Genomic DNA, 97,479 nt, shown 5'->3' on the forward strand with positions numbered 1-97,479 from the left:
GCGTTCTTCGACGCGCTGCGGGCCCACGGCCTGAAGCCCGGCACCCATGTGCTGCTCTGCTTCATCCCCGACGACCAACTCGGCGTGCCGCACGCCTTCCTGGGCATGCACAAGGTCGTGCACCTGCACTGACCCGCCGGCACCGTGATGCGCGCCACTCGCGGCCCGAGGTACATGAGGCGACGATGGAAGAAGGACAGCCGGACGACACATAGCAGGAGGCGGGCACCGTGAAGGTATCGGAGGGCGACAGGCTGCGTTTTCCCGGGCGGCGCGTAGGCATGCCCGACCGCGTGGGTCAGGTGGTGGAGGTGCTGGGAGCCGACGGCGAGCCCCCGTACCTGGTCCAGTTCGAGGACGGGCACCGGGGCGAGGTCTTCCCCGGATCCGACTGCCGGGTCGAGACCCGTGCAGTTTCGTTCAACAATAAGGTGGCAGGCCAGTAGCGCCAGCTGGCGTTAACACAACCGTTTCAGGGCTGCCCCTTGAAGGATCGTTGAACAATCCCTACCTTATGGGGAAGACGCAGGACCCGCTCCCTTCCCCATGAGGTGCGCTATGACCGCAGTCTCCGCCAGACCCCCTCTGACCACCGCCGCCGAGGAAGCCGGGGGCCCGTTCGCCTGGTTCCGCACCCTGGGATCCCAGGGCCGCCGCGCCTTCGTCGGCGCGTTCGGCGGATACGCGCTGGACTCCTACGACTTCCAGGTGCTGCCTCTGGGCATGGTCGCGATCGCGGCGTACTTCCACATCTCCAAGGGGCAGGCGGGGCTGCTGACCACGGTCACCCTGGTCGTCTCCGCACTCGGCGGCGTCTTCTCCGGCATGCTGATCGACCGCGTCGGCCGGGTCCGCACCCTCATGATCACGGTAGCGACGTACGCGGTGTTCACGGTGCTGTGCGGCTTCGCCGTCAACTATCCGATGCTGCTGACGTTCCGCGCCCTGCAAGGACTGGGCTTCGGCGGCGAGTGGGCCGCCGGCGCGATCCTGGTGGCCGAGTACGCGTCGACCCGCTACCGCGGGCGCACCGTCGCCTTCGTCCAGTCCGCCTGGGCGGTCGGCTGGGGACTCGCCGTGATCGTCGCCACCGTGGTGCTCGACCACGTCAGCGGCGGGCTGGCTTGGCGCATCCTGTTCTGGACCGGCGCACTGCCCGGCCTGTTCCTGCTCTACCTGCGCCGTGGTGTCGCCGACGCGCCGCTGACCGAGGAGCAGCGGCAGGCCAGGACCCGGACCCCGGTGTCCGCGGTGTTCCGCGGCGGGCTGCTGCGCACGACCCTCTTCGCCTCGCTGCTCGCCACCGGCGTACAGGGCGGGTACTACACGATCGCCACCTGGCTGCCGACCTACCTCAAGACCGTTCGGCACCTCAGCGTGGTGGGCACCGGCTCGTACCTCTTCCTGCTCATCACCGGAGCCTTCGTCGGATATGTGACCGGCGGCTACGCCACCGACTGGCTCGGGCGGCGCAAGGCGATCGCGTTGTTCGCCGTGCTCAGCGCCGCGATCATCATCGCCTACACGCACATCCCGGCCGGCCAGAACAGTCTGCTGCTCGTCCTGGGCTTCCCGCTCGGGTTCTGTTCCTCCGCCATCTTCAGCGGCTTCGGCTCGTACCTGGCCGAGCTCTATCCGGGCGCGGTGCGCGGCACCGGGCAGGGCTTCACCTACAACGTGGGCCGGGCCGTGGGAGCGTTCTTCCCCACCGCGGTCGGGTTCCAGGCCGGCGGCCACGGCCTTGGCGGTGCCCTGACCTACGGCGCCGTCGGCTACGGCGTCGCCGTCGTGGCCCTGCTCGGCCTGCCCGAGACCCGCGGCAGCGAACTCAGCTGACGTCTCGCCAGTTCCCGTCCTCCAGAAGGAATCCAGATGACCGCGACCACCGGCGTCCCGGATCTGAGCGGCTGCACACCCGCCGAGGCCAGAGCCGCCTTCCGCTCCGGAGCCGCCGTACCGACCTCGGGCGTCGCGCCCGGGTTCGCCCAGGCCAACCTGATCTCGGTACCGCGGGACTACGCCTACGACGTGCTGCTGTTCGCCCAGCGCAACCCCAAGCCCTGCCCGGTGCTGGAGGTCACCGAACCGGGTTCGTGGCACTCGCGGCTGGCGCCCGGCGCGGACCTGCGCACCGACGTCCCGCGCTACCGCGTCTGGCGGGACGGGAGCCCGGAGGGCGGTAGCGCACAGGACGCCGTCCCGGATGTCACGGACGCCTGGCGGGACGATCTGGTGACCTTCCTGATCGGGTGCAGCTTCAGCTTCGAGACCCTGCTGCGCGACGCGGGGGTACCGCTGCGCCACGTCGAACAGGGCACCAACGTCCCCATGTACGTCACCGACCGGCCGTGCGTGCCGGGCGGGCGGCTGCACGGCCCGTTGGTGGTGTCGATGCGCCCGGTGCCCGCGCACCTGGTCGCCAAGGCCGTCCAGATCACCGCCATGATGCCCGCCGTCCACGGCGCCCCGGTCCACGTCGGACACCCCGAGGTGCTCGGCATCCACGACCTGTCCGCCCCCGACTTCGGCGACCCGGTGACGCTCCGGGACGGCGACGTGCCGGTCTTCTGGGCCTGCGGTGTCACCTCCCAGACGGCGGTCATGCAGGCCAAGCCCCCGTTCGCGATCACCCATGCGCCCGGCTACATGTTCGTCACGGACGCCCGGGACGTCGACTACCGCATCGCCTGACCGCCCGCACCCAAGAGCCCGCACCGAACAGCAAGGACGTCGACCCACCATGAAGCATCCGCACCCGGTCATCGACCTCAACTGCGACCTCGGTGAGGGGTACGGCCGTTGGACGCTGGGCGACGATGATGCCCTGCTGTCCGTCGTGACCAGCGCGAACATCGCCTGCGGCTTCCACGCGGGGGACCCGAACACCATGCGGCGCAGCTGCTGGACGGCTGCCGAGAACGGCGTCGCCATCGGCGCCCACGTCGGCTACCGCGATCTCGTCGGCTTCGGCCGGCGACAGTTGGTCATCGATCCGGAGGACCTGATCAACGACGTGGTCTACCAGATCGCCGCGCTGGACGGCTTCGCCCGCCTGGCGGGGAGCCGGGTCGGCTACGTCAAACCGCACGGCGCGCTGTACAACACGGTGGTCGCCGACCCCGTACAGGCGACGGCCCTGGCCGAGGCCGTGCACCGGTACGACCCCGGGCTGGTCCTGCTCGGACTGGCCGGATCCCCAGGACTGTCCCGGGCGCGGGCCAGGGGGCTGGAGAGTGTCGAGGAGGCGTTCGCTGACCGCGCCTACGACCGCGAGGGGCGGTTGGCGCCGCGCGGCCTGCCGGGTGCGGTCATCCACGACGTCGACGTGATCGTGCAGCGCTGCCTCTCCCTGGCGCTCCGCGGCGAGGTCACCGCGATCGACGGCAGCGTCGTGCCGCTGCGGCCCCGCTCGCTGTGCGTCCACGGCGACACCCCCGGGGCGGTGGCCATCGCGCGGGCGGTGCGGGCCTCGCTCCTGGACGCCGGGGTCCTGCTGGCCCCGTTCGCCCCCGAGGAGGCACGATGCGCTTTCTGACCGCCGGCACCCGCGCCGTCCTGGTCGAGCTCGACCGGCTGGAGGAGGTCGGCGGCCTGCACGCGAGCCTCCGCGACAGCCCCCCTCCCGGGGCCGTGGAGTTCGTCCCCGCCGCACGCACCCTGCTGGTCGCCTTCGACCCCGCCGTCACCACGCGCGAGAGCCTCTCGGCCGCGATCGCCGGCCGCCGGGTGTCCACTGCCGAGCCCTCGGACCAGGGGCTGGCGGAGATCCCGGTCGTGTACGACGGGGCCGACCTCGCCGAGGTCGCCCGTGCCACCGGACTGAGCAGCCGCGAGGTCGTCCAGCGGCACACCGCCGGACGGTACAGCGTCGCCTTCGGCGGATTCGCCCCGGGATTCGCCTACCTGGTCGGTCTCGATCCGCTCCTGCTGCTCCCGCGCCGACCCGTCCCCCGGACCCGGGTGGAACCCGGATCGGTGGCCATCGCGGACCGCTTCACCAGCGTCTACCCCCGCGAGTCCCCCGGCGGCTGGCACCTGCTGGGCCGCACCGGAACCGCCATGTGGGACCTGCACCGGGACCCGCCCGCCTTCCTCGCACCCGGCCGCCAGGTGCGCTTCGTCGAGGTGCGGCCGTGATCGAGATCCTCCGCCCGGGACTGCTCACGACCGTCCAGGACCTCGGCCGCCCCGGCCACGCCGCCCTCGGCGTCGGCGCCTCCGGCGCGGCCGACCGCGGCAGCCTGCGGCTGGCCAACCGACTGGTCGCCAACGCCGAATCCGCAGCCGCCCTCGAACTCACCTACGGTTCGCTGACCGTCCGCTTCCACGCACCGGGAACCGTCGCGCTGACCGGGGCGCCGTGCCCGGCCGCCCTGGACGGGCGCATGGTGGGGATGAACGGACCCATCCACGTTCGAACCGGTCAGACGCTCGAGGTCGGCATGCCCGCCGCGGGGCTGCGAACCTACCTGGCCGTGCGCGGCGGCATCGACGTGCCGCCCGTCCTGGGATCCCGTGCCACCGACACCCTCTCCGGCATCGGCCCGATCCTACCGGCCGCCGGCACCCGTCTGCCGATCGGCCGGGCCGTGGACGGGTATCCCGTCGTCGACCTCGCACCGGTGCGCGGCTACCCGGACGAGGCGGTGCTGCGCATCATTCCCGGCCCCCGCGACGACTGGTTCAGTTCCGCTGCGCTGGCCACCCTGTGCTCCGCCCGCTACCAGGTCACCGCCGACAGCAACCGGGTCGGCGCCCGCCTCGACGGCCCACCGCTGCAGCGCTCGATCCACCGCGAGATGCCCTCCGAGGGCATGGTGGCGGGCGCCCTGCAGGTCCCGCCCAACGGGCAGCCCGTCCTCTTCCTGGCTGACCACCCCGTCACCGGCGGCTACCCCGTCATCGCCGTGCTCACCGACCGGGACATCGACCGGGCCGCTCAGCTCCGACCCGGCCAGTCCGTCCGATTCCGTCCCGGCGACCCCGCCCGGGGCAGTGCTTTTGTTCAACGATCCCATGAGAGACTCGGAGGTGAAGCAGTCGGCGGAGCCTCGGGGTGAGGCGGTGAAAGGACACAAGTGAGCACAGGCGCTCCCGGGACGTGGGTCTCCGATCTCGAGAAGGACAAGGACCTGATCGGGCGGAGCAGCACCGCCGAACGCGTGGCCGGCATCCTCCGGAACCGGGTCACCGAGGGGTTCATCCCACCCGGCACCCGGATGTCGGAGGAGGCCATCGGCGAGGCTCTGGGCGTCTCCCGCAACACCCTGCGCGAAGCCTTCCGGCTGCTGGCCCACGAACGCCTGCTCGTGCACGAGTTGAACCGCGGCGTCTTCGTGCGCACCCTCACCAGGGACGACGTGGTCGAGCTGTACCGGCTGCGCCAACTCGTGGAGGGCGCCGCCGTCCGGGAGCTGGCCGGCGCCCCCGACCAGGTGATCGCGGCGATCCGCACAGCCGTCGAGGACGGCGAGCGCGCAGCGTCCGAAGACCGCTGGCCGGACGTCGGAACAGCCAACCTGCAGTTCCACCAAGGGATCGTGCACCTGGCCGGATCCCCGCGGCTGGAGGAGTTCATGCTCCGCATCCACGCCGAACTCCGCCTGGTCTTCCACGTCATGGACAACCCGCGCCGCTTCCACGAGCCCTACCTCGCACGCAACCGCGAACTGCTGGCCGCCCTGGAATCCCGGAACACCCAGCACGCGGAACTGCTCCTCTCCGTCTACCTCGCGGACGCGGAGCGCCAGCTGGTACGCGCCTTCGCCGACGCCGAGCCCCCCGCCGCCGGCTGACGGCCGCCCTCCTGGCCGTCACCTCAGGACGGCACATCCGCGCTCTTCCAACCCGTGCAGCCAGTCCGGCCACGGATCGATGAGGTTCCAGCGCAGGTCGAGCTTCTCCAGAGCCGGGAGGCCGGCCAGGCCGGCGGGCAGGGCGTCGAGCCGGTTGTTCCGCAGGTCCAGATGGGTCAGTGCGGTCAGGCCGACGAGGGACTCCGGCAGTGCGCTCAGCCGGTTGTCCCGCAGGTCCAGTCGGCTGAGGCGATGGAGATTCCCGACGGTCGGCGGAAGCTCGGTCAACTGGTTGTCCATCAGCCGGAGTTCGCGCAGGTCGGCGAGGTTGCCGATGGAGTCGGGCAGGCGGGTGAGCGCATTGTCCATGAGGTGGGCCTCGCGCAGCCCGGCCAGGGCGCCGACCGACTCGGGGAGCGAGGCCAGCCGGTTGTTGTAGAGGCGCAGTTCCCGCAGGCCGACCAGGTCACCGAAGCGAGCCGGGAGGCCGGTGAGCCGGTTGTCGGTGACGTTGAGGTAGCCCAGTCGGGTGAGCCGACACAGGGCTGCTGGTAGCGAGGTGAGTTGATTGTCACTCAGATACAGGTACCGACTGAGACCCGCCAGCCCGCCGATGCTCGCGGGCAGCGATTCGATCCGGTTGTGTCCCAGATCGAGCGTGTGTAGCCTGCTGAGCCGACCGATGGCCTCAGGGATCTCCCGGAGCTGATTGTCCGCCAGATTCAAGGTGAGGAGCCCGCGCAGACCGCCGAGAGTCGCCGGCACCGACGTCAGCCGGTTGCGGTAGAGGCTGAGCAGTTCGAGGTGCGACAACTCCGGCACGACATCCGGGATCGTGGTGAGTCCGTTGCCGTCGAGGCGCAACTCGGCGAGCGACGGCAGTGACTTGAGCTCGCCGGGGAGATCGGAGAGGGCGTTGAAGGACAGGTCGACGCTCCGAAGACCGCCAAGCTCTTCCGGCTTCAGCACCGGAGATACGGCCAGGCCCTGCCCTCTGGCGGACAACCGGGTGATGACCCCGCGTTCGTCCCGGCCGATGCGGGCCCAGCCTGCTGAGGTCATGGCGATCAGCCTAAGGGGGGCTGCCGGAGTAGGTATGTGCCTACCCGGGAAGTAGGCCCCGGTCCATGGCGCCCGCCGGGCCCCGCGCAGCAGCATGATCTCCAGGCCGCGGTTCGCGGCCCCGGAGAAGAGACGAGGGCGGATATGTGGCCGTTTCCGATGCCCGTAGGGGCCTGGCCGCAGGGCGCGATCCTGGGGTTGACCGCGCTCTGCGCGGTGCTGGCCGTCAGGGCGGAGCGGGCGCCGGGCCGCCCGGCGCGCGCCACGGGTCCGGCGAGGTGGCTCGGCTGGCCGGTCGTCGCAGGGCTGCTGGGCATGGCGGCGTACGGAAGTGTGTCGGTACTGCTGGGTGACCTGCAGATTCCCGGTGCGGTCGGCGACTCGGTCATCCTGAGCGTGCCGGACCTGACGCCCCTCGGGGTGCTCCCGGTCGCGCTGCTGCTGACCGGTCTGCTGGCCACCCTGCTGCTCCCCCGGGCGCCCGCGCCCAGGCGGTGGGTACTGTCGGCGATCGCGGTGATGACCGGCGAACTGATGGTGGGGATCAACCAGTTCGCGCATGGGCGGACCCCGCAGCTGGACCTCCTGCCGGCCGCCGCCGGCGTCCTCGTCCTCGCCGCGTTCGCCGGGATCGCACTGCCTCGACCGACGACCGGCGCACCGACACGTCCGGCCGCAACGGACGCGGCGAGGTCCGTGCGATGGGCGCTGCTGCTGCCCGCCGTCATGGTGATGTTCAGCGGCCTGCTCGGCGTCGACCCCTGGGCAGTCTGGCCACCGGGTGCCGGGGTCGGGCATGCGGCAGCTGTCTATCTGGTGGGACTGGCACTCCTGGTGGCCGCCATGGTCGCGGCGGTGCGCCGACCGCGGGCGTCGGCGGACCTGGTGGCCCTGGGACTGGTGGGGATCGGGGCCTACGGCAGCCTCCAAGGCGTGTTCGGAGGCTCCCTGGTGGTGGTGCAGACCTTCGGCTCCGCGCGCTGGCCCATGCCGGGCATCCCCGCTGATGCGGGTAACCACATGGCGGTGCTCGGCGGGATCCAGGGGGTGCTGCTGCTGGCCCTGGGGCTGTGGCTGCTGCCGCTGACCGTACTGCCGGACGCCAGGCGACTGCTCGGGCGGGGAACGGATCCGGTGCTCGCCCGGCGGGTGCAGGTGTTGACCGAGACCCGGACCGAGGCAGTCACCTCCGCGGCCGCGGAGCTGCGCCGGATCGAGCGCGATCTGCACGACGGCGCGCAGGGGCGGCTGGTGGCGATCGGGATGAATCTGAGGTCTGCCGAGGAGCTGATGCTCAGCAGTCCGCAGGAGGCCGCCGCGCTGGTCACCGAGGCCCGGGTCGCGTCGGTGGCGGCGTTGGAGGAACTGCGCGGCCTGGTGAAGGGGATCTGCCCGCCGGTGCTGGCGGACCGGGGCCTGGGCGAGGCGGTCCGGGCGCTGGCGCTGGACCTGCCGCTGCCCTGCGAGACCGAGATCGATCTGCCCGGACGGCTGGACACCCCGGTGGAGTCGGCCTGCTACTTCGCCGTTGCCGAGGTGGTGACCAACGCCGTCAGGCACGCCTCGGCGAGCGGCCTGCGGATCCGGATGGCCCGCACCGGCGGGCTGCTGCGGATCGAGGTGGTCGACGACGGGCTCGGCGGTGCGGACGCCGCCCGGGGCAGCGGGCTGGCCGGGGTGGAGCGACGGCTGGCGGCCTTCGATGGCATCCTGGCGATCAGCAGCCCGCCCGGGGGGCCGACGATCGTGGTCATGGAGGTACCGTGCGCATAGTCGTCGCGGAGGATCTCTTCCTGCTGCGGGAGGGGCTGGTCAGGCTCCTCAAGGCGCACGGGTTCGAGATCGCGGCGGCCACCGACAGTGCGCCGGGCCTGCTCGGCGCACTGCTGGAGTTCCGGCCGGACCTCGCGATCGTGGACATCAGGCTGCCGCCCACGCACACCGACGACGGGCTCCGCGCCGCACTGTCCGCCCGGGAGCGGATCCCCGGGCTGCCGATCCTGCTGCTCTCGCAGTACGTCGAGCAGATCTACGCCCAGGAGCTGCTCGCCGACCAGGCCGGAGGGGTCGGCTACCTGCTCAAGGACCGGGTGTTCAGCGACGGCCAGTTCGTCGACGTGATCCGAACGGTCGCCGGCGGCGGCACGGTCATGGACTCCGAGGTGGTCACCAAGCTGCTGGGCCGCCGCAACCGCAGCGAGCCCCTCTCCCGGCTCTCGGACCGGGAACGCCAGGTGCTCGAACTCATGGCCGAGGGGCGCACCAACAGCGCCATCGCGCACCGGCTCTTCATCAGCGACAAGGCCGTGTCCAAGCACAGCACCAGCATCTTCACCAAGCTGGACCTGGCCCCCTCGGACGACGACAACCGCCGCGTCCTGGCCGTCCTCGCCTACCTGATGTCCGCGACGAGGCGCTGAGCCGCAGGCCGACTGCCCGGCTTCATGCCTCCGCGTCATGCCTCCGCGTCAGGTCTGCGCGTCAGGTCTGCGCGTCAGGTCTGCGCGTCAGGTCTGCGCGTCAGGTCTGCACGGACACGTTGTCGGTCAGCAGCCGCAGAATCCTGCGTACCTCTTCGAAGTCGTGGGGGTTCAGGCCCATCGCGTCGCCGATGGCAGCCGGGACCTGCAGGGCGCGTTCGCGCAGCTCGTGCCCCTGTTCGGTCAGGCTGACCTGGACGGTGCGCTCGTCCTCCGGCAGCCGCTCGCGACGCACCAGGCCGCTCGCCTCCAGGCGCTTGATCAGCGGGGTGAGCGTCCCGTAGTCGAGCTGCAGGGCAGTGCCGATGTCCTTGATCGGCACGGTTCCGTGCTCCCACAGCACCAGCAGGGCCAGGTACTGGGGGTAGGTCAGCCCCAGGGTCTCCAGCAGCGGCCGGTAGCGGTGGGTGACCGCCCTGGACGCCGCATAGAGCGCGAAGCAGAGCTGATCGTCCAGCAGCAGGGAGAAGCCGTCCTCGGCCTCGCGAGGTGCGTCGGCAGCCTTCATCATGGAGAACGGCCCCTTTCCGATCTACGGCCGTTCCAGAGTATCCCATCAGGCGATTACAACTTCAGCGTTTAACTTGTGCACGAGGTAATCGTGCACTAGGTTACCTGTCAGGCGGAGCCCATCGGGCTCTCACTCCGAAGGAGTCGGACATGACCGATTACACGCCCGTCGCACCTGTGCTGGAGCAGGCCGCGGCCGAGTTCGCCGCAGCGACCGCCAACCCGCCCTACCTGTTCGACCTCGGCCCCGTCGAGGGCCGCAAGGCCGTCGACGAGGTCCAGTCCGCCGACATCCCCGAGCCTGCCGCGGACGAGGAGTGGATCACCGTCGCCGGTGGGCCCACCGGCTCCGTCCGGGCCCGGATCGTCAAGCCCGTCGGAACGTCCGGCAGCCTCCCTGTGATCCTCTACATCCACGGCGCGGGCTGGGTGTTCGGCAACGCCCACACCCACGACCGTCTGGTGCGCGAACTCGCCGTCGGCGCCGGGGCCGCGGTGGTCTTCCCCGAGTACGACCTCTCCCCGGAGGCCCGCTACCCGGTGGCCATCGAGCAGAACTACGCCGTCGCCCGCTGGATCGTCACCGACGGCGCCGCCAAGGGCCTGGACAGTGCCCGGATCGCGGTCGCGGGCGACAGCGTCGGCGGCAACATGGCCGCCGCACTGACCCTGATGGCCAAGGAGCGCGGCGACGTTCCCCTGGTCCAGCAGGTGCTGTTCTACCCGGTCACCGACGCCGGCTTCGACACCGGCTCGTACCACCAGTTCGCCGAGGGCTACTTCCTGCGCCGCGACGCCATGCAGTGGTTCTGGGACCAGTACACGACCGACCCCGCCCAGCGCGCCGAGATCACCGCCAGCCCGCTGCGCGCCACCACCGAGCAGCTCGCCGGACTGCCCGCGGCGCTGGTCGTCACCGGCGAGGCCGACGTGCTGCGCGACGAGGGCGAGGCCTACGCCAACAAGCTCCGCCAGGCCGGCGTCCCGGTCACCGCCGTCCGCTACCAGGGCATCATCCACGACTTCGTCATGCTCAACGCCCTGCGCGGCACCCACGCCGCCGAGGCCGCGATCACCGAGGCCGTCACCGCCTTGCGCGGCGCCTTCGGAACGCGCTGATCCCGCGACGGCCGGGGGCCTTGCTCGCTCGGGGCGGGGTCAGCGGGTGAGGGCCTGGGCGCCCAGGACCGCCAGCAGGGCGAGCTTGTCGTGGCTCTCGCTGCCGGGGGTGGCGGTGAGGACCAGGAGGGAGTGGGTCCGGTCCGGGTCGAGCAGGAGCTGGCAGTGCAGGTCGATGCGGCCGACCTCGGGATGGATGAACCGCTTCTGCTCGGTGAACCGCAGTCCGACCTGGCGGCCGCTCCAGAGCTCGGCGAACTCCTCGCTCAGACCGGTCAGGGTGCGGGCCAGCTCCGCGGCCGGCGACTGCGGACCCTGCTGGGCCGCTGCGGTGCGCAGTTGGGCGACCTGGACCCGGCTGTGGTGGGGGTGGTCCTCGACGGGGTAGAGGCGACGGGCGACGGGGTCGGTGAACCAGCGGTGGACCGCGCTGCGGGCGGGGCCGGTGTGCCGGGTCTCGTCGCCGAACAGCGCGACGGCGGGACCGGTCTGGGCGAGGGTCTCCCCCACCGCTCCCATGATCTGCGCGGGGGTGTCCTGCAGCCTGTCCAGCACCCGCATGAGTCCGGGGCTGACGTGCTGGGCGCGCAGGGCCCGGCGCGGGGCGCTGTGGCCGGCGAGCAGGAACAGGTGGTCGCGTTCGTCCAGGGACAGTCTCAGGCCGCGGGCGAGGGCAGCCGTCATCTGCTCGGAGGGCTGCGGGCCGGATCCGCGTTCGAGCCGGGCGTAGTAGTCCGCCGACATGCCGGACAACTCGGCGACGTCCTCACGTCGCAGCCCTGCGGTACGCCGACGGGCGCGGCTGGGCAGGCCGACGTCCTCGGGCTGCAGGGCTTCGCGCCGGGTGCGCAGGAAGCGTCCGAGCTCGTCCGTGTCCATGTCCGTCTCCGCTCCCGTTCGGGTGGCGACCCGGTGCTGGTGGCGCCGCCGGATCCACTATCGGCGGGTGTCCGGTCCGTTAGCCACTGTCCGGCATTCAGCGGCTCGGCGGTTCCTGGTTGCCTCCCCGGGCCGGGCGTCTACTCGGGTACACCGCCAGCGCGGCGGACGAGCGGGATCAAGGAGAACCTCATGGCGAAGTGGACCGCGGCCGATCTTCCGGACCTGTCGGGCCGGACGGTGGTCGTCACCGGCGCGTCCGGCGGGATCGGCCTGATCACCGCGCGGGAGCTGGCGCGGGCCGGGGCCCGGGTGGTGCTCGCGGTGCGCGACGTCGCGAAGGCCGAGGCCGCGCTGGCTGGGATCGCCGGCCACGCGGAGGTGCGGCGCCTGGACGTGTCGAGCCTGGACTCGGTGCGCTCGTTCGCCGACGGCTGGACCGGGGAGCTGGACGTGCTGGTCAACAACGCGGGTGTGATGGACATCCCGCTCACCCGAACGCCGGACGGGCTGGATCTGCAGACCGCGACCAACTACTTCGGGCCGTACACGCTGACGCGGCTGCTGCTGCCGCACATCACCGACCGGATCGTGCACATCGCCTCACAGCTGCACCGGATGGGTCACGCCCGGCCGGACGACCTCAACTGGGAGCAGCGGCCCTACCGGCAGCTGGACGCCTACAGCGACTCCAAGCTCGACCTGATGCTGTTCTCGCTGGAGCTGCAGCGGCGGCTGACGACCGCCGGCAGCGCGGTGCGGTCCATGGTGGCGCACCCCGGGATCGCCACCACGACCCTGGCGAGCCATTCCGGGTCCAACCGGATCAACAGAATGCGCTTCCTCCTCAACGACCCCGAGCACGGTGCGCTGCCGACCCTGTTCGCCGCGACGCAGAACCTGCCGGGCAACTCCTACGTCGGCCCGGACGGCCCGGGCGGCGTCAAGGGCCACCCGAAGCTGGGCAGACCCTCCCGCGCCGCCCGCGACAGCGGGACGGCGGCCGAGCTCTGGCGCGCCACCGCGGCACTCACGGGGCTGCCGGACTGACGCGGACTGCTCAGGGGACCTGGCGGAGATAGAGCGCCCCGCAGGTGTGGCAGAACTTCTCCCTGGTGTGGCCCCAGGCCTCGTCCGAGACCTTCTCCGCAGCGGGGTCGAGCCGGACCCCGCACAGGGCGGTGGTGCCGTTGTCCCGGATCATGTGCCACTGGACGATCGGTCCCGCGGTCCCCCCGCCCGCGTACTCGGCCATCATTTCGTAGATGCCCATGACGCTCTTCTCCTCGACAGGCGGGCCCTCCGGAGACGAACGGCTCCGCTCATACCTCTCTGATACCCCTGTGCCCCGCGAACACCACCCGTTGACCGCCGTTTCCGGTCCGGACGGCACTTACGGGCGCAGCCCCACCTGCTTCAGACCGACCCGGCAGAGGTCGTCGATCGTGGCCTCGTCGCCGCGTCGCCAGGCGTCCGCGAGACCCCCGGCCGGGATCTCGACCGCGGCCAGGTCACGCAGCGGGCCGGTGAGCGCCCTGAGCGCGAACAGGTCGGCGCCGCCGGGGCCGTCGAGGAGTCGGCGCGCCTTGACCGTTCCACGCACCCAGCGCAGTCTCGGCGGCAGCCACAGCAGCAGCACGATCAGGACCGGCAGCACGATCAGCACGAGCGCCACCAGAAACGCCAGGTGCCCGACCGAGTGCTGCACCGACTCCCCGGCGTTCGCCAGACCGCTGCCGGCCCCGGCCGCCGACAGCAGCGGCCGCTTCAGAGTGTCCCCCACCAGCGGCACCCTCGCCGCCGCGTTGCCCGCGTCGGTGAGGCCCCCGGCGAGCTGGTCGCCCGCGCTCTGGGCCGCCCGCCCCGGACCGGCCAGCAGCATGATCGCGTCATGGACCAGCAGGGCGAACCACACCGACACCGCGATCACGGCCAGGGCCAGGAGGTCGGCCACCACCTGTCGGGTCCTGCGTGCGGGGACCTGTGCATAGATTCTCATGGTGTGTTCCCGTTCCGCCCAGGGATGTCAACGGTCACTGCTACGCCTACTCTGACGCCGGCACGGCACCGGCCGGGTCGCGCAACGCCAGCCGCTTCTGAAGCCCGATCAGATGCCGTTCCGTCCTAGCGTGCCGCCCAGAAGACCGTGCCCGCGACCACCGAGCCGAGCACGGCGCCTGCCAGGCACTGAGCGCGAGTGTGGTCGCGCAGGACGACGCGTGACCACGCCACCACCGCCACGACGGCGTAGCCGAGCAGCGCCCACGCGCCGAAGGCCACCGTCAGCATGGCGACGGCGCCCCCACCGGCGCTGGTGTGGAGTGAGATCTTCCACCGGGTGGTGATGACGGTCACCGGAATCATCGTCGCGAACTGGCCCAGGATCATCGCCGTCAGCGGACGCGGAGCGCCGCCGAAATACATCAGGGCCAGCCCGACGCCCACCGACAGCATGATCAACGGCAGGATGACCACCCGCCTGGCCCGGTCGCGGACGTACCGATCGGTCACCCGGCCGCGGCGCAGCCCGGCGGTGATGCCCAGTTGCGGAAGCACCCCGGAGAACAGCGCACCGACCAGTCCCCAGGCGGCACCTGACAGGCCGTAACGCATCGCGCCGAAGCCCACCATGATCACAAGAATGATGTTCATGGGGTCCACGGCCCGGGTCACGAACCGGGCCCAGACTGGGGCGTCCGGCCTCGGGCCGGTCGGCGCGGATGCGCTCGCCGTGTCGGTGAGCGGGGTCTGCGTCATCAGCTCGGGCTCCTCGTGGCCAGGGGGTGCCCGGGCACGCTAGCGCATCCCCGCGTCCGAGGCGACGGGGTGGGTCCGGACCAGGGCGCCGGTGACCGGGGTGTCGGCGACGGGTTGGCGGGCGAGTACTGCGGCTCGCTCCAGCGCAGGGGCAGCGCGCCGGGCAGTTCGACCGCCGCCGTCAGCTCGAAGGTGACCGATCGTTCCTGCCAGTCGGTCCGGGCCTCACCGGTGAGCAGCAGGAGGTCGCCTGTCTCCCAGTCGGGGAGGACGAGCCCGGCGCGCGGGTTCAGTTCCAGGTTGCCCAGCGTCATGTAGGCGCCGTTGCCCGGGTACTCGCGCCAGCGCAGCGCCGTGGGCGAAAGGGTCTCGACGAAGCCGGGGTTGCCGCCCCGGTGCGAGGCGTCGGCCCGCCCATCGCGGTCCGCGGTGGCGAGGAAGAACGTGTCGGCCGTGCCGACGACGATCCGCTGAGCCGTCGTCAGCTCGCTGCCCCGGCGTGCCGGTCCTGGGAGAGGGGCCTGAGCGTCCCGGACCGGGTGGCGCTTCTGGATGTACTTGGGGCAGTTGGAGAAGACCTGCTCGGCATGGAGGACAAACCCCAGGTCACCTCCCCGCGCAGTGCCGTTGACACGCATCCGCCGCCGCGTGGCCGGTTCGAGTGCGATCGTGCCCACCCGCACGGCCGGCCCGCCCAGCGCCTCGCGCAGCGGATCGTCCGGGTGCGGCACAGCGGCGACGCTCACCGTCCGCTCGTCGGGGACGGAGATGAAATCCGGCTCACCGGCGAGCGCCGTCGCCCACATCCGCCCGGCTCCGTCGGCCGCGCCGACGACCAGCAGCTGACGCTGTGCCAGGAAGCTCGCGGCCACCGCCGGGACTGTGTCGCGAAAGCTGCGCCCGAGGTGATCGGCCCGTTCCGTCTCGCCGGCGAGCGCCTGCGCGGCGCGCTCGCCGCGGTGGTAGCCCACGACAGCCATGGTCTAGAAGAAGCCGCAGGTGGGGGCGTCGGCAAAGGGGGCCTTGCCTTCATCCGCGACGCCGCTGCTGGTGAAGACCTCCAGCCGGGTGCCGTCCGGGTCGCTGAAGAAGACACCGCCGGAGTCGCGGCCCTCCCCGTGCGGGACCACGCCGTCGTACTGGAAGGTCGCGCCGCGCTCCTTCAACGCCCACTCCGCCTCGCGCACCTCCGCCACGGTGTCGACCTCGAACGCGAGGTGGTGCAGCCCGGCCCGGTCGCGCTCGTGCGCCCCGGCGGCCTGCTGCCAGACGGTGAGCACCAGCGTCCCTTCCTTGCCGAGCTGGGCGACGCGGCGCTCGGGCGCGGTGCCCGGGGCCGAGCCGCCGAGAACCTGCAGGCCGAGGACATCGCGGTAGAACGCGACCGAGCGGTCCAGATCGGTGACGTTGATGCCGACGTGTCCGGTACGGAGGGAGGCGGGCATGGCAGGGCTCCTGTTCCGAAGGCGATACTCTAACCGTTCAATGGGACCATAACGGTTAGCTATCATGGCATGCAACCGTTCCAAGGAACCTGAACAGTTAGACTCGTCGCATGGACGCCCTCGTCGACCCCCGGCCGCTCCGCGGCGAACCGCTGTCGCTGGACCTGCTGAACACCCGCTGGCACGACGACCAGCTCTTCGATCGGCCCGACGGCCTCGCCGTCTGGCTCGCGTCCAACGACCTGACCGGCCGCGCCCCCGCCGACCGGGCCACGCTCGCAGCGCTTCTGGAGACCCGCGCCGCGTTGCTGGCCCTCCGCGCGGACCCTCACGACGTCACCGCACTGAACGCCGTGCTGGCCCGCGGCCGGGTGCGGCGCACCCTGGGCGCCGACGGCCTGCCGCACCACGAACCCGAGGTCGCCGACCCGTCCTGGCTGCCGGCCTGGCTGGCCGCCGACGACTACCTGGACCTGCTCGCGCGCGGGCCGCAGCGGATCCGCGAATGCGCGCACGGGCGCTGCATCCTCACCTTCTTCGACACCTCGCAGAACGGCCGCCGCCGCTGGTGCTCCATGTCCGCCTGCGGCAACCGCGCCAAGGCGGCCCGTCACTACGCCCAGCAGAAGAGCTGAGGCTCGGGTCTGCCGCTTATGCGGACGCCGGCGGACGGGCCGTGGTGCCGCGAACGACCAACTGGGGCCGCAGCAGCACCTCGCGGTCGGCCACCGGCTCGCCGTCGAGTCGGGCGATGGCCCGCTGCACCGCCAACGCCGCCAGTGTGCCGGTGTCCTGACTGACCGTCGTCAGCCGCAGGTAGGGCAGCCGGGCGATCTGGCTGTCGTCGTAACCGACGACGGACAGCGTGTCCGGAACGGCGATCCCCCTGCGGGCGAAGACGTCCAACAGCCCTACGGCGCTGCGGTCGTTGTAGCTGATGACCGCCTCCGGCAGGCCCTGGTCGGCCAGTTGGTCCGCCGCCGCCGCACCGTCCTCCTCCCGCTCGCCGGCGGCGACCGTCCGGGCCTGGTCGCCGAGCCCGCGGGACTTCATCGCCGCGCGGTATCCGTTGCGCCGGACCGCCGCGCCGGGGGCCCGGCCGCCGTCCACATGCACGATGCGGCGGTGCCCGAGATCGGCCAGGTGGTCGACCGCGATCCGCATCCCGTGGGCGTCCGCCGCCCGAACCACATCGACCGCCGGATGGGTGGACGGCTGGCCGACGACGACCACCGTCACCTGATCGGCCAGGGCTCCGAGCGCGGCCCGCGGCACCAGCGCGCCGACCAGGACCACCGCCTCGCAGCGGTACGACAACAGCGCGTCCACGGCCTGCCTCGGCGAACGCGTGCCGGTGATCGCGCTCAGCACCACCTGGTAGCCGTGCGGCTCCGCCGCCGCGTAGACGCCCTCGGCGACGTCGGCGTGGAACGGGTTGTTGAGCGCCAGGGTGACGCCGAGCAGGCGGGTCCTGCGGCCCGCGAGCAGGCGGGCGCGCCCGTCCGGCCGGTACCCCATCTCCTCCGCGGCGGCGAGGACCCGCTGCCGCGTCGCCTGGCTGGCGCCGGCCACGTCGCGCATCACGATGGAGACCAGCGCCCGGGACACTCCCACCCGGGCCGCCACGTCCTCCAGCGTCGGCGCTCGCCCGGCCCGGGGCGGCCGGGTCGGTTCCTGCGGCATCTGACGCCTTCCCACTGCTTCCCAGAGCATTGACTGCGGCGGCCGAGTCTACGATAGTTGCCAGATCTAGAGCGCTCTAGTCGAAGCCGAGGAGCCAGGATGAACCACACGACGCCGATCCGCGACCGTATCGCCGGCGCCCCCATCTCCTGGGGGGTCTGCGAGGCCCCGGGCTGGGGCCACGAGATCGCCCCCGCGCGGGTGCTGGGCGAGATGCGCGAGCTCGGGCTCCGCGCCACCGAGCTCGGCCCGACCGGCTACCTCGGCGCGCGCCCGCAGGACGTCCGCGAGCAGCTGGCCCGCCACGACCTGCGCCTGATCGGCGGCTTCCTGCCGGTGCCGCTGCACATCGACCCGGCGCTGGACCTCACCGAGGCCGTCGACGCGATCACCACCCTCGCCGAGGGCGGCTCCGAGGTGGTCGTCCTCGCCGCACGGTCCGCGGACGGCAGTTACGACCGCAAGGTGCCCCTGTCCGACCAGGAGTGGCCGGTGCTGCTCGGCAACATCGCCCGCCTGCAGACGGTGATCCGGGACCACGGCATGACGCCGACCCTGCACCCGCACGTCGGGACGGCGATCGAGGACCGCGCCTCCGTGCTGCGCCTGCTCGACGAGAGCGACATCGCCCTCTGCCTGGACACCGGCCACCTGCTCATCGGCGGGACGGACCCGCTGGAGCTGCTGGAGCGGGCCGCCGACCGCGTCGCGCACGTGCACCTCAAGGACGTCGACACCGCCGTGGCGAAGACGGTCTCGGCCGGGGACAGCGACTACATGGGAGCGGTGCGCGAGGGGCTCTACACCCCGCTCGGCTCCGGCGACCTGGACATTCCCGCGATCGTCGGCGCGCTGGAGAGCGCCGGCTACCAGGGCTGGTACGTGCTGGAGCAGGACTGCGCCCTGCACGGCGAGCCCGAGCCCGGCGCGGGTCCGGTCCTCGACGTCCGGCGCAGCATCGACTTCCTCGCGGAACTCTGACGGTCCCTCCCCTGGGCGGTCGTCAACCGGACAGGTCCGTCATCTCCCGTTCCTTTCGCCGGCCACCCGTCCGCCGGCCGAGGTGACCGGGCGTGCCGAAGTTGGTCACCTGCCGGGTGGCCGGTCCGGCGCCGCGCACCTCGACCGGCACATCCTCGGCCGGACCGTAGGCGGCCGGCCTGCGGGTGGAGCACCTGGCCGACGGGACGGCCACCTCGGCACGGCCGGTGGAGGTGAGCGTCACCAGGCAGTCCCGTCCCGCGTAGGCGAAATCGGTCACCCTGCTGAACACCGAGTCGCGCCCGGTCAGCTCGAACTCGGCCTCGGGCGCACCGTCGGCCGCGGCCACCCGCACCGTCAGGGCTCCGCCGGAGAGCGGCAGCAGGAACACCTCCGCGTCGCCGGTCTCCACGGTCTGCGGGATGCCCGGCGCCAGCTGGAGCAGACGGAGACCCGCCCAGTGCCAGCCCGCGTCCTCGGGCGTGATCGTGGTCGCGAGACCCGACGCGGGGAGGTACCGGGTCACGCGTGCGCCCTCCCGGTCACGGCACGCGGCACCTTCGCGGCGGCGGTCATCGGTAGAGCTCCGGCCGGTCGAGCAGGGACACGGTCTGCGGCAGGCCGCTGTCCAGCGCGCGGACGCCCGCGGCGGCGACCGCGGTGGCGGCATAGCCGTCCCAGGCCGACGCTCCGCGCACCGGGTCCCCGGTGGCGACGCCGTCGACCCAGTCCTGCAGCTCGCGGCGGTAGGCCTCGGCGAACCGGGGGCGCCAGTCGGCCGGCACGTCCCGGGAGCGCCGACCGGCGCTTCGCCGCACCGTCGGCGCGGGCGAGTCCAGCAGGACCGTGCCCGCTTCGGCGACCAGTTCGCAGCGCACCTCGTAGCCGTAGCCGGCGGTGACGAAGACCTCCACGTCGATCAGGACGCCCTCGGCGGAGGAGAACACCAGGAACAGCGGGTCCTGGGTGCCGCCGGAACGCGCCGAGGCACGCGGGCGGTGCACCGTGACGGTGTCGATCTCGTCCCGCAGCAGCCAGCGGGCGATGTCGATCTCGTGCACCGCCGAGCCCGTGATCAGCATGGCGGTGGGTGTGCCGCCGGGGCCGGCGTTGCGGTGAACGCAGTGCATCGCCAGTGGCCGGCCGATGTCTCCGCCGTCCACCGTGGCCTTGATGTCCAGGTAGCCGGGGTCGTAGCGGCGCATGAAGCCGACGGTGACCAGCCGCCGGCCTGCCTCCTGCTCGGCGTCGAGAATGCGCAGGCAGCCGTCCAGGTCCGCCGCGAGGGGCTTCTCGCAGAGGACGGGCTTTCCCGCGGCGAGGCAGGCCAGCACGAACTGCTCATGGGTCGGGTCGGAGGAGGCGATCAGCACGGCGTCCACACGGTCGTCCGCGATCAACTGCAGCGGGTCGTCGAAGACCCGGGCCCCGTAGGCCTTGGCGACCGTGCGGGCCTGTTCGGCGTCGAAGTCCGCGACCGCGGTGACCTCGCTCCCCGAGACGACCCGGCTCAGCAGCCGGGCGTGTTCGGCGCCCATCACCCCGACGCCGATCACGCCGATCCGGACTGGCATGGCTACTCCTCGCTGATCCCCTGGACGATCTTCCGGGCATTCGCCCACGACAGCAGTTCGAGTGACAATAATGGCAAATAAGTGCCCGCGGAAGTGCCGTCCCACCGCCGCCCCTGCGTCCGCCCGCCCGCCTGTCCTACGCTGCCACCTGGCGAGCCCCGCCCCAGCGACCGAGGAGACCGATGCCGCCGCTCCAACCGACAGCGCTGTTCCACCAGCTCAAGGCACGCCTGCTGGAGGACATCCGCAACGGGCGGTACGGCCCCGACGGCCGGCTCCCCACCGAGCACGAGCTCTGCGAGCTGTACGGGCTCAGCCGCACTCCGGTGACCCGGGCCCTGTCCGAGCTGGCCCAGGAGGGGGTGGTGCTGCGGCACCGGCGGCGCGGGACCTTCGTCAATCCGCAGTGGCTGGCGGGCAGCGGTGAGACCCCGCGACTGCGTGTGCTCGCCACCGGCACCACCGGCCCCGACCAGCTGAGACGCGCGGCCGGCGACTGGGCGCAGCTCGACCTGGAGACGGTGGAGTTCCCCGAGCTGCACGGCGCGTTCCTGCGTGCCGTCGCGGAGGGCCGCGGCCCCGACCTGGCGGTGCTCGACTCGGTCTGGGTGCCCGAGTTCGCCCGCGCCGGGTTCCTCACCCCGCTGACCGACCTCGACCCGGACTGGATCAGGGACGAGCACGACACCGACTTCCTCCAGCCCTTCCGCGACGCCTACCGCTTCGGCGGCGCGCTGGTCGCCGTCCAGGCCCCGTCCGACGTCACCGGCCTGTGGTACCGCCGGGACTCGCTCGCGCGCCTGGGCGCCGATCCGCCCAGGACCTGGCGCGAGCTGCACGCCCTCGGCCGGCGCCTCGCAGAGGACTGCACCGGCGACGCCCATGCGCTGGCCCTGCCCGGGGGCCGGGCCGCCGCCGAGACCACGACCTACGCCCTGCTGGCGCTGCTGGCCGCCAACGGCGCCGGTGCCGTGCTGCGTGACGACGCCGTGGTGCTGGACAGCCCGGCGGCCGTGGAGACCATGCGCTTCCTGCGCCGCCTGGTGGACGAGGGCGTGGTCTCCCCCGAGGTCGTCGGCCACACCAAGGACGAGGCGGTGCGACTGCTGGCGCAGGGCCGGGCCGACCTGTGCGTCGGCGCCAGCTACCAGGCCGGCGACCTCGCCGAGGAGTCCGGGCTGCCGCTGGCCAGGGTGCACGAGCGCTTCGGCTTCGCGCCGATGCCGCGCGGACCGCACGGACGCTCGTCGGCGCTGTGCGGAGGCATGGCCTACCTGGTGCCGCGTCAGGCGACGTATCCGCAGCAGGCGATGCGGTTGCTACGGGCCGCCGTCGAGCCGAACGCCCTGGTCCGGACCTGTCTGCTGACCGGACAGCTGCCGCCGCGCCGCTCGGCCCTGGACGCCGTTTCGGCGGTCTCGCCCTTCCACGCCGAGACCGCGCCGCTGCTGGCCGGAGCGGTGCTCCGGCCCTCGACCCCGGTGTACGCGCTGGTGTCGACGCGCCTGCAGACGCTCGCCGAGGACGTGATCACCCGGCGACTCGGCCCAGCGCCCGCGGTCGCCCGGGCCGGCGACACCATCAGCGTGATCACGGGACTGCCCGAGCGCTGAGAGCAGATCTTGACATGCGGGCAGGTCGCCCTGCACATTTGCCATCTCTGAATGGCAAATGCTGAGAGGCCGCCCATGCGCATCCGCACCGTCGACTCCACCGATCTGTTCCTCGGCCCCGCGCAGGCGCCGCGGCAGGTGGTCCGGGTCACCCTCGCGGCCGGAGACCGAGGGGTGAGCGGACCGGTACGGGTGCGCGTCGAGGGTCCGACGGTCACCACCCCGGTCGTCGAGACGGTGACCGGCCTCGCCCCCGGCGAGGAGCGGGTGGTGGAGGTCGGGGTGCGGATCGCCGCCCCGCACAGCGAGGGGTCGGTGCACCGGGTGACCGCCGTGGCGGAGTCCGGCCCGCCGCACGCCACCGACCCGCACTCCACCGAACTGCGGGCCACCGCCGAGGGGCGGATCGAGGCGGCCGCCACCGGCTGGACCATGTGGATGGTCTCCCACTTCCACTACGACCCGGTCTGGTGGAACACCCAGGCAGGCTTCACCGACCAGTGGCACCGGCTGCCCGACCTCCCTTGGGTGGCCGAGATGCGGCTCCCCCATGTGCGAACCGCGTTCGACCTGGTCCGGGCCCATCTGGAGGCGGCCCGGCACGACCCCGACTACCGCTTCGTGCTGGCCGAGGCGGACTACCTCAAGCCGCACTGGGACGTCTTCCCCCGCGACCGCGCCGACCTGCGCCGCTTCCTCAAGGAGGACCGGGTGGAACTGGTCGGCGGCAACTACAACGAGCCCAACACCAACCTCACCCACCCCGAGTCCACGGTCCGCAACGCGATCCACGGCATCGGCCTGCAGCGCGACGTGGTCGGCGGCGACCCGCGCTCGGCCTGGATGGTCGACGTCTTCGGCCACGACCCCTCCTACCCCGGACTGATGGCCGACGCCGGCCTCGACTCGTCCGCCTGGGCTCGCGGCCCGTTCCACATGCACGGACCCCGCACCCACACCGGGGACATGACGCGGATGCAGTTCCCCAGCGAGTTCGAGTGGATCTCCCCCACCGGGCGGGGCGTGCTGACCCACTACATGGCCGGGCACTACACCGCCGGCTGGGCGCTGGAGCGCGTCTCCTCCGCCGAGGAGTCGATGGCGCGGGCCTACGAGCAGTTCAGCCAGCTCCAGCGGGTCGCCGCCACGCGCAATGTGATGCTCCCGGTCGGCCACGACCACAACGTCCCCTCCCGCTGGTGCACCGTCGTGCACCGGGAGTGGGCCAAGCGCTACGTCTGGCCGCGCTTCGCCGTCGGCCTGCCCCGGGAGTTCTTCGGCGCCGTCCGCCGGGAGCTGGCCGAGCGCGGCACCTCGCTCAGCCCGCAGACCCGCGACATGAACCCGGTCTACACCGGCAAGGACGTCTCCTACATCGACACCAAGCAGGCCCAACGGGCCGGCGAGGTGGCAGTGCTGGACGCCGAACGGCTGGCCACCCTGGCCTCCCTGGTCGGCACCGACGCCGCGCCGCGCCCCCGCTTCCCCGCCGAGGCGCTGGACAAGGCCTGGCGCCAACTGCTGTACGGCGCCCACCACGACGCCATTACTGGCACCGAGTCCGACCAGGTCTACCTGGACCTGCTGGGCGGCTGGCGGGAAGCCTTCGAGCTGGGCTCGGCGGTGCGCGACGCGGCCGTCGACCACCTGGCCGACTGCGTGGACACCCGCGGCGGCGGACGGGCCGTGCTGGTCGTCAACCCGCTGTCGTGGACCCGCGACGCCATCGCCAGAGTCCGTCTGACATTCCCTCAGCCGGGCACCCCCGGGGTCGCGATCCAGGACGCGAGCGGTTCCCCGGTCACCGCGCTGGCCGAGGGCGTGCGCCGCCATCCCGACGGCACCCTGGCCGAGGTGACCCTCAGCTTTCTCGCCCGCGACCTCCCCTCGGTGGGCCACCGCCTGTACCGGGTCCTCGACAGCGCCGAGACCCCCGCCGACTGGTCTGCACGAACCGGACTGCGGCACGCGGAGAACGCCGCCTTCCGGATCGAGGCCGACCCGGCCCGGGGCGGAGCCCTGGACCGGATCCTCGACCGCCGAACCGGCCGGGAACTGCTGCGCCCCGGCGCGCTCGGCGCCGAACTGCTGGTCCAGGACGAGCACCAGGACCACCCGCAGTGGAAGGAAGGCCCCTGGCACCTGCTGCCCAAGGGCCCCGGCCGGGCGGCGGGCACACGGCAGGCCGAGGTACGCGTGGACCGGAGCCCGTTGGGGCAGCGCCTGCTCTCCACGGTCCGGATCGGCGAGGTGACGCTCACTCAGGAGGCCTATCTCTGGTACGGCGTGGACCGCATCGACTTCCGCACCCAGGTCGACGGCTCGCTCGACAAGGAACGCCTGCTGCGGGTCCGCTTCGGCCTGGACCTGCCCGGCGCGCTGCCGGTGGCCGAGGTGGGCTACGCCGCCGTCGGACGGTCCTTCGGCTTCCCGCAGTCCGACGCCTCCCCGCACCTGTGGACGCTGGACAGCCCGGCGCACACCTGGGCCGGGCTGAGCGCCACCGCCAGGATCGCCCTGCACCGCCCGGACGGCTCCCGGCAGGACCACGCCATCGGCATCGCCGAGGTGGTGGCGCCCGAGGGCGGCGCGCACGCCGGAGAGGTCCGGGCGCTCCTGGTCCGGCTTGCCGGTCAGGGAGTGACCGCCACCTGCACCACGCCGGACGGCCGCCGCTACGGCTCGCTGGAGGTCGACTCCAACCTCCCGGACGTACGCATCGTGCTCGGCGCGGACAACGCCTTCGCCGAGGCAGTCCTCGACGCGGTCGAGCCCGCGCGGCGCCGGGCCTACTGCGGCGAACTGGCCCGCGCCGGACGGGTCTTCGTCCCGGCCTCCGCCGCGCGCCGGGAGGCATGGGTGCCCGACGCGGACCTGTGCGGGCCGCGCGACCTGCCGGTGCTGATCGTCTCCGGACCCGAGGGCGAACTGGCCGACGCGATAGGGGCTTTGGCCGCCGACCTCGCCGACGGCGTCATCGACGTGCCGCTTCCCGCAGAACTGCACGGCACCGCCGAACCGTTCGAGGACTACTCGGCGGCCCTGCTCAACCGGGGCACCCCCGGCTTCGTCGCCGAGACCGACGGCACGCTCTACCTCAACCTGATGCGGGCTCACACCGGTTGGCCGAGCGGCGTCTGGCTGGACGGCCCGCGGAGCACCGTTCCCGACGGCAGCAGCTTCTCCCAGCAGCACTGGACGCACACCTTCGACTACAGCCTGGTGGCCGGCCCCGGTGACTGGCGGCAGGCCGGATTCGTCCGCGCCGGCCAGGAGTTCAACCACTCCCCCATCACCCGCGAGACGGACGTTCACGACGGAATCCTCCCGCCACGGGCGAGCCTGCTCTCGGTGGAGCCCGCGCAGGTCGTGCTGGCCGCCCTCAAGCCGCGCGGAAACCCGCGCGCCCCCGGCCTGCCGAACGCCGGCGACCCCGCGGACGGAGTGACGCTCCGGCTGTACGAGTCCTCCGGGCGACCCGCGGCGGCGCGGGTGCGCCTGCACGGCGGGCTGGTCGACCCGGCCCGCACCGACCTGCTGGAGGAGCGCGCGGTGCACGGCGCGCCGACCGAACTCGACGGCGAGGTCACCCTTGGCCTGGCCCCCGCGGACGTGGCCACCCTGACCGGGCTCCCGGTCCTCGCATCCCTGCTCGACCCCGAGTCCCGCAGTCAGCCGTGGCGTGAGCCTGTCGAACCGGTCTTCACCCGGTACTGGATGCACAACAAGGGACCCGCGCCCAGCGGGAACCTGCCGGTCACCGTGCACGTCTCGCCGACCGCACTGCGGCTGAGCGCCGAGGCCGGCAGTGCGCCGCTGCAGATCACAGTCAGCTGCTCGGTGCTGCCCGCGTCGGGAACGGTCGTCCTGGACGTGCCCGACGGCCTCGCCGTCGAACCGCACGACAGCCTCGACTACGACCTCGCTCCGGGTGGTTTCGCCGAGTTCGAGGTCTCCGTGCGAGCGGACGGCGGAGTCCCCGGCACCTACTTTCTGGGGGCCCGGATCCCGGACCATCTGGGCCAGTTGCTGGAGGACACGGTCGCCGTCGAGCTCGGGGCCGCAGAGTCGGACACCGACCAGGACTTCGTCCCTGTGCTCGGCGAACTCGGCCCCCGGGGCCTGGCGCTGCCGCCTGGCGGCGAAGGCGACCTGGTGCTGCGGCTGACCGGCACGACAGTCGGCGAGGCAAGGGGCGAAGCCCAGCTGATCAGTCCGTACGGCACCTGGGGGGACACCGCCGACCTCACCGTCACACCGTGGACCCAACCCTTCACCGTCCCCGCGGGCGGCACCGCCGAGCTGCGCTTTCCCGTCCGTCTCGCCGCGACCGCCCGGCCGGGCAACCGCAGTTGGGCGCTGGTGAAGCTGGCCTGCCACGGTACCGTCCGCTACACCCGGGCCGTACCGGTCGAGGTGGTCGACCACCCCTGACCGTCGGGGCCGCCCGGGCTCACCGGGCGGCGTCGGGCCGGCCGTCGCTCACCAGGACCTGGTAGCGGCGGCTCACCGTCTCGCCCGGAGCGATCACCAGCGGCTGTTCGAAGGCCAGGGCCGCGCCGACGCCGGGGTACTCGGCGATGCGGACGAACCAGCGGTCGTCGTCCTGCAGGCCGCTGAAGGTCAGGGTGTAGGCGGCGTCCCCGGCACCGGCGGACACGGTCACCGAGGGCTGCGCCGATCCGTTGACCGCGTCCTCGGTGCGCAACGCTCCGGCGGTGACCCGCGGATCGGCGGACGCCGGGAGACGCCAGAAGAACCCCCCGTAACCCGCGCCCTCCCCACGGCCGTTGACAGCGGGGCTGCGCAGTTCGACGAGTGCGGCACCGGGGTTGGTCAGCGCGGTGGCCACGGTGAGCAGCCAGCTGCGGCCGTCGCCGGTGTCCTCCGCGCGCAGAGTGCGCCGTTCGAGCAGCAGGGTCGCCCCGGCGCGGTCCGTCCAGCGCAGTTCCTCGTCCACCGCGTCGTCGGCCCGGCTGTGCCATCCGGTGTGCTCGATCCGGCCGTGGTCGTCCAGCGGGACGTACCCCTGCCCATGGACGTAGCTGCGGCCGCCCCAGAGGTTGGTCCCGGACACGTCGGGCATGGCCAGGGACGCGCCCAGGTGCCAGCGGTGGTCCTCGGGCAGCAGGTCCGTCACCACGGTGCCGGCGAGGGTCCGCACCGGGTGCAGGTAGGGGCGGGGGACCAGGTCGGGCGCGAGGTCGGGGGCGGTCACATAGTCGGCGACGGCATGCCGCCCCGCGTGCAGGGTGATCACTTCGCGGTCCCGCTCCCCGCAGCGGTGAGCCGCAGTACGGGTTCGCCATGCTCATCGCCGGCCGGATGGCCGATCAGCGCGGTGAAGCGCGGAGTGCGGACCAGCACGCCCTGCTCCACCGACTCGGCCGTGACCCGGAACGGGCCGCCGTCGGCGTCCGCGGCCGGTCCGTAACTCAGCGCGAACACGGCGGGACCGGACGGTGCGTCCGGACCGAGCGCGTGGACGAGCACCTGGTTGGTCTGTGTGACGCGCCGCCAGCCGCTGTCCGGGTTGCCGTATCCGCGCGGATCGTCGGCGAGCGCGAACGCCACCTGCTCCTGGGTCAGCCCGATCGTCTCCGGGCTGTTGAAGTGCGTCCGGCCCTCCGGCGGGTTGACCACCCGCAGGCCGGCCGCCGCAGTGACCGCCATACCTCCCGCCAGCAGCGACCCCGCGCCCACCTCCAGGACCGCGCCCGGCCGACCCAGGTCGAACGGCGCGCCGTCCGGCTCGGACACGGCCAGGATCTTGCGCTGCCGCTCGCCCTCGGCCTCGACGTAGGGCAGACCGGCGAGGAAGGCGAGTTCGGCGTCAGCGGGCAGGGCCGCGCGGTCGAGCACCGCGAAGACATGGATCCGCTCGCCGTCCGACACGTACAACTGCTGGACTGACAGCAGGATCTGATCGTGCGTCACCACGGCCTTGGTCACCAGCTTCGCGGCGAGCCCGGCAACGGACGCGTCCCGACTGCGCATCGGGCCGAGCGGGCGGGTGAGCAGCAGCGAGCGGCCGTCGGGATAGCGTACGACCGGCCCGATCCCGTGCTGGTGGTCGGTGATCGACTCGATCACCACAGTTCCGCCCGCGTCGATCTGATAGGGCGTCAAATCCTCGGTGAGCGAGACCGACGCCTTTCCGTGCCGCAGCGAGTACGGCGTGTGGTGCGGCATGTCGGTGCCCCGGTACCAGTCGCCATCGTCCTGCCAGAGCCACACGCTGGCGAAGGCGAAGTGCCCGCTCGGCGCCCCGGTCGCGGCGAGGGGGTAGTAGGAGACTCGCCGGTCGCCGAGGTAGCGGCCGAGCTCGGCACGGATGCGTGAGCTGAAGAAGCGCAGGCCGAGCATGCCCTCGGCGCCGCAGTGCTGCTCGCTGTAGCGCGGGCCGCCGAAGTCGAACCCGCGGGCCGAGAGTCGGCACTCCAGGTGCCGTGCGATCTGCTCACCGTCGTCGAGGAAGCACTGCTCTCCGCTGACCCGGTATGCCTGTGCCAGGAAGGTCAGCGAGATCGGCACATAGTTCTGGTCGTGCCCGGCGCCGTGTTCCAGCGGCAGCAGGAAGCCCCGGTCGGGTACCCGTGCCGGCCGGATCACCTCGGTATAGAGCGCCATCGCCTCCCCGGCGATCCGCTCCCCCTCTTTCTCCCGGTGCTCGCTGCGCAGATGCCGTCCCAGCATCAGGCCACCGGCCACCGCGCCGATCGCCTGGTTGGCGGTCTGCTGCGGGTTGAACAGGCTGACCTGGGTCAGCCAGCGCCAGTAGCCGACGGCGGTCCCGGTCAGCTCGGCGTACTGGGCCTCGGTCAGCAGTCCGTGGCCCAGCTCCAGCACATTGACGGCGTGCAGCATGGCCCAGACGGTGCTCGGCCAGTCGCCGAAGGGGTGCTCCCCCGTCGCCGGCACATAGCGGGCGTAGGGTTCGCCGCTGTTGCGGATCCGGAGGAACGGCTCGCCGGGGTTGTCCGTCCGGAACACCCGGTGGGCCAGGAAGTAGTCCATGCTCCGCCGGACCGCGTCGACCAGCTCGGCGTCCCTGCGGTCGCCCCGGTGCCAGGACAGGCACAGCAAAGACGTCACGCCCAACGACATGTCACCGATGTCGTCGTCGGCCGCCGGGTCCTCGAAGTTGCCGTCCGACTGCTGGTGCAGCATCGCCGTGGCGACCGCGCCGTCGAGCACGGTCCTGAGACGGTCCGCGTCCACAGGCAGGTCGTGCACGGCGGCGTGCTGGCTCGGCAGGTACACCGGGTTCATCCGGTCCCTCTCAGGTCGTCGGGAAGTCCGGCCTGGTCCAATCCAGGTCCAGCTGGGAGAACTGCAAGCCGCGCGCGCCGGCTTGGACCACCGCGTCCTCGATGCCCACGATGGTCCGGCCCTCCGGCGAGGCGCGCACATACCGCTCGGGGACGGACCGTGCCTCCGGCCCGCGCTGGATCGCCTCCAGCACCTCGGTGAAGGTGCGGGTGGCGCGCAGCGGGCTGCACAGCACGTCCTCGGCCGGGTCGTCGTCCAGGTGCGCGATCAGGTCGTCGATCAGGTCGATCCGCCCGCCGGTGGTCTGCACCGGACCGGCCCCGGTATCCAGCCGCAGCCGGTCCCGGGTGTAGTGCAGAGTGGCCCGGCCGCCGGTGCCGAACACCTCGACGTAGGGCTCGAACTCCTGCCGCGCGCACAGGGTCACCACAGCGGTCACCGGCACTCCGGTGCTCGTCTCGATCCGTGCGCTGATCGTGTCGTCGGTCTCGATGGGGTAGGCATGGTAGGGCTCGACCGCGACGGCCCGGATCGGCCCGCCATCGCCGGGCGCGGCAAGCCGCAGCGCGAGCGCAAGCCCGTGCGCGAACGGATTGGTCAGCGCGCCGTCCGCCACCACGATGTCGCCGAGCCTGCGGTGGCCGGCCCAGGCCGAGCGGGCGTAGTAGTCCGCGTCCCGTCGCCAGGCGCCGACGACGCTGATCCGCTCGACCCGGCCGAGTTCACCGGCCCGGACCCGGTCGAGCAGGTCCCGGACGACGGAGGAGCCGAACGCCTGGAAGCCCACCTGGCAGTGCCGCCGTTCGGAGTCGGCCACCGAGAGCAGCCGGTCGTGCTCGGCCACCGCAGTCACCGGCGGCTTCTCCAGCAGTACGTGCGCGCCTAGCCGCATCGCCCGCTCGGCGAACGCGGCGTGCGTGTGGATGGGCGTGGCGATGACGGCGATGTCCGGACGCAGCGCGCCCAGCAGTCGTTCCGCATCCGTGTCGAAGACCCGGCCGTCCGCGCTCCCGCCGTCCGGACCGCTCGGTTCGCGCCGGTCGGCCAGGCCGCACAGAGCGAGCCGGCCGGACCGCTCGCGGGCGAGCAGGCCCTCCAGATGCACCCGGCCGTGGCCGTGGATCCCGATCAGCACCACGCGGGGCACGCCCGCGCGGGAAGCTTCGCCCATCAGGTCACCGCCAGTCGCTCGGTGAGCCGCAGCGCGCCGTGCACGGGGGCGGTGTCCAGGGGGTGGACACGCGTGTCCGGAAGGGCGGCCCCCAACTGCCGGACGAAGGAGTCGAACAGCGGGGGCTGGTTGAGGATGACCCCGCCGGCCACCACGACGTCGTCGACCGCCACGTCACGGGCAGCCATCCGGACCACGAGTTGGGCCAGCGCGCCCGCCGCGTCCTCCACCACCGCCTCGGCGAGCGCGGAACCCTGTTGGAGCGCGTCGAACACCAGCGGGGCCCGCCGGCCCCAGACGCTGGCGCCGGAGTCGGCCGCCATCGCCTCGGGCAGGTCGGTGACCTCCGCCACCTCGAAGGAGCGCAGCAGCAGGTCGGTCAGCAGGTCCTGCGGTTCACCGCGGTCGCGGGCGCCGAGGCTGGCCCGCACCGCCTCGCGCAGCAGCCCGGGGGCGCTGCCCTCGTCGCCGAACAGCCAGCCCCAGCCTCCTATGTACACGGGTTCGCCGGAGCGGTTCCGGCCGACGGCGACGGAGCCGGTTCCGGCCACCAGGCCGACACCGGCGGACAGGCCGACCGCAGGGATGAGTAGTTCGGCGTCATTGAGCACCAGGCACGGGACGGGCAGCAGTCGCTCCAGTTCGGCCCGCACACCCGCGCAGTCACGTTCGCTGTCGCAGCCGTGCGCGCCGACGGCGACCGCCGAGACGGTCGTCGCCGGAGGCAGCGTCTGCCCGATCAGATCTGCCAGGAAGGCCGCGGCCCGCCGGAAGTCCCCGGGGTGCCAGCCCTCGCTGGAGTACACCCGGTCGGCGATGACCGTCGACCCGAGCGCAGCGCGGATGTGCGTCTTGGTGCCGCCGACGTCGATCCCGACTCGGACGTCGGAGATCAGGTCCGGCACAGCGTTCCTCTATCTGTCCGGCACGCCGCTGTCCGGCGTGCCGTCATGTTGACGGGAGGTGAAGTCGCAGAGCGGCTGGGACCCGCCCTGTTCGTTAAGCAGTAAACTTACTATCCCCGGAGGTTGTCAAGAGACGCCGTGCGATCATCATCCGCGGATCAACGAAAGCGGAGGTAGGCATGGTCGACACTGGCCTCAGCGACAGCGCCCGGGAGGTCTTCACCGCGCTCGCGGGGCACGGCAGGGCCACCCGGCCGCAGCTCGCCGCCTCCTGCGGGCTGTCCAAGCCCACGGTCTCGGCCGCGGTCGCCGAGCTGGAGGCGGGCGGTCTGGTCGAGCGCAGCGGCACCTCGCACGGGGCCACCGGTCGCTCCGCCGCCGTCTACCGGCTGGGTCCGGCCGCCGGGTACGCTCTCGCCGTCGACCGCGGCTCCACCCAGGTCGCCTTCCGCGCCGTGAGCCTGGACGGGCAGGTGCTCGACGAGGGCCACACCGACGATCCGGCCTCGGCGGACACCATGATCCGCACCGCGCTGCGCCGCCGGGACGGGAGCGGCCCGCTGCGGGCGGTCGTCGCCGCCGTGTCCGACGTGGTCTCCCCGGACGGCACCGGCGATCCCGAGACCGCCGGCCGGGTGCGCGCCTCTACCGCCTCGCTCGGACTGCCGCCCGGCACCACCGTGTTCACCGAGAACAACGTCAACTGCGGTGCCATCGCCGAACTGCACGAGGGATCGAACGACTCCCGCGACACCTTCGTCTACCTGCAGGTCGGCTTCGGCATCGGCGCTGGCGTGGTGGTGGGCGGCCGACTGCTGCGCGGGGCGAACGGGGCCGCCGGCGAGGTCGCGCGGCTCGCCTATCCCTGGGCCGACGACCTGCCCGCGGGCCGGGAGGCGCTGGAGGCCCGGCTCGGCTCACCCGGCCTGCTGCGCCGGGTCCGCGCACGCTGGTCGGATGCGCACGGACCGGTCCCGGACAGCGCCGCCGCCCTCTTCGCGCTGGCCGGCGAGGCGCATCCGCTCGCCGCCGAGCTGGTCGCCGAGCACTCCGCCGAGGTGGGCAAGCTGGCCGCGTCCATCTGCGCGGTGCTCGACCCGGGCCTGGTGATCCTGGGCGGCGGCGTGGGCACCAACCCGCTGCTGCTCCGCGGCATAGTCGACACCATTGACGCCCTGAGCTGGCCGACCGAGGTGATCGCCAGCCGGCTCGGCGACCGGGCCACCCTCGTCGGCGCCGCCCACATCGCTCGCGAGCAGGGCATCCGCGACGCCGTCACCGCTTCGTGACCGGGCTCGACTATTGACACTATTGACACCGGACAAAGGGCTCCTTAAGGTCGCGGCAAGCGCTTTCCGAATCCCTGGGACGGATCGTCCGGAAGGAGCGCCGCGCACGGGCAGGAGAGACTCTCCCCAGAACGTCGCCCAGCGATCCCATGCCGACGGCAATGCCAGCAGCACCGCACCGAAGTCCCAGGAGCCAAGCACATGGCGTCAGCCATTCCCAGCTCTCCGGTTGACCGCGCGCCGGAGCACATCCAGTCCACCGAGCGCGGACCGGCACCGGGCAGTCCGCCCGCCGCCGGGAGCAGGACCGAACCCGGGAAGGCCAGGCGCAGCAGGCACCGGAACAACCGCGTCGCCTACGCCTTCCTCGCACCGTGGTTCATCGGCATCTTCGGCTTCACCCTGATCCCCATGGGGTACTCGCTGTACCTGTCGCTGACCAAGTTCGACCTGCTGACCTCACCGAAGTGGATCGGACTCGCCAACTACAAGGCGCTGTGGCAGGACCCGCAGTTCCTCAAGTCGGTCACGGTCACCCTTGAGTACGTGCTGTTCTCGGTTCCGCTCAAGCTGGCGCTGGCGCTGGTCGTCGCGGTCGCCCTGAACAAGGGCCTCGGCGCCCTCGGCTTCTACCGCTCGGTCTTCTACCTGCCCTCGCTGCTCGGGACGAGCGTCGCGGTCTCGGTGATGTGGCGGCAGATCTTCTCCCAACAGGGCCTGTTCAACCAGTTCCTGAGCTGGTTCGGCATTCGCGGCGCGGACTGGATCGGCGACCCCAGGTTCGCCCTGTGGACCCTGATCCTGCTGTCCGCATGGCAGTTCGGCACCCCGATGCTGATCTTCCTGGCCGGGTTGAAGCAACTGCCCAGGGACCTCTACGAAGCGGCTGCCCTGGACGGCGCCGGCCGGTTCCGGACCTTCTTCCAGATCACGCTGCCGCTGCTGTCCCCCATGGTGTTCTTCAACCTGGTGCTGGAGACCATCAACGCCTTCCAGGCGTTCACCCCGGCCTACGTGGTCAGCGGCGGCAGCGGCGGACCGATCGACTCGACCCTCTTCTACACCCTCTACCTCTACCAGAAGGGCTTCGGCAGCCTTCAGATGGGCTACGCCTCCGCGATGGCCTGGGTGCTGTTCCTGGTGATCGGAGTCTTCACAGCGATCTACTTCGCGATGTCACGGCGCTTTGTCACCTACGCCAACTGAACGCTTGTCACCACTCCCAGCGCAAAGCAGGCGAAAGGACAGAGATGGCACTCCTCCCCCAGTCCCTCCCCCAGTCGGGACAGCAGCGGACCTGGAACCACTGGCGTATCCACACGATTCTGCTCACCGCCGTCATCGTGATGATCTACCCGCTCATCTGGATGGTCGGAGCCTCGTTCAAACCCGAGAACCAGATCTTCACCACGCTCGACCCGCTGCCGCTCCACTTCACCCTCAGGGGCTACACCAGCGGCTGGACCTCCACCGGCACCTCGTTCACGGTGTACCTGGCCAACTCGGCCACCGTCGCGATCGGCGCGGTGCTGGGCAATCTCATCGCCTGCTCACTCGCCGCCTACGCGTTCGCCCGCCTGGACTTCGCGTTCCGCAAGCTGTGGTTCGCGCTGATGCTGGGCACCCTGATGCTGCCCTTCCAGGCAACGCTGATCCCGCAGTACACCATCTTCTTCAAACTGAACTGGGTCAACACCTTCCTGCCGCTGGTGGTACCGCAGTTCCTCGCCACCGACGCCTTCTTCATCTTCCTGATGGTGCAGTTCATCAGGGGCATCCCGCGCGAACTGGACGAGGCGGCCGCCATCGACGGGGCCGGACACCTCCGGACCTTCGTCTCGGTCATCCTGCCGCTGCTGCGGCCGGCGCTGATCACCACCGCCGTGCTGACGTTCATCTGGACCTTCAACGACTTCCTGCGCCAGCTGGTCTACCTGTCGAACAACACCCGCTACACCGTGCCGCTGGGCCTGAACGCCTTCATCGACCGGGCGAGCGGCTCCAGTTACGGCGACATGCTCGCCATGTCCGTAGTGAGCCTGGTGCCCACGATGGCGGTGTTCCTGCTGGCCCAGAAGCGCCTCGTCGACGGCGTGGCGAACTCCGGAATCAAGGGCTGAACCCTCACCTCGCTCCACTCACCCTCACCCCACAGCACAGAGAGTAGTCACGCCATGTCAGAAATCCTGTCCAGAAGAGGATTCCTCGGTCTCGCCGCCGCAGGCAGCGTCGCCATGACGGCCTCCGCCTGCGGCTTCACGCCTACCAGCAGCAGCTCCGGAGCGTCCGGCAGCGCGGGCAAGACCCTGGTGTTCCGCTGGTGGGGCGGCGACTCCCGCAACCAGGCGTACCAGGCCGCACTGAAGATCTTCACCCAGAAGACGGGGATCGCGGTCACTGCCCAGTACTCCGGCTACGACGGCTACTTCAACAAGCTGAACACCGAATTCGCCGGCGGCAACCCGCCCGACATCTTCCAGATGGACACCGCGCTGGTCAGCACCTACGCCGCCAAGGGCGTGCTGATCGACCTGGCCTCCTACATCCCCGGCACGATCCAGCTGGACACCCTCTACTCTCCGCTGCGCACCGCCGGCACGGTCAAGGGCAAGAACTACGGCGTGGCATCCGGCTCCGGCTACGCCCCTGTGCTCTATGACAAGACGGTGCTGGACAAGCTCAAGATCGCCGCTCCCGGCGACAACTGGACCTGGGACGACTTCGCCACCATCACCGGCGAGATCTCCAAGGCGTGGGGCGCGAACAAGTACGGTGCGCTGGACGCCTCCAACGACGACTCCGGTGCCTTCCAGCCGTGGCTGCGCCAGCGCGGCAAGGACCTCTACACCGCCGACGGGGTCCTCGGCTTTGACTCCACCGACCTGACCGAGTGGTTCACCTTCTGGGCCGGCCTGCGCAAGAGCGGCGCGATCTCCCCGGCGACGCTGCTCGCCAACGCCGGTGAGGCCAGCGGCACCCACCCGCTGATCGCCGGGCAGGTCGCCATGACCACCGGCTGGGGTCTGGCACAGATGCAGCCGCTGACGCAGCACACCCTCGACCTGGTGGTCGTCCCCCGGGGCAGCAACGGCAAGACCGGCCAGGCCCTCAACGGCGGCGTGCTCCTCTCCGTCCCCACCAAGAGCCAGAACCCGACCGGTGCGGCCAAGCTCATCGACTTCTTCCTCAACGACACCGACGCGATCAAGGCCATGGGGACACAGCGCGGCTTCCCCCCGTCGGCGAAGGCGAAGGACATCCTGCTGCCCACCCTGACCGCCTCGCAGAAGCGGGACGTCAACTACGGCGAGTACGTGGCCGCCCAGGTGACCAAGGACGGCCTGACCGCCGCCCCGACCGCGCCCCCCGGCTACGGCGACGTCAAGACCGCGCTCGACGCCGCGGCCCAGGGCGTCGCCTTCGGAAAGCTGTCGATCGGCGCCGGCGTCACCCAGTTCTTCAGCGCCGCCAAGACGGCGCTCGCCAACGCCAAGTAGCACGTAGGTCTCCCGGTGGGGGTGGTCAGCGCCAGGCGCTGACCACCTGCTCCGGTCCCCAGACCAGGTCGACCGCATCGCGGCCGAGGTCGGGCGACGCTCCGGAGAGTGAGGCCACGGCCGCGCCACGCGGTCCAGCGTCGTTCGACCAGGCGGAAGGCCGCCTCGGGCCGACCTCGACGGACTTGGTCCTGAGCCGCCCGCAGAACGGCCACATACAGACGCAGGTTGCTGTCGGCGATGCGATAGAGCGCACGGGAGATCGCGGCGACCTCAAGCAGCGCGCTGCCCAATTCGGCGTCGCTGACCGAGCCGGAGACCGCCGACCGGACCGCCGCCCCCAGCAGAGCCCGCCACGGCTGCGGCGGGCTCCTGCGCGCTGAGTCCGTGCGGACGGCAGGGCCGTGACGGTGCTGCACGGCCCTGCCGGACGGCCGGCTGGCTCAGTCGGTCGTGGCCCGGGCCAGTCCGAGGGCCGCCGGGTCCACATCGGGAATGGCGAGCCGGGGGTTGTAGCCCGCTGCGACGAGTCTCATGACATATCCCGCCGCCTCCTCCAGTTGCCGTGCGCTCTCCAGCCCGCCGACCGTGGCGCTGCGCCCGCCGAGGTCTGCGATCAGCGCCGTTGCGCGATCAAGTGCACGCGGCTCGTCGCCGCAGATGGCCACGACCGGTGCTCCGGCCCGCGGTCCCGTATACGGCCACGAGGCACCTGCGAACAGGTGCAGCGCCTTCACGACGTGTGCGCCCGCGGCGGCGTGGGCCACACGTTCCGCCGCCGAGCCGTTCGCCGCCTTGAGCCGCCCGGTCCGGTAGTCCACCGGGTTGGTGCAGTCGAGCACGGTCATGCCGGCCAGCGACCCCTGAGGGGCGCCGACAAGGGACAGCGCCGACTCCAAGCCCTCGAAGGAGACCGCGACCACGACCACGTCGGCCTCAGCAGCGAAGGCCGCGGGGTCGACGGCCTTCGCAGCGTGGCCGATGCCGTCGGCGACCTGACCGGCGCGCGAGGCGTCGCGCCCTGTCACCAAGAGCGAGTGGCCGGCCGCGGCCCACGCCCGGCCCAGCGTCGCGGCCAGGTTGCCGGTGCCCAGGATTCCTACGTTCACAGCGACTACTCCTTCATCCGAAACCGGTGCCTGCAGCAGGAACGCTACGAGCCCGGCTCCTACCGATTGGTAGGCGGCGGATGCGACACTGGACTGCGTGATCGAGGAGACCTGCCAGAGGTTCGTATCCGACTGCCATGTGCGCGCGGCAGCCGAGCTGATCAACCACACCTGGGATCCCGTCGTGCTCTCCGCACTGCGTCTGGGGCCAACGCGACGCAACGAACTGCTTCGGCACATCGCAGGAGTCAGCGACAAGGTGCTGACCCAGGTGCTCCAGCGTCTTCAATCGCGCGGGCTGGTGACCAAAGTCCGCTGCACCGGGCAAGCGCCTGCCCATACAGGCGCGGTCTACCAACTCTCGCCGCTCGGTGAGTCCTTCGCGAACGGACCCCTGGCCCAGCTTGCACAGTGGGCCGCCGACAACCAAGCCGAACTGGCAGACTCGTCAACGACGTCATGACCTGCACGGCCTCGCAGGATCATGTTGATTCCCGAAGCCCCGGTGCGGTCATCGATGGCTTTGGGTGTGGAATCGGGCGAGCGCTTCCAAGGTGGTCCTGGCCTGGGTTTCAGGTATCAGGGTGCACAGCGCACGCAGGGCCGCGCTCAGGTGGCGTTCGGTCTCCAGGTCGGTCTGTTCGTGGGCGCCACAGCGTTCGATGAGATCTGCGGCGAGTTGTGCGTCGTCGTCGCTGAGCGGGTTCCGCCCGCAGAGGTAGAGCTCGGCCAACCTGTCCCGGTCGGTGCTGGTCGAGGCCAGCGCCGCGATCACGGGAAACGTCTTCTTACGGGACTTCAGGTCGGACAGGGCCTGCTTTCCGGTCAGTGCCGGGTCTCCCCAAATGGCGAGGGAGTCGTTGTGCAGTTGCCAACTGAGGCCAGTGTGGTGCCCGAACGCCGCCAAGGCGTCAACGTGGCGGGCGTCGGCGTTGGAGAGCACACCGCCGAGAGTGCACGCGCATTCCGCGAACGCAGACGCCTTTCCCGCGTATATGGCGAAGCATTCGTCGAGGGTGACGTCGTCCCGCTGCTCGTCGCCGGACAGCTGTGCGCTTCGGGGTCGACCGCTGTCAGCCCTGGATGCGGGCGGCCAGGACGGCGATGTCGTCGTCGGGGACGGCGGGCATGACCGTGGCCAGGACGTGGTTCAGCAGGTCCTCCAGGGACGTGCTCCCGCGCTGGTGGCGTACCCGGGTGAGCCGGGCCAGGGAGGCGTCGATGTCCTCGGTGCGGCGCTCGACCAGGCCGTCGGTGTAGAGCATCAGCACCTGTTCGGGGCCGAGGGGGTGGACGACTGCCTGGTAGTCGCCCAGGCCGGTGCCCAACGGGGGCCCGGTGGGGATCTCCAGGAGTCGCGTCGGGCCGTCGGGGCGGAACAGGGCCGGCGGCAGGTGTCCGGCGCTGGCGAAGGTGGCCCGGTGCCGGGCCGGTTCGACCAGGGCGAGCAGGCAGGTCGCGGGGCGGGTGGCGTCGCTCTCCGCGGTGAGGTGGTCCAGCTGGCGCAGGATGCGGTGCGGCGGCAGGTCGGCGGCCGCCACATAGCGCAGCAGGGTGCGGTAGGCGCTCATGTCGACGGCGGCCTCCACGCCGTGGCCCATCACGTCGCCGATGACCAGCAAGGTCCGGCCGAAGGACAGCCGGATGGTCTCGAACCAGTCGCCGCCGACCATCGCGGAGCTGCCGCAGGGCAGGTAGCGGGAGGCCAGCTCCAGGTTGGCGTGCGGGTTGCCCGGCTCGGCCAGCAGTGCCCGCTGGAGTTCCATGGTCAGGTCCTGGGCCAGGGCATGGCGCCGGGCGTTGTCGATGTTCCGTGCCGCCCGGTCCGCGACGGCCTGGATCATCGCGCTGTCGTCGTCGAAGGGCGTTCCGTTCCCCGGCCTGAACAGGGTCAGCACACCGACGAGCCGGTCACTGGCCCGCAGCGGGACGTGGAGCACCGACCCGGCTCCCGTATCGAGCTCGCAGGGCCAGCCCTCACCGACCGGCCCACCACGGCCGGCCGACGGCCGGTGGTCCGGGAACGCCTGGCCGTTCGCCAGGCACTGGGCGGTCGGGCACCCGGGACGGTGGCGCACCCATTCGCCGACCGGCGTGAGGGTACCCGGGCGGCGGGACGCGGGAACGGCCGCCAGCGCCTTGCGCTGCGTACGGAGCGGCCCCGAGCCGACGGTCGGTCCGGTCGGGAGCGCCTCCGGGGGCAGCAGCTCCACGATCGCCAGATCCGCGTAGCGCGGGACCATGAACTGCGCCAGCTCCGCGCAGGTGACCTCCAGGTCCAGGCTGGTGCCGATCCGCTCGGCCGCCTCGTTCAGCAGCGCCAGCCGGTCCCGGTCGGCAATCAGGGCGCGCAGTCCGTCGGCGTCGGGGGAACCAGTGGGCAGTACGGCGTCGCCGTCGCCCAAGCCGGTGCCCGCTCGCTCCGAACGCACCCACGCCTCCATGGTCCGATCCCCGTCCCGGAAAGGCAATCATCGGACCCTGGGACCCCGCACGCATCCCGGGTAGGTGTGATGTAGCCGACACTTCGCCATCCTGTGGGGTGGATGTCACGCTCCCGGCGCCGGCGCCGATGTCGATGTGTCGTCGGGGTCGGCCCGGGGCTGGTCCGCATCCGCCGCCTGGGCAGTGTCCTTGCGCGGTCGGCCGCGGCGGGGCAGCGCGCCGACGTCCCCCGGCAGGCGTCCGGCCTGGGCGAGGGACTGGCGCAGCAGGTACTCGATCTGGGCGGTGGTGCTCCGCAACTCGTCGCCGGCCCAGCGGGCCAGCGCGTCGTGCACCGCCGGGTCCAGCCGCAGCAGGATCTTCTTGCGTTCGGTCACCGTGCTGCTTACTGGTAGAGGGTGCCGGTGTTCACCACGGGCTGGGTGGCGTGGTCGCTGCAGAGTACGACGAGCAGGTTGCTGACCATGGCGGCCTTGCGTTCCTCGTCGAGATCGACGATTCCCTGTTCGGCGAGGTCGTCGAGGGCCATCCGGACCATGCCCACGGCCCCTTCGACCAGGCGGGTGCGGGCCGCGACCACGGCGTCGGCCTGCTGGCGGCGCAGCATGGCCTGGGCGATCTCGGCGGCGTAGGAGAGCCGGGTGATACGCGACTCGATCACATGGACGCCGGCGGAGGCGACCCGGGCGCTGATCTCGGCGGAGAGCTGCGAGGTGATCTCGGCGGCGTTCTGACGCAGCGACAACTGCTCGTCGCGGCGGGCGTCGTAGGGGTAGTTGCCGGCGATGTGGCGGACCGCGGTCTCGGTCTGGATCGCCACGAACTGGACGAAGTCGTCGACCGCGTACACCGCTTGGGCGGTGTCGTCGACCTGCCAGACCACCACGGCGGCCATCTCGATCGGGTTGCCGTCGGCGTCGTTGACCTTGAGCACGGCGGTCTCGTGGTTGCGGATCCGGGTCGAGACCTGACGGCGCCTGGTGAAGGGGTTGACCCAGCGCAGGCCGGTGTCGCGGATGGTTCCGGCGTAGCGGCCGAACAGCGACACCACCCGGGCCTGGCCCGGAGCGACGGCGGTCAGGCCGATCAGCACCAGTACCCCGGCCGCGATCAGCGCCGCCACGTAGATTCCGGTGCCGGTCGTCGAGTTCGAGGCCAGCACCACCGCGCCGACGACCAGGGCCAGGCCGACGGCCAGCGCGAGCCAACCCGACCAGGCCCGCGCGGCGTACTCGCTCACCGGTGGCTGCGGCATCCGGGCCCGGATCTCGCCGGGCTCTCCAACGGCCATCTCACTACCTCCGTCGTCTCATTCAAAGTGCTAACTTAGTGATATCACTTTTTCTGGCCGTCCACACCCCCTGGGCCGGTCTCCGCCCGTACCCGTGCGGCCCGGGACTCCAGGTAGCGCTGCTCGGCGATGCTGGCGGTGGCCTTCGCGGCGCGCCGGTAGTGCTGGTACGCCCCGGAGCTGTCGCCGGTCTTCTCCAGCAGATGCGCCCGCACCGACAGCAGCCGGTGGTGCCCGGCCATCCGCTCGTCGCCGTCCAACGTGGACAGCAGCGCCAGCCCGGCCGCCGGGCCCTCGGTCTCGGCGAGCGCGATCGCCCGGTTGAGGGTGACCATCGGGTTGGGCGCGATCCGTTCCAGGATCAGGTAGAGGGCGTGCACCTGCTGCCAGTTGGTCTCCTCGGCGGTGGCAGCGTCGGCGTGCGTGGCGGCGATGGCGGCCTGCAGTTGGTAGGGCCCCAGCGCCGGGCCGGCCAGCGACGCCTTGACCAGCGCTGTGCCCTCGTCGATCAGCCCCCGCTCCCACGTCGTGCGGTCCTGCTCGTCCAGCGGCACCAGGTCGCCGGTCGCCGTCGTCCGTGCCTCCCGGCGGGCGTGGGTGAGCAGCATCAGCGCGAGCAGCCCGGTCACCTCGTCGTCCCCGGGCAGCTGCGCGTGCACCGTCCTGGTCAGCCGGATCGCCTCGCGCGCGAGGTCGGCGCGGTGCAGCTCGCTGCCGGAGGAGGCGGTGTAGCCCTCGTTGAAGATCAGGTAGAGCACCTGCAGCACGACCCGCAGCCGTTCCTCGCGCTCCGCGCCGTCCGGCAGGCTGAACGAGCTGCCGGCGGCCCTGATCCGCTGCTTGGCCCGGCTGATCCGGGCCGCCATCGTGGACTCCGGCACCAGGAACGCCCGGGCGATCTCGGCCGTGGTCAGGCCGCCGACCGCGCGCAGCGTCAGCGCCGTCTGCGAGGCAGCGGTCAGCGTCGGATGGCAGCACAGGAACAGCAGCACGAGCGTGTCGTCGGTGTCCGGGACGTCCTCCGGCACCACCTCGCCTGCCGTCGCCGACTCCCGCTCGCGGCGCGCGTGGTCGCTGCGCATCTGGTCGATGAGCCGACGGGAGGCGACGGTCACCAGCCAGCCGCGCGGGTTGTCCGGCACCCCCTCGGCCGGCCACTGCACGGTGGCAGCCAGGACGGCCTCCTGTACCGCGTCCTCGCACCCTTCGAACTGGCCGTGCCGGCGTACCAATGTGCCGAGGACCCGCGGCGTGAGCTCACGCAGCAGGTCCTCGATAACCGATGCTGTCATGCCTCCAATGGTCCGTCAGCGAACATCACCTGACGCACCTCGACACCCAGGCCCTGGATCGCGGCGTCCGGGATCTGCGCCGCCAGCTCGATCGCCCGCTCCTTGTTCTCGCAGTCGACCAGGTAGAAGCCGCCCAGGAACTCCTTGGCCTCCAGGAAGGGTCCGTCGGTCACCACCGGCTGGCCGTTGCGCACGGTCACCACGGCGGCCTGCGACGGGTCGACCAGCGCCTGGGTGGTGAGCAGCTCGCCCGACTTCTTCAGGGACTCGATGAACGCGCCGTGGCCGGCGCCGATCGCCGCCTTCTCCTCGTCGCTGAGCGCGTCCAGCACGGCCGGGTTGATGTGCAGGCTGATGAGGAACTGCATCTCGTACTCCTCGTGGTTCGCGAGCCCCGGCGGGGCTCCTTCGACCGGTTGGTCGGAGCCGCGGCCGTCGTCTTGACATCCCCCGCCAGAACTTTCGCACGATCTCAGCCGAGCTTGGACACATTGGACGGCTCTACAATCCGTTCCATGACCGTGAGCGCTGACGTCGGCCAGGACCTCGCACCGAGCGGCGTGCTGCGGGTCTCCGTCAATCTGGGAAATCCGGTCCTGGCTCAGGGCACCCCGGCGGCGCCGACCGGCGTCACGGTCGACATCGCGCGCGAGGTCGGTGCGCGCCTGGGCGTTCCGGTCGAACTGCTCTGCTTCGACGCGGCACGGAAGTCCTACGAGGCGATGGCGACCGGCCGGGCCGACATGTGCTTTCTGGCCGTCGAGCCGGCGCGGGAGGCCGAGGTCGCCTTCACCGCGCCGTATGTGGTGATCGAGGGCGTCTTCGCAGTACCGCGCAGCTCAGCTGTGGACACGGTCGCCGACGCCGACCGGGCCGGCGTCCGCATCGGCGTGAAGCGCGGGTCCGCGTACGACCTCTTCCTCTCCCGCACGCTCCGGCACGCGAGCGTCGTGCGCGGGGAGGAAGGCGTCGACGAGTTCCGCGCCCAGGAGCTGGAGGTCGCGGCCGGCATCAGGCAGCCGATGACGGAGTTCGTCGCGGCCCATCCCGAGTACCGGCTGATCGAGGACCGGTTCATGCAGATCCGGCAGGCGGTCGGCACGACCAGGACCCGGCGGCCGGAGACCGTCCGGTTCCTCCAGGACCTGGTCGAGGAGCTGAAGGCGAGCGGGTTCATCGCAGACGCGCTCCGGCGCGCGAACCAGTCCGACACCCTGGTCGCCCCGCCCGCGTAGGCGCGCCCCTGCACTCCTCCGTCAGGCGAGGGTGAGGAAGAGCTTCTCGAGTTCCGCCTCGGTCATCGGGGGTGCGTCCCCGTCGGCGGCGTTCATGCACTGGCGCATGCCGCTGGCGACGATCTTGAAGCCGGCCCGGTCCAGCGCGCGGGAGACCGCGGCGAGTTGGGTGACCACGTCCTTGCAGTCGCGTCCGGCCTCGATCATGGCGATGACGCCGGCGAGCTGTCCCTGGGCGCGGCGCAGACGGTTCAGGACGGCGGTGGTGGCTTCCTCGGCAACGATCACGGCTGGGTTCCTCCTCGTAGGCTCTCGCCCCCAGCGTACCCCCTGGGGTATCCGGCTACAGGGAACGGCGAAGCCGTTCGACGGCGCCGCACATGGCGGACGGGTCCGGCTTGCTGTCGTCCATCGGGTCCTCGGGCTCGCGCTGGTAGGTCAGGTCCTGCCAGATCCGTCCGACCGGATCCGGGATCCCCTCGATCGAGTCGCGGTCCGGCGGAAGGTGCCCGAGCGCCCTCAGCGTCTCTGCGGAGACCGCACGCAGCTGCGGCTCGCCGTTCCAGTCCTCGGGCCCGTCCAGCAGGTTCTGGATCTCGTCCGGCGACACCGCCGACGGCTCCCGACCGCCCTGGTGGGCCAGCACGTACAGGGCCACGGCCAGGGTCTGCAGGTCGACCTCGGCTGTCGGCGCCACGTCGCGCTGCCAGGCCGGGGCCTGGAGCTCGGCCGCCCGGTACACCGCTGCAGCCCAGCCCGGAGGGGTCGGTCCGGACGTCAGACCGTCGAGCGCGTCGGACAGGGTCCGCTGCACCACCGGATGCGGATCGACCTCGCTGCCACCCAACGGACTTCCCTCCTGGACGCGGGACCCTGGCCGCCGTCGAGCCTATCGCTGACCGGCCAGGTCAGCGCTGCAGGAAGGGCGGCGAGGCGTGGGCTCACTTCGTCGTGGGGAGGCGGTAGACCGAGACGTGGGACCGCGACTCGGCGGTGAACTCGGCCCCGGCCCAGTTCGCCTGCCTGGACTCCAGCTCCAATCCGGCCAGCTGGGCCATGAGGTCGAGCTCGGCCGGCCAGACGTAGCGGTGCTCGCTGCGGTGCAGCCGGGCCTGCCGACCGTCGTCAAACGTGAAGTGGTGCGACACCAGGTGCTGCCGAACGATGTCATAGGTGTCCAGGCCGATGTAGCCGGGCTGGACGTCGAAGATCGCCCCCTGCTGGCCCGGCGGCAGCGTGCGCAGGTCGGGCACGCCGAGCTCGATCACGAATCGGCCGCCCGGCGTGAGATGCCGGGCGGCATTGCGGAAGCAGGCGACCTGCTCGGCCTGGGTGAGCAGGTTGGAGATGGTGTTGTAAACGAGGTAGACCAGCGTGTACTCCCCCGGAGCCACCGCAGTCGCCATGTCACCGACGACCACCGGGATGGTCGCCTCGTCCGCCTTGGTCCGAAGTCGTTCGATCATCGGCAGCGACAGTTCGATGCCGGTCACGGGCACTCCCCGCTCGGCCAGCGGAACGGCCACCCGCCCGGTTCCGACGGCGAACTCCAGCGCGCGCCCGCCGTCCGCGAGTTCGGCGAGGAAGGCCACGGTCGGCGCCAGCACCTCGGGCGCGAACATGCCGCTGCCCGGTGTGTCGTAGCGCTGGGCGGTGTCGACGTCCCAGATCTGCTCCTGTTGCATGCCGACCACCATCGGCGCCAACAGGCGCACTGTCCAACGAATTACGCCACGGGCCCAACAGGCCGCCGGTGCCATCGCGGACCCGGATTCCGTATGCGAGCCACACAGTCTATGAGATCCGCACGTAACGATCAGGGAATGGCGGAGCAATGTCCGTGCGTCATTCTCACCTGAATCGCGCGGCAGGTGATCGTCGGCGCTGAGCACGGAGGGGAGCGCGAGATGAGTCTCGCCAGTAGGCGTTTCACGGACCTCCGGTACCGTGCCCACCAGTCGGCCTGGACACGCGGGCGCGTGGCGCACGCCTCGCACAGGGCGGCCGAGGGCTCTCGCGCCTGACTGCGCACTGATCTGCGGTTCGACGCTCCCGCGCAATTCCTGCCGCGTCGTCCCGGCATGCACCGCGACGCGCGTCACCGCAGATCAGCAGCAATCCACCGCTCTTGTCGGCGAAGGCTGTTCCCGCACGTGGGCACAGTGAATTCCGTGATGAATGTGTAGCTCATCAGAGACGTGCGGATGTATTCGGGGACAACACAGTGGCAAAGCGCTGTCCTCATGTCCGCCCAGGCGCCGGGACCACCGGCACAGTGAAAGGGACCTGCGCAATGCCCAGCAACATGAGCAGTGACAGCAGCGTGTTCACGCCCACCGAAAGGCCAGTCCTCCGCAAGCGGGGGCTGCAGTTCGGCGGTCCGCTGCTCGCCGCGTGTGTCGGCTCCTGGCCACGCCGAACCGCTGTGCTGGCAGCCGCGTTCGGCTTGCTCGCGGCGACAGCCGATGCGGTGAGCGCGCACGCCGACGGGCATCTCGCACCGGTCGGGATCGTCAGCGCGACCGGCAGGGAACAGGCTGCCGTCCTCACTGAGATGCACGTCACCGGGCACATCGACATCGCCGGCTACCGGTACTACCAAGGCACCATCGCCGGGCAACCGGTCGTGGACGTGGCGGGCGGGGAGAAGGACGAGAGCGCCGAACTCGCGACCTGGCTGCTCGACACGGTCTTCCACCCGCGCGCGACCCTGTTCTCAGGCACGGCCGGGGCGCAGAACGCCGCGATCAACGTCGGAGACGTCACCCTGGCGGGATATGTCGTCGACAAGTCCGACATCCACTACCAGACCGGCGGCTACCAGACCGCCTACAGCGGCATCGAGATCCACAACGTCGGCGATTCCAACATCGCCGGCGCCATGATAAACGACTACGGGGACCAGTACCCGACCCCGTCCAACGCCTCGACGTACAAAGCGACCACCGACAAGAACTGGGTCTTCGTCTCCGCCTTCGCGGGCAGCAGGCAGCTGGTGACCACCGCCGCGAAGACGGCCCTGGGCAGCACCAGCGTGGCCGACGCCACCGGCGACGCGAAGGCGACGGGCACGGTGGCGAACAAGGTCGTGGTCGGGGCGATCGGCGCGGCCAACGTCTGGACCGAGCCGCTCAGTTGGATCGAGGCGCAGAACATGCTCTTCCAGACCGACGCCGAGGAGAACGAGGGCAGCGGCTTCGCCTACGCGAACGCCGCCGCCGGCGTGCCGTGGACGCTCGTCCGTGGAATCTCGGACACGCCCTGGTACCCGGACGCCTACGACCCGGCCCTCGCCTCCGCGAACGCCGCCAGGACGGTCGCGTACCTCGTCGCACACCTTCCCGGCAAGGTCACCCACACCCCCGTCACAACCGCGGACCTGTCGCCGCTCGCCAACGCACGCAAGGCCGGCTACCTCATCGCGGACCAGGCGTACTTCACCGTCTCCCCCGTCACCAAGGTCGGCTACACCACCGCGAACGGCAGCAGCAAGTCACTGACCGGCTCCGCCCTCGCATCGCTCGCCTCCGAGTACACCCTCGGAGCAGTGCACCTCAAGTAGGCACGCGACCGGCCCCGGCATCCGCCCCGCGCCTGCTGCCTGGGGCCGGCGGCTGGTTCGAGGTGGCCGGCCGGGGCCCAGGTGCCGGGGTGGCCCTACCGCGCCGGGCGGAAGGGCTGCAGGAAACGGATCCCGTCCTCGATGCTGCCGTCCATCAGATCCAGCAGCTGGGGCACCAGTTCCTGCATGCGGGGTGCGTGGAGGTGGCCGTCGAGGGCGGCGCGGTTCTGCCAGCGCTCGAAGATGACGAATGTGCCCGGCTGCCCTTCGACCTCGTGGGCCTCGTAGTCGATGTTGCCCGCGTCGAAGCGTGACGCGGTGACGGCTTCGGTCATGAACGCCTTCATGTCGGCTTCCCTGCCGGGCTTGGCCCTGGCTTCCCACAGGACGGTGACGTACTGGTTCGATGTGGCGGTCATGCCGGCTCCTTCTGGCTTCGAACAGCATCCGTTGTGCGCTGCCCATGCCCTCGATGCTGAGGCCCGCGCGGAGGCGGCGGGAGCCACGGTGCGTCGTGGTACAGCGCGTACCACCCAGTGGCGCGGCAGGTGCGGGATCATGGTGTCCATGGATGAACTCGGTGCCGCGCTGCGGGCCTGGAGGGACCGGCTGGAGCCGGAAGCGGTGGGTTTCGCGCACGGCTCACCCCGCCGTGTCCCGGGTCTGCGACGCGCGGAGTTGGCGGCGCTGGCCGACATCTCGGTCGAATACGTGGTCCGGCTCGAGCAGGGGCGGGTGGCGACACCTTCGGCGCAGGTCTGCGCCGCTCTGGCCCGCGCCCTGCAGTTGTCCGACGACGAACACGCCCACCTCCTGCGTATGGCGGGCCACGCCGCGGACCCGGGCCGGGTTCCGCGGATCATCCCGGGGAGTCTGTACCGGATCGTCGACCAGTTGGCCGGCAACCCACTGGCGATCTACGACGCCACCTGGCAGCTGCTGCACTGGAATCCGCTGTTCGCGGCCACGTTCGGCGATCCCACGGTTCGCAGCGTCGGCGATCGCAACGTCCTGGTCTGGCAGTTTCTGGGCGAGCTGCCACGAGTGCGGCAGAGTGCGGCCGAGCGGGAGGCGTTCGAGGAGTCCCTCGTCGCCGATCTACGTGCGACGACGAGCCGATACCCCCATGATCCCGACCTCGCGACACTGATCACGAGGTTGAACCGCAGCTCACGGTTCTGCCTGCTGTGGAGCCGCCGATCGGTGGGCGGCCACCAGAGTTCGCAGAAGCTCGTGCAGCACCCGGACGTCGGAGACCTCGCCCTGAACTCGGACGTCCTGACCACCCAGGACATGGACCTGCGCCTGGTGATCTACACACCGCAGCCGAACACCGACGCGCGCAGCAAACTCGAACTGCTTGCCGCCATAGGCGTCCAACGGATGTCTCCGCAGGTCTGAGAACCCGGCCCACCGCGCTCGCGACGGGCCGCTGCGTGGTACGCGCTGTACCAGGAAGTCCGGTAGCTCCCTCCGCCGCTTGCGGTGGCTCAGCATCGAGTGTGGGAACAGCGCACAACGATGCTGTCAGGAGCCAGGAGGAATCAGCATGACCACCACGTTCATCACCGGAGCCAACAAGTCTCTCGGCTTCGAGACCGCTCGACGCCTGGTCGAGGCGGGACACACCGTCCTGATCGGCGCCCGCGACTCCGAGCGCGGCCGGACTGCGGCCCAGTCACTCGGCGCCAGGTTCGTCCGGATCGACGTGACCGACGACGCCTCGGTCCAGGCTGCGGCCGCCGACATCGCCGCGCACGAGGGAAAGATCGACGTCCTGGTCAACAACGCCGGCGTGCTCGGACCAGTCGGCCCGGTCGAGGAGTACACCGCGGCCGACATGGGCGCCGTCCTCGATGTCAACGTCCTGGGGATCGTGCGCGTCACGCACGCGTTCCTCCCGCTGCTGCGCAAGTCGTCGAACGCCGTCATCGTCAACGTCTCCAGCGGGATGGGCTCCTTCGCCATGACCCAGGACCCGACGCGGATCGAGTCGCAGTACGCCCTGCCCCTCTACGCCGCCTCGAAGGCCGCGGTCACGATGCTCACCACGCAGTACGCCAGGGAGCTCAAGGACGTGAAGGTCAACGCCGCCGACCCCGGACAGACCGCGACCGACTTCACCGGCGGCCTCGGACACAGCGTCGCCGAAGGCGCCACGTCCATCGTGACCCTCGCGACGATCGGCCCGGACGGGCCGACGGGACAGTTCATCGACCGGTCCGGGAACCTCCCCTGGTGACCACCGGTTCCAACTGCGGAGATCACTGCACCGAGGTCCGCTCGGCCTCGGCCAGCTCGATGGCCCGCCGGGCGAGCCACAGGTCGTGGACGGCGCTGGGAGACCGCAGCAGTGAGCGTTCGAGCAGTGCCTCACTGCGTGTCAGACGCTTGCGTACGGCGGAGACCGAGACGGACAGCGCAGCCGCGGTGGGACCGATGCGCGCGTCGAGGCGCAGCCAAGTGGTGAGTGTCTCGGCGATGGAGGCTGGAACGTCGGGCGCGCTCACCGGACGGAGCTGCCGTCGAGCCCAGGCCACGACCCGTGGCAGCACCAGGAGTTCGTCCAGGCTGGGCGCCGACCCCGCCCCGGTGGCGTCGTGCTCCGGCGGGGGCGGGATTTCTGTGGCGGTCGCGCGCAGAGCGAGTGCCAGTGCGGCTTGGTCGGCGAGCCGCCGCAGGTCCAGGCCCAGCAGCTCCTGGATGCAGGTCAGGCGTCCACTCAGGGTGTTGCGGTGAATCTTCAGGTGGGCCGTCGCGTGGGAGTGGAAGCTGAGCCAGGACGCGGCGGTGGCCAGCAGTTCCGTACTGTCGGGGTCCTGGGGACGTCTGGCCCGGTGGGCGCGGATCGGTGCGAGGAAGTCCTCGGCCCAGGCCACCGCGGCAGGCCCGATGGTCAGGGCCAGGTCGGGGTCGGCCGCGAACGAGGACCGCCGGTCGCAGCGGTCGCGCGCGGCGGCGAGGGCGTGGAACGCCTGGGCGTAGCCGGTGGCGGTGTCGCGCAGGGGCAGGGCGTTGCTGACTCCGATCCAGCAGGCGGCCTCCAGTTCGGGGGGCCAGACCCAGGTCGGGGCGCCGTCGGCGGGCGCGAGCATGAGGATGTGGTCGGCGTACACCGGACACGGCACGATCCACGCGCCCTCGGCGACCTGGGCCAGTTCCTCGACCATCCGGGCACGCACCCCGGGCGGTCCCTCGATGACGTACATCCTCGCCGTCGCGGGCAGAGCCGGTCGCAGCGCCCCCGCGACCTGGCGCGCGACGGATGTCTGACCGTTCATCAGCAGATGCAGGACTGCTTCGCGGTTCTGGGCATCTGCGATCCGCAGCCGACGCTGTTGCTGCCGGGTGTGCTCCGCCGGCCAGGTCAGACTCAGCACGGAGGTGGCATCCGCGAGCAGGACCGGAAGTTCTGGTGCTGTCGGTCGGGACGTCACAGCGACGAGAAAGGGCGCCCGGCTGCCCCGCGACCCGTCGAGAGGAAGGACGATGCAGGTGAGCCCGCCCTGGTCGATGACCACGGACCCCCGCCCACGCACAGCCATCTCTCGCACTCCGCACAGAGCCAGAGCGTGCTCGACCTCGCCGAGAAGGGCCTGTGCCGGGTGGGTCAGCGCACCTGCGGAGTTCATCAGAAAGACGTCGGCACCGGAGCGGGCCGCCAGCCAGCTGAGCACCGGTGCGGTGCCGCCCCCGCGCGCGGCGCGCTGTATGTCCAGCACGTCGTCGGCCCGTCGGATCCGTCCGACGGTCGCCGTGTCCGCTGGCCGACCACCGTGCACGCCGCTCCCTCACATCGACAGTCGAAGTCCGTTCGACCGGAGAGTATCCAGGTGGTGACAGGTACACAATGTGCTCGCTGTGCGGTTCGACACCGGCGGGACCGCTTCACCGTGCAGCGAGGCACTTCGCACCGCCCGCAGCTGACGTAGGTTCTGCAACGACGACACGCGCCGCCTTCACCTGGCTGTGCAGATTGCCGAGACCGGGCACGACCGGGACTGATCACCGCCCGTGCCCCGCCAGCGGTCCGGGTCCCTCACTGGGGAGGGGACCCGGACCCAGGGCTGACCCGCTGTTCCGCGCCGCCGCACATGTAGAGCTTTCCCAGGCCCTTCGCCTGGCCCTGCACCGGTGCGCAGTTGGTCCGTACCCAGGCGCTGATCTCCACGGCCGCGCTGTTCCCGGTGTGGACCTTGGCCGGTACGAGCGCGTAGCGCACCTGGCCCGCGGTCACGTACCGCTGGAACTGGGCGAGCGTGGTGGAGGGCACCAGCCCGGAGTAGCCGCCGAGAGGCAGTACGGAGGCGTCCTTGGCCAGGATGTACGGGGTGGCGGCGCTCCAGGACCAGGTCGCCATGAGGTACTTCGCCCCCTGGCGGTGTGCCGTCAGGTAGGCGTAGAGCCTGCGTTGCTCCTTGTCGAGCTTTCCGGAGACACCGCTGACGCTCTTGCCGTCGCGCAGTCCAGCGGCGCCGACGGTACCCAGCCAGGAGTGGCCGTAGCGGGTCTGGAAGACCGAGGCGGACCAGGCGGCGGGCGTCAGCAGCATGGCGACCAGCCCGAGCGCGGCTCCCGCCGCCACCAGCCGTCCATTCTTGCCGAACAGCAGCAGCGCGATCGCCGCACCGGCGAGGACCATCGCGGTCGGCGCCGCCCAGATGAGGTAGAGCGGGTAACGCATGGACTGAACCAGCGCCCACACCGCCGTGGTGCCGATCGCCGTGGGAAGCGCCCAGGCGTGTCGACCGCCCGCGCGAAAGGCCCGCCAGAACGCCGCGAGACCGGCGCCGGTCAGCGCGGCGAGAGGCGGGGCCAGTACGCCGAGGTAGTAGGTGTGGCCGTTGACGCTCCCCGTGCTGAGCACCAGGGTGAACACGGCCAGCCAGCCGCCCCAGAGCAGATAGCCGGACCGGCCCCGGTCGGTGCGGGGACGGCCGCGCCGCCACAGCAGTCCGCAGCAGAGCGACAGCAGGGCGACCGGGTAGAGCCAGGCGATCTGGGTCCCGAACTCGCCCCAGAAGAGTCTGAACGGCCCGCCGTCGGAGCCGGCCGAGCCCGACTGCGCGGCCACGGTGCCGATCTGCGCGGTGCTCACACCGATCCCCTGGAAGCGGGTCAGGAAGTTGTATCCGAAGACCATGCTGAAGACGGAGTTGCCGGTGGTGCCGTCGATATAGGGCCGGTCCGCAGCGGGGGTGAGCGCGACCACCGTGATGTAGGACAGCGAGACCGTCAGCGCCACCGCGGCTGCCGTCCCCGCGCGTACCAGTCGGGTGCGCAGCGCCACCGGGGCCGCGTACAGGTACACCAGGCCCAGCACCGGCAGTACCGCCCACGCCTCGACCATCTTCGCCTGGAAGGCCAGCCCCACCCAGGCCGCCGCTGCCAGCAGATGTCGCAGCCGCCCGTCCGTCACCGCCCGCTGGGTGGCGTCGGCAGCGAGCAGAAGCAGCAGCGTGAACAGCGCGTCCTCGGTGACCGTGCGGAACAGTCCGGCAACGATCGGCGTGAGCGCGAACGCGGAGGCGGCCAGCAGCGCGGCGTTCGCCCCCGTCCAGCGGCGCACCGCCCGGTAGAGCACCAGGATGCTCAGCACACCCTCGATCGCCTGCGGCAGCAGCAGCGTCCAGGTGTGGAAGCCCAGCACCCGGGCGGCAAGGGCCTGCGGCCACAGGTAGCCGGGGAGCTTGTCCACGGTGATCGTGGCGGCCGGGTCGAAGGAGCCGTAGAAGAACGCCTTCCAGCTCCCCGCCATGCTGCGCACCGCGTCGGCATAGAAGGCGTGGTAACGGGCGTTTTCCCAGTCCCAGCAGAACGCGACGGCGGCGACCGCCGCGATGAGCAGCAGGGCCGGTCGGGCGTGGCGGGGCCGGGCGGGGCCGCGGGTCGCCAGGGAGGGCTCCCTCCCAGGGGCGGTTGGGGTGGTGAGAGTGGGGGCCATGCCAGCCATGGTGTGTCACGGAGCTGTGCAAGGAGGTGAGGAGGTGGCGGCAGGTGTGAGCGGGTTCTCATGTCCGGGCGATCAGCCGACCGGACCTCGACCGCCACGAGGCGCTCGCCTGCAGGCACGTCCCTACTCTTCTGACCTGTGCTTTTCCTGGCTCCTCACCGGAAAGGAACAGGCGGGGGCGGTATTCGTGAAATCTGATTCAAAGGGTAAGAGACTCTCTTCCTCGGCGCGGAAATCGGGTGGCACACTCACGCGCCATGACCGCGATTCCACAGAGCACCCTTCCCCGCTCCCTTTCCCAGAAACCGGTGCCCCGGAAGGCCGGCTTGTTCGCGGGGCAGGAGCGGTGGCTGACCCTGGGCGCCGCGGTGTTCGCGCTGGTCTCGGCCCTCGCTGTGCTGGCCCAGTGGCGGATTCACGGTTACCCCTTGGTGGACATGGTGGTGTACCGGGCGGAGGGCCGCAGCGTCCTCGACCACACCAGCCTGTACGGCATGCGCGTCGCGCCGTGGCATCTGGCCGCGACCTACCCTCCGTTCGCGGCGCTGCTCTTCGTCCCGGCGGCCTGGCTGCCGGTCTCGGTCATGCGCTGGATCGTCATGGGCGAAAACCTGATGCTGGTGGGCGTACTCGCCTGTCTCTCCTGCCGCCTGGCCGCCTGGCCGCGCCCGAGGCTACGGCCGGCGGTGGCCCTCCTCTCCGCTGGGGCCGGCCTGTGGCTGGAGCCTATCTGGACCACGTTGAAGTACGGCCAGATCAACCTGCTGCTGGTGGTCCTGGTGCTGTGGGACCTGCTGCGCCCGGACGACCGGCGCAGCAAGGGTGTCGCGATCGGTATCGCGATCGGAATCAAGCTCACCCCCGGCGTCTTCGCGGTCCATCTCCTACTGACCCGCCGTATCCGGGCCGGCCTCGTCGCGCTGGCCACCTCGCTGGTCACCGTCCTGCTCGGCTATGTGGCGCTGCCCGGTGCCTCGTTCGACTTCTGGACGAAGGACCTCTACGACACCGGTCGCGTGGGCAGGACCTGGATCGTCGACAACCAGTCCCTGAGCGGCCTGGTAGCGCGGCTCCTGCACACCCCTCAGCCGGGCCTGCCGGCGACGATCGCCGCCGTGGTGGTAGGCGTGACCGGCCTCGCTGTGGCTGCTTTCACGGCTCGAAGGGCAGCGGATCCGCAGCGTGCCGGGGCATGGGGCATCATCCTCTGCGCGGTCACCGGGCTCCTCGCCTCGCCGATCAGTTGGACCCACCACTGGGTCTGGTGCCTGCCGCTGCTGGTGCTGCTGTCCGCGGAAGCGGCACGCGAGGCACGGGCCGCCAGGGGGCAGCGCCGCCTGGGATGGCGCATCACAGCCGTCGCCGTCTGGATCGCGTTCGCCTCCAAGGCCATGTGGCGGGTCAACGGCAGGCATATGGCCGACCTGCACCTGCCCTACTGGAAGATGCTGTGCGCGGACATCTACCCGCTGCTGGGACTGGCACTGCTGGCTGTCGCCGCCGCACGCCTGCTGGGCCATGGCAGCGCCGTGAACCTCGAAGGACCTCGGTGACGCGCCTCGGTTTCTCCGCACCTGGCCGTTCAGAGTCGGGAGGGGCGCCGGTCCTGGGTGGTGCCGGTGGGTCCGGGGCGGGTGCGGCAGGAGTCGATCAGTCCTGGCAGCTCACTGAACTGATACTGCGTCAATCCGGGCAGCAGCAGCAGCCACAGGGCGTCCAGGCGTTGTTCGACGAGCTTGCGCCGGTCCATGACGTCGGAGACCGAGTGGACGCCGAACAGGGCGCACACCACCGTTTCGGCCGCCTCCGCCAGGTCGAGTCCGGTGCGCAGCGATCCCTCGGTCTCGGCCTGCCCCAGCAGGTCGGTCACGACGGTGATCCAGCCGACGAACGGTTTCGGCAGCCCGGCGTCGATGGACCGGCGTTCGCTCCACAGCCGGCCCCCGGCCCGCACGATCACGTCGTCGCGGAAGGCGCGCACCACCGCGTAGCTGAGCGTCAGCAGCCGCTGCAGCGCCGGCACCGGCAGTTCCTGTGCCCAGTGCACCATGGGCTGCCAGGCGGCGAAGTGCGCCTCGACGACGGCGGCGGCCAGTTCGTCCTTGCTGGCGAAGTGGAAGTACAGCGCGCCGCTGGTGCACTGCGCCTGACGGGCGATCGCGTTGACACTGGTGACGGCATAGCCCTTGGCATCGAACAGTTCCGCTGCCGAGCGCAGGATCAGCTCCCGGGTGCTCTGCGCACGTTCCTGCACTCGCGCTCCTTGTCTGGGCCGTGCGGTGCGCGGAAGCCCGAGAACTCCACGATAGCGTGCGCGGGAACCCGGATGGAGCAGGCCGATGCGCCGTACCGGCGCCGGGTTCCTACAGTGTCGCGCATGGGACCCAGTGAACCCGGCCCGCCTTCCGGCCCGGCAGGCCCGCATGTCGCGTCGGGGGTGCCGGTGACCCGGCAGCAGGTCCACCGCGCGGCCGACGCGGAGGTCCTGATCACCGCCCGGGCGCGGGCCGGTTCGCACCGTTTTCGCTGCACGGCCCGCTGGCCCAGCGGCCACCGCACCGCAGTCGGGGGCCGGCACAGCTCGCTGCTGGTGGCCGAGTCGATCCGGCAGGCCTGTCTCTGCCTGGCCCAGGGCTACTTCGACGTCCCCGGCGACACCCGGTTCGTCATCAAGTCCCTGGCCTTCACCATCGATCCGGGCCGGGAGCCGGCCGCCCGCGGTGCGGCCACCGACCTGGTGATGGACGTGGACGTCGGCGACCTGCGCCACGACCCGGCCACCGGACAGCTGGTGGCCCTGACCATGCGGGCCGCCTACCGCACCGCTGACGACGCCGAGGTCTTCGCGACCGCCGCGGGCACCGCGCGGCTGTTCACCCCCGAGCAGTACACCGCAGTGCGCGCCGCACCCAGGGACCTCCGGCCCATGGCAGCCACCGCCGGCCTGCTGCGGCGCCCCACCCCGGGCCAGGTCGCGGTGGCGCGCACCGCCGATGTGGTCATCGCCGAGGCCGCCGACGGACGCTGGCTCATCGCGCCGGCCGATCCCCAGCACCCCTTCTTCTTCGACCACCCCGCCGACCACCTGCCCGGCATGCTGCTGCTGGAGGCCGCGCGCCAGCACGCCCTGCTCCAGCTGGCCGACCCGCGGCTGCGGCTGACGGGGATGCAGATGCGCCCGCTGGCGTTCACCGAGCACCAACCGCCCGCCTACCTCCAGGCCGCGGCTCCCCGACCCGGCACCCCCCACCTGTTCCGGATCGAACAGGGGAGCGCCCGCGTGCTGGAAGGCACGTTCGACTTCGCCGCAGCGCCACCCGAAGGGGTGAAAAGCGCGTCCGCCCGGCGTATCGAAGGAACATAGCGAGCATGATGTTTATGGGTCGGCTTCGTCCCTCCGTCCTCCCTCCCGGACGGAGCCACCCCCTGACTCCAACCCCCAACCGCCCGCACGCGCCGCCAAAGGGGCCCAGCATGGCAGCCCGCATCGAAGCATACGGCAAGCGAGCCGATCTCTGGCTCGACTCCTCCTACATCACCATCGCCTACCACCGGCTCGGCCGAGCCGACAGCGGGCACCACCGCATCCCCCTCGCCCATGTCACCGGGATCCGCTGGTGCCCGGCCAGCGCCCTGGTCCCCGGCTTCATCCAGTTCACCGTGGCCGGCGTCGGCGCCGACAATACGTCCGTGACCTTCACCCGTGCCCAGCAACCCGAGTTCGCCGCCCTCAAAGCCGCCGTCGAACAGGCCATCCCCACCCACCACACCAACGCCGCATAGCAGCCCGTCCCCGCGCGCCTCACCCCCGGCTGCCCGGATCCTCGCCATCATCGACCTGTGACCACCTTCGACTTCCTGATCCGACTGGCCACCGGAGCGGGCTGCGGTGCCGTGATCGGCGTCGAACGCCAGTGGCGCGCCCGGATGGCGGGCCTGCGCACCAACGCCCTGGTCGCCACCGGGGCCACCCTGTTCGTGCTCTACGGGGACAGCACCGGAAGCCTGGACAACGCCACCCGCATCGCCGCCTACGTCGTCTCCGGCATCGGCTTCCTGGGCGGTGGCGTGATTCTGCGGGACGGCGCCTCCGTACGCGGCCTGAACACCGCGGCCACACTCTGGTGCTCCGCCGCGACCGGTGTCATGGCCGCCGGCGGCCACCTGGTCCTCGCCTGGATCGGCGCCGCCGCCGTGCTCACCATCCACCTGGTGCTGCGCCCGGCCGGACGGCTGATCGACCGCGTCCCGCAGGACGACCCCGACACCGAGGGCACCGGGGCCACCGTCCACCTGGTGTGCGAGCGCAAGGCCGAGACACACGTCCGCGCCCTGCTGCTGCAGGCCCTCGCCGGCAGCGGCCTGACCTCCACCGGACCGCGGGCCACCCGCGAGGGCGAGGACACCACCAGCCTGCGCGCGACGGTCGACGTCAGCGGGGACCCGGCCCGCGCCCTGGAGCAGCTCATCGCCCGCCTGTCCCTGGAGCCCGGCATCCGCGACCTGCACTGGCACCTGGACGACGGCGACGACTCCACCCGCCCCGGACGCCCCGCGCTGGCCTGAACGGACTGGCCGGCTACTCCTGCAGGCACGGGTCGTCGATGCGCCGTCAGCCAGGCACCACGGGGCCCGGCGCGGCGGCGGAGAGCCGACAGTCGTAGCGGTAGAGCCCGGCCCTGACCAGGCGCGCGTTCAAGGCGGCGACCGAGCGCGGCGCCAGGACGGACAGGTCCGTGTCCTCCAGCGCGTGGATGGACTCGCAGACCTCCCACCGGGTTCGGTAGTCGTCGGAGGCGGCCAGGCCGACAGAAACGCACGCCGCACGGCGGGAGTGGGTCACGGCGGATCAACCGCTGAACACCCTTGCGCGAAACGGTTCTTCAACGTCATTCGCCGTAGCGGGGTACGCGAGTACCGTGCAGGTGACTCCGGCAGGCAGAGCCGGAGCGGGTGCCCCCAGCTCTCTGGGGGCACCCGCTCCGCATCAGCTGCCTGCAGTCGGCCAGGAGAGACATCAGCCCCGCCGGCGGAGGCGCCGGTGAGCCGGGAGCGCCCAACGGTCAGCTGGGGTCGCAGGGATAGTCGACCCAGCCCGTGCTGTTGGCCCATGAGACGAGTGCCGGCCAGGTCTGCGGGCCGACACTGCCGTCCACTGTGAGGTCGTCGCAGGTCTGGAAGCGCTTGACCGCCGCGAGCGTGGCCGGCCCGAAGCTGCCGTCCTCGGCGATCGTCACGTAGTACAACGACAGGTTGAGCAGGCACTGCAGCACGTACACGGCCGAGGAGTTCGTGCTGTACTCGTTGGTGATGGGCTCGTTCGTGGTGTGGCCGCCGCAGGAGACGGTCGCCAGCGGGCGGACGACGGCGGGGCGAACGGAGGCAGCCGTCGCGCTGCCGGCGCCCGACATGCCGAGACCGACAGCGAGAGCGGTGGCGGCGAGTGAGACCGCGATCTTCTTGCGGACCATGTGCGCTCCTTGTTGGAAGGGCTGGTGCGTGACAGCAGCCGGTCGGGAGCAATCACTCCCGACGGTGCTTGACGACGACTCTCGCCGAAGAACGGAGGAGTGTCATTGACGGTCCACGCAGTGCCCTTGATGCCCCGTGCACTAGGTAACGCGTCGATACTGCTCGCGGTAGTCGCGCGGTGCCGCCCCGTACCTTGCCCGGAATGCCCGGCTGAATTCCTCCGGGTGCCGAAAGCCCCACCGGGCGGCCACGGCATGGATCGGGAGTTGAGCCCAATGGAGGTCGGTGAGGTCCCGGCGACAGCGCTCCAGCCTGCGGTGGCGGATCCAGGCCGATACGGTGGTGCTCTGCCGCTGGAAGAGCAGGTGCAAGTAGCGCACCGAGATGTGGTGCGCGGCGGCCACGGTGGCAGGTGACAGAGCGGCGTCGCCGAGGTTGTGTTCGATGAAGGCGTGGATGGCGACCATCAGGGCCTGGTGGCGGCTCTCGGGGGTGACGGCGTCCGCTGCGTCCAGGTGGTGGGCCAGGAACACGGCGACCAGGTCGGTCAGCACAGCGCCCAGGCGACTGGCGTCCGGCACCTGCAAGGAGCCGGACTCGGCTGTCAGTCGGGTCATGAACTGGGACAGCAGCGCCCCTGTGCCCGATTTCCCGGGCAGTGCGGTCCCCAGCAGGCGGTCGGCCTTCGCACTGGGCAGGGGCAGCGCCGATCGAGGTATGTCGATCATGATCCCCTCCACCATGCCCCCCTCGCCGAAGGACTGGGCGCTGTAGGGGTGAGAGGTGTCCGACAGCAACAGGCTGCCCTGGCTCAGGAACGCCTCACGCCCGCACTGCGACATCCCGTGATCGCCTCGCAGGGCCAGGTGCAGGTGGTACAGCTGCGGGTCGGACCGGCGGACCAGGGCTGAGGTCCGACTGATCCGCATCGGAGAATAGGCCAGAACCGACACCCGTGAGGGGCCCAGGTGCAACTCCGTGGCCTTGGCCCGGAAGTCCTCGGTGTGGTCACTGCTTACCAGGGCCGGCATCGCGGATCGCAGGATCATTTCGCGCCACCACTCGAACCTGTCGCCGGCAGGCAGGTCCTCATTGCACCGTACGGTCTCGATCAACACGTATCCCCCGAGAGTCCATGGTCATATCTGACAGCGCCCCGTCAGCAAATGACCGTCTGTGTGCCCCCAGTCGTGCAGGATCTGCATATCGAGGGTGCAGAGCATTGAGCGCGACGAGGATTGACGGCAGAGCAAGGCCGGGCCGAAGCGTCCGGCGTGGGATCCCGGCGGCTCTCAGCGCCGCTGCGGAGGATCCTCGGGGAGCCTCCCTGCCGTGTCGACCGTTTACGGGCAAGTGCTGAGAATGTGGTATGAACAGCGCTCTGACCTGCCAGTCTTCCTTACCCAATGACAATGGAACGGCACGGATCGTCAGGTACAGTACAAGAACTGACGGAGAATCAGGGGGCGTACATGGCTCGCTGGAAGGCGCTACCCGAAGACTTGGACCCGCTGGCCCTGCAGTTGGTCGTCCGACTGCGGCAGATGAAGGACGAGAGCGGCCTGAGCCTCGCCCAGCTCACCGAGCGGACCGGCTACAGCACCTCGTCATGGGAGCGCTATCTCAGCGGACGCGCCCTTGCTCCGCGCCGGGCCGTCGAGGCGATCGTCGCCCTGGTCGGCGCTGATCCGGTCTCCGTGCTGGTACTGCTTGAGAGGGCACGAGAGGCCTGGCCGACCGGTGCACCGCAGGAGCCCGATTCCGACCCGACCGGATCACCGGACAGGGATCCGAAGGATCTCGCCGCACCCACGCCCCCACGGTGGTCCCCGACACTGACGCGAGCCCGCCTCCTCCTGCCCCCGCGCACCGTGCTGGTCGCCGTGGTCTCCGCCATGGTCGGGGCGATCGTCACGTTGACGGCCGTACAGACCGGGGCCCGCATGCCGGCGCACGCGGCGTCGGCATCGGCGATCTCGAACCCGGGCACCACGGCGTCGACGGTGCGGTACAGCTGCCGCTTCACCCGGACCGACGGCAAATGGTACGCGGGCAACGCCACCACCAGCAGTGACGTCGTCATGGACGGCATGGCCAACGCTGAGGTCGCCGAGGTTCAGTGCCTGCTCCAGCGGGCGGGCATCTCCCCCGGCGGTGTGGACGGCATGTTCGGCCCGATGACCCTCCGCGCGCTCCTGAAGGAGCAGCAGATACGCCATCTGGACATCGACGGGCAGGTGGGTCCGCAGACCTGGGCGGCACTGCGAAGATGAGCGGGGCAGTCACGGCGTGCCTGCGCCTCGCAGACGAGCTGCAGGGCCTGCGGGACCGAGCGGGCCTGAGCCTGGCGGCCCTGGCGGCCAGGACCCCGTTCAGCAAGTCGTCCTGGGCCCGCTACCTGGGCGGCAAGGCGCTGCCTCCATGGCAGGCCGTCCTGGCCCTGGGGGACCTGGTCGGTGCTCCCGAGGCCCAGCTGCGGGCCTTGTGGGAGCTGGCCGAAGCGGAGTGGAGTCGACGGGAATCCGTCCGGGCCGCCCCTGAGCCGCAGTCACTTCCGGTGACCGAAACGCCGGAGACGGACTCGACCCAGGACGAGCCGCTCGTTCCGGGCACCCGCCGACCGCCGACCGGGCGGACGCTCCGGATCAGCGCGGCGCTCGCCTGCGTGGCGGCCCTGGGCCTCGGGGCGTCCCTGAGCCTCGGTCGGCAGGGCGCGCCCGCCCGCCCAACCCCAGCCCCGTCCCCGGGCTCGGCGGCGGCAGGCACAACGCCCCCGTTCCGCTGCACGGGGACCGCCTGCGACGGCGCCGACCCGATCGCGATGAACTGCGGCATCCTCCCGGAGAGCCTGGGGATCTTCCAGACCCGATCGGGGGCGGGGATGGAAATCCGCTACAACCCCCACTGCCACGCCGCCTGGGCCCGGGTGTGGCACAGTCAGGTCGGCGACCGCCTCTCGGTCTCAGTCGGCGGGAAGCACATCAGAACCGTGCGTGTGCCGGACACCGTCACCGCCCAGACCTTCCTCTACACCCCGATGATCCCCGCCCTCTTCCACGGTTCGTCCCTCCGGGCCTGCCTCACGCCCCTGTCCACCGGGAAGCCCGAGTGCCACACCGCACCGGTGCCGTGAGCAGAGCACGCGCGTCAGGCGCGGAAAATAACATGAGTAGTGCTCTTGTTTTGCTACTCGCCGGTATCTAGCATCTGAGCCCAACCGGCGCTCTTCCCCGCCGCGCACCACCTGGTGCACCTGCTGGGTGGTTCACCTGCTCTCACTGGAGACATGCGTGAAGAGACCAGCACTCGCCAGAGCCGCCGCGATCACAGCGGCCGCCCTCATCGCCGCCTTCGGCGTCACGGTGACGCCCGCAGCCGCAAGCACCGGCAGCAGCACCACGGCGATCGTCGCCATGGGAGACAGCGCCATCTCGGGCGAGGGCGCCGGCACGGACACCAACGACGCCTACGTCACCGGAACCGACACCCCGACCGACTACTGCCATCGCAGCACCAAGTCGGAGATCTTCGAGACGGGACTCTCCGGAGTGACCCCGATCAACCTCGCCTGCTCGGGCGCGCAGACCGGAGACATCGTCAGTAACGCGACCTACGCGGCGATCACCGGAACCGGGTCCGGCGACTTCGGCGAGGCCAAACAGGACGTACAGCTCGCCGCGGCGGCCGCGTCGTACAAGGTGAAGATGATCGTGCTGACGATCGGCGCCAACGACGACTTCGACTTCTCCGGGATCATGTCGGAGTGCGTGGCCCGGTACTTCCCGATCCCGCTGAGCACGGGCTGCCGCACCACCATCGGCAGCGCGACGATCCAGAGCCGGATCGCCGCGGTCATCCCCAAGGTCGAGGCGGCCCTGGCGGACATCCGGGCGACGATGACCGACGCCGGTTACGCGGCCTCCGACTACCAGCTGGTCCTCCAGTCGTACTTCACCCCGATCACCCCGGCGATCCGCTCCAGCGCCTATGCCGACAAGGTCTCCGCAGGCTGCCCGATCGAGGCCGAGGACCTGGCCTGGGGGCACAACTTCGTCGTGCCCGCGTTCGACGACGGGCTCCGCACCGCCGCCGAGGCGGTGCCGGGCGTCCGCTTCCTCGACCAGCGCCGGACCACCTACGGCCACGAGGTCTGCGCGGAGTCGACGACCTCGGCGCTGGAGTACACCAACGGCGACGTCATCGACACCAGCGAGCGGACCCGCAACGGCTGCGACGTGAGCATCGGCACGCTGGGCCTGTGCGAGAACGAGGTCCGGCAGTCCTTCCACCCGCGGGTCGCCGGGTACGCGGCGCTCGGCAACTGCCTCGGCCTGTTCTACGCCGCCTCCGCCACCGAGGAGTACTGCACCCCGGGCGGCACCGGCCTCACCGCGCTGACCTCCGGCGCGAGTTGGTGGGACACCCCCAGCGGCGGGTCATGGTTCACGCTCACCAACGCGTCCAACGGCAACCTGCTCGACATCGAAGGCGCCGACACCGTCGGCGACAGCACCAAGGGCCGTTCCGCGATCACCTGGGCGGCCAACGGCGGCCTCAACCAGTCGTTCGTGTTCGTGGCCCAGTCCAACGGGTCCTATGTGCTGCAGTACACCGGCAACACCGCGATGTGCCTCGACGCGGCAGACCAGTCCTCCAGCGCGGGCACCAAGCTCCGTGACTGGACCTGCAACTCGACCGCGGCCCAGACCTGGAACCTGGTGCCCCAGGGCGGCGGCCTCTACGAACTCGTCCCCCAGTACGCGACCACCATGGCCGCCACCATCAGCACCGACACCACCGCCGGCGGCAACGCGATCATCGAACTCGAACCGTCCACCGGCGCCGCCAACCAGCTCTGGCACCTGACCCAGCGCGGCGTCGCCTGACAGCGCCCCGAACACCCACGCCGCGGCCCATGCCGGCGGAACCTCGCCCCGGCCCCGGCCGGGGCCGCAGCCGCACGCAGGGCGGGGTGGACGGTCCTGTCGCTGACGGGTGGCTGAGGCGGGCCGGGCTTCAGTGGGGGCTGGGCCGTCCGGAGCGGAGGAAGGTGGCCAGGGAGTCGTCGAGTTCGGTCCACCACGGGGTGTGGTGCAGCGGGGCGACGGTGCCGGTGCACGGGGACGCGAAGGCGCGGTCGCGGTACCCAGTGATGCTCTCCTCCTTGTGGTGCTCCCAGGTTGCGAAGTGCTGACGGGCGAGTTCGAGGTCGAAGGAGGGGTAGTCGGTGGCCGCCATCAGGTCGCGCAGGTAGTCGGTCTGGAAGTCGATGTCGTCCATGGGACCGTGGAGCGCGTCCTGGCGGTCACGCCAGTGCGCGATGTCCGCCTCCATCCCGTCCGCCGGGGGGAGCGGGATGCGTCCGAGCACCACGTCGCGCACATAGAAGGCCTGGGCGTCGAACATGGTGAAGGTGTAGTACTGGTCCTGCATCGCCAGGTACATCAGCTTCGGATTGGGTGTCCAGACCACGCCCTTGTAGAGCTTGGCCGGATAGAGCATGTTGCCGGTGCTCAGCCGCAACTCCTCGTCCACGAAGGGGAAGTGGTGCCGGTAGCCGGTGCACAGCACGATCGCGTCGACGTCGCGGGACCTGCCGCCGGTGAAGTGCGCGGTGCGGCCCTCGACCCGGTCCAGTGCGGCGACCTCGCTGATCCCTTCCGGCCAGCCGAAGCCCATGGGCTGGTTGCGGTAGGAGATGGTGATCGACCTGGCCCCGTACTTGAGCGTCTGCAGGGCGATGTCCTCGGCGGAGTAGCTGCTGCCCAGGATGAGCAGGTCCTTGCCGGCGAACTCCGTGGCGTCCCGGAAGTCGTGGGAGTGCAGCACCCGCCCCGGGAAGGTGTCGAAGCCCGGGTACTCCGGCATGTTGGGGATCGAGAAGTGGCCGGTGCCGATGATGACCCGGTCGAACTCCTCGGTCCGCGCCGACCGGTCGCCGTACGACTCGACGGTGACCTGGAAGGCGTCGCGGGCGGCGTCGAAGGAGATCCGGCGGACGGCCGTGTCGAACTGGATGTACTGGCGGACGTTGCTCTTCTTGGCCCGGCCGGTGATGTAGTCGTACAGCACTTCGCGCGGCGGAAAGGAGGGGATCGGTCCGCCGAAGTGCTCGTCGAAGGTGTAGTCGGAGAACTCCAGGCACTCCTTGGGCCCGTTGGACCACAGGTAGCGGTACATGCTGCCGTGGACGGGGTCGCCGTGCTCGTCGAGTCCGGTGCGCCAGGTGTAGTTCCACAGGCCGCCCCAGTCGCTCTGCTTCTCGAAGCAGACGATCTCGGGGACGTCGGCACCGCTCCGGCGGGCCTCCTCGAAGGCGTGCAGTTGGGCGAGGCCGCTGGGGCCGGCACCGATGACGGCAATGCGGGACATGGTGATCCTCCTGGAGGCGGGCATACGGGGGTGGTCAGGAACGCGGGCGAGTCTTGTCGGGGTCGTAGAACGGGAAGTTGACGACGCGTGCGGCGATGCGCTTGCGGTGGCCGTCCAGCTTGCCGATCGCGACCGCGGTGCCCGGTTCGGCGTACTGGACGGCGATCCGGCACAGCGCGATGTTCTTGCGCAGGATGGGTGAGCGGGTGCCGCTGGTCACGACCCCGATCTGGGATCGGCCGGCGTGGACGGGGTCGCCGTGGCGGGCGGGCTCGTTGCCCTCCAGCTCCAGGCCGACAAGGGTGCGCTGCGGACTGGCCTTGCGGGCGAGCAGGGCTTCGCGGCCGACGAAGTCGTCCTCCTTGGTCTTCAGCGGCACGGTGAACCCGATGCCGGCCTCGAGCGGGTCGGTCTGGTCGCAGAACTCGTATCCGGCGAAGACCAGTCCGGCCTCGATGCGCAGCATGTCCAGCGCGTCCAGTCCGAGCGGGGACAGGCCGTGCGGCAGGCCCGCCTCCCAGACCGCGTCCCACAGGGCGGGCGCGTGCCGGGGATGGACCCATATCTCGTAGCCGAGTTCTCCGGAGTAGCCGGTGCGTGACACCAGCAGCGGAATGCCCTTGCGGTCCCCGAGGCGGCCGATGGCGAAACGGAACCAGGCGAGGTCGGCGAAGGCGGGCTGGGTGGGCGGTGTCCAGATGATTCCGGCCAGCAGGTCCCGGCTGGCCGGGCCCTGCACCGCGAGGTTGTGCAGCTGGTCGGTGGAGTGCTTGACCCAGACCCGCTCCAGTCCGAAGCGTGCCGCCTGCTCCCTCAGCCAGCTGCCGTCGTACTCGTCCCCGCCGACAAAACGGAAGTTGTCCTCGCCGAGACGGAAGACGGTGCAGTCGTCGATCATGCCGCCGGTCTCGTTGCACATGGCCGAGTAGACGACCTGCCCGGGCGAGAGCTTGCGGATGTTCCGGGTCAGCGTCGCCTGCAGCAGTGCTTCCGCGTCCGGGCCGAGCACTTCGAACTTGCGCAGCGGGGTCAGGTCCATCACCGCGGCGCGCTCCCGGCACGCCCAGTACTCCTGCTCCGGGCCGTGGTTGTCGTAGCGGGTGGGCAGCCAGTAGCCGCGGTACTCGGTCAGCTGCCGGGTCAGCGCGCGGGTCCGCGGCGCGAAGCCGGTCTCCTGACTGAGCGTCATTTCGGCGTCCGGAGTGACCCGGTGAGCCACGGCCATGGAGAACGTCCTCTTCGAGTCGTAGACGCGGATGTGCACGTCGGTGGGCGTCCAGGCGTTCGACGGGTCGACGTCGTCGGGGCAGGCCGAGGAGGCGCAGACGAGGTCGGTCATCGCTCTCATCAGGACGTAGTCGCCCGGCCGGGACCAGGGCTCGTCGAAGACATAGAGGTGGTCGTCGTCGAACATGGTGTTGTAGAAGAGGTTGAGTGCGGGCCAGCCCTCGCGGGGGGCGACCCGGTACCGGGCCAGCCGGCTGTTGAAGTTGTCGGTGCAGTTGGGGTGACCGGGGTAGCCCAGGTCCTCGTAGTACCTGGCGTTGCAGGCCAGCCCGAAGGAGTCGTGCCGCCCGACGGTGTCCCGGACGATCTCCACCAGTGGTTGGGCGTCCTGGTCGAAGAAGGTGCCGAACAGTCCGGGCCGAGGGTAGGCGTTGCCCATGAGGGAACGGGTGGTGGTGGCGTCCAGGCCGCGCTCCACGCCGTCCTGGAGCCGGCGGGCGTTGAAGGCGAGGAAGTCCGAGCACTGGCGGCCCTGGGCGTCGATCACCTGGATGTACTGACCGGCCCGCACCTCATAGCCGCGAGCGGTGGCCGCGTCGATGCGCAGGTCGAGCACCGGATCGGCCAGCGGCTCCGGGAGCTGCGGCTCGTACCCGGGGCGGATCGTGGCTCGGCGGACCTCCAGCAGCAGCTCCGACGGAGGGTTGGCGGACACGTCGTCGACCCGCATCGGCACGGCCGGAGCGGCGACCAGCGCCGTGCACGCGCGATCGGCGGTGAATCCCTGGCGGGATCCGGCCGGTGACCACGCGCCGAACAGCCGTACCGCACCGGCGCGTTGGGGATCGATGCCGCGCCCGACCAGGAACGCCAGCACCGCGGCTGCTCCGCGCTGCTCGGGGTCCTCGGCGACGCGCGGCAGTCCGCCGAGCACCCGGGCCGGCGCGTCCGCCCTGGTGCCGAGGGCCGCGCCGGCGCCGCCGTCGGCGTCCACGACCGTCAGCTCCGCGTTCTGCCGTCCGTGCGGGTCGATGACGTCGAGACGGTCACCGCCGTCGAGCCGGACGGCGGTGACGGCGCCGGGGCGGACCCGGAAGGTCTCAAGGCCGGGCTCCCGTGGTGCGAATCCGGGCAGCAGCAGGCCCGGGGCCGGCAGCGCCTGCGTCATGAGCGCTGCCGTTCCGCGACTGCCTGCGGCAGCTGCTGGTAGAGCCTGGTCAGCCGGCGCCGGTGGGTGGGCCGGTACAGGATCGCGGCGACCCCGAGCAGCACCGGGACCAGCAGCAATCGCCCCGGGTCGACCACCGCGAGCACGCCCGCGGCGACCGCCGCCAGCAGCAGGGCGAACAGCACGACCATCCTCATCCGCCGCACTGCGGCGGCGAATTCGGTGAACCGCGCGGCGGACCGCTGGTCGGCCCGCCAGGCGGAGCCGCAGTCCGGACAGCGCCAGGAATGGCCGGCCTCGGCGCTCCGGATGGTGCCGCCGGTGCCGCAGGCGCAGGTGATCGTCAGGTTCATGCGGCGACCTGTTCGACCGGCCCGACGCCCTCGACGGTCTCGACGGCGTCGTCACGCAGCCGGAACGGCTTCTTGTCCTCGACCACCTGCCGGTACGCGTAGAGCAGGCAGGCGAGGGCCAGTAGGCCGATGCCGACCAGCAGTTGGCCTGATCCGCCGTACCCGGTGATCCCGAAGGACAGCGACCCGACGACGAGCAGCACCGCGTTGAGCACCGCCAGGACCCCGGCCAGGACCACCCACCCCGTCTTCAGGCGCAGCGGCCGCGGCCAGCCGGGCCGGTCGCGTCGCAGCAGGACCACCGCGGACAGCGCCAGCACATGGCACAGCACATAGCCGAAGTTGCTGGCGGCGAGCACGGCGACGGTGCTCGGCAGCAGCAGCACCGCGAGGATGTTGGCCACCACGTCCACGTACATGCCGCGGTTGGGCACGTTGTGCCGGCTGAGGTGTCCGAGCCAGCGGATGGTCATCCCGGATTTCGACATGCCGTACAGGGTCCGGGCCCCGCCGGCGCTGGCCGCGTTCATGCCGAGGACGAAGCTGCCGATCATGAAGACGACCACCAGGTCCGACCATCCGTGACCGATCTCGCGGTTGAGCAGTCCGGTGTAGAAGCCGAGGGGCGAGCCGGCCATGGTCTGCTGCCCGACCACTCCGCCGAGCGCCAGCGGCAGCAGCGCGTAGACGGCCAGCGAGAACATCGCCGAGCGCTGCAGCGCGAGCCGGGTGTCGCGCTTGGTGTCGTGGTACTCCGGTGCGAAGGTCGCGCAGACCTCCACTCCGTACGCCGACCAGGAGTTCAGGTACAGCCAGACCAGGGCGAGCTGCACGGTGCCCCAGGCGGACACGCCCGCGCCGCCCAGCCCCCAGCTCATCCGCGACCAGGCGAATTCCGGCAGGAAGAAGGGCACCAACGCGAACAGCGCCAGCGGCACCATCAGCAGCCCTCCGGTCAGATACCCCAGGATCTTGACCGGTCTGACGCCCAGTGCGTTGACGATCCAGATGCCCAGGATCAGCGCGACGGCGATGACCCGTGGCAGGTCGAGATGGACCACTCCGGAGACGCTCCAGGTCTGGCCGGGGAACCACTGCGCCTGTACCAGGCTCCCGATGGTCATGCCGAAGATCGCCAGAACGGAGGACCAGCCCGCCCAGTAGCCGGCCGCCGACATCGGCCCGGCCAGGGTGAACCGTTTGCGCCAGCCCTCGAAGGCGTACATGGAGATGCCGCCGGAGTGGGTGGGGAACATGGTGGCCGGCTCGGTGTAGATCTTGTTCTGCAGCACGGCGATGACCATGGAGCCGAGCCAGACGGCCAGCGCTCCGAGGGCGCCGAGCTGTCCGGCGGTGTAGCCGATGTTGGCGATGATGAAGCCGGGGTTGGACAGCGCCATGACGAACCCGTCGTACCAGTGCATCGTCTTGAGCAGTGCGCGGTCGTCGACGGTGATGGTGGCGGTGCCCGGGGTGGCGGTCGGATCGACCGTTCCCGGGGCGGAGGAAGCAGGGGAGCCAGAGGAGCCAGAGGAGCTTGTCATGGTGCGTATCTCCAGCCTTCGGTGAGCCAGTGTGCGGCGGCGTCGCGGTAGCGGGTGAGCCCCTTGTAGTCGGTCATGTCCTGCGGGAGTTCGGCGAGCACGGAGCCGAGGCGGCGGCGCCATGCGGGTATCCGGGCGATGTCGGTGAGCGAGGCGAGGTAGGTGCGGATCAGGAAGAGGACCGCCCCCGACTCGGCCAGCCGGATCAGGTGCTGGACCTCGACCCGTAGGTGCAGCCGGTCGGGCAGGCGGTCGTCGTCGACGACCAGGCGCCGGTCGCGCCCCCACTCCGGGTAGGTCTCGGTGGAGCTGTCCAGCCGCCGGTCGACGGTCATGGTCCAGTTGGTGCGCCGGAATTCCTGGCCCGGCTGGAGCCGCATCAGGAACTGCTCGGCCCGGGTGATCACCCGCTCCTCGTGGATCCGGGGCACCGGTCCGTGTACCTCCAGGAAGCGCATGCCGACGTCGAAGCCCAGCGACCAGTCGGCGGCGAAGGTCACCAGGCCGGCGTCCGCCCAGAGCGAGCCCTCGCGCTGGTCCAGCAGCACGATGTCCTCCTGGACCTGCTGTCCGGCGAACCCGAGCGGGCCGCCGGGCAGCGAGGCGTCGTCGCCGTAGAGGAACTCCTGTTCCGTGCCGAGCAGTTGGTTGCGCCAGCGGTACCGGGCGCCGTCGCGCTCCAGGGTCATCCGCTGCGGGTGGGTGGCCGCCAGCTCGCGCAGCACGGTGAGCAGGGTGTCCCAGGCCGCCGCCCGCATGTGCGGCAGTACGGTGCACCGGCTCGGGTCGCGCCGCAAGATCGCGGCGCGGTGCGTGAGTTCGTCGCGGTACTCGTCGTCGATGTCCAGCACCCGGTCGCCCCAGCCGCCGGCCTCGGTGGGGGTGAACCGGCGGGCCGGCTCGACATTGGTGCTGTAGCGGTAGCTGTCGTCGCGGAAGGGGAAGGGGAACCGCGCGATCCGCGGGTCCAGCACGGTGGTTGTCACAGGTCGAGCTCCAGTTCCTCGTCGTGGCTGCGGGAGACGCAGGCCATCACCGCGTCGCCCGCCGCGCGCTCCTCCGGCGACAGGTACAGGTCCCGGTGCAGGGGCCGGCCGCCGAGGACCCGGAGCTGGCACTCCCCGCAGACGCCCTGGCGGCACATGCTGGGCACCGCTGTTCCGGCCCGCTCCAGGGCTTCGAGCAGACTCACCCCGGCCGGCACCGGGACCCGGACCCCGGTGCCGCCGAGCGTGGCGGTGAAGGGCTCCCCCGGGTCGAGCGCCGCCGAGAACCGCTCGGCGTGCACCCGCTCCTGCGGCCAGCCGGCGCGGGCGGCAGCCGCGTGGACGAAGTCGAGCAGGCCGGCGGGCCCGCAGACGTAGAGGTGCGTCCCCAGCGGCTGCGACCGCGCGGCATCCTCCAGGGCGCGCTGGAACTCCGCCCTGCCGGGGAACTCCCGCAGGCGTTCCCCGCACAGCTCGCGCAGCTCGGCGGCGTGCGCGCCCGCACCGGGGCGGTGCGCGTACAGCAGCTCAAACGGGCGCCCCCACTCGGTGGCTGCCCGCACATGCGACAGCAGCGGGGTGATCCCGATGCCGCCGGCCACGTACAGATGGCGGCGTGCCGTCGCCACCGGGGCGAACGCGCTGCGGGGCCGGGAGACCCGGAGCAGCTCCCCTGCCCGCACCCGGTGCAGGAACTCTGACCCGCCGTCACCGTCCGGGCGCAGCAGGACGGATACCGTGTACGTCTCCGGCTCCCTACCGGGGCCGGTCAGCGAGTAGGCGTTGCGGCGGGTGCCGCAGTCGACCACGATGTGGCTGCCCGGCGGGAAGGAGGGCAGCCGCTCTCCGTCCGGGGACCGCAGCCGGAGCGTCCGGATGCCGGGGGCGGCCGGTTCGGCGTCGGCGACCTCCAGCAGCAGAGTTGCCTCCCGGCCGTGTATCGCGGCCGGGGACAGATCGACGCTCATATGGCCTCCGCGTCTGCCATGAACCCGAGGTAGGTTCCGGTCCGTCGGGACACGTGGTGGTAGATGGCCAGTTCGCGACCGCACCCGCCGCAGGGCACGCTCTCGTCGACGGCGCGGTCGGTCGCGGTCACGTCCTGGCAGTGCGGGCAGTGCACCCGTTTCCGGCGGGCGCTGGTGACGTGGATCCGGATCTCGGCGGGTACGGCGCCGTGCCGCAGGGCTTCGGAGCGCGCGGGCAGCACCTCGGCCTCCGGGCCCGCCAGCATCAGCCGCCAGCCCACCAGCGCCGTGCGCAACTGCTCGCGCAGCGCGGCGAGTACGGCCTCATCGGTGTGCTCGGTGTGGTGCGTCCAGCAGGGGGCTGCGGCCACGGTGGCGCCGATGTCGCCGATCCAGCGTTCGGCGGTCTCGCGGCCCTCCCGGCCGAACGACATTACTGCGAAGGACTTTCCGTCGGTGTCGACGGCGGGTGGTGTGGCCTCCCACCGCGGCACGCTCGTGTGGGCCCCGGGCACGGCAGGTCAGGGCGCGAAGGAACGGTGGCCGGTGTAGAAGCCCAGGGCCCGGTCCGGCGTCTCGAAGACGACCGTGGTGCCCTTGGGGAAGAAGAGCACGTCCCGCGGCTTGGCGTGCACCACCTGGCCGGTGGCCTGGTCGGTGAGCGTGAACTCGCCCTCGATGACGATCTTCATCTCGTCGTAGGTGTACTCGTAGACCAGCGGGGCGGAGGCGATCAGTTCGAAGAAGCCGGAGCACAGCACGGAGCCGCCCGGGTTCTGGTGCACGTCCCCGATGAAGGCCTTGCAGCCCTCGACATTCATGCTCGGCAGGTTCTCGAATCCGCCCTCGACCTTGCGGATGGGTCCGTTCTCGGCGTCCATCTCGACTCCCTTCGGCCGTTCATTGCAGTGAAACAGACAGTAATGTCAGTGGACACCCCGTGGGTTACGCGCTCGTATCGGCCCCGTTGCCTGCGGCTCCCAGTCCGTTTACAGAGCGGCAACAAGGCGGACACGACCGACGTGTTTAACTACATGAGACTTAATGTCATGACAGTAGACAGTCTGATGGATGAGGAGACGCCGTGTCCGCCCAGCAGCTGATGTCCGCTCCGCCCGCCGCGGTCCCCGCCCCCGGCGTCCCGGCGCCGGCCGGCACCCAGTCCCTGGCCTCCCTCGCCAGGGCCGACGGTGTGCGCTTCCTGCTGGCCACCTTCACCACGCTGACCGGCAAGCCGTGCGCCAAACTGGTCCCGGTCGAGGCCGCGGACGCCCTCCAGGGCGACGGGGTCGGCTTCGCCGGGTACGCCGCCGGCGCCATGGGCCAGCAGCCCCGGGACCCCGACATCATCGCGGTCCCGGATCTCCGCTCCTACGCCCCGCTGACCTTCCTCCGCCCCGGCCTGGGCATGGTCCACTGCGACCCGCATGTGAACGGCAGCCCGCACCCCTTCGCGCCCCGGGTCATCCTGCGGTCCCTCGCCGAACGCGCCGCCACCGAGGGGCTGTCCCTGGTCACCGGCGCCGAAGTCGAGTACTTCCTGGTCCGCCGCGCCGAGAACGGCACGCTCAGCACCGCGGACCGACTCGACGACGCCGACCAGCCCTGCTACGACGCGCGCGGGGTCACCCGGATGTACGACCACCTCACGGCGGTGTCCGACGCGATGGTCCAACTGGGCTGGGGCCCGTACGCGAGCGACCACGAGGACGGCAACGGCCAGTTCGAGCAGAACTTCCACCACGCCGACGCCCTGACCACCGCCGACCGGGTGGTGACCCTGCGGTACATCCTCCAGGTCCTGGCCGAACAGCGCGGTATGACGGCCACGTTCATGCCCAAGCCCTTCACCGACCGCACCGGCAGCGGGATGCACCTGCACCTCTCGCTGTGGGACGGCGACCGCCCGCGCTTCCCGGCGGCCGAGGGGACCGACGACCCGCACGGCATGGGCCTGAGCCCGGAGGCCTACGCGTTCACCGCCGGACTCCTCACCCACGCACCCGCCCTGCACGCCCTGATCGCACCGACCGTCAACTCCTACAAGCGCACCGGCGCCACCACCACCGCGTCCGGCGCCACCTGGGCACCGCGCCAGGCCACCTGGGGCGGAAACGACCGGACGCACCTGGTCCGGGTACCGGACGCGCACCGGGTCGAGCTGCGCGGCGGCGACGGATCGGCCAACTCCTACCTCGCCTCCGCAGCCGTACTCGGCGCGGGCCTGGACGGCGTACGCCGTGGACTGGACCCCGGCAGCCCTGGAGCTTCGGCCGACGCCCCGCTGCTCCCCCGCACCCTGCTCGACGCCGTGCACGCGCTGGAGGGCGACGAGGTGGTGCGCGGAGTGCTGGATGCCGCGGACCCCGCCGCGGGCGTGAGCGACTACTACGCGCAGCTGAAGCGCGAGGAGTTCTACAGCTGGCACAACACCGTCTCGGCCTGGGAGATCGACCGCTATCTCACCTCCGTCTGACCCGTCCTGTCCGCCTTCGTCGAGAGGCAGTGCTCATGTGCGGAATCGCAGGCATCCAGGTCCGCGACCCCTCCCTCGAACCCCGGCTCGGCGAACTGCTCGCCGTGATGCTCCATCAGGCCGCCGAACGCGGCCCCGACTCCGCCGGAGTGGCCCTCTACGGCGACGCCCGGCTCACCCCTCCCGGCCACGCCGCGGTCAGCCTGACCGGCCTCCGGGTGCCGGCCGCCGAGGCCACCGCCCGGCTGGGCGGTGACTCCGACGCGGTCGCCGCCGGCCAGGCCCTGGTCGTGCGCTCGGCCACGCTGAGCACCGAAGAGCTGGAGCGAACCGTCCGCCGGACCTTCCCGGAGGCCGTGGTCACCGGCCGCGGTTCGAGCCTGGCCGTGCTCAAGGGCGTCGGTCACCCGGACACGCTGATCGAGGAGTTCGCGCTGCGCCGGGCCGCCGGACGGCAGGGGGTCGTGCACACCCGGATGGCCACCGAGTCCGCCGTCACCCCCGAGGCCGCCCACCCCTTCTCGGTCGGCGGGAACGTGTGCCTGGTCCACAACGGCTCCTTCGCCAACCACGCCACCATCCGGCGCGAACTGGTGGCCGAGGGCGCGCTGTTCGACAGCGACAACGACTCGGAGGTCGGCGCCCGTTTCATCGCCCACGAACTGGCGCAGGGCGCGGACCTGGAGAAGTCGCTGCGCCTGCTGTGCGAGCGGTTCGACGGCTTCTACACCCTGCTGGTCACCACCGGCGACAGCTTCGCGGTCGTCCGCGACGCCATCGCCTGCAAGCCCGCCGTCGTCGCCGAGACCGACGCCTGGGTGGCCATGGCCTCCGAGTACCGGTGCCTGGCCGCGCTGCCCGGCATCGAGTCGGCCCGCATCTTCGAACCCGAGCCTGAGAGGGTCTACCTGTGGCAGCACTGACCGCGACCGGGGTGGACCTGCGGTCCGTGTCCGTCCGTGAACTCAACCACGCGCTGCACCGGGCGGCTCCGGGCACCGCCTGGAGAATCGCCCACCCGGACGGCGCCCACAACCTCGCCGTCGGCCTCGACACCGCCGTCGACGTCGTGGTCGACGGGCACGTCGGCTACTACTGCGCGGGCATGAACCAGCACGCCACGGTCACCGTCAACGGCAACGCCGGCACCGGAGTCGCCGAGAACATGATGTCCGGCACGGTACGGGTGTGCGGCAGCGCCTCCCAGGCCGCCGGCGCCACCGCCCACGGCGGTCTGCTGGTGGTCGACGGCGACGCCTCCGCGCGCTGCGGGATCTCCCTGAAGGGCGCAGACATCGTCGTCGGCGGCAGCGTCGGCCATATGAGCGCGTTCATGGCCCAGGCCGGCCGCCTGGTGATCTGCGGCGACGCGGGCGACGCGCTCGGCGACTCGATCTACGAGGCCCGCATCTATCTCAGGGGCAGGGTGCGGTCGCTGGGAGCTGACTGCGTCGAGAAGCCGATGCGGGACGAGCATCTCGCCGAACTGGCCCAGCTGTTGAAGTCCGCGGGGCGCGACGAGGACGATCCGGCCGCCTTCCGCCGCTACGGATCCGCGCGCGGCCTCTACCACTTCAACACCGGCAACAGCAGCGCCTACTGACCGCGGCGGCCACCGCCCACCGCAACCCGCGAACCCCGGAGCCCTCCATGTACCAGGACCTCGCCCAGCAGGGCCTGCGCGAGTCGGCGACGTTCGACCGTGCCACCATTCACGCCATCCAGCGCGCCGCCGAGACCGGTGTCTACGACATCCGCGGCTGGGGCGCCAAGCGCAGGCTGCCGCACTTCGACGACCTGCTCTTCCTCGGCGCCTCCATGTCCCGCTACCCGCTGGAGGGTTACCGGGAACGCTGCGGCACCGACGTGGTCCTCGGCGACCGCAACGCGACGCATCCGCTGCACCTGGACACCCCGGTCACCATCGCGGGCATGAGCTTCGGCGCCCTGTCGGCGCAGGCGAAGGAGGCGCTGGGGCGCGGCGCGAGCGAGGCCGGCACCTCCACCACCACCGGCGACGGCGGGATGACCCCCGAGGAGCGCGACCAGTCCAAGCAGCTCGTCTACCAGTACCTTCCCTCCCGCTACGGCATGAACCCCGACGACCTGCGCAAGGCCGACGCCATCGAGGTGGTGCTCGGCCAGGGCGCCAAGCCCGGTGGCGGCGGCATGCTGCTCGGCCAGAAGATCACCGAGCGGGTCGCCGAGATGCGCACCCTCCCGGTCGGCATCGACCAGCGCAGCGCCTGCCGCCACCCGGACTGGACCGGGCCCGACGACCTGGAGATCAAGATCCGGGAGCTGCGGGAGATCACCGACTGGGAGAAGCCGGTCTACGTCAAGATCGGCGCGAGCCGCACCTACTACGACGTCAAACTGGCCGTCCAGGCAGGCGCCGACGTCGTCGTGGTCGACGGCATGCAGGGCGGCACGGCCGCGACCCAGGAGGTGTTCATCGAGCACGTGGGCGTGCCGACGCTGGCCGCCGTTCCGCAGGCCGTCCGGGCACTCCAGGAGCTGGGCGTGCACCGCAGGGTGCAGCTGATCGTCTCCGGCGGCATCCGCGGCGGAGCGGACCTGGCCAAGTGCATGGCGCTGGGCGCCGACGCGGTGGCCATCGGAACCGCGGCCCTGATCGCTCTGGGCGACAACCACCCCCGCTACGACGCCGCCTATCGCGAACTCGGCTCCGCCGCCGGGTACTTCGACGACTACCAGGACGGCCGCGACCCGGCCGGCATCACCACCCAGGACGAGGCGCTGGCCGCTGGGCTGGACCCGGTCGCCGGTGGCCGTCGCCTCGCCAACTTCATCCGGGTGATGACCATGGAGGCCCAGACCATCGCCCGCGCCTGCGGCAAGTCCCACCTCACCCACCTGGAACCGGAGGACCTGGTGGCGCTCACCATCGAGGCCGCGGCCATGGCCCGAGTACCGCTGGCGGGCACGGACTGGATACCGGGATCCGGGCTGTGAGCGCCGACGTGGAGATCGCGGTGGTCGGCGCCGGCCTGATGGGCACCGCCACCGCCTGGGCCGCCGCCCGTCGGGGCCGTACGGTGGCACTGCTGGAGCAGTTCCGGCTCGGCCACGACCGGGGCAGCTCGCACGGCAGCGCCCGCATCGTGCGCCGCGCCTACGCCGACCCGCTGTACGTGACGATGACCGGCCAGGCCATGGCGCTGTGGCGGGAACTGGAGCAGGAGTCCGGCCGGACCCTGCTGCGGATCACCGGCGGCCTCGACCACGGCAGCCGGCGCCGGCCGGACCGGATCGCCGCCGTCCTCGACGCCTGCGGCGTCCCGCACGAGCTGCTCCCCGCCGCCGAGGCCGGACACCGCTGGCCCGGCCTGCGGTTCGACGGCCCGGTACTGCACCACCCGGAGGCCGGCACGGTGGACCCGGCCGCGGCGATGGACGCCTTCGCCGCGCTGGCCCGCCGAGGCGGAGCGGACATCCGCGACGGGACCCCGGTGCGCCGGATCGGCGTGGAGGCGGACGACCTGGTCCGGCTGGAGACCGCCACCGGCACGCTCACCGCCCGCACGGTCGTGGTCGCCGCCGGGGCCTGGACGCGCGACCTCCTCGACGGCCTGGTGCCGCTGCCCGAACTGACCGTCACCCAGCAGCAGGTCTTCCACTTTCCGCGCCGGGACCCCGCTACCGCGCCCTGGCCCGTCATCGTGCACAAGGACGCGCTCTCCACCTACAGCCTGCCGGGGGGCCGCGACGGCGGCCCCGACGACGGCCGCAAGATCGCCGAGCACGACGCCGGCCCCCGCACCACGGCAGCCGGCCGGGACGGCCGGGTCGACCCGGCGGCCCGCGACCGGATCACCGCCTACGTCCGGGACTGGCTGCCCGGACTGCTGCCGGAGCCCTTCAACGAGACGACCTGCCTCTACACCTCCACCGCCAACGAGGATTTCGTCCTGGACCGGGTCGGCCCGGTCGTGGTCTGCTCCTCCTGCTCCGGCCACGGCGCCAAGTTCGCCCCGCTGATCGGCGAGTACGCCGCCGACCTCGCCACCGGCCGCCCCGGCCCCGACCCCCGGTTCTCACTGGCCGCGCACGGCGCCCTGTCTCCTCACAGATGACGTCGTCCAATGCGGCACAATGTCCGACATGACCACCGACTCCGAGTCCCGCGATCCCGCCGTAGTCCTGCCGGACCGGGAGGTGGAACCCGGCGACGGAGCAGCCGGTCCGCTGGAACTGGAGGCCGTCATCGCCCGTCAGGTCCGCCGCTACCGCGTCGCGGCCGGCCTGTCGGTCGGCGACATGGCGACCCGGGTCGGCATCTCCAAGGCCATGCTCTCCAAGATCGAGAACGCGCAGACCTCCTGCAGCCTCACCACCCTCGGACGCCTGGCCATCGGCCTGAACGTGCCGGTGACCGCGCTGTTCCGCGGCGTCGACGCCGAGCGCGAAGCGGTCTTCGTCCCCGCCGGACACGGCGCCCGCATCGCCCGCCGCGGCAGCCGGGTCGGCCACCTCTACGAACTCCTCGGCGCCCTGCGCGGTCCGCACAAGCGGATGGAGGCCGTCCTGGTCACCCTCACCGAGTCCAGCGAGGTCTTCCCGCTCTTCCAGCACCCGGGCACCGAACTCCTCTACATGCTCGAAGGCGAAATGCTCTACGGCCACGGCGAGGCCAGCTACACCCTCCGCCCCGGGGACGCCCTCCAACTGGACGGCGAGGGCACCCACGGCCCCCAGGAACTGATCGAAGTCCCGATCCGCTTCCTGTCCGTAACCGCCTACGGCGACCACCCGCCCGAGTAGCTTGCCGAGTGGCGGTCATCATTGAAACCGCGATCGGCCGGGCCCGCCTCGGCCTCAGGAGTCGAGGGAGGCCCAGAGCCTGGCTGCCGCGCTGGTGGCGACGAGGCGGTTGGGGTCGCTCGGGGCAGCCGCCACCGGCATGGTGACCGTGGTGACGTCGCTCGTCTTGATCTTGTCCAAGCCGACCGCGAAGTTCACCAGCTTCGACAGGGACCCCAGCTTGGTGTCCACCGTCAGGCTCTGGGTGGCCGTCTCCGCCAGGGAGTAGAGCTCAGTGGGGTCGGTGAACGCGTTCAGGCTGCGGATCTTCTTCAGCAACTGCTTCACCAACTGCTGCTGCAGCTTGATCCGCCCGAGGTCGCTGCCGTCCCCGATGCCGTGCCGGGTGCGGGCGAAGGCGACCGCCTGGGTGCCGTCGAGGGTGTGGGTGCCCTTGCTGAGCTTGAGGTGGCTGTAACTGTCGTCGATGTTCTGACTGACCGTCACCGTCACCCCGCCCAGCGCGTCGACCAGCTTGGCCAGGCCGGAGAAGTCCACCTCGATGTAGTGGTTGATCTTCAGGCCGGTCAGATGCTGCACCGTCTTGATGGCGCAGACCGGACCACCCACGGAGTACGCGGTGTTGAACATCACCCCGGACACCGCGTACGTGGTCGCGCCCGACGCGGTGGTGCAGGACGGGCGGTGGACCAGGGTGTCGCGCGGGATGCTGACGATCGTGGCCTTGGTGTGCGACGCGTTGATGTGGACCACCATCGCGGTGTCCGAGCGGGCGCCGGTGGCGGCGTGGTCGTGGACCACGGCGGAGTTGCTGCCCGAGCGGGTGTCGGAGCCGAGCACCAGGATGTTCATCGAGCCCGTGGCCGCCGTGGAGCCGGGCATGGTCGCGCTGGCGGAGGCGGAAGCAGACGCGGAAGCGGAGCTGCCGTCGTCCAGCGCGGAGGAGATGTCCACGGTCTTGATGTTGTGGTCCAGGCGCCAGTACCCGTAAGCGGCCGCGCTGCCCGCGGCGAGCAGCACCGCGGAGAAGGCGGCAATCACGATCTTGAGTGTGCGGCGGCTGTGCCTGCGCGCTCGCAGCTCGGGTTTGGGCTGGGAGCTGTCTCCGTCAGACACCTGTGTCGTCCGTCCGTTACTGGGGGGTGTTGGGGGACGAACGTACGTGCGGCGGGTCCGCGAGCGACATGATTTCCAGCGTCTTCACTACCAGGTCACATGATTGACAGCCTCCCCTCAGCCGGCCTCACAGCAAGAGCACTCGTTCATTCACGGTTGACGGCGTGGGGAAGGCCGCCGTGAGTTCTTTCACAGGAGCCGGCCCCGACAGGCGAGGGGTGCCGTCGGGGCCCGCCGTCTCTGCGCCCGGGCTCAGTCGGCGGCCCGGGTCCTGCGGCCGGCGAAGTAGAAGGCGACGCCCAGGAGGAGGAAGCCGACCAGGGGGATGACCTGGGACAGGGTGTAGGCGCCGCGCTGTCCGGCCCAGCCCCGGGGCAGTGCGTCGTCGACGTTGGCGCCGGTGAGCCAGTCGGTGGCGAAGCCCGGGTAGATGAGCGTGATCGCGCCCAGCAGCAGCAGGGACACGGTGGCCACCACGCACAGCACGACCACCGGCTTCCCGCCGGGAACCCGGTACGGCCGCTCCGCCTCGGGGAGCTTGCGCCGCAGCACCAGCGCGGCCGGCAGGATGCCCAGGTAGGAGAGCAGCGTGGTGGACAGCGCGAGTGCCAGCACGGCCGCGAAGTACTTGGCGGCACTGCCGGACAGTTCGTGCGCCAGCACGCAGACGGTCGACGCGACGATTCCGGAGAGCACGTTGACCCGCACCGGGGTGCCGAAGCGCGCCGAGATGACGCCCAGCGACCGGGGCGCCGCCCCGTCGTAGCCGGAGACGGCGAGGGCCCGGTCGCTGCCCATCAGCCACGGCACGGCGCTGGTCAGCAGGGCGAGCAGGAACGCGGCGGCGACGATGTCGGCGATCACGGAGCCGGCCCCGGTCAGGGTGACCGTGCCGTCGGCGGCGATGTGGCCGCCGTAGACGGTGAAGGCGGCCCGCATGGCGTCGGTGAACCCGGTGAGGCCGGTGACGCTGGAGGTGGGCAGGACGGTGAGGATGCCGACCACGGGCAGGATGTAGCCGAGGACGGCGCCGATGCCGCCGCGCAGGATCCCGATCGGGACGTCGCGCTGGGGGTCCTGCATCTCCTCCGCGGCCGAACTGGGCACGTCGAAGCCGACGAAGTTGAACAGCAGCACCGGGGTGAGCGCCAGGAAGACGGCCCAGCTCGGCCGCAGGTCACCGGCGTGGATGCCGTGGAAGCCGTGCTTGATCGCGTATATGCCGACGGTGACGACGAAGAAGGACAGCAGGACCACCCGGACCAGGGCGCCGGCCGAGGTCACGTACTTGCCCAGGCTCATCGACAGCACCGCGGACACGATGCCCACCCAGATGAACCCCAGGGCGAAGAGGTAGAACCAGATCTCGCCCAGCGACTTTCCGCCGAGGTAGAACTGCTGGACGGTGGAGACGGCGGTAATGGTCAGCGTCCCGCCCAGCCAGACCGGATTGGACACCCAGTACAGGATGTTGTTGACGGCCCCGGCCAGGTGTCCGAAGGCCATCCGGGTCCACACATAGGGACCGCCCTCGGCCGGGAAGGCCGCGGCGAGTTCGGAGATGAGCAGCGCGGACGGCACGTAGAAGACCAGGACCAGCACCAGGAGCCAGGTGATGGCCTGACCGCCGTAGGAGGCGACCGAACCGATCGTGTCCAGGCCGATGAGCGTGCAGAGCAGGAAGAGCAGCACGTCGACGCGGCCGAGATGGCGGCGGAGCTTGGCGCGCTCGATGGTTGCGGCATCGGTCTCGGCCAGTGCCTCGACGTCGACGGAGGGAGCGGCTGCACCGCTGGTGGCTTCGGGCATCGGGGGTCACCTTCAGGTCGTGGGGTGGACCGAGGATGACATTGACTGACTGTTCAATCAAGGTTTTCCAGATATCAGATCTGAGACCTTGTACGGCGGCCTCGGATCCCCCTATGCCCGACCGGAGCCCCCGCCGTCCCCGTCCGCGAGCCAGAACTCGCCGAGTTCGTGGGCGCACAGCCGCAGGCACAGCTCCACCGCACGGTCGGTGGTGAGCCCTTCGTCACCCAGGGTCAGCGGCACGACCAGCCCGTCGATCAGGCCCGCGAGCATGACTGCGAAGTCCTCGGCGTCGACGTCCTGGAACTGGCCGCGGGCACGCCCCTCCCGGACGATCCCGGCGATGATGTCGCGCCAGCGCCGGTCCAGCTCTTCGCGCTCACGGCGCAGCTCGGGGTGGCGGACTGCCAGCTGCCACAGGTCGAACCAGAGGATCCACGACCGCGGCACGACCGCGCCGTCCTCGGGCCGGTAGCCGAGGCGCACCAGCTCGGCCAGACGGCGGCCCGGGTGCTCGATGGCGTCCAGTCGCACCCGGAGGTCCGCGTAGAAGAGGTCCTCGGCGTAGCGAAGCGCCCTGGTCAGGAGTATCTGGCGGGACTTGAAGTAGTAGATCACCAGGCCGCCGCTGACGCCGGCGCGCTCGGCGACGTCCGACACCCGGGTGTCGGGGTAGCCGCGTTCCATCAGCACCTCGACGGCGCCGTCGAGGATCCGGCGCTGCGGCGAGTCCGGCGCGTACTCGGTCAGGGATGCTGGGGCGGGTGATCGCTTCACCCCGCCATTCTGACGCACGCCGAAACAGGGGCTTGCGGCGGGAACGGGCGAGCACGTACCTTCAGGGTCGTTTGAACGACCATTCAATATCGCATGTAAGAGGTCCCCTGTGAGCGAGCTTCTGAGGCTGCGCAACTACATCAACGGCGGGTTCGCCGATGCGGCCGACGGTCGTACCACTGAGGTCGTGGATCCGACGACGGGTGCGGTGTACGCGACCGCGCCGCTGTCGGCCGCCGCGGACGTGGACGCGGCGATGGCCGCGGCGGCTGCGGCGTTCGAGGGCTGGCGGGAGACCACCCCCTCGGTGCGCCAGCTGGCCCTGCTGAGGATCGCGGACGCGGTCGAGGCCCGGGCGCAGGAGCTGGTGGCGGTCGAGTCGCGGAACACCGGCAAGCCGCTGGGGCTGACCGCCTCGGAGGAGATCCCGCCGATGGTCGACCAGATCCGGTTCTTCGCCGGCGCCGCCCGGCTGCTGGAGGGCAAGTCCGGCGGCGAGTACATGGAAGGCATGACGTCCTTCGTGCGCCGCGAGCCGGTCGGGGTGTGCGCGCAGGTCGCGCCGTGGAACTACCCGATGATGATGGCGGTGTGGAAGTTCGCCCCGGCGATCGCGGCCGGCAACACGGTGGTCCTCAAGCCCTCGGACACCACCCCCGCCTCCACCGTCCTGCTCGCCGAGATCATCGGACAGATCCTTCCCCCCGGGGTGTTCAACGTGGTGTGCGGGGACCGGGAGACCGGCCGCATGATGGTCGAGCACCCCACCCCGGCGATGGCCTCGATCACCGGCTCGGTGCGGGCCGGGATCCAGGTCGCCGGGTCGGCGGCCAAGGACGTCAAGCGGGTCCACCTGGAGCTGGGCGGCAAGGCCCCGGTGGTGGTCTTCGAGGACGCCGACCTGGCGGCGGCGGTCGAGGGCATCAGCGTGGCCGGCTACTTCAACGCCGGCCAGGACTGCACCGCGGCCACCCGGGTGCTGGTGCACGAGAGCGTCCACGACGAGTTCGTGTCGGCGCTGGCCAAGGCGGCGGCCGACACGAAGACCGGGCTGCCGGACGACGAGGACGTGCTGTACGGGCCGCTGAACAACGCCGGCCAGCTGGCCCAGGTGGCCGGGTTCGTCGAGCGCCTGCCCGCGCACGCCAGGGTCGAGGCCGGCGGGCACCGGGTCGGCGAGAGCGGCTACTTCTACGCCCCCACCGTGGTCTCCGGCCTGCGGCAGGACGACGAGATCATCCAGAACGAGGTCTTCGGCCCGGTGATCACCGTGCAGAAGTTCACCACCGAGGCCGAGGCGCTGGCCAACGCCAACGGCGTCCAGTACGCGCTGGCGTCCTCGGTGTGGACCAAGGACCACGCCCGGGCCATGCGGCTGGCCAAGAAGCTCGACTTCGGCTGCGTGTGGATCAACACCCACATCCCCCTGGTCGCCGAGATGCCCCACGGCGGCTTCAAGAAGTCCGGCTACGGCAAGGACCTCTCCGCCTACGGCTTCGAGGACTACACCCGCATCAAGCACGTCATGACCTCGATCGAGGGCTGACGCCGGAACGGCGAAGGGTCCCGGACACGGCGGTGTCCGGGACCCTTCTCCCGCTCTTCGCGTATCGCGCAAAGTAGACTAATCACGCATTTCCCTGACCAGCCGGGTATCCCCTTTTATCGCTGGGAGCGCTCGCATGGCGGACCAATCGGTGCGTGGCCCGACCGGCTACGACCCACGGACCAGACCGGCGTCGCCGGCTGCCAAGGCCGACCTGCTGGCCCTCAACGGCATGGGCAGCTTCGACTGGGACCTCGATGCCGGGATCTACCACCTCGACGAGGTCGGCCTTGAGGTGTTCGACCTGCGGGCGGACGAGTACGACGGCCGTCCGACCTCACTTGCGGGGCGCGTCGCCCAGGAGGACGGCCTCCGCCTCGACGCGGCGGTGACGCTGGCCATCCAGGCCGGCCACCTGAGCTTCGCGGCCTACTTCCAGGTGATCTGCCGCGACGGCACCCGCCGCTGGGCGCACACCCAGGGCCGAATCCTGCGTGACGAGCAGGCCCACCCCTACCGGATCGTGGGCATCGTCCGCAACGCCGACGAGGAGCTGGCGCACGCCGAGGCGATGCGCACACTGGGCGCCGACCGTCGCCGCCAGACGGACTTCGTGCGGGCGACCACGGAGGCTCTCGCCCGTGCCCTCACCGTCCAGGACGTGATCAATGTGGTCACCGACAGCGAAGGGCTCCGGCGGTTCGGCGCCGACGGGCTCGCGCTGGGCCTGGTCGAAGGGACCACCATACGGCTGGTCGCCGCCACCCACCCGCCCTCGCCGGCGCTCAGGGCGCAGGACGACTTCTCCTTCACCCGCTTGGACGACCGGCTCCCGCTGGCCGAAGCCGTCCGCTCCGGACGGCCGCAGTTCGTCGGCGACCAGGACGAGCTCTGCGCCCGCTACCCCAGGCTCCGTCCCTACGCGGACCAGATGGGCATCAACGCGGGCGCCTTCCTGCCCCTGATAGCCCAGGCACGCACCCTCGGGGCGCTGGGCCTCTACTACGCCGACAGCCATGAGTTCAGCACCGAGGACCGCAACATCTGCATCGCCCTGACCAGCGCCGTCGCCCAGTCCCTGCAACGCGCCGTACTGTTCGACCAGGAACGTGAGTTCGCCACCACGCTGCAGACCACCATGCTGCCCCGGCGGATCCCGCGGATCAGCGGCGGCGAGGTGGCCGTCCGCTACCGGGCCGGACGCAGCGGACGGGAGGTGGGCGGGGACTGGTACGACGTGATCCCGCTGCCGCACGGCCGGGTCGGGCTGGTCGTCGGCGACGTCGAGGGACACGACAGCCACGCCGCCGCCATCATGGGCCAGCTGCGGATCGCCCTGCGCGCCTACGCCGCCGAGGGCCACGCCCCGTCCACCGTGCTGGCCCGGGCCTCGCGGTTCCTGGCCGACCTCGACACCGAGCGCTCCGCGACCTGCATCTACGTCGAGGCCGACCTGGAGACCGGCGTGCTCCGGCTGGCCCGGGCCGGCCATCTCGAACCGCTGCTCCGGCATCGCGGCGGCCGCACCAGCTGGCCCGCGGTGCGCGGCGGACTCCCGCTGGGGATGGCCACCGTCTTCGAGGCGGACGACTACCCGGAGACCCGGCTGCACCTGAACCACGACGGCGTCCTGCTGCTCTGCACCGACGGTCTGGTCGAGCGGCCCGGCCAGGACATCGCGGAGGGCATGGACACGCTCGCCGAAGCCCTGCAGTCGGGACCGCTCTGTGCCGAGGCGCTGGCCGAGCACCTGTGTCGCGAAGGATGCGGCCGCTCCGGGACCGAGGACGACATGGCGCTGCTCCTGCTGCGGCGCACCGCCGCTCCCGGCGGCCGGGTCCCGATCCGCGCGGTGCAGCACATCCACCAGGCCGATCCGGAGGGACTGGTCGAAGCCCGCGCCGTGCTCCGGCAGACCCTGTCCGCCTGGGCGGCCACCGGCCCGATCAGCGACATCGAGCTGGTGGCGGACGAGCTGATCACCAACTCGCTGGTGCACACCGACAGCGGCGCGACCCTGACCGTCGAGCTCCTCGGCGACGCCCGGCCGCGGGTCCGCCTGGAGATCCAGGACTCCTCCAGCGAGTGGCCCCGACGCCGGGTCCCCGGCGAGACCGCCACCTCAGGCCGCGGGCTGCTCCTGGTGGACGCCCTGGCCGAACGGTGGGGGGTGCAGCCGCTGGGTTCCGGCAAGAGCGTCTGGTGCGAGTTCCCGCTGACGCCGCCTCTCAGTCCAGCAGCCGACGGGTCCGCAGAGCGAGGAAGAACTCGGTGACGTGCTCCAGCCGGTCCAGGTCCCGTCCGGTCAACTCCTCGACGCGGCGCATCCGGTAGGCGAGGGTCTGCCGATGGATGCACAGCCGCGCGGCGGCCTCCTGCCAGGAGCGGTTGGCGTCGAGGAACACCTCCAGCGAGCGTACGAGTTCGGTCCCGTGCCCGCTGTCGTAGCGGACCAGCGCTCCCAGCACACCGTCGACGGCGGCCTCCGCCTCGCCGATCGTACGGGGCAGGAAGAGAGGCATGTCGGTGCCGTAGACGGCCACCGGAACGCCACCGGAACGCGATGCCTCGCGGGCCCAATGGGCCTGGCGCACCGCGTCGGGGATCCGTTGGAGGGTGTGGACGGGGCCGCTGGCTCCGATGCGTCCAGCCGAACCCAACTCTTCCGCCAGCACCTTGAGGCCGGTCTCCGAGCCGTCGATCAGCACGGTCAGCCCGTCGTCCGCGGCCACCAGCAGGAAGCCTGACCCGCGCGCCGCCAGGGCGCGCCGCAGCTCCGCCTGGCCGGCCCCGGCGGCCGGCTCCGTGGTGACGATCCGCCAGGGCGCGTCGCCCAGGCGCAGTTCCCGCAGGCTGCGCAGTGCGGCGAGCTCCGAGTCCACCTCGCCGCGGATCAGTTGGGAGAGCAGTCGGGATCCGCTCTGGAACAGCCGCTCCTCGGCCGCCTCGTGCCGGTCCGCCTCCAGCGAGGCGACCGCCGCCACATGCTGGAGCACGACGAGATCCGGACTGCCCGTCTCGACCACACCGACCAGCAGGGTCCGGCCGCCGGTTCCGACGGGCTGGACCAGCACGGTGGCGTCACCCCAGGCCGCGCCGGTCTGGGCCGGCAGCGGCCCGGTGCGGCCCTGGACCAGCGTCCTGACGATCTCGCGCAGTTCCTCCGGGGCGGGCGGCTCCCCCGTGCCGGGAGCTGACCGAAGCGTTCGGCCGTCCACCAGGTACAGCCGCGCCCCCACCTGGCGGCCCAGTCGTTCCAGCAGCCCGGCCCCGCTGTCACCGCTGAGAGCTGTGGCGCGGTAGCTCTCGTAGACGCGCATGATCTGGGCCAAGCGGGCGAAGCCGTCGCGCTGGTTGGCGTCGGCGACGGTCTGGGCGAGCAGGACGAAGGGGACCTGGTAGGCGGTCTCCAGGACCGGGAAGCCCAGCGCGTCCGCGGTCCGCAGGGCGGCGGCGGTCAGCGGCGGGGCGTTCATGCCGGCGCCCACGGCCATGCCGCTGAGCCCGGCCCGCGCCAGCCGGGTCAGGAACTCGACCTGGCGGTCCTGCTCCGAGGGGATGTTCAGGCCGGTGGTGAGCAGCAGCGCGCCGGATCCCATCCACTCCCAGGGCTCGGCCAGTTCGCAGGTGTGCGCCCACAGCACCGGCCGGTCGCCGCCGGCCGCACCGGCGAGCAGGGTGGTGTGCAGGGAGGGGATCCCGGCCAGGTCCCGCGCGGTGATCCCGGCCGCTGCGCCCGCCACGTCCCGTCAACTCCTTCCGCTGCCGCGTTCGGCGGCTTCCACGACGTTGGCCAGCAGCATCGCGCGGGTCATCGGGCCGACCCCGCCGGGCATCGGCGCCAGCCATCCGGCGACCTCCCGTACCTCGGGGGCCACATCGCCGACGAGCCGTCCGTCGATACGGGTGATGCCCACGTCGAGCACCGCGGCGCCGGGCTTGACCAGGTCGGCGGTGACCAGCCCGGCGACGCCCGCTGCCGCGACGACGATGTCGGCGCCGCGCAGGTGCCGGGCCAGGTCTCGGGTGCCGGTGTGGCACAGGGTGACGGTGGCGTTCTCGGTGCGACGGGTCAGCAGCAGCCCGAGGGGGCGGCCCACGGTGACGCCGCGACCCACGACCACGACCTCGGCGCCGTCCAGCGGCACCTGGTGACGTCGCAGCAGTTCGACGATGCCCCGCGGGGTGCAGGGCAGCGGCGCGTCCTGGCCGAGCACCAACCGGCCCAGGTTCATGGGGTGCAGGCCGTCGGCGTCCTTGGCCGGGTCCATCAGGCCGAGCACCTCGTTGGCGTCCAGCCCGCGTGGCAGCGGGAGTTGGACGATGTAGCCGGTGCAGGCGGGGTCGGCGTTGAGCTCGGCGACGGCCTGGCGTACCTGCCCCTGGGTTGCGTCCTCCGGGAGTTCGCGGGCGATGCTGGCGACGCCGACCTCGGCGCAGTCGCGGTGCTTGCCCGCGACATAGGAGTGGCTGCCCGGGTCGTCGCCGACCAGGATCGTGCCCAGGCCGGGCACGATCCCGCGTTCGCGCAGCGCGGCGACGCGCTGCTTCAGGTCGGCGCGTACGGCGGCCGCGGCCGCCTTTCCGTCCAGGAGTTCCATGCTGGTGTCTCCTACTGCGTTCGGCGGGTCAGATCAGGGTGGTGAGTACGGGCAGGACCGTGAAGAGGTCTCCGACGACGCCGTAGTCGACCAGGTCGAAGATCGGGGCTTCGGGGTCCTTGTTGACCGCGACGATGGTCCTGGAGGTCTGCATGCCGGCGCGGTGCTGGATGGCGCCGGAGATGCCGACAGCGAGGTAGATCTCGGGCGAGACCGCGCGGCCGGTCTGGCCGACCTGGTGGGCGTGCGGGTACCAGCCCGCGTCCACGGCCGCCCGGGAGGCGCCGACCGCGCCGCCGAGCCGGTCGGCCAGAGCCTCGACCAGTGCGAAGTTCTCCGCCGCACCGAGGCCACGGCCGCCGGAGACGACGACGGAGGCTTCCCCGAGGTCGGGACGGCCGGTGGACTCGCGCGGGGTCCGTCCCAGCACGGTGGTGGCGGTGGCGAGCGCGGAGTAGTCCGGCTCCAGCGGATCGATGCGAAGTTCAGCGGGGAAGGGCTCGGCGGCCACGGCGCCGGGCTTGACCGTGACGACGGGTATGCCGCGGGTCACCTGGCTGGTCACGGTGTAGGCGGCGGCCAGGGCCTGCTGGGTCAGCAGCAACTGGCCGTCGGCGTCGATCCGCGCCCCGACGGCGTCGGTGATCAGCCCGGATTCGAGCTTCACCGCGAGCCGGGCCGCGATGTCCGTGCCGTCGTCGCCGGATCCGATCAGGACGGCGACCGGCGGGGCCTCAAGGGCGATCCGGGCCAGTGCCTCGGCCTTGCCGATGGCCGCGTGGGAGCGGCGGCCCGCGGTGGTGACGGTGCGGATCGCGGTGGCACCGTGCCGGGCCAACTCCTCCAGTACGGCGGCGATGTCGTCGCCGCCGTCGAGGAAGACCACGGCCGTGGGCTCGCCGAGACCGCCGGCGAGGGCCAGCAGTTCCAGGGTGGACGAACGGACCGCACCGTCGGCGTGGTCCGCCAGTACCAGGACGTCTGTCATGGTTCGGCTCCTTCTACTTGTGGGCGGCGAGGAAGTCGGCCAGCTGCGCTGCGCCCTGGCCCTCGTCGGTGACGACGGTTCCGCGCTGCCGTGCCGGGCGTGGGACGGTGGCGAGTACCCGGGTGGCGGGAACCAGACCGGGATGCGCGTCGTCCAGGCCCAGGTCGGAGAGGTCCCAGCTGAGGACGGGCTTCTTCTTCGCCGCGAGGATGCCCTTGAAGGTGGGGTAGCGCGGCTCCCCGGAGCGGTCGGTGACCGAGACGACTGTGGGCAGGGCCGTCGAGAGTTCCTCACTCCCCCGGTCACTGTCCCGACGGATCGTCAGCAGAGCGTCATCTGCGGCGAGTTGGGCGGCGAGTGTCATGTGGGCAACCCCGAGGCGCTCGGCCAGCATCGCTGGAATCACGGACCCTGCCCCGTCGGTGGAGGCCATTCCGCACACCACCAGGTCATAGCCGAGGGCCTGCACCGCCTTGGCCAGGACCAGCGAGGTGGTCAGGTAGTCGGCACCCGCCAGGCACTCGTCGCTGACGTGGATCCCACGGTCGCCGCCCATGGCCAGGGCCTTGCGCAGGGCGTCGGCTGCGTTCTCCGGACCCATCGTCAGATGGGTGACCTGGGCGCCGGGGTGCTGTGCGGCCAGCAGCAGGGCCTGCTCGACGGCGTACTCGTCGAGCTCGGACAGCCTGCTGTCGCACAGCTCCCGGTCCAGGAGGCCGTCGTCGGTGAAGCGGCGGTCACCCGCGCTGTCTGGCACGTGCTTGACCAGGACCACGATATTCATCAGCTGCTCCTACGAGTTTCAGGTGAAGACGACGGTGCGGTGCCCGTTGAGCAGCACACGGTGTTCGGCGTGCCACTGGACCGCACGGGCCAGCGCACCGGCCTCCAGGTCGCGGCCGAGGGCGGTCAGTTGATCGGGGGTCAGCCCGTGGTCGACCCGGGCGTAGGCCTGCTCGATGATCGGGCCCTCGTCCAGGTCGGCGGTGACGTAGTGCGCGGTGGCGCCGACGACCTTGACGCCGCGGGCGTGCGCCTGGGCGTAGGGGCGGGCGCCCTTGAAGCTGGGCAGCAGGCTGTGGTGGATGTTGATGACCCGTCCGGACAGGTCGCGGCACAGCTTGTCGGAGAGCACCTGCATATAGCGGGCCAGCACCACGGTGTCGGCCTGGTACTCCTCGATGAGTTCGCGCAGCCGGTCCTCGGCCTGGTCCTTGGTGTCGGCGGTCACCGGGACGTGGTGGAACGGCAGCCCGTGCCAGGCGGTGAGCTCCTCGAAGTCGCGGTGGTTGGAGACCACGGCGCTGATCTCGATCGGCAGGTGGCCGCTGCGGGTGCGGTAGAGCAGATCGTTGAGGCAGTGCCCGAACCTGGAGACCATCACCACCACCTTCCGTTTCTCGGCGGCGTCGTGCAGCTCCCAGTTCATCGCGAACTCGGCGGCCAGCGGCGCGAAGAGCTTCCGCAGTTCCTCGGTGTTCTTGGGGGTGGACTGGTTGCGGGCGTGCACGCGCAGGAAGAAGGCACCGGTCTGCTGGTCGCCGAACTGCTGGCTGTCCAGGATGGTGAGGTCGTTCCAGGCCAGGAATCCGCTGACCTGGTGGACGATGCCCCGGCGGTCGGGGCAGGAGAGGGTCAGGACGTACTCGGTGCCTGCGGTGGGAGTGCTCAACTCTTCGGCCTCTCGGACTTGGGGTCGTACAGGGGGCGCAGCGAGGCGCGTGCCGGGACGCGCTCGGTGGCGATCTCGATCTCGTAGGCGCCGCGTTCGTACGCGGCGCGTTCGGTGCCGGCGGGGAGGGTGACCCAGCCCAGGGCGACGCAGCCGCCGAGGGTGTGCCCGTACATCGCGGAGACGACCCGGCCGACCAGCTCACCGTCGCGGTGGATCGGTTCGTCGTGGTAGGCGAAGGCGTCGGGATCCTGGAGCACGAACTGCACCAGGCGGCGGGTGACGCCCTGTTCGCGCTGCTGAAGCAGGGCCTCGCGGCCGACGAAGCCGCCGGGCTTGTCCCAGGCGACGGCGAAGCCGAGCCCGGCCTCCAGCGGGGTGTCACCGCCGGAGATGTCGTGGCCCCAACTGCGGTAGGCCTTCTCGATCCGCAGTGAGTTCAGGGCGTGGTAGCCGGCGTGGCGCAGCCCGAGCTCGCGTCCGGCCTCGGTCAGGGTGTCGTAGATGTGCACGGCCAGTTCAGCGGGGATGAGCAACTCCCAGCCGAGCTCGCCGACGTAGGTGATCCGGGTGGCTCGGACGAAGCCGAGGCCGAGGTCGATCTCACGCGAAGTCCCGAACGGGAATGCCTCGTTGGAGAGGTCGGCGTCGGTCAGCGGCTGCAGCAGGCGGCGGGAGTCGGGGCCCATCACCGACAGCAGCGCCATGGTTCCGGTGACGTCGGCGACGGTCGCGAAGTCGTCCGGTCCGATGTGCCGGCGCAGCCAGTCCTCGTCCCGCCGTACCGTCGCCGGCCCCGACAGGACCAGGAAGCGGTCGTCGTCCAGGCGGGTCACCGTGACATCGGCCTCGATGCCGCCGGACTCGTTGAGCCACTGGGTGTAGACGGTACGGCCGTTGGCGACGGCGACATTGTTGGCGCTGACCCGCTGCAGCAGGCGCTCGGCGTCGCGGCCCTGGACCAGCAGCTTTCCGAAGGAGGACAGGTCGAACATGCCGACGCCCTCGCGCACCGCGCGGTGCTCGGCGGCGGAGTGCTCGAACCAGTTCTGCCGGCCGAAGGAGTAGGCGTACGTCTTCTCCACGCCCTCCGGCGCATACCAGTTGGCGCGTTCCCAGCCGATCAGCTCGCCGAAGACGGCGCCTGCGGCGGCCGTCCGCTCGTGCAGCGGGCTGCGGCGCAGGGCGCGTGCACTCTGCCGCTGCTCGAAGGGCCAGTGGACGGTGTAGGCGAGGTCGAGGGTCTCGACGACGCGCTGCTCCAGGAAACGGCGGTTGGTCTCGTGCCGCTGGATCCGGCGCGGGTCGGTCTCGGGAAGGTCGATCGGGGAGCGGCCGTCGATGATCCAGTCCGCGAGGACGGATCCGGCGCCGGGGCCGCTGAGGAAACCGACCGAGTTGAAGCCCGCCGCGAGGTAGTAGTTGCGCAGGCCGGGGACGTCGCCGAAGTGGTAGAACCCGTCCGGGGTGAAGCTCTCGGGGCCGTTGAAGCAGAGCCGGATCCCGGCGTCGGCGAGCACCGGCACCCGCTCGATCATCTGCTCGTAGAAGGGGCCGAGGTGGTCCCAGTCCTCGGGTATGCGGGTGAACTCGGCGTCCTCGGGGATGCCGCGGGAGGACCAGGCCTTGCTGCCCGGCTCGAAGAAGCCGACCATCAGCGCCCCTGACTCGTCCTTGACGTAGGAGTAGTCGTCGGAGCTCTTGAGGGTGGGCATCCGGTGCGGGATGCCGGGGATCTCCTCGGTCACCACGTAGTAGTGCGCGAGCGCCTGGAGCGGGACCTCGACCTCGGCGAGGGCGCCGAACTCGCGTCCCCACATGCCGGTGCAGTTGACCACGTACTCGGCCTCGATGTCACCGCTCTCGGTGCTGACCCCGACCGCGCGTCCGTCGCGCCGGATGACACCGGTGACCTTGGTGTTCTCGAAGATCTGCACGCCGCGCTGCCGGGCGCCGCGGGCCAGGCTCATGGTGGTGTCGGTGGCGTTGCCGCGGCCCTCGTCCGGGTAGTAGAGCGAGCCGACCACACCGTCCGGGTTGAGCAGCGGGAAAAGCTCCGCGGTGGAGTCGGGGCCGAGCAGCTGGGTGCGGATGCCGTGGCCGCGCGAGACGGAGGCCTGGCGGCGCAGCTCCTCCCAGCGGTCGGCCCTGGTGGCGAGGTGGAGGGTCCCGGTGCGCTCGTAGCCGGTGGACAGGCCGGTGTCGGCCTCCAGGGTGCGGAACACCTCCAGGCTGCGCTGGACGATCTCGCGGGTGCCGAAGGTCGGGCGAGCCTGGGTGACCAGGCCGGCGGCGTGCCAGGTCGTTCCCGAGGTCAGTTGCTTGCGTTCGAGGACGACCACGTCGGTCCAGCCCCGCTTGGCGAGGTGGTAGGCGGTGCTGCAGCCGATGACGCCGCCACCGACGATCACCACCTGGGCGCGGGTCGGAAGGGTTCGGTCCACCTGTGGGTCTCCTTGGTACGGACGGACTGGGTCCGTGGGGTGGTGCAGGACGGGGGTGCCGGGACAGCGGCACCGGTGCACCCCCGGCCGGTACGAGTCTGGGCTCGGCGGGGGCAGGGCCGGAACTGGCCTGGTTCGACAAGCGGACGGTGCTTCTTGTGCGCGTGGATGAACGAGCGGCGGGCCGGGCCCGGGGCAGCGCAGGGCGAAGCACCCCGCCGGGCGGGGTCAGCGACGGAACGGAGGTGTTACGGAGGTGCTACTGCTGCTGCCCGGCGGGCGGGCGGAACGGCAGCGGCGCGGTCAGACCCAGCTCGCGGCCGATCAGCTCCCCCACGGCGAGCTGACTGGCCGTCAGCGCCTCGGTCGTGCCCAGCAGCATGGCCTGCAGACCGAAGCCGTCCAGCAGCGCGAGGATCCGGGTGACGGTCGCGTCCGGGTCCGGGCAGGCGAACTCGCCGGTCCTCACCCCGTCCGCGACCACGGCGGTGAACTCCTCGCGCAGCTTGCCGTAGAGGCTCTCCACGGTGCTGCGCAGGCTGGGGTCACGCACCGCGTGCAGCCACAGCTCCATCCACAGCAGCCACTCCTCGCGCAGCCCGGTGTCGGCGGGCAGCGAGTAGGTGATCAGGTCGGCCAGCCGCTCGGTGAGCCCGGCCCGGGAACCGGGGGTGCCGCTGAGACGCAGCACCCCGGCCCGGTCGTAGGCGTGCACCAGGGCGGCGTCGAGCAGGTCGGCCTTGGTGGCGAAGTGGTAGTGGACCAGGGCGGTCGAGACCTCGGCGTCGCGCGCGATGTCGCGGATTTTCGCGCCCTCCAGCCCGTTGCGGGCGATGTGGGAGCAGGCGGCTTCGATGATCCTCGCCCGGGCGCCGGTGGTGGTTTCGCTGTCGCTCTTCATGTCCGGGAGACATCATGCCCGAGCAGACCGGTGTCTGCCAGCGACTCCCGCAGCCGGTCGGCGAACCAGCCGACGGCCACCTCGCGGCTGGAGAGCGGCCCGAACTCGAAGCCGGGGTTGGCGCTGCCGCGCTGCACCCGGACCACCACGCCCTCGTCCTCCTCGGTGACCAGGTTGTTGATGGCGATGTTCAGTCGCTGCACGACCTTGGTGCGCACTCCGGAGCCGGCCGCCCGGTACTGCGACATGCAGATGTGGCTGAGGTTCGGGGACTCGGGCACGATCCGCCACACATTGACCTGGTCGGGGTACAGGTCGAGCATCGTGTTGGGGTAGATCAGGGCGTAGCGCCAGACCCGGGCGTCCTCCTCGGACAGACCCGGCATCGGGCGCACCAGCTTCTGGTAGGCCCGCTCCACCCGGTTGCCGGAGGGCTCGTCGCGCAGCGGGGCCTCGAAGAAGGTGAAGCCGGGGTGGGGCGTCGCGGTGTACTTCTGGTACTGGTAGAGCCTGGTCAGCCCGGGGTGGGCGGTGGGGACGTGGTAGCCCTCCAAGTAGTTGTCGATCAGCACCTTCCAGTTGGAGCCCTGGTCCCACTTGGGGTCCCAGGCGTGGACGCCGAGGCCGGGGCCGAACTGCTCCAGCGGGCCCTTCAGGTAACGCCCCGCCAGGTCCTCCAGCCCGGCCAGCTGCTCGCCGAGCGGGGTCGCCGCCAGGTCCAGGTTGACGAAGACCAGACCCATCAGGGTGTCCACCTGGATCTTCGGCAGTCCCAGCCCGGCGCGGTCCAGGCAGTCGAAGCTGCGGGCCTCCGGCGCGGCCAGGAACGAGCCGTCGTAGCGGTAGGTCCAGCCGTGGTATAGGCAGCGGATGCCCTTGGTCTCGAACGCGCCGCGTCCGGTGCCGAGCACCGCGCCGCGGTGCCGACAGGCGTTGCGGATGCCGTTCAGTTCGCCTTCCTGGCCACGGACCACCATGACCTCGTAGCGGCCGACCTTCTGGGCGATGTAGCTGCCCGGGTTCGGCAGATCGCTGACATGGCCGACGACCTGCCAGGTCCGCTCGAAGACGGCTTCCTGCTCGGCGTCGAACGCGGCCTGGTCGTGGTACAGCCGGGCCGGCAGCAGTCGGGTTTCGCTCATCCGGGGCTCCTCGAAAATTGGGGGCTGACTTTCAAGTCAGCCTGACTCTAGAATCAGCGACATGAGACGTCAACGACTTCGCTGGCTCGGTTTGACCGCCGAGCCGGAACGCGACCTCCCCTATGCACTCGCTGTGCTGCGGGCCCGCGGGACGCCGGCCGGGGAAGCGGTGCGGGAGCAGCGTCTGCTGGCCGAGCGCTCCGTACTGCACGGCACCGAGCGGAGCTGGCTGCGTTACCTGGACGACGCAGCCCTCCAGGTACCGGCGATCCCCCCCGCCGACCCGGTGGTGCGCGCCGCGGCCGTCGTGGTCGCCGAGGTCGTGCTGAACCACCACCGGCTGCTCGCCGGCTTCCCGGGTCCCGCCTACGACGACGCCGCCCTCGAAAGACGCCGCATGCGCGCCTTCCTCGCCGAAGTCCATGCGGAAGACCGTGCCCAAGGAGGCGCCACATGATCACCCAGTCCGCCGTACGGATCCGCCCGCTCCCCGGAGCGGCGCCCCGACTGCTCCTGGACCAGCGCCAGGAGTGGGAGGGCCTCGCGGACTACCTCCCCCGGCGCGGCTACGCCCGCTCCCCCGACTCCGCCGAGATCCGGGCCCTGGTCGAGGCCGCCGACCTGCGCGGACGCGGCGGAGCCGGCTTCCCCACCGCCGTGAAGATCGCCGCCGTCGCCGACTCGCCGAACCCGGTGCGCTGTGTGGTGGCCAACGGCGAGGAGGGCGAACCGGCCAGCGTCAAGGACCGCTACCTGCTGCGGCACCGACCGCACCTGGTCCTGGACGGTCTGCTGCACGCCGCCCGCGCGGTCCGGGCCGACCGGGCCTACGTCTACGTCTCCGACGTGGCGTCAGCCCGCAGTGTGCGCACCGCACTTGCGGAGCGGTCGCCCACGGTCCCGGTGCACGTCGTCACCGTCCCCGCCGGATACGTGGCCGGCGAGTCGTCAGCCGTGGTGCGCGCCATCAACGGCGGGCCCGCCAAGCCGACGGCCAAACCGCCGCACCCCTACGAGCAGGGCGTGGGCGGGGTCCCGACCCTGGTGCAGAACGTGGAGACCCTCGCCCACCTGGCCCTGCTGGTCAGCCACGGGGTGGACGCACACCTCGCGCACGGCACCCCCGAATGCACCGGAACGTTCCTGCTCACCCTGTCCCCGCCGCGGGGACCCGCGGTGCTCACCGAGACCGCCTACGGCACGATGCTGCGCGACGTCGTCACCGAGCACCTCGGCCGAGTCGACGTCACCGGGGTGCTGATGGGCGGCTTCGCCGGCGGCATCCTCGGCCCCGAGGCGCTGGGCCTGCCGCTCACCCACGACGGCGTCCTGCGCGGCGGCGGCCTGCTGGGCTGCGGCGCGGTGGCCCTGCTCGGCCCGGGCGACTGCCCGGTGTCCGCCGCCGCGGACATCGCCGCCTACTTCGACCGGGAGAACGCCGCCCAGTGCGGCCCCTGCATCAAGGGCACCGACGCCATGGCCGCGGACCTGGCCGCGCTCGCCTCCGGCAGAGCCGGAACGGCCGAGGTCGACCGGCTGGAGCGGCTCTCCACCAACCTGCGCCGCCGCGGCGCCTGCGGCCTGCTCGACGCCGCCTGCGCCGCGACCGCCTCCCTGCTCACCACACACCGACCCCTGGTCGACGCCCATGTGGGCGCGGCCTGCCCCGACTGCGCCGCCGGCGCCCGGGACGACGACACCCGTTTCCGCATCACCTGGTAACACCGGAAAGAGGAACCACCCATGAAGATCGACGTCGACGGAACCAAGTGCCAGGGCTACGGGCTCTGCGCCGAGGTCGCCTCCGCCCTGTTCGTCCTGGACGACTTCGGCTTCGCCACCGCCTCGGGCGACGGCACCGTCCCACCCGAGCAGGTCCAGGCCGCCCTCCAGGCCATCAGCGAATGCCCCGCCTCAGCGGTACGCCGACTCGGCTGAGACCGCGGCGCCGCCTGTTTCGCCTTCAGGGGCGCGGGGCTCTGCTGTCTGAAATGCGTGCGCGACAAGCCACGACGCGCCGTCACTCCCTACGCAAGGGCGCAACCACCCTCGCGGGGGGCTCAGTCCTTGATCTCGCAGATGGCTGCCCCGCTGGTGACGGTGGCTCCGATCGCCGCCGAGAGCCCGACGATGGTGCCGGCCTTGTGGGCGTTCAGGGGCTGTTCCATCTTCATCGCTTCGAGGACGACGACCAGGTCGCCCTCGTTGACGGC

General features: G+C 71.2%; 95 protein-coding genes (1 of these 95 running past the window's edge). 43 read left to right on the top strand and 52 right to left on the bottom strand.

Annotated features, from left to right (window positions below):
• From ABH941_RS17040 to ABH941_RS17075, 8 genes are all read left to right on the top strand, one after another.
• Positions 1-132: the 3' portion of a hypothetical protein gene (locus tag ABH941_RS17040; RefSeq protein WP_370130102.1), read on the top strand. 6 nt of this gene lie to the left of the window's left edge; only the last 132 of its 138 coding nucleotides appear in the window; the start codon falls outside the window, past its left edge; the stop codon is at positions 130-132.
• A 98-nt stretch (positions 133-230) separates the two neighbouring features.
• Positions 231-446: a DUF1918 domain-containing protein gene (locus ABH941_RS17045; protein ID WP_370130103.1), complete on the top strand. Its 216-nt coding sequence runs from the start codon at positions 231-233 to the stop codon at positions 444-446.
• A 112-nt stretch (positions 447-558) separates the two neighbouring features.
• Entirely contained in the window at positions 559-1,836 is a 1,278-nt protein-coding gene (locus ABH941_RS17050; RefSeq protein ID WP_370130104.1) for an MFS transporter, read from the top strand.
• Between the two features lie 36 nt (positions 1,837-1,872).
• Positions 1,873-2,691 carry a putative hydro-lyase gene (locus ABH941_RS17055; protein WP_370130106.1) on the top strand — a complete coding sequence of 273 codons (819 nt, stop codon included), beginning with the start codon at positions 1,873-1,875 and terminating at the stop codon, positions 2,689-2,691.
• A gap of 49 nt (positions 2,692-2,740) precedes the next feature.
• On the top strand, positions 2,741-3,535 hold the full coding sequence (locus ABH941_RS17060; protein WP_370130107.1) for a LamB/YcsF family protein: 795 nt from the start codon (positions 2,741-2,743) through the stop codon (positions 3,533-3,535).
• Positions 3,523-4,137 carry an allophanate hydrolase subunit 1 gene (locus tag ABH941_RS17065; RefSeq protein ID WP_370130108.1) on the top strand — a complete coding sequence of 205 codons (615 nt, stop codon included), beginning with the start codon at positions 3,523-3,525 and terminating at the stop codon, positions 4,135-4,137. The genes ABH941_RS17060 and ABH941_RS17065 overlap by 13 nt, the downstream gene beginning before the upstream one ends.
• Positions 4,134-5,060 (top strand): biotin-dependent carboxyltransferase family protein, encoded by a 927-nt coding sequence (locus tag ABH941_RS17070; protein WP_370130109.1) that lies wholly within the window; start codon positions 4,134-4,136, stop codon positions 5,058-5,060. The genes ABH941_RS17065 and ABH941_RS17070 overlap by 4 nt, the downstream gene beginning before the upstream one ends.
• Before the next feature lie 18 nt (positions 5,061-5,078).
• On the top strand, positions 5,079-5,795 hold the full coding sequence (locus ABH941_RS17075; protein WP_370130110.1) for a GntR family transcriptional regulator: 717 nt from the start codon (positions 5,079-5,081) through the stop codon (positions 5,793-5,795).
• Positions 5,796-5,813: 18 nt separating this feature from the next.
• Here the strand turns inward: ABH941_RS17075 and ABH941_RS17080 are convergent, their stop codons facing one another.
• A complete protein-coding gene (locus tag ABH941_RS17080) occupies positions 5,814-6,857 on the bottom strand; it encodes a leucine-rich repeat domain-containing protein (RefSeq protein WP_370130111.1) in 1,044 nt (347 codons plus the stop codon).
• Between the two features lie 159 nt (positions 6,858-7,016).
• On the opposite strand from ABH941_RS17080, the gene ABH941_RS17085 reads away from it, so the two are divergent.
• Both ABH941_RS17085 and ABH941_RS17090 read left to right on the top strand, forming a co-directional pair.
• A complete protein-coding gene (locus tag ABH941_RS17085; RefSeq protein WP_370130112.1) occupies positions 7,017-8,630 on the top strand; it encodes a sensor histidine kinase in 1,614 nt (537 codons plus the stop codon).
• On the top strand, positions 8,621-9,277 hold the full coding sequence (locus tag ABH941_RS17090) for a LuxR C-terminal-related transcriptional regulator (protein ID WP_370130113.1): 657 nt from the start codon (positions 8,621-8,623) through the stop codon (positions 9,275-9,277). The genes ABH941_RS17085 and ABH941_RS17090 overlap by 10 nt, the downstream gene beginning before the upstream one ends.
• A 100-nt stretch (positions 9,278-9,377) precedes the next feature.
• On the opposite strand, the gene ABH941_RS17095 is transcribed toward ABH941_RS17090, so the two are convergent.
• The gene (locus ABH941_RS17095) at positions 9,378-9,848 is read right to left on the bottom strand and encodes a MarR family winged helix-turn-helix transcriptional regulator (RefSeq protein WP_370130114.1); all 471 of its coding nucleotides are present in this window, start codon (positions 9,846-9,848) and stop codon (positions 9,378-9,380) included.
• Between the two features lie 149 nt (positions 9,849-9,997).
• Between ABH941_RS17095 and ABH941_RS17100 the strand changes: the two genes are divergently transcribed.
• Positions 9,998-10,966 (top strand): alpha/beta hydrolase, encoded by a 969-nt coding sequence (locus ABH941_RS17100; RefSeq protein WP_370130115.1) that lies wholly within the window; start codon positions 9,998-10,000, stop codon positions 10,964-10,966.
• A 39-nt stretch (positions 10,967-11,005) separates the two neighbouring features.
• On the opposite strand, the gene ABH941_RS17105 is transcribed toward ABH941_RS17100, so the two are convergent.
• Entirely contained in the window at positions 11,006-11,845 is an 840-nt protein-coding gene (locus ABH941_RS17105) for a helix-turn-helix transcriptional regulator (RefSeq protein ID WP_370130116.1), read from the bottom strand.
• A gap of 192 nt (positions 11,846-12,037) precedes the next feature.
• Here ABH941_RS17105 and ABH941_RS17110 point away from each other — a divergent pair, with 192 nt between their 5' ends.
• Positions 12,038-12,895: an SDR family NAD(P)-dependent oxidoreductase gene (locus ABH941_RS17110; RefSeq protein ID WP_370130117.1), complete on the top strand. Its 858-nt coding sequence runs from the start codon at positions 12,038-12,040 to the stop codon at positions 12,893-12,895.
• A 10-nt stretch (positions 12,896-12,905) separates the two neighbouring features.
• Here ABH941_RS17110 and ABH941_RS17115 read toward each other — a convergent pair whose 3' ends face one another.
• The 5 genes from ABH941_RS17115 to ABH941_RS17135 all read right to left on the bottom strand — a co-directional run bounded on the left by ABH941_RS17115 (position 12,906) and on the right by ABH941_RS17135 (position 16,047).
• Positions 12,906-13,118, bottom strand: coding sequence for a hypothetical protein (locus tag ABH941_RS17115; protein ID WP_370130118.1), 213 nt, complete (start codon positions 13,116-13,118; stop codon positions 12,906-12,908).
• Between the two features lie 120 nt (positions 13,119-13,238).
• Positions 13,239-13,844 (bottom strand): hypothetical protein, encoded by a 606-nt coding sequence (locus ABH941_RS17120; protein ID WP_370130119.1) that lies wholly within the window; start codon positions 13,842-13,844, stop codon positions 13,239-13,241.
• Between the two features lie 125 nt (positions 13,845-13,969).
• A complete protein-coding gene (locus ABH941_RS17125) occupies positions 13,970-14,602 on the bottom strand; it encodes a phosphatase PAP2 family protein (protein WP_370130120.1) in 633 nt (210 codons plus the stop codon).
• Complete coding sequence (locus ABH941_RS17130) at positions 14,602-15,582, bottom strand: pyridoxamine 5'-phosphate oxidase family protein (protein WP_370130121.1); 981 nt, start codon at positions 15,580-15,582, stop codon at positions 14,602-14,604. The genes ABH941_RS17125 and ABH941_RS17130 overlap by 1 nt, the downstream gene beginning before the upstream one ends.
• Before the next feature lie 3 nt (positions 15,583-15,585).
• Complete coding sequence (locus tag ABH941_RS17135) at positions 15,586-16,047, bottom strand: VOC family protein (protein ID WP_370130122.1); 462 nt, start codon at positions 16,045-16,047, stop codon at positions 15,586-15,588.
• A gap of 110 nt (positions 16,048-16,157) precedes the next feature.
• Between ABH941_RS17135 and ABH941_RS17140 the strand changes: the two genes are divergently transcribed.
• Entirely contained in the window at positions 16,158-16,682 is a 525-nt protein-coding gene (locus ABH941_RS17140; RefSeq protein ID WP_370130123.1) for a CGNR zinc finger domain-containing protein, read from the top strand.
• 16 nt (positions 16,683-16,698) lie between these two features.
• On the opposite strand, the gene ABH941_RS17145 is transcribed toward ABH941_RS17140, so the two are convergent.
• Complete coding sequence (locus tag ABH941_RS17145) at positions 16,699-17,730, bottom strand: LacI family DNA-binding transcriptional regulator (protein ID WP_370130124.1); 1,032 nt, start codon at positions 17,728-17,730, stop codon at positions 16,699-16,701.
• Positions 17,731-17,829: 99 nt separating this feature from the next.
• Here ABH941_RS17145 and ABH941_RS17150 point away from each other — a divergent pair, with 99 nt between their 5' ends.
• Entirely contained in the window at positions 17,830-18,711 is an 882-nt protein-coding gene (locus tag ABH941_RS17150) for a TIM barrel protein (RefSeq protein ID WP_370130125.1), read from the top strand.
• A gap of 22 nt (positions 18,712-18,733) precedes the next feature.
• Here the strand turns inward: ABH941_RS17150 and ABH941_RS17155 are convergent, their stop codons facing one another.
• Both ABH941_RS17155 and ABH941_RS17160 read right to left on the bottom strand, forming a co-directional pair.
• Entirely contained in the window at positions 18,734-19,237 is a 504-nt protein-coding gene (locus ABH941_RS17155) for a 5-deoxy-glucuronate isomerase (protein WP_370130126.1), read from the bottom strand.
• A gap of 46 nt (positions 19,238-19,283) precedes the next feature.
• Positions 19,284-20,285 carry a Gfo/Idh/MocA family protein gene (locus tag ABH941_RS17160; protein WP_370130127.1) on the bottom strand — a complete coding sequence of 334 codons (1,002 nt, stop codon included), beginning with the start codon at positions 20,283-20,285 and terminating at the stop codon, positions 19,284-19,286.
• Positions 20,286-20,467: 182 nt separating this feature from the next.
• On the opposite strand from ABH941_RS17160, the gene ABH941_RS17165 reads away from it, so the two are divergent.
• The gene (locus ABH941_RS17165) at positions 20,468-21,898 is read left to right on the top strand and encodes an extracellular solute-binding protein (RefSeq protein WP_370130128.1); all 1,431 of its coding nucleotides are present in this window, start codon (positions 20,468-20,470) and stop codon (positions 21,896-21,898) included.
• A 75-nt stretch (positions 21,899-21,973) separates the two neighbouring features.
• Entirely contained in the window at positions 21,974-26,332 is a 4,359-nt protein-coding gene (locus tag ABH941_RS17170; RefSeq protein WP_370130129.1) for a glycoside hydrolase family 38 C-terminal domain-containing protein, read from the top strand.
• Between the two features lie 19 nt (positions 26,333-26,351).
• On the opposite strand, the gene ABH941_RS17175 is transcribed toward ABH941_RS17170, so the two are convergent.
• Genes ABH941_RS17175 through ABH941_RS17190 form a run of 4 tightly spaced genes read right to left on the bottom strand, consistent with a single transcriptional unit; the run spans position 26,352 to position 31,246 of the window.
• A complete protein-coding gene (locus ABH941_RS17175; RefSeq protein WP_370130130.1) occupies positions 26,352-27,158 on the bottom strand; it encodes a PmoA family protein in 807 nt (268 codons plus the stop codon).
• Complete coding sequence (locus tag ABH941_RS17180) at positions 27,155-29,170, bottom strand: hypothetical protein (protein WP_370130131.1); 2,016 nt, start codon at positions 29,168-29,170, stop codon at positions 27,155-27,157. The genes ABH941_RS17175 and ABH941_RS17180 overlap by 4 nt, the downstream gene beginning before the upstream one ends.
• A 10-nt stretch (positions 29,171-29,180) precedes the next feature.
• A complete protein-coding gene (locus tag ABH941_RS17185) occupies positions 29,181-30,341 on the bottom strand; it encodes a Gfo/Idh/MocA family protein (RefSeq protein ID WP_370130132.1) in 1,161 nt (386 codons plus the stop codon).
• Positions 30,341-31,246 carry a BadF/BadG/BcrA/BcrD ATPase family protein gene (locus tag ABH941_RS17190; protein WP_370130133.1) on the bottom strand — a complete coding sequence of 302 codons (906 nt, stop codon included), beginning with the start codon at positions 31,244-31,246 and terminating at the stop codon, positions 30,341-30,343. Before ABH941_RS17190 ends, ABH941_RS17185 begins: the two co-directional genes overlap by 1 nt.
• 179 nt (positions 31,247-31,425) lie before the next feature.
• Between ABH941_RS17190 and ABH941_RS17195 the strand changes: the two genes are divergently transcribed.
• From ABH941_RS17195 to ABH941_RS17210, 4 genes are all read left to right on the top strand, one after another.
• Positions 31,426-32,535, top strand: a complete 1,110-nt coding sequence (locus ABH941_RS17195) for an ROK family transcriptional regulator (protein WP_370130134.1) — start codon at positions 31,426-31,428, stop codon at positions 32,533-32,535.
• A gap of 201 nt (positions 32,536-32,736) precedes the next feature.
• Positions 32,737-33,741: a carbohydrate ABC transporter permease gene (locus ABH941_RS17200; RefSeq protein WP_370130136.1), complete on the top strand. Its 1,005-nt coding sequence runs from the start codon at positions 32,737-32,739 to the stop codon at positions 33,739-33,741.
• Positions 33,742-33,785: 44 nt separating this feature from the next.
• Positions 33,786-34,655: a carbohydrate ABC transporter permease gene (locus ABH941_RS17205; protein WP_370130138.1), complete on the top strand. Its 870-nt coding sequence runs from the start codon at positions 33,786-33,788 to the stop codon at positions 34,653-34,655.
• Between the two features lie 54 nt (positions 34,656-34,709).
• Positions 34,710-36,032 (top strand): ABC transporter substrate-binding protein, encoded by a 1,323-nt coding sequence (locus ABH941_RS17210; RefSeq protein ID WP_370130139.1) that lies wholly within the window; start codon positions 34,710-34,712, stop codon positions 36,030-36,032.
• A 443-nt stretch (positions 36,033-36,475) separates the two neighbouring features.
• Here the strand turns inward: ABH941_RS17210 and ABH941_RS17215 are convergent, their stop codons facing one another.
• Positions 36,476-37,141 carry an NADPH-dependent F420 reductase gene (locus tag ABH941_RS17215; RefSeq protein ID WP_370130140.1) on the bottom strand — a complete coding sequence of 222 codons (666 nt, stop codon included), beginning with the start codon at positions 37,139-37,141 and terminating at the stop codon, positions 36,476-36,478.
• A gap of 97 nt (positions 37,142-37,238) precedes the next feature.
• Between ABH941_RS17215 and ABH941_RS17220 the strand changes: the two genes are divergently transcribed.
• Positions 37,239-37,604 (top strand): winged helix-turn-helix transcriptional regulator, encoded by a 366-nt coding sequence (locus tag ABH941_RS17220; RefSeq protein ID WP_370130141.1) that lies wholly within the window; start codon positions 37,239-37,241, stop codon positions 37,602-37,604.
• Positions 37,605-37,652: 48 nt separating this feature from the next.
• Here the strand turns inward: ABH941_RS17220 and ABH941_RS17225 are convergent, their stop codons facing one another.
• The 6 genes from ABH941_RS17225 to ABH941_RS17250 all read right to left on the bottom strand — a co-directional run bounded on the left by ABH941_RS17225 (position 37,653) and on the right by ABH941_RS17250 (position 42,537).
• Positions 37,653-38,189 (bottom strand): polyprenyl synthetase family protein, encoded by a 537-nt coding sequence (locus ABH941_RS17225; RefSeq protein ID WP_370130215.1) that lies wholly within the window; start codon positions 38,187-38,189, stop codon positions 37,653-37,655.
• A 25-nt stretch (positions 38,190-38,214) separates the two neighbouring features.
• Positions 38,215-39,573, bottom strand: a complete 1,359-nt coding sequence (locus ABH941_RS17230) for a PP2C family protein-serine/threonine phosphatase (protein WP_370130142.1) — start codon at positions 39,571-39,573, stop codon at positions 38,215-38,217.
• A 117-nt stretch (positions 39,574-39,690) separates the two neighbouring features.
• The gene (locus ABH941_RS17235) at positions 39,691-39,963 is read right to left on the bottom strand and encodes a hypothetical protein (RefSeq protein WP_370130143.1); all 273 of its coding nucleotides are present in this window, start codon (positions 39,961-39,963) and stop codon (positions 39,691-39,693) included.
• 8 nt (positions 39,964-39,971) lie between these two features.
• Positions 39,972-40,877 carry an SPFH domain-containing protein gene (locus ABH941_RS17240; protein ID WP_370130144.1) on the bottom strand — a complete coding sequence of 302 codons (906 nt, stop codon included), beginning with the start codon at positions 40,875-40,877 and terminating at the stop codon, positions 39,972-39,974.
• A 44-nt stretch (positions 40,878-40,921) separates the two neighbouring features.
• Entirely contained in the window at positions 40,922-42,169 is a 1,248-nt protein-coding gene (locus ABH941_RS17245) for an RNA polymerase sigma factor (protein WP_370130145.1), read from the bottom strand.
• Complete coding sequence (locus ABH941_RS17250; protein ID WP_370130146.1) at positions 42,166-42,537, bottom strand: YciI family protein; 372 nt, start codon at positions 42,535-42,537, stop codon at positions 42,166-42,168. The genes ABH941_RS17245 and ABH941_RS17250 overlap by 4 nt, the downstream gene beginning before the upstream one ends.
• Before the next feature lie 147 nt (positions 42,538-42,684).
• Between ABH941_RS17250 and ABH941_RS17255 the strand changes: the two genes are divergently transcribed.
• Complete coding sequence (locus tag ABH941_RS17255) at positions 42,685-43,404, top strand: transporter substrate-binding domain-containing protein (protein WP_370130148.1); 720 nt, start codon at positions 42,685-42,687, stop codon at positions 43,402-43,404.
• Positions 43,405-43,425: 21 nt separating this feature from the next.
• On the opposite strand, the gene ABH941_RS17260 is transcribed toward ABH941_RS17255, so the two are convergent.
• The 3 genes from ABH941_RS17260 to ABH941_RS17270 form a co-directional block, all read right to left on the bottom strand.
• Positions 43,426-43,692, bottom strand: coding sequence for a metal-sensitive transcriptional regulator (locus ABH941_RS17260; protein WP_370130149.1), 267 nt, complete (start codon positions 43,690-43,692; stop codon positions 43,426-43,428).
• Positions 43,693-43,747: 55 nt separating this feature from the next.
• On the bottom strand, positions 43,748-44,251 hold the full coding sequence (locus ABH941_RS17265) for a hypothetical protein (protein WP_370130150.1): 504 nt from the start codon (positions 44,249-44,251) through the stop codon (positions 43,748-43,750).
• Positions 44,252-44,345: 94 nt separating this feature from the next.
• The gene (locus tag ABH941_RS17270) at positions 44,346-45,089 is read right to left on the bottom strand and encodes a class I SAM-dependent methyltransferase (RefSeq protein WP_370130151.1); all 744 of its coding nucleotides are present in this window, start codon (positions 45,087-45,089) and stop codon (positions 44,346-44,348) included.
• Positions 45,090-45,697: 608 nt separating this feature from the next.
• Between ABH941_RS17270 and ABH941_RS17275 the strand changes: the two genes are divergently transcribed.
• On the top strand, positions 45,698-46,966 hold the full coding sequence (locus ABH941_RS17275) for a hypothetical protein (protein WP_370130152.1): 1,269 nt from the start codon (positions 45,698-45,700) through the stop codon (positions 46,964-46,966).
• Positions 46,967-47,061: 95 nt separating this feature from the next.
• Here ABH941_RS17275 and ABH941_RS17280 read toward each other — a convergent pair whose 3' ends face one another.
• Complete coding sequence (locus ABH941_RS17280; RefSeq protein ID WP_370130153.1) at positions 47,062-47,385, bottom strand: putative quinol monooxygenase; 324 nt, start codon at positions 47,383-47,385, stop codon at positions 47,062-47,064.
• A gap of 148 nt (positions 47,386-47,533) precedes the next feature.
• Here ABH941_RS17280 and ABH941_RS17285 point away from each other — a divergent pair, with 148 nt between their 5' ends.
• A complete protein-coding gene (locus tag ABH941_RS17285; RefSeq protein ID WP_370130154.1) occupies positions 47,534-48,367 on the top strand; it encodes a helix-turn-helix transcriptional regulator in 834 nt (277 codons plus the stop codon).
• 148 nt (positions 48,368-48,515) lie between these two features.
• The gene (locus ABH941_RS17290) at positions 48,516-49,208 is read left to right on the top strand and encodes an SDR family NAD(P)-dependent oxidoreductase (RefSeq protein ID WP_370130155.1); all 693 of its coding nucleotides are present in this window, start codon (positions 48,516-48,518) and stop codon (positions 49,206-49,208) included.
• Positions 49,209-49,230: 22 nt separating this feature from the next.
• Here ABH941_RS17290 and ABH941_RS17295 read toward each other — a convergent pair whose 3' ends face one another.
• Both ABH941_RS17295 and ABH941_RS17300 read right to left on the bottom strand, forming a co-directional pair.
• Positions 49,231-50,748, bottom strand: a complete 1,518-nt coding sequence (locus ABH941_RS17295) for a helix-turn-helix domain-containing protein (RefSeq protein WP_370130156.1) — start codon at positions 50,746-50,748, stop codon at positions 49,231-49,233.
• 257 nt (positions 50,749-51,005) lie between these two features.
• A complete protein-coding gene (locus ABH941_RS17300) occupies positions 51,006-52,910 on the bottom strand; it encodes an ArnT family glycosyltransferase (protein WP_370130157.1) in 1,905 nt (634 codons plus the stop codon).
• Positions 52,911-53,176: 266 nt separating this feature from the next.
• On the opposite strand from ABH941_RS17300, the gene ABH941_RS17305 reads away from it, so the two are divergent.
• On the top strand, positions 53,177-54,472 hold the full coding sequence (locus tag ABH941_RS17305; RefSeq protein ID WP_370130158.1) for a glycosyltransferase 87 family protein: 1,296 nt from the start codon (positions 53,177-53,179) through the stop codon (positions 54,470-54,472).
• A 29-nt stretch (positions 54,473-54,501) separates the two neighbouring features.
• Here ABH941_RS17305 and ABH941_RS17310 read toward each other — a convergent pair whose 3' ends face one another.
• Positions 54,502-55,173, bottom strand: coding sequence for a ScbR family autoregulator-binding transcription factor (locus ABH941_RS17310; protein WP_370130159.1), 672 nt, complete (start codon positions 55,171-55,173; stop codon positions 54,502-54,504).
• A gap of 123 nt (positions 55,174-55,296) precedes the next feature.
• On the opposite strand from ABH941_RS17310, the gene ABH941_RS17315 reads away from it, so the two are divergent.
• From ABH941_RS17315 to ABH941_RS17325, 3 genes are all read left to right on the top strand, one after another.
• Positions 55,297-56,283 carry a ScbA/BarX family gamma-butyrolactone biosynthesis protein gene (locus tag ABH941_RS17315; RefSeq protein ID WP_370130160.1) on the top strand — a complete coding sequence of 329 codons (987 nt, stop codon included), beginning with the start codon at positions 55,297-55,299 and terminating at the stop codon, positions 56,281-56,283.
• 110 nt (positions 56,284-56,393) lie between these two features.
• Complete coding sequence (locus ABH941_RS17320; protein ID WP_370130161.1) at positions 56,394-56,702, top strand: hypothetical protein; 309 nt, start codon at positions 56,394-56,396, stop codon at positions 56,700-56,702.
• Between the two features lie 57 nt (positions 56,703-56,759).
• Entirely contained in the window at positions 56,760-57,485 is a 726-nt protein-coding gene (locus ABH941_RS17325) for an MgtC/SapB family protein (RefSeq protein WP_370130163.1), read from the top strand.
• A gap of 46 nt (positions 57,486-57,531) precedes the next feature.
• Here ABH941_RS17325 and ABH941_RS17330 read toward each other — a convergent pair whose 3' ends face one another.
• The 3 genes from ABH941_RS17330 to ABH941_RS17340 all read right to left on the bottom strand — a co-directional run bounded on the left by ABH941_RS17330 (position 57,532) and on the right by ABH941_RS17340 (position 59,440).
• Positions 57,532-57,762 carry a hypothetical protein gene (locus tag ABH941_RS17330; RefSeq protein ID WP_370130164.1) on the bottom strand — a complete coding sequence of 77 codons (231 nt, stop codon included), beginning with the start codon at positions 57,760-57,762 and terminating at the stop codon, positions 57,532-57,534.
• 220 nt (positions 57,763-57,982) lie between these two features.
• Complete coding sequence (locus ABH941_RS17335) at positions 57,983-58,390, bottom strand: peptidoglycan-binding protein (protein WP_370130165.1); 408 nt, start codon at positions 58,388-58,390, stop codon at positions 57,983-57,985.
• 141 nt (positions 58,391-58,531) lie between these two features.
• Positions 58,532-59,440 (bottom strand): helix-turn-helix domain-containing protein, encoded by a 909-nt coding sequence (locus ABH941_RS17340; protein ID WP_370130167.1) that lies wholly within the window; start codon positions 59,438-59,440, stop codon positions 58,532-58,534.
• 423 nt (positions 59,441-59,863) lie between these two features.
• Here ABH941_RS17340 and ABH941_RS17345 point away from each other — a divergent pair, with 423 nt between their 5' ends.
• The 3 genes from ABH941_RS17345 to ABH941_RS17355 all read left to right on the top strand — a co-directional run bounded on the left by ABH941_RS17345 (position 59,864) and on the right by ABH941_RS17355 (position 63,277).
• Entirely contained in the window at positions 59,864-60,664 is an 801-nt protein-coding gene (locus ABH941_RS17345) for a helix-turn-helix domain-containing protein (protein ID WP_370130169.1), read from the top strand.
• Positions 60,661-61,524, top strand: coding sequence for a DUF2690 domain-containing protein (locus tag ABH941_RS17350; RefSeq protein ID WP_370130170.1), 864 nt, complete (start codon positions 60,661-60,663; stop codon positions 61,522-61,524). Before ABH941_RS17345 ends, ABH941_RS17350 begins: the two co-directional genes overlap by 4 nt.
• A gap of 157 nt (positions 61,525-61,681) precedes the next feature.
• Positions 61,682-63,277 carry an RICIN domain-containing protein gene (locus ABH941_RS17355; RefSeq protein ID WP_370130171.1) on the top strand — a complete coding sequence of 532 codons (1,596 nt, stop codon included), beginning with the start codon at positions 61,682-61,684 and terminating at the stop codon, positions 63,275-63,277.
• A 130-nt stretch (positions 63,278-63,407) separates the two neighbouring features.
• Here the strand turns inward: ABH941_RS17355 and ABH941_RS17360 are convergent, their stop codons facing one another.
• The 8 genes from ABH941_RS17360 to ABH941_RS17395 form a co-directional block, all read right to left on the bottom strand.
• Positions 63,408-64,763, bottom strand: coding sequence for an NAD(P)-binding domain-containing protein (locus tag ABH941_RS17360; protein ID WP_370130172.1), 1,356 nt, complete (start codon positions 64,761-64,763; stop codon positions 63,408-63,410).
• Positions 64,764-64,797: 34 nt separating this feature from the next.
• A complete protein-coding gene (locus ABH941_RS17365) occupies positions 64,798-67,158 on the bottom strand; it encodes a DUF1989 domain-containing protein (RefSeq protein WP_370130173.1) in 2,361 nt (786 codons plus the stop codon).
• Entirely contained in the window at positions 67,155-67,511 is a 357-nt protein-coding gene (locus ABH941_RS17370; protein WP_370130174.1) for a hypothetical protein, read from the bottom strand. The genes ABH941_RS17365 and ABH941_RS17370 overlap by 4 nt, the downstream gene beginning before the upstream one ends.
• Positions 67,508-69,055, bottom strand: coding sequence for an APC family permease (locus ABH941_RS17375; protein WP_370130175.1), 1,548 nt, complete (start codon positions 69,053-69,055; stop codon positions 67,508-67,510). Before ABH941_RS17375 ends, ABH941_RS17370 begins: the two co-directional genes overlap by 4 nt.
• Positions 69,052-70,041 carry a DUF3445 domain-containing protein gene (locus tag ABH941_RS17380; RefSeq protein ID WP_370130176.1) on the bottom strand — a complete coding sequence of 330 codons (990 nt, stop codon included), beginning with the start codon at positions 70,039-70,041 and terminating at the stop codon, positions 69,052-69,054. Before ABH941_RS17380 ends, ABH941_RS17375 begins: the two co-directional genes overlap by 4 nt.
• Entirely contained in the window at positions 70,038-71,009 is a 972-nt protein-coding gene (locus ABH941_RS17385) for a 2Fe-2S iron-sulfur cluster-binding protein (RefSeq protein WP_370130177.1), read from the bottom strand. The genes ABH941_RS17380 and ABH941_RS17385 overlap by 4 nt, the downstream gene beginning before the upstream one ends.
• Positions 71,006-71,443 carry a dimethylamine monooxygenase subunit DmmA family protein gene (locus ABH941_RS17390; protein ID WP_370130178.1) on the bottom strand — a complete coding sequence of 146 codons (438 nt, stop codon included), beginning with the start codon at positions 71,441-71,443 and terminating at the stop codon, positions 71,006-71,008. The genes ABH941_RS17385 and ABH941_RS17390 overlap by 4 nt, the downstream gene beginning before the upstream one ends.
• 87 nt (positions 71,444-71,530) lie before the next feature.
• Entirely contained in the window at positions 71,531-71,890 is a 360-nt protein-coding gene (locus ABH941_RS17395) for a cupin domain-containing protein (RefSeq protein WP_370130179.1), read from the bottom strand.
• Between the two features lie 203 nt (positions 71,891-72,093).
• Here ABH941_RS17395 and glnT point away from each other — a divergent pair, with 203 nt between their 5' ends.
• The 6 genes from glnT to ABH941_RS17425 are packed head-to-tail and all read left to right on the top strand — an operon-like array spanning position 72,094 to position 78,270.
• A complete protein-coding gene (gene glnT / locus ABH941_RS17400; protein WP_370130181.1) occupies positions 72,094-73,485 on the top strand; it encodes a type III glutamate--ammonia ligase in 1,392 nt (463 codons plus the stop codon).
• A 35-nt stretch (positions 73,486-73,520) separates the two neighbouring features.
• Complete coding sequence (locus ABH941_RS17405) at positions 73,521-74,408, top strand: glutamine amidotransferase (RefSeq protein WP_370130183.1); 888 nt, start codon at positions 73,521-73,523, stop codon at positions 74,406-74,408.
• Positions 74,396-75,088 carry a glutamate synthase gene (locus ABH941_RS17410; RefSeq protein ID WP_370130184.1) on the top strand — a complete coding sequence of 231 codons (693 nt, stop codon included), beginning with the start codon at positions 74,396-74,398 and terminating at the stop codon, positions 75,086-75,088. Before ABH941_RS17405 ends, ABH941_RS17410 begins: the two co-directional genes overlap by 13 nt.
• Before the next feature lie 47 nt (positions 75,089-75,135).
• Complete coding sequence (locus ABH941_RS17415) at positions 75,136-76,461, top strand: FMN-binding glutamate synthase family protein (protein ID WP_370130185.1); 1,326 nt, start codon at positions 75,136-75,138, stop codon at positions 76,459-76,461.
• Positions 76,458-77,582, top strand: a complete 1,125-nt coding sequence (locus ABH941_RS17420) for an FAD-dependent oxidoreductase (protein ID WP_370130186.1) — start codon at positions 76,458-76,460, stop codon at positions 77,580-77,582. The genes ABH941_RS17415 and ABH941_RS17420 overlap by 4 nt, the downstream gene beginning before the upstream one ends.
• A gap of 28 nt (positions 77,583-77,610) precedes the next feature.
• Positions 77,611-78,270, top strand: coding sequence for a helix-turn-helix domain-containing protein (locus tag ABH941_RS17425; protein WP_370130187.1), 660 nt, complete (start codon positions 77,611-77,613; stop codon positions 78,268-78,270).
• A gap of 54 nt (positions 78,271-78,324) precedes the next feature.
• On the opposite strand, the gene ABH941_RS17430 is transcribed toward ABH941_RS17425, so the two are convergent.
• The 3 genes from ABH941_RS17430 to ABH941_RS17440 all read right to left on the bottom strand — a co-directional run bounded on the left by ABH941_RS17430 (position 78,325) and on the right by ABH941_RS17440 (position 81,972).
• Positions 78,325-79,386, bottom strand: a complete 1,062-nt coding sequence (locus ABH941_RS17430; protein WP_370130189.1) for an LCP family protein — start codon at positions 79,384-79,386, stop codon at positions 78,325-78,327.
• A gap of 252 nt (positions 79,387-79,638) precedes the next feature.
• The gene (locus ABH941_RS17435) at positions 79,639-81,195 is read right to left on the bottom strand and encodes an APC family permease (RefSeq protein ID WP_370130190.1); all 1,557 of its coding nucleotides are present in this window, start codon (positions 81,193-81,195) and stop codon (positions 79,639-79,641) included.
• A gap of 111 nt (positions 81,196-81,306) precedes the next feature.
• On the bottom strand, positions 81,307-81,972 hold the full coding sequence (locus ABH941_RS17440) for a TetR/AcrR family transcriptional regulator (RefSeq protein WP_370130191.1): 666 nt from the start codon (positions 81,970-81,972) through the stop codon (positions 81,307-81,309).
• Between the two features lie 109 nt (positions 81,973-82,081).
• On the opposite strand from ABH941_RS17440, the gene ABH941_RS17445 reads away from it, so the two are divergent.
• The gene (locus ABH941_RS17445) at positions 82,082-83,518 is read left to right on the top strand and encodes a gamma-aminobutyraldehyde dehydrogenase (RefSeq protein WP_370130193.1); all 1,437 of its coding nucleotides are present in this window, start codon (positions 82,082-82,084) and stop codon (positions 83,516-83,518) included.
• A 136-nt stretch (positions 83,519-83,654) separates the two neighbouring features.
• Positions 83,655-85,793, top strand: coding sequence for a SpoIIE family protein phosphatase (locus tag ABH941_RS17450; RefSeq protein WP_370130194.1), 2,139 nt, complete (start codon positions 83,655-83,657; stop codon positions 85,791-85,793).
• Here ABH941_RS17450 and ABH941_RS17455 read toward each other — a convergent pair.
• The 8 genes from ABH941_RS17455 to ABH941_RS17490 all read right to left on the bottom strand — a co-directional run bounded on the left by ABH941_RS17455 (position 85,747) and on the right by ABH941_RS17490 (position 95,266).
• Positions 85,747-87,261 carry a PucR family transcriptional regulator gene (locus ABH941_RS17455; protein WP_370130195.1) on the bottom strand — a complete coding sequence of 505 codons (1,515 nt, stop codon included), beginning with the start codon at positions 87,259-87,261 and terminating at the stop codon, positions 85,747-85,749. The two genes, ABH941_RS17450 and ABH941_RS17455, sit on opposite strands and share 47 nt — an antisense overlap.
• 6 nt (positions 87,262-87,267) lie before the next feature.
• Positions 87,268-88,119: a bifunctional methylenetetrahydrofolate dehydrogenase/methenyltetrahydrofolate cyclohydrolase gene (locus ABH941_RS17460; RefSeq protein ID WP_370130197.1), complete on the bottom strand. Its 852-nt coding sequence runs from the start codon at positions 88,117-88,119 to the stop codon at positions 87,268-87,270.
• A gap of 28 nt (positions 88,120-88,147) precedes the next feature.
• Complete coding sequence (locus tag ABH941_RS17465; protein WP_370130198.1) at positions 88,148-89,107, bottom strand: electron transfer flavoprotein subunit alpha/FixB family protein; 960 nt, start codon at positions 89,105-89,107, stop codon at positions 88,148-88,150.
• Between the two features lie 13 nt (positions 89,108-89,120).
• On the bottom strand, positions 89,121-89,891 hold the full coding sequence (locus ABH941_RS17470) for an electron transfer flavoprotein subunit beta (protein WP_370130199.1): 771 nt from the start codon (positions 89,889-89,891) through the stop codon (positions 89,121-89,123).
• An 18-nt stretch (positions 89,892-89,909) separates the two neighbouring features.
• Positions 89,910-90,779 carry a formyltetrahydrofolate deformylase gene (purU, locus tag ABH941_RS17475; RefSeq protein ID WP_370130200.1) on the bottom strand — a complete coding sequence of 290 codons (870 nt, stop codon included), beginning with the start codon at positions 90,777-90,779 and terminating at the stop codon, positions 89,910-89,912.
• Entirely contained in the window at positions 90,776-93,223 is a 2,448-nt protein-coding gene (locus ABH941_RS17480) for an FAD-dependent oxidoreductase (RefSeq protein ID WP_370130202.1), read from the bottom strand. The genes purU and ABH941_RS17480 overlap by 4 nt, the downstream gene beginning before the upstream one ends.
• 259 nt (positions 93,224-93,482) lie before the next feature.
• Positions 93,483-94,124, bottom strand: a complete 642-nt coding sequence (locus ABH941_RS17485; RefSeq protein ID WP_370130203.1) for a TetR/AcrR family transcriptional regulator — start codon at positions 94,122-94,124, stop codon at positions 93,483-93,485.
• Positions 94,121-95,266, bottom strand: coding sequence for an SRPBCC family protein (locus ABH941_RS17490; RefSeq protein WP_370130204.1), 1,146 nt, complete (start codon positions 95,264-95,266; stop codon positions 94,121-94,123). The genes ABH941_RS17485 and ABH941_RS17490 overlap by 4 nt, the downstream gene beginning before the upstream one ends.
• A 61-nt stretch (positions 95,267-95,327) precedes the next feature.
• Here ABH941_RS17490 and ABH941_RS17495 point away from each other — a divergent pair, with 61 nt between their 5' ends.
• From ABH941_RS17495 to ABH941_RS17505, 3 genes are read left to right on the top strand one after another with little or no spacing between them, the layout of a single operon-like run.
• Entirely contained in the window at positions 95,328-95,723 is a 396-nt protein-coding gene (locus ABH941_RS17495; protein ID WP_370130205.1) for a hypothetical protein, read from the top strand.
• Complete coding sequence (locus ABH941_RS17500; protein WP_370130207.1) at positions 95,720-96,988, top strand: NADH-ubiquinone oxidoreductase-F iron-sulfur binding region domain-containing protein; 1,269 nt, start codon at positions 95,720-95,722, stop codon at positions 96,986-96,988. The genes ABH941_RS17495 and ABH941_RS17500 overlap by 4 nt, the downstream gene beginning before the upstream one ends.
• Positions 96,989-97,009: 21 nt before the next feature.
• Positions 97,010-97,204 (top strand): ferredoxin, encoded by a 195-nt coding sequence (locus ABH941_RS17505; protein WP_370130208.1) that lies wholly within the window; start codon positions 97,010-97,012, stop codon positions 97,202-97,204.
• 122 nt (positions 97,205-97,326) lie between these two features.
• Here the strand turns inward: ABH941_RS17505 and ABH941_RS17510 are convergent.
• Positions 97,327-97,479, bottom strand: a 153-nt coding sequence (locus ABH941_RS17510; protein ID WP_370130216.1) for a biotin/lipoyl-containing protein, incomplete at its 5' end; no start/stop codon positions are given.

It is taken from the genome of Streptacidiphilus sp. EB103A, assembly GCF_041261405.1.
In the GTDB taxonomy this organism is placed as follows: Bacteria; Actinomycetota; Actinomycetes; order Streptomycetales; family Streptomycetaceae; genus Streptacidiphilus.

What these genes read in the sequence shown, in the direction of transcription:
- ABH941_RS17050 (WP_370130104.1), top strand. Translation starts at nt 559, where the DNA reads ATGACCGCAGTCTCCGCCAGACCCCCTCTGACCACCGCCGCCGAGGAA.
- ABH941_RS17055 (WP_370130106.1), top strand. Translation starts at nt 1,873, where the DNA reads ATGACCGCGACCACCGGCGTCCCGGATCTGAGCGGCTGCACACCCGCC.
- ABH941_RS17060 (WP_370130107.1), top strand. Translation starts at nt 2,741, where the DNA reads ATGAAGCATCCGCACCCGGTCATCGACCTCAACTGCGACCTCGGTGAG.
- ABH941_RS17065 (WP_370130108.1), top strand. Translation starts at nt 3,523, where the DNA reads ATGCGCTTTCTGACCGCCGGCACCCGCGCCGTCCTGGTCGAGCTCGAC.
- ABH941_RS17080 (WP_370130111.1), bottom strand. Translation starts at nt 6,857, where the DNA reads ATGACCTCAGCAGGCTGGGCCCGCATCGGCCGGGACGAACGCGGGGTC.
- ABH941_RS17085 (WP_370130112.1), top strand. Translation starts at nt 7,017, where the DNA reads ATGCCCGTAGGGGCCTGGCCGCAGGGCGCGATCCTGGGGTTGACCGCG.
- ABH941_RS17095 (WP_370130114.1), bottom strand. Translation starts at nt 9,848, where the DNA reads ATGATGAAGGCTGCCGACGCACCTCGCGAGGCCGAGGACGGCTTCTCC.
- ABH941_RS17100 (WP_370130115.1), top strand. Translation starts at nt 9,998, where the DNA reads ATGACCGATTACACGCCCGTCGCACCTGTGCTGGAGCAGGCCGCGGCC.
- ABH941_RS17105 (WP_370130116.1), bottom strand. Translation starts at nt 11,845, where the DNA reads ATGGACACGGACGAGCTCGGACGCTTCCTGCGCACCCGGCGCGAAGCC.
- ABH941_RS17110 (WP_370130117.1), top strand. Translation starts at nt 12,038, where the DNA reads ATGGCGAAGTGGACCGCGGCCGATCTTCCGGACCTGTCGGGCCGGACG.
- ABH941_RS17115 (WP_370130118.1), bottom strand. Translation starts at nt 13,118, where the DNA reads ATGGGCATCTACGAAATGATGGCCGAGTACGCGGGCGGGGGGACCGCG.
- ABH941_RS17120 (WP_370130119.1), bottom strand. Translation starts at nt 13,844, where the DNA reads ATGAGAATCTATGCACAGGTCCCCGCACGCAGGACCCGACAGGTGGTG.
- ABH941_RS17125 (WP_370130120.1), bottom strand. Translation starts at nt 14,602, where the DNA reads ATGACGCAGACCCCGCTCACCGACACGGCGAGCGCATCCGCGCCGACC.
- ABH941_RS17130 (WP_370130121.1), bottom strand. Translation starts at nt 15,582, where the DNA reads ATGGCTGTCGTGGGCTACCACCGCGGCGAGCGCGCCGCGCAGGCGCTC.
- ABH941_RS17135 (WP_370130122.1), bottom strand. Translation starts at nt 16,047, where the DNA reads ATGCCCGCCTCCCTCCGTACCGGACACGTCGGCATCAACGTCACCGAT.
- ABH941_RS17140 (WP_370130123.1), top strand. Translation starts at nt 16,158, where the DNA reads ATGGACGCCCTCGTCGACCCCCGGCCGCTCCGCGGCGAACCGCTGTCG.
- ABH941_RS17145 (WP_370130124.1), bottom strand. Translation starts at nt 17,730, where the DNA reads ATGCCGCAGGAACCGACCCGGCCGCCCCGGGCCGGGCGAGCGCCGACG.
- ABH941_RS17150 (WP_370130125.1), top strand. Translation starts at nt 17,830, where the DNA reads ATGAACCACACGACGCCGATCCGCGACCGTATCGCCGGCGCCCCCATC.
- ABH941_RS17160 (WP_370130127.1), bottom strand. Translation starts at nt 20,285, where the DNA reads ATGCCAGTCCGGATCGGCGTGATCGGCGTCGGGGTGATGGGCGCCGAA.
- ABH941_RS17165 (WP_370130128.1), top strand. Translation starts at nt 20,468, where the DNA reads ATGCCGCCGCTCCAACCGACAGCGCTGTTCCACCAGCTCAAGGCACGC.
- ABH941_RS17170 (WP_370130129.1), top strand. Translation starts at nt 21,974, where the DNA reads ATGCGCATCCGCACCGTCGACTCCACCGATCTGTTCCTCGGCCCCGCG.
- ABH941_RS17180 (WP_370130131.1), bottom strand. Translation starts at nt 29,170, where the DNA reads ATGAACCCGGTGTACCTGCCGAGCCAGCACGCCGCCGTGCACGACCTG.
- ABH941_RS17185 (WP_370130132.1), bottom strand. Translation starts at nt 30,341, where the DNA reads ATGGGCGAAGCTTCCCGCGCGGGCGTGCCCCGCGTGGTGCTGATCGGG.
- ABH941_RS17195 (WP_370130134.1), top strand. Translation starts at nt 31,426, where the DNA reads ATGGTCGACACTGGCCTCAGCGACAGCGCCCGGGAGGTCTTCACCGCG.
- ABH941_RS17200 (WP_370130136.1), top strand. Translation starts at nt 32,737, where the DNA reads ATGGCGTCAGCCATTCCCAGCTCTCCGGTTGACCGCGCGCCGGAGCAC.
- ABH941_RS17205 (WP_370130138.1), top strand. Translation starts at nt 33,786, where the DNA reads ATGGCACTCCTCCCCCAGTCCCTCCCCCAGTCGGGACAGCAGCGGACC.
- ABH941_RS17210 (WP_370130139.1), top strand. Translation starts at nt 34,710, where the DNA reads ATGTCAGAAATCCTGTCCAGAAGAGGATTCCTCGGTCTCGCCGCCGCA.
- ABH941_RS17240 (WP_370130144.1), bottom strand. Translation starts at nt 40,877, where the DNA reads ATGGCCGTTGGAGAGCCCGGCGAGATCCGGGCCCGGATGCCGCAGCCA.
- ABH941_RS17245 (WP_370130145.1), bottom strand. Translation starts at nt 42,169, where the DNA reads ATGACAGCATCGGTTATCGAGGACCTGCTGCGTGAGCTCACGCCGCGG.
- ABH941_RS17250 (WP_370130146.1), bottom strand. Translation starts at nt 42,537, where the DNA reads ATGCAGTTCCTCATCAGCCTGCACATCAACCCGGCCGTGCTGGACGCG.
- ABH941_RS17255 (WP_370130148.1), top strand. Translation starts at nt 42,685, where the DNA reads ATGACCGTGAGCGCTGACGTCGGCCAGGACCTCGCACCGAGCGGCGTG.
- ABH941_RS17270 (WP_370130151.1), bottom strand. Translation starts at nt 45,089, where the DNA reads ATGCAACAGGAGCAGATCTGGGACGTCGACACCGCCCAGCGCTACGAC.
- ABH941_RS17275 (WP_370130152.1), top strand. Translation starts at nt 45,698, where the DNA reads ATGCCCAGCAACATGAGCAGTGACAGCAGCGTGTTCACGCCCACCGAA.
- ABH941_RS17280 (WP_370130153.1), bottom strand. Translation starts at nt 47,385, where the DNA reads ATGACCGCCACATCGAACCAGTACGTCACCGTCCTGTGGGAAGCCAGG.
- ABH941_RS17285 (WP_370130154.1), top strand. Translation starts at nt 47,534, where the DNA reads ATGGATGAACTCGGTGCCGCGCTGCGGGCCTGGAGGGACCGGCTGGAG.
- ABH941_RS17290 (WP_370130155.1), top strand. Translation starts at nt 48,516, where the DNA reads ATGACCACCACGTTCATCACCGGAGCCAACAAGTCTCTCGGCTTCGAG.
- ABH941_RS17300 (WP_370130157.1), bottom strand. Translation starts at nt 52,910, where the DNA reads ATGGCCCCCACTCTCACCACCCCAACCGCCCCTGGGAGGGAGCCCTCC.
- ABH941_RS17305 (WP_370130158.1), top strand. Translation starts at nt 53,177, where the DNA reads ATGACCGCGATTCCACAGAGCACCCTTCCCCGCTCCCTTTCCCAGAAA.
- ABH941_RS17315 (WP_370130160.1), top strand. Translation starts at nt 55,297, where the DNA reads ATGGGACCCAGTGAACCCGGCCCGCCTTCCGGCCCGGCAGGCCCGCAT.
- ABH941_RS17320 (WP_370130161.1), top strand. Translation starts at nt 56,394, where the DNA reads ATGGCAGCCCGCATCGAAGCATACGGCAAGCGAGCCGATCTCTGGCTC.
- ABH941_RS17335 (WP_370130165.1), bottom strand. Translation starts at nt 58,390, where the DNA reads ATGGTCCGCAAGAAGATCGCGGTCTCACTCGCCGCCACCGCTCTCGCT.
- ABH941_RS17340 (WP_370130167.1), bottom strand. Translation starts at nt 59,440, where the DNA reads ATGATCCTGCGATCCGCGATGCCGGCCCTGGTAAGCAGTGACCACACC.
- ABH941_RS17345 (WP_370130169.1), top strand. Translation starts at nt 59,864, where the DNA reads ATGGCTCGCTGGAAGGCGCTACCCGAAGACTTGGACCCGCTGGCCCTG.
- ABH941_RS17350 (WP_370130170.1), top strand. Translation starts at nt 60,661, where the DNA reads ATGAGCGGGGCAGTCACGGCGTGCCTGCGCCTCGCAGACGAGCTGCAG.
- ABH941_RS17360 (WP_370130172.1), bottom strand. Translation starts at nt 64,763, where the DNA reads ATGTCCCGCATTGCCGTCATCGGTGCCGGCCCCAGCGGCCTCGCCCAA.
- ABH941_RS17365 (WP_370130173.1), bottom strand. Translation starts at nt 67,158, where the DNA reads ATGACGCAGGCGCTGCCGGCCCCGGGCCTGCTGCTGCCCGGATTCGCA.
- ABH941_RS17370 (WP_370130174.1), bottom strand. Translation starts at nt 67,511, where the DNA reads ATGAACCTGACGATCACCTGCGCCTGCGGCACCGGCGGCACCATCCGG.
- ABH941_RS17375 (WP_370130175.1), bottom strand. Translation starts at nt 69,055, where the DNA reads ATGACAAGCTCCTCTGGCTCCTCTGGCTCCCCTGCTTCCTCCGCCCCG.
- ABH941_RS17385 (WP_370130177.1), bottom strand. Translation starts at nt 71,009, where the DNA reads ATGAGCGTCGATCTGTCCCCGGCCGCGATACACGGCCGGGAGGCAACT.
- ABH941_RS17390 (WP_370130178.1), bottom strand. Translation starts at nt 71,443, where the DNA reads ATGTCGTTCGGCCGGGAGGGCCGCGAGACCGCCGAACGCTGGATCGGC.
- ABH941_RS17395 (WP_370130179.1), bottom strand. Translation starts at nt 71,890, where the DNA reads ATGGACGCCGAGAACGGACCCATCCGCAAGGTCGAGGGCGGATTCGAG.
- ABH941_RS17405 (WP_370130183.1), top strand. Translation starts at nt 73,521, where the DNA reads ATGTGCGGAATCGCAGGCATCCAGGTCCGCGACCCCTCCCTCGAACCC.
- ABH941_RS17415 (WP_370130185.1), top strand. Translation starts at nt 75,136, where the DNA reads ATGTACCAGGACCTCGCCCAGCAGGGCCTGCGCGAGTCGGCGACGTTC.
- ABH941_RS17425 (WP_370130187.1), top strand. Translation starts at nt 77,611, where the DNA reads ATGACCACCGACTCCGAGTCCCGCGATCCCGCCGTAGTCCTGCCGGAC.
- ABH941_RS17435 (WP_370130190.1), bottom strand. Translation starts at nt 81,195, where the DNA reads ATGCCCGAAGCCACCAGCGGTGCAGCCGCTCCCTCCGTCGACGTCGAG.
- ABH941_RS17450 (WP_370130194.1), top strand. Translation starts at nt 83,655, where the DNA reads ATGGCGGACCAATCGGTGCGTGGCCCGACCGGCTACGACCCACGGACC.
- ABH941_RS17460 (WP_370130197.1), bottom strand. Translation starts at nt 88,119, where the DNA reads ATGGAACTCCTGGACGGAAAGGCGGCCGCGGCCGCCGTACGCGCCGAC.
- ABH941_RS17465 (WP_370130198.1), bottom strand. Translation starts at nt 89,107, where the DNA reads ATGACAGACGTCCTGGTACTGGCGGACCACGCCGACGGTGCGGTCCGT.
- ABH941_RS17470 (WP_370130199.1), bottom strand. Translation starts at nt 89,891, where the DNA reads ATGAATATCGTGGTCCTGGTCAAGCACGTGCCAGACAGCGCGGGTGAC.
- ABH941_RS17485 (WP_370130203.1), bottom strand. Translation starts at nt 94,124, where the DNA reads ATGAAGAGCGACAGCGAAACCACCACCGGCGCCCGGGCGAGGATCATC.
- ABH941_RS17490 (WP_370130204.1), bottom strand. Translation starts at nt 95,266, where the DNA reads ATGAGCGAAACCCGACTGCTGCCGGCCCGGCTGTACCACGACCAGGCC.
- ABH941_RS17495 (WP_370130205.1), top strand. Translation starts at nt 95,328, where the DNA reads ATGAGACGTCAACGACTTCGCTGGCTCGGTTTGACCGCCGAGCCGGAA.
- ABH941_RS17500 (WP_370130207.1), top strand. Translation starts at nt 95,720, where the DNA reads ATGATCACCCAGTCCGCCGTACGGATCCGCCCGCTCCCCGGAGCGGCG.
- ABH941_RS17505 (WP_370130208.1), top strand. Translation starts at nt 97,010, where the DNA reads ATGAAGATCGACGTCGACGGAACCAAGTGCCAGGGCTACGGGCTCTGC.